Raw genomic sequence first — 114,673 nt, 5'->3', positions numbered from 1 at the left:
TGCGTATACCATTGAAGCTGCAAAAGAGAGTAAGTATCTAACACGTTCCATTGTTTCGACAGACGATGAAGAAATCGCAGCAGTTTCTCGTGAGTACGGAGCCGATATTCCGTTCATGCGTCCAAGTGAATTAGCGCAAGACAAATCGACCGCTATGGAAGTAACCCAACACGCCCTAGAAAAACTCCGCAGTGATTTTGGGGAAGTATATGACTATGTGATGATCCTTCAACCCACATCCCCCTTGCGGACGAGTGAGGATATAGATAACGCAATCGTACTTGCTGTAGATACGAATGCCGACTCTGTCATGAGCATGAAGGAGCTTGATGATTTTGCACCGAAGAAGGTTAAAAAAGTTGAGGATGGTGTTATCGCTCCGTATTTTGAGGATGAAGGCAAAGAGTCTTCACGGAGGCAAGATTTAGCAAAGATGTATAAACGGAATTGCGCTGTATATCTCACAAAAACAGAATACATACAGCAGGGCGATTTATTCGGAAAAATCTCGCGGGCATATTGTATGCCTGAGGAACGCTCTGTAGACATAAACAGGCCAATTGATTTTGAGATGGCAGAGTTTTGGCTACGACGAAAAGACGAGGGTCTATAATCTTTTTTACGAATCAAGCTGGGGTTACAACAACTATGCAAAAATGGAAATGGTTTGCTATTGGAGAAGGTCTGTCAAAGACTTTTTCTAGCGTGCTCCAGAAGATGGTGGGCATGGTGGCAAAGGTGCCTGGGTCGTTTGAATTGCCCTTTCTCGGCTCGCTTGTCGTAGGGACAGTACAAATGCTTGGCGGGGCACTGCTGGCAACGCTTTTGCGTAAGCCTCTCCTTACCGACCGAAAGCTTATCCTCGGCTCGCTTTGGTTTGGTTTTTTTGGATTTCTTGCGGGTGTTGCTGGCGTACTCACGTTCTCATACGAAGATGCGGCATTGGGAATTGTCGGCTTCATTTTTACTATGGGAATTGTGCTTAAGGCGTTGGCAGACTGGATATTTTTTAAGAACGTCCTCAATCTCCGGCAGTGGATGGGTGTGGGTGTGTATCTCGTTGCCGGTTATGCGTTGTTTAATTTTCCAGGTTTTGGATCGTTTACAGAACCTCCGGTCTGGGTGTTCATTGCCACAATCATCCCGGTCACCATTACGGCGAACGAAATCATTACAAGGAAAATGAGCATGTCGCAGATTGCTCATCCGTTTGTACATAACTTTTGGGCAGGAGCATCCACAATGTTTTTTGCTTTGATTGGGCTCTCATTTGTCGGGGTAAGTACCATACTTTCCTTATCATCCATCCTTCCGGTAATTGTTCTCATCTTCCTCATCTCGGGCACGAATGTAATCATGATGATCTCCTTCAAGTTGCTCTCTTATGATGGGGGCAAGACGACCCTTTCGCTCAAAACGCTCATTATGACATCGTGGCAATTGGTGACTATGGTCATCGTCGGCGTCACTTTTTTTGGTGAGCCACTAACATTTGGTAAACTGCTAAGTATCCCAGGATTTATGGCGGCGTATGTACTGATTGATGTGCCGACGTGGGAGGTATTTGTAGGGAAGGCCAAGGGGTTGCTACGCGCTTAGGATTGGCGTTTTCCTGGGTCACCAAAGGGCGACTGAAGGGGTTATCATAAGGTACATACGTATGCATATTCTAAATACCATTGGTGAGGTATACACGGAGGACGCAAAAAAAATCCTCTCCAAATTTGGTGAGGTGGACTATGTGACTCCGACACAAAGCGAACTCCTTCGCCTTGTTAGCGAATATGACGTAGTCATTATTGGTCTCGGGCTTACTTTTGACAGCGAGGTGCTTGCTGGTGCAAAAAAGCTCCGGGTCATTGCGACAGCAACGACTGGGCTCGACCACATCGACCTGGAGATGGCACGAGAGCGGGGGATCGAAGTTCTCTCCCTTCGTGGCGAGGATGAATTTTTGAATACAATCACTGGCACCGCGGAACTTGCATGGGGGCTTCTCATTAGTCTCCTTCGCATGACACCGCATGCATTTGAAGAGGTGAAAAACTATCAATGGGATCGCGAAAACTTTAGAGGACGTAACCTGTATGGAAAAACACTCGGCATTGTGGGGATGGGGCGACTTGGTACGTGGATGGGGCGCTATGGCAAAGCTTTTGGTATGCGCGTCTTGTACGCGGACCCGAATGTGACGGTGTGCTCAGTGGATGGTTGTGAGAGGGTCTCTTTTGATGAGCTCCTCAAAGAGAGTGATGTGATATCAGTTCATGCGCACCTCTCGCCTGAGACAGAAAACATGTTTAATGCGGACGTCTTTGCAAAAATGAAGCAGGGTGCGTATCTGGTCAATACTTCGCGCGGGGCGATTGTGGATGAGGCGGCTCTTGTGCAGGCTCTTGAACGTGGAAGCATGGCGGGGTACGCCACAGATGTGCTCACAGATGAAAAATCTTTTGAGACAGAAGGTTTCAATGAGCACCCGCTTGTCGAGTTTGCTAAGAACAATAAGAATTGCATCATTGTTCCACACATCGGTGGAATGACCGTTGAATCTCGAGAGAGGACAGACGTGTTTATCGCAGAGAAACTCAAAAACTTCGTAGAAACGCTCTAGTTCTTATAGAGGGCAACAGTTGCTCTCACCATGTTGTCTTTTGAGAATTGTTCTCTCACGGCCACGCGGAGCGCTTCACCGAAGTGCTTTCTTTTTTCCGCATCTTCAGCAAGAGTACTTACGGCATTTGCCAAATGAACAGGGGAGCGTGTCGGTACGAGAATGCCATTTCTACCGTCTTCGATTATTTCGGGAATGCCACCCACGTTGGAAGCGATTGTTGCCGCCCCGGCATTACCCGCCTCAAGGATGGCATAGCCGAGCGCCTCTGAAAGTGATGGTAGTACGAAGATATCAAACGCCGAAAGACAGAGAGCGGCTTCCGGAATAAAGCCAGTCAAAAAGACGCGGTCTTCTAGGCCATGCTTTTTTGCGAGCGCGCTTAGTGTACCCAGTTCCTCCCCATCCCCAATAATCACGTATTTGATTGGTATCGGCTTTTGAGAGAGAAGGCGCATCGCCTCAATCATATAGGCAAGTCCCTTGGTCTTATGGAGTTCTGCGATGGTTCCAACCCAGATAGTATCTGAAGTGGTCTCCGTAAGGGCTTCTGCACGTCGCGCAAGTGCTCGGCGCGCACCCTCACGGTCGAGTGGCGAAGATGCTCCTATGCCGTTTGGTATAACGGTAATCTTCTCTTTCATGAAAGGAAGGTGGTCCACCTGTCTTTTTGCTTCCTCTGATACGGCAATGGTCGCGTGGGCGAGTAGCATCGTCAGCCAGTGAAGGAAAAGAATCGTCTTTTTCTGAAACCAAGGACGTTCTTCGTTAAAAGCCCAGCCGTGTGCAGTAAAGATGACTTTTGTCTTTGACCCACTTACCGCGAGCATGTTGTAAAAGCGAACAGCAAATGCTCCCAAGCCGCCTGCCTTAGAGCTGTTCACATGGACAATATCGGGACGCTCTGTGTAAAGGATTTTTAAAAACGCAAAGAATGTTTTTACTTCTTTCACGATATTAATATCGCGCTGTAGTGAGGGCAAAGAGATCGTCCGTATATTTTCATGCTCTAACTTTTGCTTGAGTAAGCCATCCCCACCAAGGAGTACCGCCACGTCAAAATCCCCCGTCTTAAGGGAGGTGGCAAGGTCATAAACATAGCGTTGAGCACCGCCAAAGTTTGATTTCGTGATGACGTAGAGTATCTTTACCTTAGGCATATATGGGGGTTTCCTTTATATAACTAATCCAAAACCCTATATGTTATATAGGACAATGACCGTCAAATCAAATCTACGACCTATCCTGCTTCTCCTTGGAGACGTGGTTTTGTTGTATGTAGCCCTTGTTTTGACGCTTGTAATCCGCTATTTTTCCTCCTTCAAGAGCTCCAACATAGAAGAGCACATCGTCCCGTTCTCTATTCTCTTTGTGTTGTGGATAGCCATTTTCACGGGGGCCGGGCTTTACGATAAGGAAGCGGCTTTTTCTCGCAAACGACTCTTTGCGATTTTGGCGCGCGCCCAAGTGGTGAATGTTGCTCTTGCGGCAGCTTTTTTCTACCTCGTACCCTTTGTCAGTATTACACCGAAAGCGAATCTCTTTTTGTACCTCATAGTATCGTCCACCCTTCTCCTCATATGGCGATTATACGGGAGTGTCTTTTTGCGGAGTGGCAAAATGACAGAGGCGGTCATCATTGGAAAGGGCAAAGAAGCGGATGAGCTGACGTATGCGGTGAACAACAACGATCGTTATGGTTTGAAGATTGCAAAAGACGTTGACCCCGACACGTTAAGCGGCGAAGACTTTGGTCACAAAATACGAAAGATTCTTGAGCGGACGAATGCGACTCTCGTTATCATAGACATGAATCATCCGATTTTCAAAGAAGCGGTTCCCGAACTCTATGCTCTGTTTTTCAACGGCGTCTCCGTCATTGATCTAGGAAAAGTGTATGAAGAAATTTTCGACCGGGTGCCCCTTCCCCTCGTACGACACAACTGGTTTCTTGAGAATTTTTCACATTCACCGCGAGTGGTGTATGATATATTGAAACGCGTATTCGACTTTGTCATTGCCGCAGTCCTTCTTCTCGTACCGGTCCTTGTTTTTCCTGTGGTGGCACTTGCCGCAGCACTCGAGGGGCGGAGCATTTTTTATGTACATGAGCGGGTTGGCAAAGGGGGGCGTGTCATTCGTGTTTACAAGTTTCAGAGTTTGCGCGTGAATCACGCGACCGCTTGGCCTGGAGAGGCGGGGAATGTTCCTACATACGCCGGAAGGATATTGCGAAAGACTCGACTCGATGAGTTCCCGCAATTATGGAATGTGCTCAAGGGAGAGTTTTCGCTCATTGGGCCCAGACCCGATGCAGTGGGAATTGCCGAGCGGGTGCGCAAGCAAGTTCCCTACTACGATGCTCGCTACCTCATAAAGCCTGGGCTTTCCGGGTGGGCGCAGGTGAAGCAAGAACTGCAACCGCAATCCATCCCTGAAATGCGTGTGCGGCTCTCGTATGACTTGTTCTATGTGAAGAACCGATCATTTATTCTTGATATCGTCATCGCGCTTCGAACGGTGAAAACTCTTTTGTCGCGTACCGGAAGATAGCCTCACTAGATAATTTATGAAAACACTTTTCATCACAGGTGCTGCGGGATATGTTGGCGCAATGCTTTGCGACCAGTTTTCGAAACGCCCCGATGTTAAGGAGATAGTGGCTTTAGACGTTGAAGAACAGCCTGAACTCCTGAAGGGCAATCCGAAGGTCTACTGGATCAAGGCGAACACAGCGGAACTTTCATGGCAGGAGACTGCGCGCGCGAAGAATCCAAGCATTGTCATACACACCGCATGGCAGATTCGGGAACTATACGGACAACGAGCTCGTCAGTGGCATTGGAATGTTCGTGGCTCGGCAAATGTTTTTGATTTTGCCCTCAAAACTCCTTCGGTCAAAAAGCTCGTTTATTTTTCAAGTGCGGCAATATACGGAGCTGAAAAAACAAATACGTTTGATCAGCTTTTTGTGGAAACAGACCCAATACGGGAGGAGGAATATTCATATGGGAAAGAAAAGGGGGTTGTCGAGAAAGTGCTTCGCGGAATGTGGGAGAAAAGTGCTAGCCGTGCACACGGCACGACCCAGGTTTTTGTTGTACGCCCCGCAGCTATCACAGGGCCACGTGGGCGGTTCATGCGCGTCCGCTTTGGGTTGCAATCGGCCCTTTCAGGGCAATTAAGGGGTGACTTTGTGTATAAGATTATCTCTGCAATGGTCTCATTTGTACCCGCAACACCGTGGTGGGTGCGCCAGTTTATCCACGAAGACGATGTGTGCGACATCGTTGCTCGCCTTACTTTTAACAACACACCGGGGACGTATGAGGTGTTTAATATCACCCCTCCTGGGGAGCCGGTCTATGCGGCTCAAATGGCGCGTACCGTCGGCAAACGAATCCTTCCGGTCTTTCCATGGATGGTACGACTCGCTTATTTTGTTTTCTGGCACATTACGAGAGGTAAAGTTCCAACCTCAAAAGGCATCTGGCGTTTCTACTCATACCCGATTGTTATGGACGGATCGAAACTTGTCCGTGAATTCAGCTATCGCTACCGCCATTCCTCACGCGACGCTTTTGCTCACACAGAGGGGAGATATGAATCCTATGTTCCTCTAATGCTACGCAAGACAAAGTCAAAATCCTAAACCAACCCCTATGCGTATTTTAGTAACCGGCGGAGCTGGGTTTATCGGGAGCCATTTGGTTCGTCGGCTTTTAGATAGCGGCCACGATGTTATTTCTATTGATAATCTAAACTCCTATTACGACCCGAAGTTGAAACAGGCACGCCTTCGCGATATTGCCTCTGGGGTGAAGAATTACCGGATCGATATTGCACAAGAAGACGCATTAGAAAAAGTCTTTCAGAAACATTCGTTTGATTGCATTTACCATCTCGCGGCACAGGCGGGTGTCAGGTACTCACTGGAGAATCCTTTTGTATATGCGGATGCCAATTACAAAGGGACGCTTAATATCTTTGAGCTTGCGCGGAGGCATGGTATTAAGCGTGTTGTGTTCGCGTCAAGCTCTTCGGTGTATGGGAAAGATGCAGTGCCTTTTCGTGAGGACATGAAGGTTGATACTCCCGTCTCCATATATGCCGCATCAAAAAGGGCAGGGGAGCTTCTCGGACACTCCTACGCGCATCTATTTGGTATGAATATCACATGCCTCCGCTTTTTCACTGTGTATGGTCCGTATGGAAGGCCCGACATGTCCCCACACACATTTACAAAAGCTATTCTCGAGGGAAAGCCGATTACCTTTTTCAACAAAGGTCGCATGAAGCGTGACTTTACTTATGTCGATGACATCGTCGAAGGTCTTATGGCGGCACTTCGCAAACCAAAAGGGTTTGAAATCATAAACCTTGGTTGTGGCAACCCAACATCGCTCCGGGACTTTGTGAACGCGTTTGAAAGCGCGCTCAGAAAAAAAGCTAAAATAAAATATGCCCCGCTTCAGGCAGGGGACATGGTAGAGACGTACGCAGATATTGCTAAGGCAAAAAAACTTCTTGGGTATACACCAAAGACTGCGGTAGAGGAAGGGGTAGAGCGATTTGTCCGTTGGTATACAGACTACTACTCTGCATAAGAAGCAAGTAAAAAACCGCCTAAATGGCGGTTGTTGTTACTTTAAGAATCCAAGAACAGTTTCTCGCATCAGGCGCACTGCGACCCCGCGTTCGGTGGGGGTGGGGAACAGGCGCTTTTGGAAACGGATCTGCTCTCGGCGCATGCTCGATTCTTTGTTGAGCAGCAGTTCGATTGCCGTCCTTAGTTTCCCGGTATCACCGTAGATGGGAAAAGACGCTCCCTCGGTTGCTAGTTCCCAGCCCCATCCGCCATCCAAAACACTGTGGACACCGAGCGCCGTCTGCGACATAAAGTCGATGACGGGTTTCCTTTGGCATGCGGCTTCGCAATCAATGGTCGACATTGAAGCGACAACCACATCGCACCCGACCAAAAGCTCTGAACAAGGAATGGCATCTTTCGTAACCAAACGAATAGATGTCCCCGAGACTAATCCGGCGTACTTAGCGAGGAATTCATAGTGCTTCAGATGCTCTGGCGGGTCACCTGGGTGGATTGCAAGGAATACGATTGCCTTTGCGTTCAATTTCCCTGCCGCTTCTATCGCTCCGCTGAAGTGGATCAGGTTCACCGCCAAGTCTTTTCCTGACGGGCAGAGAATCGCGATCTGCTCCGGCAGAACGCCCATTTGGAGACGGACGTCGATGTATGTTCTCTTGGGGAAGAACCAATCTTCCTGCATCGGATTTCCCGACGCGACTATTTTTGCGTTGGGAAAATATTCTCGTGCGCGCCGCGCCTCTTTTTCGTTCACGACAAACAAGAATGACGCGCCATGCTTAATCTTTTCCGTAAAGTGCGGCCTTCCTGCGACAATGCCCCACGTGTCGGCATAAAAGCCGTAGGGGATGCCTCGCCGCAATGCTTCTTCGCACGCGCGAATCTCCGTTTCAGCAAAGTGCGGATGCGACGACAACGCACTCACAAGGCATGCCTTGTAGCGCAACCCATTCAAGGTTGTGTGCACGACGCCGGTGTCGATCGAGGTGCCGTTACCCAATATCCGATGTTGAACAATTCCGAGCGGCCACCCCGCCTCTCCAAGTTTCAAAAGTGCTTTTGAAGGTGCTACGTCTCTCGCAACGAGAACAAGCTCTCTTTGTTCCATTACTATTCCTCAACGTCTATGAAGATGGTTCATTAAAAATCAGGTCATGTCAATAGCGTGCGTCGAAACCTCCTCTTTGCTATAGTGTGGAAATGCAAATAAATAAGTGGCTTCGGTACGTCGTACTTGCTGGCATCTTTCTCTTGCCGCTCATCCCGCTCATCATCGCGAAGGATATGTTCTTTCCGTTTATCACGGGGAAGAACTTTGCGTTTCGAATTATCGTCGAGATCATTTTCGCCGCGTGGATTGTTCTTGCATGGAGAGACTCCGCGTACCGACCCCAATGGTCATGGGTTCTCGGAGCGACGGGTGCCTTTGTCGGTGTGATGGGACTCGCAACAATATTTAGCGAAGATCCACTTCGCAGCTTTTGGTCTAACTTTGAACGCATGGAAGGGTTTGTGACCACACTCCACCTCTTTGCCTACTTCCTCGTCGCCGGTTCCGTGCTCGCCACAAGGAAACTGTGGTGGTGGTTTGCGAACACCTCTCTCGGTGTTTCCGCGATTTTGAGCGTCTATACCATGTTCCAGCTTGCTGGGTATATTGTCATTAACCAAGGAGGTGTCCGTATTGACGCGACATTCGGCAACGCCACATATTTGGCGGCGTATGCCTTGTTCCACATTTTTATCGCGCTCATCTTGCTCACAGAACAACGGGGGCGAGTGTGGCTCGGGGTCATGTACGGCGCTGTCATTGCGCTGAACTTCTTCATGCTCTTCAACACCGCAACACGAGGGGCCCTTCTCGGCTTTATGGGTGGGGTACTTGTAGTCGCTCTTTTGTTGGCGCTCTTGGACCGCGAACATCCGAAATTCCGCAAAATCACTACAGGGGTGCTCTTGGGAATTGTCCTCTTTATCGGCGGGTTCTTCCTTTTGCGCAATACGGAGTTCATAGCGACACACCCGGTGCTGTCTCGGTTCAGCAATATTACTCTTGAGGCAGGATCAGCACGCTTCAAGATTTGGGGTGTTGCGTGGGAGGGGGTCAAAGAACACCCCGTCTTGGGGTGGGGGCAGGACAACTTTATTCTTCCTTTCAGCAAGTATTACGATGCGAGGTTGTATGGAGAAGAGGCGTGGTTCGACCGGGCGCACAACGTCTTTATGGACTGGCTTGTCGCCGGTGGTTTCTTGGGTCTCTTCGCGTACCTTTCCATGTTTGCGGCGGCGCTCTACTGTCTCTGGTTCTACAGGAGAGAGAAGTTGACCCTTGCTCAAAAAAGCATTTTCACCGGGCTTTTTGCGGCGTATTTTTTCCAGAATCTTTTCGTGTTTGATAACATCACCAGCTACCTCCTGTTTTTTGGCGTGCTCGCATTTATTCATCGAGCAGCAGTCGAAGGCACCCCCAGCGATTCAGTGGGGGCGCGACCAGTGGGGAGGGGGGTACTAGAGCATCTCGTTCCCGTTGGGGTCATCGTAGGTCTCCTGCTCTCCCTCTATGGAGTACACACAGGCATCAGAACAGCCCGCGCAATTATCGACGGCATTGATACACGCCCGCTTGCGGCGGCAAAGACACCTGAAGCACAAATGGTGGCACTGCAAGAAATGATTACACAACTCGAAAACGCGGTTCGCGGCGGCTACTTGGGGCGCGCCGAGGCACGCGAACAACTCGTACAGTTTGCAAGCCAAATAGGTTTTCAGATCAACGCTCCCCAAATACGCGAAAGTATTGTAACCCTTGCGGAAGAGGAAATGAAAAAGCAAATAGAAGAAGCACCTGGGAACACGCGGTATCAAATGTTCTTGGGGTCGCTCTATGCTCGATTTGGTAGATATGCGGAGGCGGCGACTGTTTTGGAAGAGGCGCGTGCGATTTCCCCGAAGAAACAACACTTGCTCTACGTCCTCCTCGGAATATATGCGAACACCGGCGATTATGAGAAAGCGGTAGCTGTTGCGAAAGTAGCGTGGGAAGTCGCCCCAGAAAACATGACAGCACTCGAGACGTATGCCGCGGCACTCATCTACGCTCGCCGCGTCGCCGAAGCAGAGGCATTGCTCGAGAAGTACCACACAGAGCATCGTCCTATTGTTAATGCTCCACTCCTCGTAAACGCATATGTCACGATAGGCCGGTTTGACCGTGTTGTGGCGCTGTGGGAGGCGCAAGCGGCGAAAGAGCCGTTGAACGCACAGCACCTTATATCCCTCGCCGCTGCCTATATGGAGCTCGGTAGGGCCACAGATGCAATTCATGCTCTTGAGAGGGCCATTGCGGTTGACCCGGCGGTCAAGTCACAGGCAGACTATTGGATAAGCGAGCTTAAGGCGGGGAGAAAGCCCCGATAAAAGGCCTTTATCCACAGCCGAGTTGACTTTTAAAAGGGCCTTTGCTATACTGCCTTGGTGAGTGTCAGTGAGCTTCGACTAGACGAATGTCTGAGAAAATACCCGCTTCGCGGGTATTTTCTTTAGGAAAATAGGGACTAGGGTGCTAAAATCTTTTTATGTTCAAACAGTTTTTCTTAAAAAAGCTTATCCAATCAAAGTTAAAGAACCTCCCAGCGGATCAGCAAGAAAAGATCCTTGCGGTGGTGGGGAATAACCCCGAGCTTTTTGCAAAGATCGGTAAAGAGATCCAAGAGAAGGTGAAGGGAGGACAGGACCAGCAATCAGCAACGCTCCAGGTCATGTTTAAATACCAAAACGAACTCAAAAAAGCAGCTCAATAAATTAAAAAGAGGCGCCCCAGAGGCGCCTCTTTTGTTGACTCAAACTCCGTTCTGTCGTTGATTGCTTATCAACATCTGTCCCGGTGTTCTTTCAACAGATACAATGAAAGTAATTTTTACTGTCTTTAACTAGCATATTTTTTCTATGAGCATACGCTCAAAACTATTAGGGATTTTCGGGATTTTCTCCTTCACGCTCGTGCTTGGGGTTGTCGTACACATGCAAGCACTTGCCGAAACCGCGGTCATGGTCAATGGTGCCTACTACAACACTCTGGAGGAAGCTCTCGGATTCACGCTTCCCCAAGATCGTGGCACAGTGAAGGGGGAGCAGATTGCAAAAATTAAAACAATTCCAAGAACAGAACGGGGGGATTATGCGATTGAGGTTGTAGATATGAAAGCGCGGAAAGGTGGTGTCGAGGTCTTTGCAAAAGCATGGGACAAAAATGGCAATCAAATCGGCTTTGGTAAAGACGGCACAGTAGAGATTGAGCGGTTTGTCATGATTAACCCCCCAGTCCTTGTTGATGACCCCAACGGGCCTATTGTGAGAGAGTGGCAAGAAGAGGATCTAGTTACCAAAGAAATTACGACTAAGACCCGCAAACTTCGCGAGGACCCAAAGGAAGCGCTCCTCCAAGATTTGGCCCACACCCTTTCAGTAAAGAAAGAAAAATATGCATCAGGGTACATTATCAAAGGGAAAATTGGGAATACCACCACGACCATACGACCAGATCCTCATCCCGAATCGACCACAGTTGACGGATATGTAGGGAATTCTGGGTCAACGTTTTCGACCGTACGCGATGCAAGTACCGGAGATGAAGTGACCGACAGCACGACAAGTAACAACATAGAAGTGACCTCGCTTTCAGGGGCCACATATTATATAAAGCGTGGCGCCTTTCTTTTTGACGATGGAGATGCCATAGGATCCGACGATGTTACCTCCGCAACACTTACATTCTATGGGAATGGAGACGGTATAAATAACGCGGATACAGTGAATATGGTTGTTGTTGCATCTACACCAGCGAGCGACACAGCACTTGGCACGGCAGATTTTGATCAGTTTGGTACAACCCAGTATGGTTCAATGGCGCACTCGAGCTGGGTAACCACGGGCGGTACAGCAAATGATATAACGATAAATGGTACCGGGATTTCCGCGATTGAGAGTGCGGCAACCGGTAGCGGAATTATAAAGTTTGGGGTAAGGACTTCCATTGATGTTAATAACTCTGCACCAACAGGATTTAATAATATTACTTCCTACCACGCAGACCAAACGGGAACGACAAATGATCCGAAACTAGTCGTAGAACATTCAGCGGCCGCTCCGGTGCTTTCCGGTCTTCAATCGTCGAACATTACCGCAAGTACGGCACAAATTACCTGGACGACTGATCTCTCCTCTACTAGCGGAGTGCATTATGACACCACGGCTGGTGTTACGGTTGCTGATTCGAGTGTCTACGATGGCACCGCAACGACGAGCCATACAATTAACTTGTCCAGCCTCTCTCCGGGCACCACGTATTACTTTTTTGCTTCTTCAACGCAAAGTAGCGGCGCAACAGGCACTTCTACGGAATCCTCATTCACAACCACTGCCTTTGATTTTATGAATATCCATGCCGCAAACACTGGTTCTGGCTGGACAGACATCAAATGGACGACCTCTGTAAACTCAAACAGCAAGGTGTGGTACAGCCTCATTTCCCCGATTTCAGCAACCAATTTTACCGAAGTGGCAAGTACAAGCGCGAATACCACGAGTCACTCACTCTACCTATCAGGACTTCTCCACAACGCAGTATATTACTACACCGTCACATCGGTGAATGGCACTGGTGGCATAGCGACAAGCACTGAGAAGCAATTCAATACAACCTCCACGGCGCTGTGTACTGACTAGGACATGACATCCCCATACTCAAAAACAATCCTTAGTGGTATTGCCCTGTTTTTTCTCTTAGTGAGCACACCACTCTCCGTCTTTGCCGATGCGGATTTTAACGCAAAGTTTTTCGTTACGGCCGATAACGTCCTTCGCCCAAGCGTTAGCGCAAGTGAGTCATCGGGCGCCTTGATTCACACGATTCCGCTCTCTATTCCACCAGGAAGAAATGGTCTGCAACCTGAAGTTGCCCTAGAGTACAACAACCAGAGAAATAACAACACGAACATTGTGGGTTATGGCTGGGACATCCCCATTCCTTCCATTGAGCGGGTAAATAAGACGGGAACAGAGAATCTCTACACAGCTCGCCATTTCACGTCGTCCTTTGACGGTGAACTGGCTTTTGTCGCCTCAACAACGGTAACGGAAGATTATGGACCACGTTTTTCCAATGAACGCAGTTATGACTACACATTTTTTGACACCGATGACGCATGGCAAGCGGTAGATGCATTTGGCACCATATATACCTTTGGCTCGACGACCGCCGCTCGCCAAAGCAACCCAGCTGACAGCACGAAAATTTTCAAATGGATGCTGCAGGAGGTCCGCGACAAAAACAACAACTACATTACCTATACCTATACGAAAGACAACGGACAGATTTACCCCGCAACCATTACCTATACCGGAAATGGTACAACGGCAGGCGATTTTGAAATCTCATTTGGCACAGAGTCGCGCCTAGATTACCTTGCTTCGTACAACGCCGCCTTTTCTGTAGAGTCTCGGTATCGTATCAATCAAATACTCGTCAAAATTGACGGTGTGTGGGTGCGGAAATACGACCTTGCGTATACGACGGGAGTAAATGGTAGCCGCTCCCTTTTAAGCTCCATTACCGAAACAGGAAAAGACAAAGACGGAAATACTGTGGTACTTCCCGCCATATCGTTTACCTATGAGTCAACGAGCCCAACATGGACAATTGACGCGGCGTGGGATGCGCCGACTGATTTCATACGTACAGTTAACGGAGGCGATGTAGGTGTTCGTTTTGCGGAGATGAATGGTGATGGGCTTATCGATATCGTTAAATCTCACGGTCCTACAACGGGAGCGTGTGACCAACAAGCGACGTATTTTAATATCGGAGCAGGGTGGGCGAACTCGGGCCACAACATTCCCGAATGTTTCGCGATACCAAATGCAGGCCTTGATGACACAGGAGCCCGCATGGGGGATTTTAACGGTGATGGCATCACTGATCTCGCAAAAGTGAGATATAACTCCGGCGAGGCATCCACGACGGAAAACTTTTATCTCAATTTATACAACAAAGGTCTCGGCTTTGAAGATCACAACATTTGGAATGCGCCGGGGTACTTCTATAGTACTGGAAGCGGGTACTCCGATGCGTTTTTGTTGGATGCAAATACCGATGGACAAGAAGATTTTATCTTGAGTGGTGGCGTATATCTTTTTAGTGCCACCACCACGGGCTGGGATGCTGACGCTAACCTCTACGGTGGAATCGGCACTCAATCCCAAGACCCCGGAGGCCAAACGCTCGTAGACTTGAATAGCGATGGGCTCATTGACCGCATTGTCGCTGCGTACGATGACAGTCCTTCTGAAAATGTAAAAAAAGCGTATGTTAATAATGGAACTGGTTTTACAGAAGTTTCTTCCTCGACAATACCTGTGTATTTTTATGAAAATGGCAGCACAGACCTTGGTGTTCGTGTTACCGACGTAAATAACGACGGGTTGCCGGATATTATTAAAGGGCACAAAACACTCGGAGGAAGCAGTGTGTATGAAGTATACAAAAATGTGAGCACCTCCTCACCTAACTGGATCTATGATTCTGCGCTCTCTTCCGCGTTGCCCGATATTTACTTCACTCACTACTACAATAGTATCAACCGAGACGGCGGTTGGCGAGCTACGGATGCAAACGGCGACGGGCTTACCGATTTTGTCGGTACATACTATTATGCCGATCCGAGCGGAGAAATTCGTGTCGAGACCTACATCAATGACGGCAATCGCAATGACATTCTCACGCAAGTTACGACTGCGCAAGGGGGCACCATTTCCTTTACATACAAATCGTCGGTTGAGTACAAAGACGGTGGGGGACATGTCTTGAATACGGAAATGCCCGCGCCCATCCAGACGGTGCAAACAATTACAAGGAACGATGGCTTTGGCACACCGACAACTGAAACGCGTGAATACGCCGGCGCCTTTTACTATTTCAGCGGCGCGGACGACAGGCAGTTCGCGGGATTCCATATTGCGACTTCCACAGACGGAGCGGGTACAAAAACAATCACCTACTTCCACCAAGGCACGACCACAAACTCCGTGCTCGGTGAGTACGACGATCATATCGCAAAAGCGGGCAAACCGTATCGCATTGAAGTGAAAAACAGCGCGGGCGCCTTGATGAAGAAGACCATCAACAAATGGGACCGGTATGAAGAGGGGCAAGGCAGGAATTTCGTCAAACTGATCCAGTCAATCACGTTTGACTACGACGGTGACTCCGACCACAAAGACATGGCGGAAACGTACGTCTACAACAATACCTCTCGCAACCTCTCGCAAAAATCGCTCTGGGGGGAGGTTGTGGGCGCGGACGCGGGCACGTTTACGGATTCGGGCACTGACAAGAGTGTCTTCTCATACGCGTATGCCACGTCAACCGATATTACCGGGCTCCCGTATGAAGAAATGCTCACTAACTATGCCTCGACAACGCTAAGTCAAAAACTTTTTTACTACGATTCACTAGGGTTGGGGAGCGTTCAAAAAGGTAACCAGACCAAGCGCGAAGAATGGGAAACGGGCTCGACCTACATTGATTTTGAAAAGACCTTCAACACCTATGGTCTCGTCACAGAAGAGAAGGATCCTCGTGATAAGGCGACAACATTTGTGTATGAAGCGAAAAACATTCATGTTGCCACCACCACGAACCCCGATGGCCACATTACCGAGCGCTACCTCGACTATTCGTCCGGGAAAGTGCAGAAGTTTGTTGACCCGAACGGACGATCATTTGAAACGACTTTTGACGGCCTTGACCGTGTGACAGTAGAAAAGATCCCAGATGTCGCATCTCCTTCGAGTTTGGTTAACAAAAAGACCATTGCCTATACCGACACCGTAGGTTCAAGGAAGACACTCGAAACCAACTATCTAAACTCCGCCACCTCGACAGAACTGTATACCTATCTCGATGGCTTCGACCGCAAGCTGCAGACGCGTAAAGAAGCGGAAGATGGAAACACCTACGCTGTCCGCGATTTTGAATACAACCTCGTAGGCCTCTTGAAGCGCGAATCGCTTCCCTACTTTGGCATTGGTTCCTCACGTGCCGCCTCCACCAGCGACTCGACGTTCTACACGACCTACACCTACGATGCGCTTAAGCGTAGTACTAACGAATTAAACGCCGTCGGTTCGACGACCAGGGCGTATGATGACTGGACGACGACCGTCATAGACGCGCTTAACAATACGAAGCAATTCACGAATGACGCATTCGGGAACCTCAAAACCGTGATAGAGCATGACGACGGGAGCCAGTACACCACCACCTATGAATACAATGCGCGGAACGACCTCACCAAGATTACCGATTCGCTTGGAAACTTGCGCAACTTCACCTACGACAACCTCTCCCGCCTCACCAAGTCAGAGGACTTGCATGATGCGGCGGACACCGGCTTTGCATCAACAACACTTCTCTACGATGCGGCAGGGAACGTCACGACAAAGATAGACGGCAAAAACCAGACGGTGAACTTCACCTACGACGACATTAACCGAGTATTGACCGAGAACTACACACTCGAGGCGGGGACCGAAGTCGCTTTCGCGTACGACACCTGTCCCGAGGGCATCGGGCGCCTCTGCTCTGCCACTACGACCGCGGCCGCGGCAAACTTTGTCTATGATGCGCTGGGGAACATAGCAAGCGAGGAGAAGACAATCAATAGCACGCGCTATCTGACCTCCTTTGCCTACGATCGGCAGGGGAATATGACGAGTATCGTCTACCCCGACGCCGCAACCGCCTCGTATCGCTTTAACGCCGCGGGGCTCCTTGAGTCAGTGGACCTTCTCCCGACCTCGACCTCAACCCTTTCGCGTTTCGTTCTCCACAACGCAAACTACAACCCCGGAGAGAGCGTCACCGCGCGTCACTTTGGTAACGGCGACACGTCGCTGTATGACTACGACGAGCACGCGCTGTACCGGCTCTCCACCATCACGACTCTTGTTGGCACCACGACACCCTTTAGCGGGAAAAACCCTGTTCTTACCATGGGTTCGACAAACGTCCAACAAGACGGCGCTGACCTTGTGGGGAACCTCATTAACCTCATGGGGACGGCCACAACCTCGACCGTCACCGTCGGTTTCCGCTACGGGCTTCTCCTTGATAATGATGACCCTTGGACCGCGACGACAACGACCATGGCCGCGACCTCAACGGGGCCGTTCTCCATCTCCCTCTTAGGCCTCCAGGACTTCAAGGACTATAGTTTTCAGGCATTCATGTCGACTTCGTCCACCGCTGTCTACTACGGCGACCGCTACCGCTTCTACACGGGCGACCTCACCATGTCTATGCCGACGTATAAGGGAGACCAGAGGGCGTGGCCACTTCGGACGTATGACGCGGATGGCACACATGCCTCCACAACTGTCGGCGGCCCTTCGCTTGCCACTACAACACCGGCAAAGTATCTCAAACTCTACAACTTCGGCTCGACCTCTACTCCGCAATACCAAGCCGGCTACTGGATCTCTGACCCCTGGGACCTTTCTCCCATCACGAACGTTGAAGACAGCTTCATTGAGTATTGTGTCTGCGCCAGAAACGGCGCCGACGTAAAGGTAAAGACCCTCATCACCTCGTCCACCACAACCCCGGCGGCGAGCGACTTCACCACCGCCATTGCGACGTCAACCACGTCAATCCCGGGTGTTACGGCAGGTTCCAATCTCTACGGCAAGTTCCTGTGGCTCAAGGTCGAGCTGACACCGTCCTACTCCGCAACCGGCACACCGTGTCTCTGTAGGATTAACGTGGCAATAAACAACGTAGGAACGACGACGGCGGCGCACAACGCACTGCAAGCGCTGACGTATACCTACGACACTGCCGGCAACATTACCCAAGTCAAAGACCTCTCCGGCTTCGGTGGGGGAAAGGTGGTGAACTACACCTACGACGATCTCTACCGGCTCCTCACGGCCTCAACGACCGTCCCTGTTGATGGCGGTTACCGACAAACATTCACCTACGACCGTATTGGGAACATAGCGACAACTTCCAGGTTGGGGGACTACACCTACGCCGAGACGAACTATGCGAATCCGCATGCGGCGACTTCGATTGGCGGAGTAAGTGTAACCTACGACAACAACGGGAATGTGATCTTCTTCGGTTCAGATATTTATGGTTGGAATTACAGAGACAGGATGGCGTCGTCGACGGTGGGAGGTATAACGACGTTCTATGGGTATGATTTCCAGAATGACAGGGTCACCAAAGGAAATGGGACAGCGACGACGACGTACGTGGGTAGCTATTACACGGTGGCTTCTGCAACAACCACCAAACATATCTTTGATACCAGCGGGACATTGCTCGCCACTGTCGAAGGAAATGGCACTGCAACCTCAACCAATTTCTCACACGCTGATCACTTAAACTCAACGACGATTACAACCGATGAAGATGGTGATGTCACACAAGCATTAGATTACTATCCTTACGGATCTGAAAGAGTTTCTACTGGCTCCAATGCAACCGACCGGCATTACATAGGAGAGCGCTTTGACACTGAAACTTCGTTGAATTATTTGAACGCACGATATTATCAAAACTCAAGAGGTCAGTTTATGAGCCAGGATCCAGTAGCGCGAGATGTTGCGATGATGAAACCGATGTTGGAATATATTCTGACGGTTAATAAAAAACCGGGAGAAATTAACAGAGAGGCAGTACTTTCAAATCCGCAACTCTTAAATTCATATAGTTATTCTGGGAATAATCCGATAACTATGAGTGACCCCAGCGGTGAAGTTGTTGCTCAGATTGCCCAGAGGGTCCTTCAATTCTTACTGTCACCTGCTACTAGAGAAGCAGCTCGGAAAATAATAAGCGGTACCTCAAATCTGTTAACAGTAAAAGATGTTGTTGAGGGTTACAAGTCAGATTTTGATGATAATTCTAAGGGTGTATTAGGGCTTGATGCGGCAGTTGAATTTGCGAAAACTCAAGTTAATAAATACCAAAGAACACTTTTTGATGTTGGACAAATATTGATCAGTGTCTTTGAGGGGCAGGTACAGATACCACAGCAAGCACCAATGACAGATCCAACAAAACAAACCTACACAACACCAAGTGGCGCTGTTGTAGATTGGCATGGTAATATTATTACAGCACCATCGTCAGATAATAACGAAGATAATGAAGAAGAATAATCATTCAAAATATTTGTACAAATACAAACCAAAGATAATATGACAAGTATAATCTTCGAAATCTTCCTAATCCTCATTGGAAGCTACCTAATATACCAGGGTGTTGTTCGAATGGTGTCAAAAAAACACTTTTTGAGGGGGGAGCAAATGCCCGGTACAAATATCGATAAAGAATACGAGAGTATCTCTAAACAAGAAATTAACACCGAAAGATATGTAAGAACTATAGGATGGATAGTGGTTGGTGTTGCGTTCATAGCAGCAGCAATATATTCACTCATTAGTTAGAGATAATCGTGACTGTTCCCAATTCCATAAGTAAAAATAATATGCCCAAAAATATTGTGATATTTTCTGACGGTACGGGGCAGAAAGGTGGCAAGGGACCGAGTACAAATATTTATAAGCTATTCAATATAATTGAAAATTCTACCTCACGACAGGTTTCATTCTATGATCCAGGATTAGGTACTAACTGGGGGCAAAGGGTTGCTGGCAACGTTGTCGGTGCGGGTATGTCAAAAAACATTTTGGATTGCTACACATTTATTTCCAAAAACTTTAAAGAAGGTGACCAGATCTATTTGTTTGGTTTTAGTCGTGGTGCCGCGACAGTTCGCAGCCTATCAAGTTTTATTCACTACTTTGGCATAATACCCGAATCTCGCCCTAATCTGGTAGAGAAAGCTTATGAAATCTATGAATATGAAGACGAATCTAAGCGTAAAATCGAAGTAAAAAAGTTTCTATCCACACAACACACAATACGGACAAGAATTAAATTTCTCGGTTGCTATGATACCGTTGATGCGCTGGGTCTACCAGATGAATTGACTGACCTAAAAACTACACTAGTTAATGTATTTATTGAGATGATTATTAAGGCGAAAGCCAGATTTCAGAAAAAATCTCTTGGTAGTATCTACGGACTTCAGTATAAATTCCATGATTTTAAATTGAGTGAATCTGTTGAAAATGCCTATCAGGCATTAGCAATTGATGATGAACGAAAAACTTTTCATCCTATTTTGTGGGACCCAGATGTTTTGCCACACCAAACCATTAAGCAAGTATGGTTCTGTGGAATGCATACCGATGTTGGTGGTGGTTATGATGAACAGGAATTATCAGACATTCCGCTTGTCTGGATGAAGAAGAAGGCTGTTAATCACGGTCTTCATATAAATCCTGAAAATTCTCTTTCTATTAACGGCGACGTGAATGGTTATATGCACAATTCACGTAATGGTTTGGTTAACTCATCTTATCACAAGAAACAACGTTCTTGGGATTCAAATAGAAAAGATAAACCCGTTGTTCATAAAAGTGTCTTGCAGCGCAATAAAAATGTGAACAATAATGATAATCCTCCTTATAAACCCTGGATACTGGATCTTGAATATGAGATTGAACAATGACGCACGACAAATCATTTAGCTCGGCCGACGCAAAAAAGCACACGTGTTTCAAATTTCATCTCCTGCATGCCCTAAGTGGGGGAAACGAGGAAGGCCGAACTCACGAAATAATAAAAAAACCATTTCAAGTTCCCTCCGATAAAAAGTATTTTTAGTATCTTATTATAGACTTAGCCGGCTCTACGCTTTCGTCTGGTTTCCATTACCTTACTTGAAGTCTCAGAGAATACCGCTCTCCATGTTGCGCGTTTCTTCGGCCAATTTAAAGCATTTTTACGTCCTGTTTTTGATCGTATTGCTTTTCTATCAATCTCATCCTCTATCCGAAAGGACAATGGGGTATTTTCTGGCGCATTTTTAGCAGGGACAGAACCAATGATGGTCACTCTATCACGGTTAAAAATTATCTTCTCAATATGGTCGCGTAGAAATTTTCGCTTCGTGTCGAAATCATTACAGGTTACAAATTCCATTCGTGCATTTGCGCAGAATTGTTGGATACTTTTTTCAGCGAAGCCGCTTTGGGTATATACCGCGTTAGTAAGCTCTCTTTTTTTGTCTGTGAGCCGATTAAGCTCAGTATCAAGCGCTTGGTTTCTCTTTATATACTTTTCAGTTCCTATGCGTCCGTGTGCATAGTTATCAATTATTTGTCGTCTTTGATTGTCGAGTAGCTTTGCTCGCCGTGCAATACGTGCGATTTCTCGTGCGGCATTTACATCTGGTTCATGCCCGCCTCGTTCCATACAGAGAGAAAGTTTTTTAGGATCCAGCATAATATTTTGGATCATCACCATGATCTTGTCATCAAGGATGTGAGTTGAAATTCGAGGGTTGCGACAACGTTTAAGTTTGGAGATATCATGCTGTGCAAGACTAGACCCTGAATTGCATCGGTATGCGGCCCAGTGGACCACTCGCAGTTCTCCTGTTTGAAGCTTTCTTTTCTCATACCAGCGACATGAACAGTACCTACGGCCGCATTCCCCACATACTACTAACCCACGCAAGAGAAATATAACATCAGGTTGGCAGTATCGTTCGCGAGATTTTTTAATCCTCTCCTGTGCTTTATCGAAAAGATCTTGCGATACAATCGTAGGTACTTTTACAGCGATCCATTCCGATTGGTCACGATAAACGATCTTCCAATTCTTTTTGCGTGTTCCGTCTGCGGTTTTTTCTCGAGTACGTGTGTTGAAATAACGCGTACCAATATATGTCTTGTTTTGAAGCATCCGAATTAATATTTCTCTATTCCACAAATTCTTTCCCCTACAAGTACGAATATTTTTTTGCTCGAGCGAACGTGAGATTGCACAAACACCCTTCAAATTGTTTGCATACTGTTCAAATATATAACGCACTGTTTTAGCTTGTTCTTCGTTTATGACAAGCGCTGGAGGACTGGTTGGAGTCTTGCGCATGTAATCATACCCGTACGTTCCCCGGCCTTGAGAGACAAGCTGGCCTTGGCGTAGACGATGTAACCACCCTCGTCGCGTTCGTTCCATGATTTTTGCTCGCTCGAATTGAGAGACAGCTCCAAGCACCGTAAGAGAGAACTCATTTTCAGGATTTTTCTCATAATCTATTCCGTTGATAACGATTTGTTTTTTGTTGTTGATAAGTTCACTAATGATAATATTTTGGTGCATTACATCTCGCGCTATACGATCGGTTGAATGAAAGTAGACAGCATCAAAGCTATCTGTCTTGAGTGCCGCACGTAGCTCATCAAGAGCGGGTCGATCAAGATATGCTCCACTGTGTCCATTATCAACATATTCTTTAACGAGAACATTTCCAGCCACTTGTATCTGTTTTTTTAGTTCAGCGATTTGGCTCTCAATTGTTTTTTCTTTTTCTTGAAGCGCCGTGCTCACACGGGCGTATAATGCCGCTTTTCTCATATATCAACATCAATGACGCCCTGGCTGGGGAAGTCCAGATCTAGCTGTTGGTAACTCATAGGCCCTTCATTTTTCTCAAAAAAGTGCTAACATACTGGATATTTCCATGAAGCTACTCAAGTTCAAAATCACGGACTTTAGGTCTATTGCCGACTCCGGTGATGTCGAGCTTGCCTCAGATGTCACCGTATTGGCTGGCAAAAACGAGGCCGGGAAGACCGTTTTGCTCAAGGCGCTAGAGACGTTTAATCGTGGGGAAGAAACCAACCTCGACGAGGATGATCTTCCAATGGGGGCGGAAGGAATTGAACCTGATATCACTCTTACTTTCAAACTCGAAAAAGATGACCTTGCCGAGTTGCTAAATGGACTCCGGTTACCGACCGGAATCAGTAAAGAAGCACTTTTGGCTACGCCATTTTCGATAACAAAACATTTCGATAATTCTTATACGTTCGATAGTATCAATGGTTCTGTAATCGATCTCCTGCTCACGAACAAAACAAAAAAAAGACGTCAGTGCATTGAAAAACTTAGCGATGGTTTTATCGTACTCAAGGCAGCGTTCGACGAGAAACCTATTGCAAACTATCCGCTTAAGGATTTACAAAAGATTACTATTCAAGATGCCGAGAAACTGCGAACAATTTTCTTACCACAAATTGAAGCAGCTTTAGCACAACTGTCTGTTGAACAGCAGACGAAGGGTAAAGATTTTAAAGCAAAAGTAGAAGCAGCCTTAGCTGAGTACGATCTGTTGGGAAAGGAACGTGAGGAAAATAAGGAAAAGATTTGGGAACTGGTACCCAACCTCGTCTACTTTGAAGCCTTTGATAAGGAAGATGCTCTGCCGTTTGAAATTAATCTTACCACCGCAAAAACACATACTAGCGTTAAGCGTTACTGCACTATTTCAGGTTTGGATCTCGAGAAACTTAGTGATACCAGCATCACAACACAAAACAAACTAGCTCATACCAAGAAGGCATCGGCAGTTCTAGAAGGGGATTTTAAAGGTAGCTGGCAGCAAGATAAAATCGACCTTCGTGTTGAGCTAAATGGCGACAAGCTCGTTTTTGCTTTCTACGAAAAGGGTAAAAAAGAACCCTTCAGAATGGAACAAAGGAGCAAGGGGTTGCAGTGGTTTCTAGCCTTCTATCTCTTGCTTAAGGCAGAAGCCAAAGATTATAAAAGCATCGTATTAATTGATGAGCCAGGCCTCTTTGTTCACGCACAGGCGCAGAACGATATCCTCGAGGTTCTTACAGATCTTTCGAAGGAAAATCAGATTGTTTTAACGACCCACTCTCCCTATCTGATTGATCCCGCCCGGCTTGATCGTATTCGTCTTGTCATTAAAGATTTCGACAAAAGAAAAAACCGTGGTACTAAGGTTTTTACTTTGACCTCTGATGCCGCCGCAGACCGCACTACGCTTATGCCCATAATTACTGCAATCGGCTTGGATGTTACCAAGCAATTGACGATTGCAGCTGATCACAATCTCATCCTGGAGGGTATTTCAGATTACTACTATCTTCAAGCCGCCTTGAAATTTGTTTCAGCATCTACAAGTAAAAAATTAGAAAAAGTCCATTTTATTCCGCTCAAAGGTGCTGATAATACCCCACCTATCGTGTCGTTGCTCATCGGATGGAAACTCGGTTTTCATGCTTTATTGGATAATGACGATAAGGGTAAGGAGATTAAAACTATTTTGCAGGAGAAGTTACTTTTAACAGACGAAAATATTTCGTTCGTTTCCGAAACAGATGGACATCAAGTTGAAGATTTAATTGCCAAATCAGACTTTAACAAATTTGTCCTTGAGAAAGATGAATCTTATCGATCGTCAGAGTTGAATTCCAGTGTAATACCGGACTCGAGTAAAGCACCCCTCTCGAGACAGTTTTATGAGAAAGTGTCTTCCGGGCAGATAGCTGTGTCGCAAGAGACAAAAGATAACTTTTCAAAACTTTTCTCTGTGATTGCTCAAAAAGCATTTTAGATGACCTGTTGGTAACTCAGGCTTCGCAAAGACCGATATCTAAGCTAAGGTTCCATGGACGCAACGGTCGATTTGCGTTAAAATGTTTTTACAACTGAATAACGATTCGGTGACCTAAACCCTCGGAGAAATCCGGTGGCATGGTCAAAAATCCCGCTAGAGAACAAAGGACTCCTGGTCAGAGTCACTCTAGCGGGTCATATGGGGAAACCTGTATGGGCGGGGCCGAAAGGTTCCGTTGCGATGGCCAGGAGCCTTTTGTTTAGGCTCACTCCGTCGCACTAAAACCCGCTAGAGTGCAATGAATTGGATAAAACAAAATCAAATAATCGTTGCCGCATTGATTGTCGCCGCGGCAATCGTCTCGTACGGATTACTCTGGAATAAGAGCGAAGTAGGCGACAGAGAACTGTTTAGCCTCAACGAAGAATGTGCCGCAAAAGCAAGAGAGCTTGCGGAACAGCAGTCCGGCAAAGATAATCTTGGCACGGCAGTTCTTCAGGTTCTGCACAGCACGTATGATGCGAAGCGAAAATCCTGCTTTGCAGAGATGGATGTTGCAGTAAAGATTGACGATATTCAGAGTCCCTACAAAGATTTTAGAGTGCGGAGAATTTACGATGTTCTTAAAGAGGATATCGTGAGCAGTTGGGCTTATGAAGGCGGCGAGCAGTGGGAGCCCGTTAATACGCTGGAGGATTACGGCAAACTCAAAAAAGAAATCTTCGGCCTTGAGATTTACGAATGATCCGGCGGTGTAGGCGCGTTCGAATTTTGATGACCGGATTTGTTTGATGGATCGTTGCCGTCATTTTCAATAGATGTATCCTCACCCAGCATCTCGAATCTCTCAAACATCCAGTCCTCGATCTTGTGGGCATCCTTTTCCATTCGTTCGTCAACCTCGTCTGCCCCGATATTTTTCAGGATACCGCCATAAACGACTTCGTACCCTCGTCGATCGCGCCTAGAGTCCCTGTGTCTTTCTTCTGTACTTTTCACTTCGCAGATATGACAGTGTTCGTGAATTTGCTTTTTCGAGTATTTCGGATGGTTATGGGAAAGCCAATATCTCTGGGATGCCCCATCGCCATTTTTTGCTTTTCGAATAAGTTGCGACTCGATAACATCATTGACGAAAAACCGTCCGGCCTCAAGCGCGTGGTCGGCAGCGCGGGAAAAAACGACGTCATTGGTTCTCCATCGGTAATACGTTGCGCGGGATACCCCCGTGCGTTCGCATGCTATCTGAGGAATCGGGGTAATCTGCAATTGCCGGACGATCTGGCGCATCTTTAATTCCCGCTTCGGCGGCTGCCGCAACGGCATTTTGTTTGGAGATGTGCGTTCCGGTTTTGCCATGATGCGTTGCTAAGTTATTTTCCTCGCTTTCTTCCCGGTATGCTTTTCCCAGCGAGCGATAATGACCTCGGCGTACGTGGGAACTTTTTCCATGACGTAACAGCGCCGTCCGAGTGATACAGAGGCGATGAGCGTCGATCCGGAACCGCCAAACGGTTCTAGCACAAGATCTCCGCGCTTCGTAAGCACCTTGATGTAGGGAATCAGTATCTCGACTGGTTTCGTTCCGAAGATGATTCCTTGTCCTGAATTCTTCTCATCCGAAGCAATGTGTTCGACGAAATCCGTAGGGCAATACTCTTTGCCCTTTCCATAGCTTTCCCAGTGAGGTTTTCCCCCGGTCGCGAAAATGGCAGTTTCGTATTCGTTCTGGAACAACTCATCTTCGGGTTCTTGGTTCAAGGCGACATCTCCCGATGTCCCAACCAACGCGACATCATGCTTGTTGAACAGTCTGTGCTTAGCGGCGAATCCCTGTACTCGGTTCGGAATGTGCCAAACAATTGTATTGCGGTATTTCCAGTACTTTTCCAATGCCTCCCAAATGGTTTTGAGATTCTTCGGATTCTCGAACGTAACGATGGAGAAGTTTTCTTTTTGGACTTCGGCAATGTTCGCCATCCAAAGGTCGGTAAAGTTTTCCGGCAACACATCTGTTTCAAGATATTTTCGATCGCGCTTGTAACCAAATCCTTCCGTCGCTTTCCCGTGCCGTTTTTTGCCCTTTGTGTAGTCGAGAATATATGGGGGGTCAGTAAAGCACAGGTCAGACCTCTCGCCGTTCATGAGCGTTAAGATATCTTCTTTGATTGTTGAGTCGCCGCACATGAGGCGCGACCCATCGAGATCGAAGATGTCACCCTTCTGCATGGTCACTTCTTCGATGCCTATTTTCTCGAGCTCGTGCTTGAGATCGAACGTTTCCGGCTCTGGGTCGAGGTCTGCGAATACGTCGTCGAGTTCTTCGGATGAGAATCCGATATCTTTGAGGAGTGCTTCGTCGAATGCGGCGAGAAGATCCAAATCCCACTCGCCAGTATTCTTGTTCAGTCGGATCGTTAGCTCGCGTTCCTTTTCGAGATCTTCTATTTTTACGAATACGACGGGTACTTCCGTAAAACCGAGTTCCTTTGCTACGCTTAATCGAAAGTTTCCACCGATAACGACATTTTCCCGTCCTGTGGCGCTGTTGCAGATGATCGGGTCTACCAATCCGAAACGACGGATGCTTTCGCGAAGCGTTGATGTTTTGTCTTCCGCCCAACGGCGAGGATTGTGCTCGCTGGGCTTGAGGAGATCAATTGAGACATGCTCAATTTTTAAGTCTAAGTGTTTTGTTTTCATGGTTGCTTTGTGGCTAATTTTTAATTAGCATCCATGAAAGCTTTTTTTGAGTGTATCGACCACCAATCAAAAAAGCAGTCATTGCCTATGACTACCCGTGATCACATGACATTGAAAAAGCGGGTAAGCCAAAGAAGGCTTTAACCGCTTTCGGCGGAGGAATGATGCCATTCCTTCCACTCAGAGAGTCTCTTACGGATTCATGTGAGGTTACTCACATATATCCAAGTGTATTTATATATTAACACATATTTGTAGTCGTCAAAGAAGAATAATCCACAGGTAAGACGCGATACTACATCAAAATGCCACTGTGGTGTCGCATTTGTCTCATTTTGGTACAATTGAAAGCATACTATGCTACGAACTCTCTTACTACTCCTCGCTTTTTTCCTGATAAGCATCCCACTTTCTGTGGGAGCTCAAGAAGAAGCCCTTGAGACACAGGTGGAATTTCCCACCTACCTTTACCTCACCGAAACCAGCCAAATTCTTGCATTAACCCCATTAACGACAGAATTGGCGATAGGGTGTATTGGAGACCCTATCGATACAAAGGAGACGGAAGGTACCCAAGAGACCTCCCAAGGTCTTGAATGTTTTGTCATAACTCCCGAAGGTATCTCTCCCGTGCTTTTTGAAAACGAAGGTGGCGGTGATGCAGTGTCTGGCTACGTGGGTAGCTATTACACGGTGGCTTCTGCAACGACTACCAAACATGTGTTTGATAACCGAGGTGTATTACTAGCTACCGTCGACGGAAACGGAAGTGCGACAACAACGAGCTTTGCGCACAACGATCACCTTGGAAGCGTGACCGTGACTACAGACGAAGACGGCGACGTTCTTTCCGCGAGAGATTATCATCCTTTTGGTAGCGAAAGAGTTTCAACTGGCGACCCACTTGAGCGTGCTTTTATCGGAGAACGACTTGATACAGAGACAGAGCTCAATTATTTGAACTCACGCTACTATCGAAGTCTGCAAGGACAGTTCTTAAGTCAAGATCCAATATTCTGGGGTAATCCGGCAAATCAAAACCTTGAAAATCCACAGAGTTTAAATTCATACTCGTATGGGGAAAATAACCCTATAAATAAAAGTGATCCTACTGGCAAATGCCCGCAATGTATAATAGGTGCGGGAGCAGGGATGCTAGGCCAATATGGCTATGATGTATATAACAACATTAGTGCAAATGGCTTCAGTGCCAGTGCGTTTTATAGTGGTCTATCCAGTCCAGAAACTTATGCGGTGCGTGCAATACAAGGTGCAATTGTTGGAGGCACGGGCGGTTTAGCGGCGGCGTACGGAATTACTGCTCAAATTGGGGCTGTTGGCCTTGCCTCAGGTCTAACTGGCGCAGGAGGCAACTATGCGCTTGGCGAAGTAGTTTCATGGCAATCATTTGCCGCAGACACCGTAATCGGAGGTCTTACGTTTGGAGCGGGAAAACTTGTGCCAGGGGTTCCAGGACGTTTACCAGACTTTGGAACGAATGCATGGCTTTACGGAAAACATACACAACAAAGTGCTCTGCAACTTGGTATTGGAGGAATTTCAGATTACACAAGTCAGCTAATAGGTAGCCACAATTTTACGTCTACTTCTCAAGATGCCGCTAAGGCTATAGGCGTGGGGAATACCGGAAGTGGAAATTTTGTTGGTACTTATAACTTTGGACCCGGAGCTGGAACATATGATTTTGGTAAAGATGAGTGGGTATCTGGCGGGCAGTCAACGCCGGCAACTAGTAAATAGAAATTATATGAGCACAAACATCAAAGTTTATAAAGCAAATAAATACTATACTATCGCGCTACTGTTCGTTCCAATTTTCTTAGGAGTAGTTTTTCTACTGGGAGATAATCCAATGACAACAGAAAAATGGATTGGATTTTCGATTCTTTCAGGAATGGCGATTTTGATCGCCCTGATTCCTTTTGCAGGGAAACTAGAAGTTGGAAGCAACTATGCGAGAACTTATTTTTTGAATTTTCCTGTCACTACCATACAGATTTCTGACGTACAAGCAATCCAGTATGGAAAACTTTTTCGTGGCGGTTTGGGTTATGGGAATGGTCTTAATATACGGTTTGTAGTTAACGGGAAAAGTAAATTTACTAGTATTGGGGAAAATCTGTACGGAATAGAAGCCATAGCTCACGTAAGCAGAGTACTCGGAGTAGGAAAAATCTCTTCGACAAATGAGATAGCCATAACGAAAGCTTTGCAAAAAGAATCAGACATAAAAAGCTCTCGTGGTTACTTAGTTGCAAATAAGCATAAGCTCATAGGGAGCGGAGCAATATTATTAAGCACAGTGCTCTTTTTCGTCGGATTATTTGCAGCCGAAGGGAATTCTTCTTCATCAATCAAATTCTTAATTCCTGTCAGTATAGTTTTGTTGATATTTTCTATGGGATATACAATCGTCAAGACAAAATAATAAGAAGATAGGTCATGCGAAATGAGTGCTTGAACGAGGAATGAGATAAAAAGTATCCAAGAATAATGGGGACAGTCACGATTCTTTTCTGCAAATCATGATATAATTATTGAATGCCACGATTAGCTCGCGTCGACGTTGGTAATGAGGTCTATCACGTCATCAATCGCGCAAACGGTCGTATGCAGATCTTCGACGCCCCCGAAGACTATCGACGGTTTGAGAAACTTATGCTCGATGCCAAGGAGCTTATCGACATGCGCATTCTTGCGTACACAGTTATGCCGTAAAAGAAATGGGGACAGTCACGATTTAATCTAAAGTTTCGTGATGTATTTTTTTCTCCTCGTCCCTCGCGTAACAAACTTAAAAAGAGACGCGTAAGACGTCTCTTTTTAAGTTTTGAAAGTGTGGTATAGTATGCTCTTATGTCTCTCTCAATAGGAATTGTAGGTTTGCCGAATGTGGGGAAGTCCACACTCTTTAATGCATTGACGGGGCGAAGTGTGCCTGCGGAGAATTATCCGTTTTGCACTATTGACCCGTCTGTGGGTATTGTGCCTGTCCCCGATCCACGGCTCAACCAATTGTCTGCGCTTTCCAACTCTGCAAAAACTATCCCCGCGGTTGTTGAATTCACTGACATCGCTGGTCTCGTCGCTGGTGCCTCGAAAGGCGAAGGGCTCGGTAATAAGTTTCTCCAAAACATTCGTGAAGTAGACGCCATTGCAGAGGTGGTTCGGATTTTCGAAGACCCAGATATTGTGCACACCTCCGGAGAGGTGAACCCACTTCGTGATATTGAAGTCATTAACCTCGAGCTCATCCTCGCTGATTACGAAGTTGTTTCGAAACGTCGAGCAGGTTTAGAGAAAGAAAAACGAGCAGGGAAAAAAGAAGCAGTCGCTTTAGACGAAGTACTACAGAAGTTGGAAGCAGCATTTGATGGCGGGAAACTTGCGCAAAATGTTGCTCTTTCGGAAGACGAACTCATATTGGTGCAATCCTTGAACCTCCTCACCATGAAGCCGATACTCTACTGCTTTAACCGTAAGTCAGATCAAGCAGAGCTTCCTGACGAAGTCGTGGATTTTGTAAACAAGACAGGAGCCAAGTGGGTTTCGTTTGATGTGGCGCTCGAGCGGGGCATTGCGGAATTCAGTGAGACAGAAAAGACAATTGCTCGGCAGGAATTCGGCGTCTCCGAAGAGGGGCTCGACCTCTTGATCCGCAAAAGCTACGAGCTTTTGAACCTCATCACCTTTTTTACCACTGGAGCCGATGAGACGAGGGGGTGGACGATAAAGCGTGACTCAACTGCACCCCAAGCTGGGCGCGCCATCCACACCGACTTCCACGACAAGTTTATACGCGCGGAGGTGGTGAGCTCGGCAGATCTCCTTTCTTCTGGTTCGTACCCGGTCGCAAGAGAAAAGGGCTTGGTAAGGACCGAGGGGAAAGACTATGTAGTGCAGGATGGGGACGTGATTGAGTTTAGAATATAACGTCTTAAAAACGGCATTGGCCTGTGGTATCATAGAGACAAATAGATAACACACAAACCTTATGTTACACCTCAAACCCCACGCCTTCCTCAAATGGGGGCTCGTCGCCGCCACTGTCATCGTACTCGACCTTTTCTTTGTCTTTGGCGTACAGCTCGTCTATGAAACGCCAGAGTACACCAACTTTTGTAAGCAAGAGCAGGTGCGCATTGTGCCGCAGAAAAAAGATGAATGTGTCGCCGTGGGCGGACAGTGGGTGGACGATCAGTTCCTGCAAAAAGGATTCCCGCGAGGCTATACAGAGCCAGCTCCTATTGAGGTTTTGAAGGAGGGGTACTGTGACCCCGAGTTTACGTGTCGGAAAGAATTCGAGGATGCACACCAGCTCTATAACAGGAACTCTTTCATAGTTTTGGTCATTCTTGGTACGGTAGCCCTCTTGGGGAGCTTCTTCCTCCGAATGTATGAAATTGTCTCCATCGGTTTCGGGCTCGGCGGTATCTTGACCTATATTGTCGCTTCTATGCGCTACTGGGCTGACATGCCCGACTATCTCCGTGTCGGGATCCTGGGGCTTGCACTCGCGGCGCTCGTCTACGCAGGTATTAGGTGGTTTGGTAAAAAGGAAGAGTAATGGCGGGTATGCGTCAGTACGACCATAAAAAAATAGAAAAGAAGTGGCAGGAAGCTTGGCGCAAAGAGAATCTCTACAAAACCGAGGAGGACCCCAAGAAGCCCAAGGCCTATGTGCTCGACATGTTTCCCTACCCCTCGGGGGAGGGGCTTCATGTGGGGCACCCGAAGGGCTATATTGCCTCCGACATCTATTCTCGCTTCAAGAAGATGAGCGGATACAACATATTGCATCCCATGGGGTGGGATGCTTTTGGTTTGCCCGCAGAAAACTATGCCATCAAGAACAAAATACACCCCAAAGTCGCAGTAGAAAAAAACATTGCGCACTTCAAAGAGCAGTTAGAGAAACTCGGACTTAACTATGACTGGGAGCGCGAGATAAATACAACCGACCCAAAGTACTACAAGTGGACACAGTGGATATTCCTCCAGCTTTGGAAGAAGGGGCTTGCCTACGAGTCCCACGAGCCGATTAACTGGTGCCCTTCATGCAAGACGGGGCTTGCTTTCGAGGATCTGGAGGCGGGTAAGTGTGAGCGCTGCGGGAGTGATGTAGAGCAGAGACCGATACGACAATGGGTGTTGAAGATTCGTGAGTACGCTGATCGACTGTTGGAAGATTTGAGCGACCTTGAGTGGCCAGAGCACATCAAGGAGTCACAACGAAACTGGATTGGCAGAAGCGAAGGAGCAGAAATAGAATTTAAGATTCAGAATTCAGAATTTGGAATAAAAGTTTTTACGACGAGGCCAGATACGCTTTTTGGTGCGACATATATGGTACTCTCGCCGGAGCATCCGTTGGTTACGAAGTTGGCATCGAGCATTTTGAATACAGAAGAGGTGAATGAATACGTAGCGCAAGCGAAGAGGAAAACAGACCTGGAGAGGACGGCGGGAGAAAAAGAAAAGACGGGAGTCGAGCTCAAGGGGGTCAAGGCTATAAACCCAGCGAACAAGGAGGCGTTGCCTGTGTGGATCGCTGATTATGTTCTCGCGCATTACGGCACGGGAGCCATTATGGCGGTACCCGCGCATGATGAGCGCGACTTTGCATTTGCGCAGAAATTTGGATTGCCTATACGCGAAGTCATAGAGCCTGTCTTTACCCAATCTACAGAGCCAGGGAAGGTGAAAGAGGGCTTGCCCTTTGACCACCGCGATGCGATCATCGCAATCGTGAAGCATTGGTCAGAAGAGAAGTATATGGCGCTCAAGTGGAAGCAGGTCGCTTGGGGTACCTTTATTACCGGAGGTATTGAGAAGGGGCAGACAGCGGAGAGCGCTGCGCGTGCGGAGATTGAAGAAGAAACAGGCTATCAGAGTCTCCGGTTGGTACACGATTTCGGTATAGTGCACGGGAAGTTCTATCATGTGCCCAAAAAGGTCAATCGTTTTGCTCACTCTCGAGTACTCCTCTTTCAGTTAGAAGGCGATGCTCGGGTAGATGTGACCGAGGAGGAACAAGCAAAGCACGAAGTCTTGTGGCTTACCCTCAATGAGCTTAAAACTTTTCTGACACCCGACTCGCACCAACATGCCCTCGAGATGCTCTGTAGCAACGGAGTCTGTGCATATACGGGCGGAGGCATACTCAAGAACTCGGGTACATTCGACAGTCTTTCAAGTGAAGAAGCGAAGTGGAGTATCACCGAATTTGTTGGCGGCGAAAGAAAAGTGGACTATAAACTGCGCGATTGGGTGTTCTCTCGCCAAAGGTATTGGGGTGAGCCGATTCCAATGATCCACTGTAGCAAGTGTGGTGTTGTGCCTGTCGCGGAGAAAGATCTGCCCGTGGTGCTTCCTGACGTAGTATCGTACGAACCAACAGGGACGGGGGAGTCTCCGCTTGCGGCAATCGAGGAATGGGTCAATGTTGCATGCCCTAATTGTGGAGGCAAGGGAAAGCGCGAGACAAATACTATGCCCCAGTGGGCCGGCTCTTCTTGGTATTACCTTCGCTTTATCGACCCTCACAATAACTCAGCACTTGTCGATAAAAAGAAAGAGGGATACTGGTCGCCGATCGATCTCTATGAAGGAGGAGTCGAGCATGCAACGCGTCACCTCATTTATGCACGCTTCTGGCACAAGTTTCTCTATGACATTGGTGTTGTGAACTATCGGGAGCCCTTCGGACGCCTGAAGGGTGTCGGACTTATTTATGGCGAAGACGGGCGCAAGATGTCGAAGCGGTGGGGGAATGTCGTGAATCCCGACGATGTGGTCTCGAACTATGGAGCAGATACACTACGCCTCTACGAAATGTTTATGGGGCCCTTTGAAGAGAGTAGTATGTGGAGTGCGGAAAGCATTATCGGGCCACGGAGGTTCCTGGAGAAGGTGTGGCGTCTGCAAGAAAAGGTGAACAAAGACGCTCTGCACACAGAAGAGATAGACATTCTGACACACAAGACAATAAAGAAAGTGACGACAGACATCGAGGCGTTTCGGTTTAACACCGCAGTATCAGCGATGATGGTTTTTGTAAACAGTCTTGAGACAATGGGGGAGGTGCCGCTCGCGACGTACACAACCCTTCTTCTTTTGCTTTACCCTTTTGCGCCGCACATCACCGAAGAGCTTTGGCACATGCTTGGAAATAAAAAATCTCTGTATACAGAGAGTTGGCCGAACCATGATGAAACAAAAATAAAAGAGGGAAAAATCACCGTCGTCATACAAGTGAACGGCAAAGTGCGCGGAGAACTTGACATTTCTCCGGAAGAAGAAGAATATGCGGTAAAAGAGAAGGCACTCGCGGAAGAGTCGGTCAAGAAATGGACGCTTGGCAAGGAGGTGAAACGAGTGATTTACGTACAAGGCAAGCTGGTCAATATTGTTGCCGTCTAGGGTAGAAATCCAAGGAAATAAAAGGCGGAAGGGGCAGAACCAGTGCTTTGGGGAGGGGGGCTTGACAGGTATAGATGTAATGGGGTATTCTCAAATATTATACATAGCGTGGTGTAATCTAATCGTTCATGGAGATATCTAGCTTCAAACCAAAACAGCTCAATAAAAACTTGCTCAGCGTCCTCCCGGACCGAGCACGCGATGTTGTCGTCTCCCGATTTGGCTTGGGCACTTCGCCGGAACGCCGCACACTCGAATCAATTGGACAGCAATACGGTATTACTCGCGAACGAGTGCGTCAGATTGAAAACTTCGCACTCCAGACTATTAAGAAGTCCGAAGCCTACAAAACAGAAGAAGAGATGCTCGAGGGATTGCGCTCACACATCTACTCCCACGGCGCAGTCCTCCCTGAGGAGCACCTATTGGAACTCTTGGCGAAAGATCAAAGCACACAAAACCACTTCCACTTCATTCTCGTACTAGGAGAAACATTTGAGCGAAGAAAAGAAGATCAACACTTCACACACCGCTGGAGTGTCGACGAGGGGGTTTCAAAGATCGTGCACCAAGCACTCCACGGACTCTTCCAAACACTCGGCGAAGACGATTTGATTCCGGAAGAAGAGTTGCTCAACTCGTTCCAACGCCGACTTGCTGGTGTCCCCGCTGAATTCAAGGACAACCCCGAAGTAGCAAAACGCTGGCTCGCACTCTCTAAAGTTATTGGTTCAAACCCGCTTGGAGAATGGGGTCTTGCGTCTTCACCTAATATTCGCGCACGCGGTATCCGCGACTACGCATACTTGGTAATTCGCCGACACGGTTCACCACTCCACTTCACTGAAGTGGCGAAAGCAATCGAGAAACTCTTTGGCAGGTCAGCTCACGTTGCCACATGCCACAACGAACTCATTAAGGACAAGAAACGTTTCGTATTGGTAGGACGTGGACTCTATGGTCTCTCGGAATGGGGGTACTCAAACGGGATTGTGCGCGACATCATTTGTCGCATCCTGGGAGAAGAAGAGTGTCTCTCGCGCGAGGAGCTCGTCGAGCGAGTGCTTAAAGAGCGCTACGTCAAAGAGAACACTGTTGTCGTTAACCTCCAGAACAAGAAATATTTCAAGAAGGACGGAGATGGCAAATACAGACTTGTCTAGCATCTAGAATAGCAACGAAAAACCGGCCCGATGCTCATCAGGTCGGTTTTTCGTTGTCTCGATTTTTCTATTGGGGTATAATAAAACCAATATGGAAATGGGTCTCGTCTCGCTCCAGACACTTTTGACATTCATATTCTTTGCGCGCGACGCATTTGCGGTAGTGTTTTCAAATGCGCTTGTCATGGCGCCGGTTTCACTCCCGCCAGCGCTCCTCCTCGTGTTTTGGAGTGTCTGGGTGCCATATGTCCGTGCCCGGTTTCTCTCGGAGCAGAAATACGCAATCATCGAGATCAAGGTTCCTCGTGAACAGCCGAAATCCCCGCTTGCCATGGAGGTCGTTTTGAATGCGCTCTATGTGACGATCGGTGAGACGACGTGGTACGACAAGTTTATCTTGGGCAAGACGAGAACCTACTTTACTCTCGAGGCGGTTTCGATAGAAGGGGCAATCCACTTCTACATCTGGACACGGGCCGGTTTCGTGAAGTACATCGAGACACAGATCTACTCCCAATTCCCGGCCGCCGAGGTGAAGGTGGTCGAGGATTACACACCCGGCGTCACCTTCGCAAAAAAAGATAGCGACTGGAACCTTGTGGGGGTTGAGTTCAAACTTCGTAGTCCTGATCCGTTCCCGCTTTCAACCTACATCGATTACAACCTGAACAAGGACCCGAAGGAGGAGTTTAAGATTGACCCCATGACGCCACTCATCGAATTTTTGGGAGGAATCGGAAGGGGTGAACAGATTTGGATACAAATCTTTGTTCGAGCGACCAAGGGCAAGAAAGACCCGACGCCACTCTTTGGTGAGGCGTCAGACTGGCAGGACGAGGGAAAGAAGGCAATTGAAGGTATTATGGAAAAGGCAAAGGAGCGCTCGGGGCCGTTACCCGAAGACGCGGAAGGGGATTTTCGTTTTTCCTCTTTGACCGAGGGGGAGCGCGAGGTCATCAAGGCAATCGGCAGGAAGGTGGGCAAACTCGGCTTTGACTGCGGCGTTCGTGCGCTCTACCTCGGGAAAAAGGAGGTGTTTAATCCCGCAAACTCCGGAGGGCTCTTTGGTTTTCCTAGGCCGTTTAACGGGATAAACGCCCTTGTCCCGCGGGACCACACAGAACTCGATTATCCATGGCAGAAGTACGTCAACATTCCCGTGCAGCCAGGCGGCAACTTGGGTGTGCCACCTTTTTCTCCGCGGGGATTTCGACAAGCATACAAAAAATGGACGTTTTTTGACGCATATCGAAAACGCTCTTGGGTCCACCCTCCATACGAACGTAAGATGTTTGTCTTGAACGTGGAAGAGCTCGCTTCAATATTCCACTTCCCAGGAAGTGTTGCAGAGACTCCGTCATACCCGCGTATTGAGTCGAGGAGAGCAGAACCGCCGACTAATTTACCGACATAAGTTCCAACTCCTACGACATGTTTTCTAATCTCAAAAATCTCTCACAAACACTCCGCCCGTATATAGACCGAGCGAAAGGGTATCTCCATTTGCCCCAGAGCAAACGGATGCGAATAACCGTCTACGGTGGGGCAACCCTCGTCCTCGTCTTTTTTTTCTTTTTTATAAGCGCCCCTATTGGATTCCCAAGCGGGTCCTTGATCTCGATCGAAAAAGGGATGACCCTTACTGAAGCCGCGCGGGTGTTGGATGAGCGAAAGATTGTTCAATCCCCGTTTATGTTGAAGGCGCTTGTTTTTGTATTGAGGGGGGAAGGAGGCATCCAATCAGCCGAATACTTCCTACCCAAGCCGCAAAACGTCCTTACCATTGCATGGCGTCTCACACACGGACAGCATGGGCTTAACCCGATCAGAGTCACTTTCCCTGAAGGCGTCTCGAACAAGGAAATTGCGCTTGTCATGAAACAAAAGTTCCCCAATTTTGATGACGAAGAGTTTTTGCGCATTGCGGATAATGACGAGGGGTATCTTTTCCCGGATACCTATTACTTTTTACCCAAAGTCGAACCGCGAACTGTCCTCTTGGCCCTTACCAATAACTTCAAGTTGAAGCTCAAAGATTTCGAAGAGGAAGTGCTCATGAGCGGACACACTATTCATGAGATTTTGACCATGGCGTCACTCCTAGAGAAGGAAGCGTACACATACGAGGACATGCGGGTGATAGCCGGGTTGCTTTGGAAGAGAATCGAGATTGGGATGCCGCTTCAAGTCGATGCAACATTTCTCTACATCAACGGCAAGACGACCTTCGATCTCACCCTCGAAGACCTCCGCAAGAACGAATCTCCGTACAATACGTATAAACATAAAGGTCTTCCGCCTGGCCCTATCGTGAACCCAGGGTTGCTTGCTATACGCGCGACGCTCAATCCTCGGGAGACACCCTACCTGTTCTACCTTTCGGACCTCGCTTCAAACATCCATTTCAGTCGAACCTTCGACGAGCACAAGGTAAAAAAGGCGAGGTACTTGCCGTAAGTGTTCTTGCCGCATCGGCAGCGCATGTCCACAGATTGTCTCCAATCAAAAACCTGCCTTTCTAGGCAGGTTTCTCCCAATTATCCTTTTTGTCACTGTCGAATCGTTGTATTGTCATCCCGGCGGCGCGGGAGAGGTTGAGTAATTGTTGCCGCACTAACCCCGACATACCAATAACAAGGAGCAGTGCCATAATGCCTCGGAGTGCCCAGGGCAGCAACGGGTATCCGAGCAACAATGTCAGGTATCCGTTGGCTAGGCAGAAAGCGAGGTACATGCCAGAGCCAAATCCGCACACGGCAAATATAAAGGTTCGTAAATGATAGCCTTGCACCGCCTTTTGCCACTCAGCACGCTCGGCGTGGTTAAGGGTAAGAGAGCGCCTTTGAATATACCTGGCGATTTCCTTTGCATCCGGAATTTTTTCGTCGAACACTTCCCAAAAGAAGAGATTCAGGAATCGTCTGAACATGCACACCGCCAGTATCTTCTAAAGGAAGAGTGGCAACATTTGCAAAGGTTGTCAAGTTCTGTAGAATTGACCCATGGAGAAGAAGAAGGTTTTTGTTGGCATGAGTGGTGGCGTCGACAGTTCGGTATCAGCGGCGCTCCTCAAAGAAGCGGGTTACGATGTAACTGGCGTTTTTATCCGTGTCTGGAAACCGGACTTCCTCGAGTGTACGCGGACAGATGACGAAGAAGTAGCGCGTCGTGCTGCGGCGCACATTGGCGTTCCCTTTCTTGTTTTTGATTTTGCAGACGATTACAAGCGCGAGGTAGTGGACTACATGGTGCGCGAATACAAAACGGGCAGAACCCCCAACCCGGATGTCATGTGCAATCGACAGATTAAATTCGGCTCTTTTTTTAAAAAAGCTCGCGCTATGGGTGCCGACTTTATCGCTACGGGACACCATGCTCGAGTCATGACGAATGGCGAGGTTGTGTCTATGCTCTCTGGTCGCGATGGAGCTAAAGATCAATCGTATTTTCTCTGGACTCTCACACAAGACCAACTACAGCATGTCTTATTCCCCATCGGTGACTACGAGAAGAGTAAGGTCCGTGAGATGGCACGCGAGCGCGGACTTCCGAATGCTCTACGTAGAGACAGCCAAGGACTCTGTTTTGTCGGCGAGTTTCCCATGCGGGAATTTCTCGGGCACTTTATGCCGCCCAAGCGCGGAGATGTTTTGAATGAGGCGGGGGAGGTAGTGGGGCATCACGAGGGGGCATTCTACCTTACGATAGGACAACGGCACGGCTTCACGCTGACCAAAAAAACTCCGAATGATCCACCGCATTATGTAGTCGCGAAAGATATCGCTCAAAATACCGTCACCGTGTCGCCGAGGAAACCAGAAATGCCTGGGAAGGTGAAGGAGATTATTCTTGAGGATGCGAACATGATTCAGGGGCGCCCCTTCGACGGGTACGCAGAGTATATGGTGAGGTATCGCTATCGGCAGCCTTTGGTTAGAGCGAGCGTAAAGGGAACCTCGGTTACTTTCACAGAACCACAGAGTGGTGTTGCGCCTGGGCAGTCGCTCGTTATCTATGACGCAAAAGGCGAAGAGTGTTTTGGCGGAGGTGTTATTGGTGAGGTAAGATAAGGGTTCACCAACGATCATGAGTACTATCTTTGTGCGAAATCTCATAGTCTCCGGCATTCATGGAGTAAATGCCAAAGAACAAGAACGCGAACAGCCATTTCGTATTGCTATTGAGCTTGAGGCAGACACTGCTAAAGCAGAAAAGTCGGATGATCTTGCCGACACGATTAATTACAAAGAGGTCAAGGATATAGCAGAAAGCGTTGTGCGTGGACCGTCCTTCTTTCTCCTCGAAGCATTAGCAAATCGCATTGCAGAAAAGATTCTCGAGAATCCACGCATTCTTTCGGTGCAGGTCTCTATTGAGAAAATGAAGATCTGGGACAATGGAGTCCCGGGTGTCGTCATTAAAAAACAGCGTTCTTAGACGCTGCTTGGTGGGGCTACGCGTTCGCGCAACCCGACAATATACCGATCTTCGGTTATGTTGGTAATAGAATGAACAGGTTGGAAGTCCTCCCCAAGAAAACCTGGGGCTCGCATCATGATCATGTGTCCCGGGGGTGCCTCAATCGTTCGTGTATTTTTACCGTCCTTGTCGTCGTGAAGCGCGAAATCGCCTTCACCAGCAAGCACAAGGACGCAGACGAGGTTGCGTCTCGACGGGCCATCAATGTGAGGAGTGATACCGAGTGGTCCCTTTTTATAACGCTGAAGAACAACACTGTTCAAAAAGAGTGGGGTCTTGAATGGATACTCCGAAAGAGTTTCAAACTTGGACTGAAGGAGTGCTAAGACAAGATCTCGAAGGCGAGGGAAAAGACTCTGTGTGGGGAACGCCTCGAAAGTTCCAAGTTTTTGACGTACGCCATGTTTATTGACTCGCTCATCTTGATCGTTATATTCATAGCTCAACGCTTCTCCCACGAGTCTCCGGAGTAGCATCTCGTCGCAGAGCCTGAATGAAAAAGCGCTCTCTTCTTTGAGGCGTCGTACCGCCTCACTTGCACGCCAGGGGATGGTTAGTCCTGAAGACAGAGCACGCATGTCATGTCCCCATAGTTTCTTCACCAAGCATAATCTTTTTGCTAGGATAAGCAAATATGGAACCTACCAATATACCTGCCGGCGCGCCGCGCGCAGGCGGGTCAACGAGTGCAAAAGACGCAAATACTGCAAATGCAGCGCCCGCCAACAAGACGGTGACTATAGACGATTTCAAAAAATTGAATATCAGAATTGGCAAAGTCGTTTCAGCAGAAAAAGTGCCTGATGCGGACAAGCTTATCAAAATCATTTTTGACTTTGGGGGTGAGCAGAGGCAAATCATGGCAGGGATTGCGGAGTTCATCGAAGACCCGGCGTCACTCATTGGCAAAGAAGTGCCCGTGATCGTGAACCTTGCGCCGAGGATGCTCCGTGGCTACGAGAGTCAGGGGATGATGCTCGCCGCAGATAATGCGGGTCGCCCTACACTGCTTCACCCAGCGGAGGAAGTTCCTCCGGGGAGTATTGTGAAATAGATATGACAGATATAGAAACACGGGTCAAACAAATAGAAGAGAGAAATGAAAAGGTGGAGGCCGACAAGGCGTGGGAGACGTCTTTGATGCGACGCCTCTTACTTTTGCTTTTCACCTATCTCGCGGTGGGTGTTTATCTGTGGGTGATTGATATTCCGAGGCCATGGCTCCACGCCATCGTGCCCGCTGTGGCATTTATGATCTCCACACTCACTATGCCGTTGTTTAAAAGACTATGGCTCAAATATCGAAAATAACATTTCGCAAAAAAGTACTTGCTGTTGTTTCAAAAATCCCGAGAGGGGAGGCGATGACGTATGGCGAAGTCGCAAAGCGCGCGGGGGCTCCGCGTGCGGCGAGATCTGTGGGTGCTATTTTAAAAACAAACTATGACCCCGCGATACCGTGCCACCGCGTCATTCGTTCCGACGGCAGTATGGGCGGGTATAATCGGGGTCGAGAAAGGAAGGTAGAGCTTCTCAAGAAAGAAGGTTATCCGGGCGTAATTTGATATACTACAACTATGCAACTAACAAGTAGCGCATTTGAACACGACGCCTCCATGCCCTCCAAATATGCGTGCGACGGACAGGGAGTGAATCCGCCGCTTTCGTGGAGTGGCGTGCCCAAGGAGACGCAGACCTTGGTACTCACTGTAGATGACCCAGATGCTCCGGATGGGGTCTTTGTGCATTGGATTGTGTGGAACATCTCCCCGAAGCTTAAGGGGATTACAGAGGGCAAGGTGCCTCCGGGGGCAGTAGAGGGGAGGAATGATTTTGGAAAGCGCGAATACGGCGGGGTGTGCCCTCCTCGTGATGAGCATCATTACTTCTTTAAACTATACGCGCTCGATATCGAATTGCGCATTCCGGAGATTAGTAACAAAGAAACTCTAGAAGAGGAGATGGTGGGACACGTGCTTGAGAGGGCAGAGTTGGTAGGAAGATACGCTCGCTAGTAGCGTGACTGTCGCTCTAAAAAGTATGAGAGCCGGACCCACGTGGAGTCCGGCTCTCTTTGAGAAGCCCTTGCGGGCTACTCGGTCTTCTGCTTGCGCGACTTGGAGGAAGACGCGGCGATCTTGCCGGTTCCCTTCACAGGCGCGCCACGAGCGATGTCGACCGTCGGCGGCTTCGCCTTCGCACGCGCGGTACGCTTGCGCGCACGACGGTTCGGGCCACCATCGACGGGGTTACGCCCACGCATCGGCGGACAGTGGCCCTTGGCGTGGCGGTTGCCGCCGCTACCGACGGAGTGTCCGCACAGTTCGCATGTACCCTGCATTCTTGGTCTCCTGGGATCAATTGCGTTACCATTGCAGTATACACAATTTTAGTGATTTGTCAAGTTATTGCGCGGGATGGTACGATACAGCAATGTCGCAATACTACAACGCTAAACGGAAGAGCGGGTTCTACACCCCAGGGAGCAATGAGCCGTTCAAATTAAGCCGGAGTAAAATTGATCTCTTCATCGAGTGTCCGCGGTGTTTCTATGTAGACAGGCGTCTTGGCGTAGGACGTCCGCCGGGTTTCCCCTTTAACTTAAACAGCGCAGTCGACGCGCTTTTGAAAAAAGAGTTTGATACACACAGAAAGAGGAGTGAACCGCACCCACTCATGAGCACATACAACATCGACGCTGTGCCGATGGCGCACGACAACATCGAGATTTGGCGGGACGTCTTTAAGGGAATAGCCTACTACCACAAGCCAACGAACTTCCATGTGTATGGCGCGATTGACGATGTGTGGGTTAATCCCAAAGGCGAGCTCCATATTGTCGACTATAAAGCGACAAGCAAAGATGCGGAGGTGACTCTAGACGCAGAATGGCAGATGGGATACAAACGCCAGATGGAGATATATCAGTGGCTCTTCCGTCAAAATGATTTTAAAGTCTCCAAGACCGGTTATTTCGTATACGCCAATGCCGGACGGGATAAGGCGGCCTTCGATGGTGTCCTTGAGTTTAAGGTGACGATCATTCCTTACATTGGCTCGAGTGATTGGGTAGACAGGACGCTCAAGGATGCCAAAGAAACACTTGATGCAGACGCCATCCCCGACGCCTCACCCGAGTGCGACTATTGCGCGTACAGGAACGCGGCTGTCGAAGTGATTCGTGGCGCAAACGCAAAGAAAGAAATAGCAAAGCCGACTGCCACTGCCGTCTCGACGCGCAAGAAGAAAGAAAAAAACACACTCTTCTGATACGCCCTGTCCCGATAGTGTTAGGGTTTCCCTAGAGACCCGCCGGGTGCCTTTTTCTCCCGAACACTATCGGGATGGGGAAAACTTTACTTTTTTGAAATTTCTTTTGGAGTTATACTATAGAGAATGATAGAGATACTTGATCCAGGAATGCAGGACACCTTTTTTCGGTTGAGTACTGCCGCATTCTTGGGGCTTATTCTTGGCACAGAACGCGTGTTGGCGCACAAGCAGGCTGGCATGCGCACCTACGCACTCATTTCCCTCGGCGCTGCGTTGTTTGTCATTGTGTCCGAGGCAATCCTGCACCAATATGCGTCGGGAGCCAGTGCAGACCCTATTCGAATGGCCGCGGCGGTTGTGACGGGCATTGGGTTTATAGGGGCCGGGCTCATTATCTTCAAAGACAAGACCATACGAGGACTTACGACCGCCGCTGGTTTGTGGGTCACCGCTGGCATCGGTATTGCGAGCGGGTTTGGGCTCTATGCGATTGCGGTGTTTTCAACCATCCTGGCCTTTCTCATCTTTACGCTCGTCTGGTTCCTCGAGTACGGGGTCAAGAAGTGGTCGGGCAAATGGGATGAAGAGATGTAAACGCGCAAGCGTTTATCCAGGAGCAACGTCGAGGGATTCAACTTTTTATTCACCAAAGGTCGACGCATATAAAATAATTTTTTAACTTCAATGAAACAAAACGACTATTTCGTACTCGTTGGTGTGGTATTCGTTATCGTCTTCACGCTTCACGCCTTTCGCATTGGCTATGGCTGGGAAGCGATGATTGCTGGTTGGGAAATCCCAATGTGGTGCTCGTGGCTTGCCGTCATCATCACGGGCGTGCTCGCATTCCAGAGCTTCTCGCACTCGGGCATGTTCCAAGGTCACAAAAAGAAGGGGAAGTAAACTCGTCTCAAGATTCGTTTGAGTAAAAGAAAAAAAAGTGATATTGTACAAACGGCTATCTCATGTATTTGAGATAGCCGTTTCCCAAAAAGGCCCTATCGTCTAGCGGCTAGGACGGAGGCTTCTCAAGCCTCAAACCCGGGTTCGATTCCCGGTAGGGTCATAGGTAAATTCCAACCTCTTTTTGATGTTGGAATTTGGCTATTATTTTGCACCGGGAATCGAACCGGAAAGGGGTCGGGAAAACACTTGTTTTCCCGTGGAGGAAGGCAGCCCCGAGCTTGTCGAGGGGCGTTGGAAAACCGTGGGTTTCCAAAGAGTGAGATAGCAAAGCGTCCCCCGGTAGGGTCACAAATTGGGGAACGCGGTAAACAGAAAAAATAGGCGTTGTACGCCTATTTTTTCTTTGCCATCTCCGCAACCTCTCTTTGCAAAGTTGCCAATTCTTGTTCGTGTCGTTGCATCTCTGTCTTCATCCTACCTATTTCGCCCTCGATACTCTTTGCCTCACTCTCAAGTCTCTCAGCCTCCTGGTTTTTTCTTGCAAGTTCTTGTCCTTTCACGCTTGCCGCGGCTTCAATATTTTTCGCCTCGCCTTGCAGTCGTGCGATATCTTGGTTCTTCTTTACGAGCTCTTGATCCTTCGCTTTTTTCGCGCTTTCAATAGTCGTCGCTTCGCGTTTTAGCCTCGCAATGTCCTGCCCCTTTCTTTCGAGCTCCCGTTCTTTTCCCTCGAGCTTCTGTTGCTCACTTGCGAGCTCCCTCTTCAAACTCTCAAGTTGTGCTGATATGTCCATGTTTTTTTAAAAACTTAGATTGTAGCTAGCGTGTGTTAATTATATGCCAGATCTGTCCGTAGTGCCAAAAGCTTGTTGCACTCTTTTGCGCGTTTCTACTCAAGCAAAGGATCAGATATTCACGCTTCTCCTGTCTTGTCAATACTGCAAGACATTGCGCGGTGATATACGATACGGGGAGAAAAACAGAGGTCTTTGTCATGGGTAATATGCTCGAAGAGACCACTCGTAACAGGCTGATCCAGAGCATCGTCAATAAGCGCTTCCCCAGCAATAGTCCAGAAGACCGGCTCGGCGCAAAAGATCTTCGCAAGAGGCTTGAGCGCATGCGCACTGGCGCACTTCGGAATCTCGATGAAGCGGAAGGAGAGAGCGGATAATGGGGCTCGGCATTTTTTTCATTCTGACACTCTTTTGTGTAGTAAGCCCGATCTTTCTCCCATTGCTGCCAAAGGGAAAGGTTGACCTCTCAAGTCTTAGTATAGGCGGAGGCGTCTTTCTGGGCGCTGCGTTCATTGCCTCCCTCTTTCGGTTAGAGGGTATTCCAGCAAACGTCCTGATGCAGTTTCTCTTCTTCCAGTTCCTGCTCTTCTTCTCGTTCATCGCGGTCTCCCGGATGCGTCAAAGGAAATCGCAGTTCCTGCACGCCCTGACGAGTATTCCTTCAAACGGACAATGGTTCATTACGATGTGGATCCTCTCGGAGGTTTATCTAGTGAACCAATATGCGAAGGGTGTATGGGGAGGACTGGCCTTCACCGAAGAGTTCTTGGTATTACTCGTCATTGCTGTGGCAGGCGCGCTTTCCGGACGTCTGGTGGGTGCGCAGTGGATGCAGTGGGTTGAAGCACGCTGGGAGGTGAACACAGAAAGCGTTGGTTCGGCCGGTTTGCGGAAGCTCGATAAATACACTTCGTGGTATTTGTGGGGGGCGGTCCTGAAATGTTTGGCCGTCTACCTCATCTTCTTCCCGCAATTCTTTGTGGACGTACTCATTGTTATGAGCTTGGGCCTTGTCCAAAACGGTGTCTACGCCATAAACACACGTCTCGCAAACAGAGACCATCCTGGGTGGCCTGTCGTGACGGGGCTCATCGGGAGCGTGGTCTTCGTCATTCATTGGGCATTCCTTATTTCCTACACAACGGTAGGTGGGGTCATGCCGCTTATCCTCCTCGTTCCGTACACAATCGCAACTGTTGCCGGGAGTAATTTCGGCGCCCTTCTTTCGATGGGAATCGAGCGAGCTCTGAAGTTGAAGGCCGATGCCCATGTGAAGGGCAAGGATGTATACAAGACTGTTACGTGGCACAAGAAGCTGCTTTGGGTCACAGCAATCCTAACTGTCGGGTATGTCATTTGGAACACGCAGATCTTGTCTGCTCTCGGTATTGTCGCGAATGACATCGTGCTACCCGTTCCGCTAATCCAATGGCTTAGCGAGGACCTTGTACGTCCGGCCGCGCTCGCAATTGGTGGACTACTCTTTTTCCTCGTGAATATGACCCACACACTCTCAAGTAGGGCGGGGAACAGGAACCATGCTGGCTACCACGCAGTGACGTGCATACCGCACGGCATTGTTCACTTCTCTATGGGCACGTTTGTAATCTTGAATGCTCACTTTGTGGATTTGATTCCGCTTGCAATGCTTGGGGCGGCCCTGGGTCAACTGTGGGCGCAGGAGCTCTCAAAGCGCGTTGAAAAGTACCTAACGTCTGTCATGGATGTCCCCCCGGAGCCGAAGAAAGCTTAATGGTTACCCACCGCACGTTGCGGTGGTTTTATTATATCTACACATACAACACCGCAATAATCTCAAGATTGTCGGAGTATTTTTGGATATGAAAAATCCCGACGAGATGTCGGGATTGCTTCAAAAAAGAACAATCTATAGTTATGCCGGATTGGGGAGGAACTTCTCCCAATCAAACGATTCCTTGCTCTCAATGATGCGCTTGATGTCATCAAAGAGGAGCGGGCGGACGAGGATTGGGCCGCCATCGGGGCCATCAACGGGGAGTCCCAAGAACACCACACCTGTGTTGTTGGGCGGGAAACCGTGTTCGCCGTAGACGTCCGTGTGCGTACCCGGAGGACCCATCAGGAAGATGGCCCCGGGAGTGATGATGAACGACAAGAAGTGCTTATCGCCATAGGTACGGACAATCATCCGACCCTCAAGGACACGCGAGGGGTTGCCTCGGCGCATTTCCTTGAGCACCGTTGGGCGAAGTGGGTCATTCCAGTCAACGCCGCCAGTGGGGGTATCGCGCATATCGAGACCCCATTCATAGCCGCCGTTGACCTTAACCGTTCCGTAACTAATGAATCGGCTTCCGTCGAGCGGAGCTTTGACGAGATCTCGAAGCGCGTCGCCCTCATCCTTAAATTCAGGATATGTCCGGAGCAGTGCGCGAATCTTGTCCGCATAGAGCGGACCTTCTGCCATGCGGCGATCAATCGTCTTCACAAAGTGGTTGCCGGTGCCGATATTGATGACACCTGGGTCGCGTGAGTCGTAGGGGACCCCAGCAAACTTGGAGACGCCACGGATCTTTAGCTTCGCATGTTCTGCGCGCTGCAAGATACCGCGGTACATATCGAGATTCTGCTCAACCAACTTTTCGAATACCTCGAGCACCTGTTGCTGCGTCCAGTCGAGACCCCGGATTTCCAACTGATAGAGCATAAGCTCGCGCATGTTGGCAAAGATCTCGAGCGCCGCGCCCTTGCTCGGGGCACGCTTCGCTTTGTCCATTTCCTTACGCCACGTGTCTTCAATCTGTGTACGGGAAAGTTCATGCACGTGCGGCTGAAGATGCGTCTCGAAGTGGTTGCCCTGTGTTACGTCGTCGTTTGAACTGAACATATGCACAGGCGGCATCTTACCATTGCCCAACAATCCTTCACGGCGCATCATATAGCAGACTGCCTCGAACATTCCGAGGTACGTGCCTGTCTCTTTGCACCACACGATTGCACGGTTGCGCGAACCGATGTGGATGTCTGTCGAAATGAAATACCAGAGGTAGCGCGTGGCGGGGAACAGAATTGGCGAGGTGGTGTTTCGAACACCCCACGTGCCTTCTTCACCGAAATCCTTCGTGCGCATACGGAACTTGTCCAATGCGCCGATTGAGATAGGCTCCGGAGGCATGAGTACGCCGTTCACAGTCTCAACCAGGAGTACTCCCGGCTGGAACTGTTCGTTAAAGACTGCCTTGTTAATCGGGTGCACTTTACGAATGATATGTCTCAATGCTTCTCTCAAGAACTTGCTGTCCACGCACATGGGCGCTACTGCGAAGTACGAATGTCCGCGCTTGCCGTCTGCATCGCGCTCGCGCGCTGTGAAGCGCGCGTTCAGAGGATAAGGGTGGCACACAATGATTGCATCAGCCAGATCTTTGCGAAGCACTTGCGGACCATGGGCCCCCACTCGGTTCGAGAGGAGCATGTCGGTCACTTTCACATGGTCCGGGACGGAGAGTTCGATTGTCTTTCCGCCGAACGAAATGTGCGTAGTATTAACACCGATTACCTTACAGTTCGGAATGCTTTGTTCGAAGCGTCCGATAACATAGGCAAGCATAGCGAGGTACTTACGGACAAAATCTTGGTCGCGAACAGCAGTTGTCGCAAATCGCGCCTTCAACTTTGCCAATCTCTCAATTTCCTTAGTGAGGCGCTTCACCTGCGACTCATTGCCCTCTTTCTGGGCTTTGCCGAGAGCGTTCCTCGCAGTCTTGAGAGCCATTTCGTTTGCTTGCTGTCTCTTGATAGTCGCATAACGAATGTCCCAATAGGCCGCGGCGACGATGAAGTCTTCTTCCTTACGGCCGAGGACGATATAGGTCTTTCCCGAGAATTCAGGTCGTCCTTCGTAAGGTTTGCGCTTCGGAAGATGGGTAATCTTTTCCCAACCAGTGAGAAGGTCTTCGAACACCTCATTGGCGGTTTCATAGATAACCTCATCATCAGGAAGAGTGTTCAGGATTCTCATTGCCTCCTCACGATATGAAGGGTCAAGGATCGCCACATTGACGTTGCGTCCCGAAGAAAGTGCGCGGAGCGCCTTCAGGGGGCCGCCTGCTTTTGTCAGATCGAGGTCAAGCAGGTTGGTCAAAAATACAGTGTCACACCCGAGACGTTCTGCCGTCGAGAGCGCTTGCCGCACGGGGTTGTCTTCCATGACGCGCGCATGCTTCAAGCCGATATTGGCACCGTTGATGATCATGAATCGCCAATGCTTAGTATCCTTTGGTTGGATGACGAAAGGACGGGAAGTGGTTGCCGACGGGATCTCGAAATCTTCGACCCGCTTGATACCACCTTCACCGCCGATGCGGTTGATGCCGTGTAACAAGAGAGGCGCGTGCGCCTCAACCTGCGTCATACCCGAAAGATCTCGTACCCGCTGTTCTACCATGGGAAGGGGAATGTACGGATGTGCACTCTGGAATTTTTCGAGACGTCCAGGTGATCCACCGCGCCGCACAACACCCTTGAGGGCAGTGAGCGTGCCGGTTTTGCCCTCTGTCCAGATGAGGGTAGGCAGTGCGTCCTTAACCGCTTCAGCGTTCAAAACAAGGCCCTGTTTCTTCAGGGCATCTTTGAATTCATCGGAGAGTGTTTTCGCGAGCGCAACTTCAGGGTCCTTTTCCTTCACCAGAAGGCCGCCCTGAATCAACTCCTTAGCACGTTCCCGCAATCGGGGAAGGTCCCACACAGTCTGCTTCTTTTCCTTAGCCATTGCTCTGATTTGTCAATGTACGACAAATCCTCCTTCTTTCTTCCCACATAGTAGCGTGAAAATTTTTTTAGACACCCTTGCCAGGATTATGAAAGTATTGTTCAATATTGGTATGCGAAAAAGATTGCCTCTTACCTTTTTTAATCGTTCGACGACGAGGGTTGCCGAAGAACTGCTCGGCAAGTTTTTGGTGCGCAAGATTCGTGGACGCGAAGTTGCCTACATGATTACCGAGACAGAAGCGTATGATGGTCCGCACGATAAGGCGTCTCACGCCTCACGTGGGCGCACAAAACGAAACGAAGTTATGTTTACTGAGGCTGGTGCCATATATATCTATTTTACCTACGGCATGCACTGGATGTTCAACATCGTGACGGGGGAGAAAGAATACCCGGCAGCTGTGCTTATTCGTGCCGTAGATACCATACAAGGCCCCGCACGTCTGACTAAGGGGTTGAAGATTGATAAAAAGCTCAACGCAAAAAAGCTCGGTACAAAAACGGGGCTCTGGGTCGAAGACAGGGGAGTCAAAATAAAAAGGTCCGCTGTAAGGCGGACCGCGCGTGTCGGGGTGGCGTATGCGGGGAAGGTGTGGGCGCACAAACCCTATCGCTTTATTCTCGAGCTTGAGTAAGGATGTTTAAAACAAAACGCCGTCCCCACTTGTGGGACGGCCCATGTATAATGACTATTGAAATTATTTACCCTTAGTGTGTTTCGCTGCGGTAACTTGCCCACCTCGTGCCCCAAGTTTCCGACTCATGGCACCCCAATACGATTTGCGTCTCGAACCTTGAACACCAGATTCATTCAAAGTGAAACGTATCGCATCTTTCAGGGCAGTTTTATGGCCCAAGCGAGGACGCAGTCGGCCATATTTTGCTGAGGCTTCGGTCACCATTCGACCAAGGAGTTCTTGATCCATTTTCGTCTCCCCGTTGTACCAATTAAAACTTTAACATATTCAGTCATATTTGTCAAAGGAAAGAGAATAGATAAAAAGCCGCCTGGAGAAGGGGCGGCTCAAAAACTTATATCGTTAAGGAGTGACGCCTTGCTTTTCTCGCCAGGCGTTAAATACTTCGGAAATATTCTTCCAGGTAATGCCGGCAGGATCAGCGCCGATGACCGTTGAAGCCCAGAGGCCGCGGAAGATCTCCGACCAAGGGGCGTCGGGCGGCAGGTCGAGCCCCAGGGCTGTCTCTCGCCGTGTCTCTTCCACGTGGAGTTCGCCAAATTTGATCGGTGTCATTGTTGCAACTGTTTCGATCGAGATATCGAAAGCTTGAGAAATGTTGCGATGGTTGAGCTCGGTCCACGGGGTGCCTATTGGTACGCCAAGCACCTGTGCAAGGCCGCGACGCTCCAACTCCATTGCCTCTTCAAGCATGGGGGAAATCTCTGCGTGCCTGCCGTCGACAAGGGCTTCGAAGACGCGTGTACGCATTTGGTCCATGACGCGCGATGCGGCTTCGATTCGAAGATCCCACGCGATGAAAAGAGAGTACCCGATGTCTTCGAGCGTCGCAGTAGGTTCGAGGCCAATCTCTCGGGCAGAAAAGATGAGACCGATCTGGTCCCAGGTCGTCTCGCGTACACCGCCGAATTGCTTTGCGGTGACCGTGCGCATGAACTCCCTCGCGCGCGTCTCCGAGGAGGCACTGGCGGCAGAGGCTTCGTGCACGAACAGGGAGAACGCAAGTAACGGGGCGAGAATAGCTGCTGACAAGACACGCATTGGATTTCCTTTTCACGACAAGCGGCGGAGCCGCTCACTTCTAATCAGAGTGTCTCACAAGGGTGGGGATGTGTCTACTACTACACATTAAAACGACGCGCAGGTCTAGGCCTGGCGTCGTATACTGTCCATATTTATTAGATAAATCCTCGATTACACAAATGTTTCTCTGCGAGTTTGGTGACTGCTATTGTCCGAAGATCATTCACTCCGCCCTCGTCAATCATGTCGAGCCAGCTCATGATGTGCACTAGCCGTAATCCGAAAAACTCAGTTGCGCTTGGCTTCGGGTTTCCCACGCGTACACAACCAAGGGCGAGCATCGGCTGGCAGGGGAATGAAAGCGTGCCCGGGTCGACCCAAAGCGGCTTCTCTGTAAGACGGATGATCTCACCGGGTTTGTATCCGGTCTGTCGCTCCACCTCAGCACGCACGGTATCTTCCAGCGATTGTCCGTCTTCGGGGTTCCCACCCGGTACCTCGCGCGTTGTTGCGTCCTTTAGGTCAAGGGTATTCAAAGAATGACGGGCCGCGTCAGTTGTGCCAAACGCTGCCTGGTGGCGGAATCGTTCTATGACAAGGACGTCATGCCTCGGCGTGATTGCAAGGGTAAGCACCGGACAGGCCTTCATGTGCGACACGGAGGCATGATCGATGCCGTCTGTACGCGGGTTCTTGAAACCCTGCGAGACAAGTGAACGGTCAGATGTTTCGGCTAAAACGCTCGGTGTGCCAATAAGTGTGGGGGTGCGCATCGGCTACCCTTCTTCAAGGCTCTGCTTCCGAAAGAACTATAACAGTCTTTTTAACTAAAGTCAACAAACTCAACCAATCATGCGGACTGTTCGTTGTTTCGGTGTGTGGGCTCATTAGGAGCTAGCTATTCGAGATGAGGCTAGGTCAAAAGCGAATCAATAACTTCTTTCACAACCATACCGTCTGCTTTTCCTCGCAATTCGGCCATAACCGCACCCATGAGCTTGCCCATGTCGCTTTTTTGAGATACTCTTAGTGCCGTCTTTTTCTTCTCTGCGACAGCGAGCACTTCCTCGCGGCTCATCATCTGTGGGAGATAGGCGTTTAAGTACGCAAGCTCCGCTTGCTCTTTTTCGACAAGATCGTTTCGTCCACCCGCCTGGAATTGCTCGATGGAATCGCGTCGTTGTTTTGCTAATCGTCGTATGACCGCAAGGGCGTCTTCATCAGAGAGTATGCCATCTGGCTTTTGCCGCTTTGCCACAAGCTCATTAGTAAATGCGGCGAGGAGGTTGCGCGCAAAAGAAAGTTTTAACTGGTTACGTGCTTTAAGTGCTTCTTTAACATCACTTTTTATCTTCTCATGCATAGAAACAAGTATACCATCGTCTGTGATACAATTAAATGACGTCCTTCCCTGATCTCTATGAATTTTCTTCCTCTTATAATTGGTCTCATCGTCGGCGGTGCCGTTGTCGGAGCTTTTCTCTGGCTTTTTTTACGGACTCGGACTCAAAAACCTGGTGCTGACAATTTCCTCCTTCTCCAACAGCAGATGCAGGAGCTCTCCAGGGTCATGGATGAAAAGCTCACGCGTTCGCATGAGACCATGACGGAGTCCATGCGGAACCAGTATCGCGAATCATCGAACATTATTCGCGATGTCACGGAGCGCTTGACCAAGCTCGATGAAACAAACCGGCAGGTGGTGTCGTTTGCCGATCAATTAAAGAATCTCCAGGACATTTTAAAGAACCCCAAACAGCGTGGGGTGTTAGGAGAGTATTACCTCGAGACACTCTTGAAGAATGTGCTTCCACCGGGCGCTTTCCAGATGCAGTATGCCTTCGCCAATGGTGAGATAGTTGACGCCGCTGTATTTGTAAAAGACAAAGTAATCCCCATCGACTCGAAGTTTTCGCTCGAGAATTATAACCGACTTGTTGAAGCGCGAGACCCTTCGGAAAAGGACCGTCTCGAGAAACTCTTTGTGAATGACCTCAAAAACCGAATCGTCGAGACATCGAAGTATATTCGCCCTTCTGAAAACACAATGGACTTTGCTTTTATGTTTATTCCACACGAAGCGATTTACTACGACCTTTTAGTCAACAAAGTGGGGGCCGTGACAGAAGACACAGAGAACCTAATCCAGCGTGCGGCAGGGAAGTATAAAGTGATTATTGTCTCACCAACGTCGTTCCTTGCGTATCTGCAGACAGTGCTGCAAGGATTGAAGGCGCTCCAGATTGAGGAGCAGGCGCAGGAGATTACGAAGCGAGTGGGGGAGCTGGGGAAACACGTGGGGAGGTACGAAGAGTATATGCAGAAGTTGGGTAGCGCCCTGGGCACCACAGTCTCGCACTACAACAATGCTTACAAAGAGTTCGGCAAAGTGGACAAAGACGTGCTCCGCATTACCGGCAAGGCGGCAGGTGTGGAGCCACTTGCACTCGAGAAGCCAGCGCGGGAGGAAGAGTAACCTCAATTGACGAGGCTTATGTTTTCCAATACTGTTATTTCAGAACACCTGATCGGTGAATGAATGGGCACACTTGCTAGGCTGCGCATGAAGCACCCCGCAGATCGTTTCGATGTGCTGTGGGGATGGGTCGGGCTTGCTCTCATCATCTTTATCTTTAACCTCGGCGGCGGCTTTTTTGAAGTTGCTGAGCGCGCCTTTGCGGGATTTCAGAGCTTACCAGCTCTTCTTGTGTTTTGCTGGCTACTCGTTTCGCTCTTGTATAAGGTCGCGTTGATGCTTAAGGTGAACGACAGCTTTTTGGGAAATACTTCCCTTTGTCTCGTCTTGCTGGGCGTCGGGCTTTCTATTGCCGCGTCAGGTATTCCTCCGCTCAATCAGATGGCTGACGAGATGTTTAACAAATCGTTTGCAGCGTTGCTCCCCGGTCTTATTGCCCTAATTGTCCTTATGGGTGATATGGCTGCTGTTACACGCGGGAGTAGCCGGAAAACTGGCATCCGAAGGTAAATGGACAACGATATACAAGCCTGTTCTCTCGCTTACAGAACAGGCTTTTGCTTTTTTTAGGGGTTTCTGGTATAGTCATTTGAACAAAAAACATATTTATGAAGCTCGCAATTATCGAAACCGGCGGCAAGCAGTACAAGGTAGCCCCGGGAGAACAACTTATTATTGAAAAGCTTGCCACAGATGAGCAGGCCGGCAGCACCATCACCTTCGACAAGGTGCTCCTTTTGGACGACGGTAAAGAGGTTAAAGTCGGGACTCCTTATGTAGCAGGGGCTACCGTGAAGGCAGAAGTCCTGGAGACCGGCAGGGGTGAGAAGGTAGTTGTCATCCGCTACAAATCAAAAGTACGTCAATTCAAAAAGAGGGGACACAGGCAACCATATACGAAAGTCAAAATTGCGGGCTAACCCCGCTTTTTTGTTTGTCGGAGTAGTATCTATCTAGAGTTTGACAGGTCATGCAAAAGATGGTATGTTCTGCGCAGTCGAAGCTGTCATCCCGACGGCGTGGGGAGACAAAGAGAAGCAAATGGGAAAGACACGAGAAGCAGACGATCCGTTTTTTGCGGAAAGACTCATTGGTGGCTTCACTCGTCTTGTGAGTGGTGGGACGAGAAACCAAATCAGGTTGTCTCGGCCGTGGCAGACACCCTTGCCAATCGCAAAGGAGACGTGCCCATATTGCACCAAGCCGCAAGAGGAAGTAGACATTCCCGCGATTCCGTATGGTTGGCGAGCGGTTTCCAATCCGTTCACACCCCACCGTCGTCATCGGCTCGTCATCCCGCACGCATGTTGGGACGAAGAGATGGTGCAAACATTGGGTGGTGGCGTCGGGATTATCGGGGCACTCCAGGCTGTGCGCATGGTCATTGAGAAAGACATGGCGGAGGGTGCCAAAACCGAAATGGCTGCGTTCGTTCACGTCGGGGCGAGCGCCGGTCAAAACGTGGGACATCTGCACTGGCACGTGGTTGAGGTACGGCCGGAGCGTCCACTCAAGACACGGGCAGTCAATTATGATGTGCCTTCTCCGCTCTTCGTTCACGAGGAGCACGATCTCCAGGTTCGCGCTCTGGGTGTACGCGCGGGCGAGTGCATGATCGTTTCGAAAAAAGTTTACCCTCCAAAGTTTGATGTTCATACCGCTTTTGATGTTGCCAGCATCATCGATTGGATCGTCAAGCGTGGCAACGAAAAGTGGATGAGCACACAAGGCATGCCGCCGGAGTTCACTGTCTTGGTCCGCATTTCCTCCGAAGGCGCGTTCCTCTACGCGGATTATTGCCCAATCCTTAGCATGTGGGGTGCAATGGAATATCCGCTTGCCCACTTTGAGGGCGGGCCGATCACACTCCCGTGGCCGCACGAAGTTACCGCCGCACATCTCCGCGGTTAAATAAAGTTACTCGCCATGCCTCCGGGCCTCTGGCGGGTTTTTTCTAGACAAACTCGAAATCGATGAGTCGCTTCTCGACATCCACTTTTTTTACCTTTATCTTCACCTTATCGCCAAGTGAAAACTTACGCTTCTTTTTTTGTCCAACAATACTAAATGTTGTTTCATCTAAGAGGTAGAAGTCGTCTCTAATATCGCGGAGCCGCACCATTCCTTCAGAGAGTGTCTCATTCACAGAGACAAAGATACCCTTTTCCATAAGACCAGTAATCGTCCCCTCATAGATTGTGCCGATGCGGGTTGCAAGATATTCCGCATGCTTAAATCGCTCCGATGCCCACTCGGCTTCATTGGCGGCGATTTCCTGTTCGGTGGCATAACGAGACATTGCTTCATATTCGGCGAGCTCTTCATCGGGGATTTCCCTTTTCTCTAAGCAGTCTCCTAGCATGCGATGTACCATGGTGTCGGGGTAGCGTCTGATGGGCGAGGTAAAGTGTGTGTAGTGCGAGAGAGACAGACCGAAGTGTCCAATGTTTTTTGTTGCATAAACAGCCTTCGCCATTGCCTGGATGGTCGCCATCTGGATGATTTGTTCGTGTTCTTGGCCCTTAACGCTCTCAAGGAGTTTGCCGACATCTTTTGCGGTCCAGTCGGTTTTGCCACGTGGTACCTGGTAGCCAAGCGCGTGCATGAGGTTTATGATTTCCCGCATTTTGTCCTCTTTGGGCACAGTGTGGACTCGATAGACGAAGGACTCTTCGATGCGCTTGCTAACAGAGGCCATGAAGTGTGCGACTTCAGTATTGGCGAGCACCATGAAGTGCTCAATCAACTTATTTGTCTCAAGGCGGGGCTTTTTGTAGATACGGACAGGTTTTCCATCGCGATCAATCTCGAAGCGCACTTCGTCTCTTTCGAACGACAGTGCACCTGCTTCTTTGCGCTTTTCCCCAAGCTTTTTTGAGAGCATGTCGAGCAAGGCAAGCTCTGCCGCAAAGACACCCTTCTTTTCGTCAAGCGTCTTCTGCGCATCTTCGTACGTAAAACGTTTTTTGGAATTGATGATTGTTCTACCGAACCAGCGCTTCTTCACGTTTGCATGCTTGTCCATCTCGAAGACAGCCGAGAAGGCGAGCTTGTCTTCGTTGGGGTTCAAACTACACAGGTCATTGGAGAGCACTTCAGGGAGCATCGGTATGGTGCGGTCGACGAGATAGACGGATGTGGCACGCCTCGAAGCTTCTTTGTCGATTGCTGTGCCGCGCTTCACATAGAAAGACGGGTCAGCGATATGGACGCCAATCTCGAAGTCGCCATTAGGAAGTGTCACGATCGATAGTGCGTCGTCAAAGTCCTTGGCATCTGCCGGGTCAATGGTGCATGTCGGGAGATCACGAAGGTCGCGTCGTACCGACAGTTCGTCCGCAAAGATTTCCGCCGCCCTTTTTTTGATATCATCGGCTTCGGCAAGTACTTCTTTGGAGAACGAGAGGCGAAATCCTCGCTCGAGCGCCGCGGCGCGCATCTCGGTTTCGTGTTTCCCAGCCTGACCAATGACTTCCAACACCTCTCCGAGCGGAGGTCTCTTGGAGTCAGTCCATTTTGTGATTTTGACAATAGCTTTATCACCAGCTTGCGCCTTACCCAGCTTGTCTTGGGGAATAGCGATATCGGTATACATCCTGCGAGACTCCGGATCAAGGAAGAAAAGTCCTCCCTCGTTCTTTATGGTGCCGACAAACTCTTGTCGTGCGCGCATGAGCACCTCGAGCACTTCGCCTCGCGTTGTCTCTGCCAACTTTGTCGTGCCTGGTCCTGGGTGGACAAGCGCTCTGACAAGGTCTCCATGGAGAGCAGTATTCAAATATGCGGGATCAATCTCGATGTCTTTGTCTGGAGATTCTTCCGCACTGAGAAAGCCTATTCCTCGTGAGCTAATTCTGATATTTCCTTGCACTTCAAGCTTTTTCCTTCCGTTCTCTTCTTTTTTCATAAGGGTATTGTTACATTTTTTATTCTTCTTGACAACAGAAACGCTTTTTGCTATACTACGCCAAGCAGTTCTACAGTTCCGTCGGAGCTGTGCGCTAGCGGTGGACCCCCTCCCATCTGCCGCAGGCGCACGCTCCGGCGGGCCTTCTCCGGACGCTCGCTCCTTGGTTGGACATTCCGAGGTACGCTTGAGTGTTCGCAGCCGAGCCGTTCACGACCTCCCGCGGTTCGGGACTGGGCGCCGCGATTCCTGGAAGTTCCTGGGATTGTGGCGCCCTTCTTTTTTATCTAGAACATACGAATTACTTATTGTATGCAAATTTCCATTCAACACAAGAAATTAGTAGCGGATAAACGCGAAACAGAAAAGCGTGTTTTTGTAACGCTCGATTATAGCACGAAGGAGTGGGAAAACATTCGCGAGGATGGACGACGCATCATGCGTGTCGGCACTGGTGAGCGCAAAGACATGACCCCTCGCAAATTAATATCCCTCATTCGTCGTATCATACGGACCGCAAAAGCTAATCGTTCGACCGAGGTAGTACTCACTCTCTCGGAATTTGTATTTCCCAAGCTCAAGCTTTCGGCAGAAGAGCTCGGCGTGCTCATTGCTCGCGAAGCCGAGTTGGCGAATTTTGATTTCAATCTTTTTAAAACAAAACCAAAAGAAGGATGGCGAGATGTGGAGAAGCTCACCATTGTCGATCTCAAACGCTCCAAAAATTTTGCCCGTGGCATTGAGCGCGGAGCAATCATTGGCATGGGAGTTAACGAAGCTCGTGTATTATCCAACACTCCAGGTGGAGATATGACTCCCGAGAAGCTTGCAGAAGCGGCAGAGACGCTATCGCACGGCACATCGATCAAGGTCACTGTATTTGGGAAGAGCGAGCTCGAGCGCGAGAAGATGGGTGCAATCTTGGGTGTTGGGCGTGGAGCCAAAGCGGAACCTCGCTTTATCATCATGGACTATCGCGGAGGGCGAAAGAGTGAGAAGCCAATCGTCCTCGTTGGGAAGGGGATCACCTTTGACACGGGTGGGCTCAATGTGAAGCCGGGACGTGCCATGACCGACATGCACATGGATATGTCGGGAGGTGCCGCAGTCATGCTCGCGGTTGTGCTTGCAGAGAAGCTCGGGATTAAGAGGAATGTTATTGCGCTTATTCCCGCCGCGGAGAACGCAGTCTCGGGAGACAGCATCCGTCCGGGCGACATTGTGCGCTCGCATTCTGGGAAGACCATAGAAGTGCTGAACACTGACGCAGAAGGACGGCTTATCCTGGCTGACGCGCTTTCGTATGCAAAGAAATACAAACCGCGACTTGTTGTCGATGTTGCGACGCTCACGGGGAGCTCCATTGCAGCCTTGGGGCAGAAGGCCTCAGCTATTCTCACCAAAGATGAGAATCTTCAGAAACTTTTTGTGCGACTCGGTGAAGAGAGTGGGGACTATGTATGGCCCATGCCACTCTGGGAGGAATATGAGGAAGATGTGAAGGGTGTTTTTGCAGACGTCGCAAACATTCCCACAAATGGGGCACAAGGAGGTGATGTCATCGATGGCGCCGTGTTCTTGCTCCAATTTGCGGAAGGATATCCGTGGGTGCACATCGATATTGCCCCACGTATGACCTCAATTCCGAGCGATTATCTAGGGAAGGGGGCGACAGGGGTTCCGGTGCGCCTCCTCGTCAAATTACTCCAGACATATAAATAGGGTTGACCCCGTACGAAGTAGAACGCGAACGGATTATGCATTACCCGCAACAGAGTACCTGTTTATGGAAAACGTAGCATTCCACTAGACGCAAGGTTCGTGGCGTTCGCGACTTCGTACGGGGTTGACCACTCTTTAAGTCTTTGCTACCATCACTTTCATGTTAATGATTCGTCTTCAGCGCTTCGGAAAGAAAAACCAGCCCTTCTTTAGGGTTGTTGTGACTGACAAACGCCACAGCACCAAGAGCGGAAAGTTCTTGGAGGTTTTGGGTTGGCACAACCCAATGACTGGGAAGACAGAGATACAGAAAGACCGCGTAGAAACACATTTGAAAACAGGGGCACACCCATCAGATGCTGTGCACAACCTCCTCGTCCGCACAGGCGTCATTAAGGGCAAGAAGCGCGATGTCGCGTCAAAGAAGAATATTGCCGGAGCAGTGGTAGAAGAAGCCGCAGCTCCAGCCGCTGCACCCGAAGCACCTGCAGCAGAAGCGCCGAAGGCGTAAAAAGGGGTTGACTTTTCTCCTCATTTGTGTATACTTGTCATAACCACGCGGGCTTTTCTATCCCTAGTGGGCCGATTAATAGTTAAGCAATTGTTGTTATTCATATGGCAGAACGAGACCAGGAGTTTCTTGAGTATGTTGTTAAGGCATTAGTCGACAGTCCTGACGTAGTGAAAGTGAAGCGCGAAGTCGACGAAATGGGCGTTCTCTTGACGCTTGATGTAGCTCAAACGGATATGGGTACTATTATTGGTCGCGGAGGTGCAACTGCAAAGGCGATCCGCACACTTCTTCGCATCGTTGGTTTGAAGAACCACGCGCGCGTTAACCTTAAGATTAACGAGCCAGAGGGTTCTACACGACCACCGCGTACTGCTCCGGGAAGCGCTTCACGAAGCGTTGACCAGGCGATGGAAGACCTCAAACTTTAAACTTTCAAAAACAAAACTCCCTCAATTTAGATCGGGGGAGTTTTGTTTTGCGGCGTCTAACCTTTAGTATAGGGTATAGAGTATGACCGAATTCCACATCATCACCCTCTTCCCAGAAGCTTTTTCATATCTAGAGCAATCTATTTTGAAGCGTGCTCAAGATAAGAAAAAAATTATCGTGAAGGTGCACAACCTTCGCGACTTTACTCATGGCAAGCACATGGTCGCTGATGATAAGCCTTATGGCGGTGGGGCGGGGATGGTCATGAAGGCGGAGCCGATCTTGCGAGCAGTGGAGTCGATCACAAAAAAGAAAAGTAAACAAAAAACTAGAATCATACTTCTCTCCGCAAAAGGTAAGCAGTTCACACAAAAGCGCGCGCATGCATTGGCACAGGACTTTGACCGCATCATCTTGATCGCTGGCCGCTACGAGGGAATCGATGAGCGCGTGAAGACTATACTCAAAGCAGAGGAAATCTCCGTTGGACCATACGTACTCACCGACGGCGATGTGGGAGCGATGATTATTGTCTCTGCTGTTGCGCGTCTCATACCTGGCGTCATTACACTTGAGTCTCTCAAAGAAGAATCTTTTTGGAGTGAAACGTTGAAAGGGGAGTTACAAGGGGGAGTGCTCGAGTATCCTCACTACACGCGCCCAGAAGTGCTCGAACACAAGGGCAAAAAGTATCGCGTACCCAAAATTCTTCTCTCCGGAGATCATAAGAAGATAGCAGAGTGGCGGAAAGGCAAGAGAAAATAAGAGCACCTTGTCTCATATTTCGTCTTCGTTCGGACAAAATGAGAACAAGCTCTCATTTCGCATCCTCACTCGACGAAATAAAAAAACCAGCAGTGCTGGTTTATGGAACGCGATCAATCGGCACCGCGGGCAGTGGTCGCGCTTTCCACATTTCTTGGGATTCACGGTCGCCCTCGGAAGGATAATGCGGGCAGCCGACGTGATGAAGAACTTTATCCTTGGCATAAAAACCAATACCACCGCAACCAGTACAGGTGTAAAAATCTAAAGGCCGTCCCAGTAACCCTATTGGGTGGATAATGGGCGGTTTCCATTTTCTTTTAAATATGTCGATAATCTTGTCGAACACCCACTTCTCCTACAGTTTTGATTGCTGGTGCAATGATACAAGAACATTATGGAATCATCAAACATCCCATGTCTACCTACGGACACTCAATGCAGTTATCCACAGCCAAAGGTTGACTTTCTTGACAAATTCCTTGTCTTGACTATAATGGGAAGATAATTTCAGCTTGATTGAGTTGCGGGTGTAAAACTCCATAGTTTCTAAGGTTTTTGCGGGTTCGCCCCTTATAGGGGGCAATTAAGTGTTATGTTTATTCGTAAGCGCTCGTAAAGGCGTCAGCCCCCGTTTTTGAGTAACGGGCTTTTTACTTATGCTTCTGCCAAAGAAAACCTTCTCTCGCTATAAGAAGCCGATGATCGATATGCCCAACCTGGTCGAAAGCCAGAGGGCTTCGTATGATTGGCTTCTCTCTGACGGTCTGGAGGAACTTCGTAAAGAGTTCTCTCCTATATCTGACTACTCGGGCAAAAAGTTCGACATTGAGTTTTTGAAGTTTGAATTTGGCGAACCAAAATGCGACGAGTTCTACGCAAAGGAGCACAAACTCACACTTGAAGTACCGCTCCGCGCCACGATGCGTCTTAAGAACAAGATGTTGAAGACCGACAAGGAGCAGGAGATCTTTCTCGCAGATGTGCCACAGATGACGGACCACGGCACCTTCATCGTGAACGGCAACGAACGCGTTATTGTCTCCCAACTCACACGTTCGTTCGGCGTCACCTTTACGGCAGACTTTGCCAAAGGGAAGAAATACTTTGGTGCGAAGATTATCCCTGCTCGCGGCGCGTGGATAGAGCTCGAGATCGAGCCAGATGGCGCGGTCTACGTACGCATCGACAAGAAGCGCAAGTTCCCGCTCTCATCGCTCCTCCGCATTTTTGCCGACCTCACAGCAAAGAAGGCAAACGCCAAAACTGACAAAGATCTCATCGAACTTTTCAAGGACAACAAGTACGCACACCCGTATATGGTTGCGTCATTTGCCAAAGACACAGCAAAGAGTGCAGATGACTCCTTTGTCGAGGTATACAGGCGCCTTCGCGACGGCACACTCGCGACTCCGGAACACGCTCGAGACTTTATTGCCTCCATCTTTGGTGACGAAAAGTACGACCTCTCGCTCGTTGGTCGTTACCGCTTCAACAAGCAGTTTGATAAGAATGATGTAGAACGCGGCAAACAGCAAAAGACACTTTCACTCGATGACGTTGCGACGATTGTCTCGCATGTTTTGACGCTTCAAAATACACCAGGCGCCTCGGAAGATGACATCGACCACCTCGGAGTCCGAAGAGTTCGTCTCGTAGGCGAGACGCTTCAACAGCGGCTTCGCGTTGGTATGACGAGGATCAAGCGCAACATCCAAGACCGCATGTCGACGATTGACCCGGACACAACGCTACCGGTTCAGCTCTTGAACCCGCGCCCGCTCCAGGCATCAATCAAAGAATTTTTCAATACGAACTCTCTCTCCCAGCACATGAACCAGAAGAACCTTCTGGACGAGCTCGAGCAACTCCGCACGCTCTCGGCGCTTGGACCGGGTGGCTTAACGCGTGAACGCGCGGGCTTCGAGGTGCGTGACGTACATCCGTCGCACTATGGCAGAGTGTGCCCCATTCAGACGCCAGAAGGTCAGAACATCGGTCTCATTCTCCGCCTTTCTTTGTATGCCCGCCTGAACGAGTTTGGCATCATCGAAACACCCTATGCGAAGGTAGAGAACGGTAAGGTGACCGAAAAAATAGAGTACTTGAACGCGCTCGAAGAAGAGCGTTACAACATCGCACACGCCGCGACTCGCTACAACGACGCGGGCACGATAACGACTGATCTTGTCGAGGTGCGCGCCAAGGGAAGCGAAGGCGAGGTGCGTTTCGTAACACCTTCCGATGTGCACTATATTGACGTCGCCGCGGCACAGCCGTTCTCGGTCGCGACATCGCTCATCCCATTTCTCGAGCGAGACGACGCAAACCGCGCACTCATGGGTTCGAACATGCAGAAACAAGCTGTTCCATGTATTGTTCCGCACGCGCCACTCGTGGCAACAGGCATGGAGCGAAGAGCGGCGATTGACTCTGGACGTCTCGTGATTGCTCGCGAAAGCGGCACTATCACCTATGCCGATGCAGAGAAGATTTCTATAGAAGACAAGAACGGCAAAAACCGTGACTACCGTCTCGTAAACTTTTCACGTACCAATGACTTTACCGTCTTCCACCAGCGCCCTATCGTGGCTATTGGAGACAAGGTCAAGAAGGGTGATGTCCTTGCTGACGCTGCCTCTACCGTGGGTGGTGAGCTTGCGTTGGGACAAAACATTCTCGCGGCCTTCGTCTCGTGGGGAGGCTCAAACTATGAAGACGCCATCATTATCTCGGAGCGCTTGGTGCGCAATGCCGTATTCACCTCAATTCACATTGAGGAGTTTATCGTTGATGTTCGCGACACAAAACTTGGACCCGAGGTGACGACTCCCGACATTCCAAACGTCGGAGAAGTGAAGCTCAAGAACTTGGACGAAGACGGCATCATCATGGTTGGTTCCGAGGTGGGACCAAACGACATTCTCGTCGGCAAGATTACGCCGAAGGGTGAGGCGGAACTGACCCCAGAAGAGCGACTCCTCCGCTCGATCTTTGGCGAGAAAGCGCGGGATGTGAAAGATACCTCAAAGAGAATGGAACACGGCAAGCGCGGACGCATTATCGGCGTGCGTGTCTTCTCACGTGAACGTGGCGACAACCTGGAGCCGGGCATCATCAAGCGTATTCACGTCGATGTCGCACAACTCCGCAACATCTCTGTGGGTGACAAGCTTGCCGGTCGCCATGGAAACAAGGGTGTCATCTCGAAAGTTCTGCCAATCGAAGAAATGCCGTTTCTCGAAAATGGTACTCCCGTCGATATCATTTTGACCCCGCTTGGTGTCCCTTCTCGTATGAACTTGGGACAGATTTTGGAACTCCACTTGGGACTTGCCGCAAACACGCTTGGCTATCAGGCGATTACTCCGCCTTTCTTAGGACCGACCGAAGAAGAGATCAAAGGCGAAATCGTAAAGGCAGGATTCCCCGAAACGGGGAAGGTCAAGCTCTATGATGGCCGAACAGGGGACAAGTTTGCCCAGGACGTTGCAGTAGGATACATGCACATTTTGAAACTGCACCACATGGTTGAGGACAAGATACACATGCGCTCCATTGGACCCTACTCACTCATTCACCAACAGCCACTTGGAGGTAAGGCGCAGAGTGGTGGACAGCGTTTTGGAGAAATGGAAGTCTGGGCACTCGAAGGCTACGGAGCCGCACACACACTGCGAGAAATCATCACCATCAAATCCGATGACATTTTTGGTCGAGCACAAGCATTTGACGCAATCATTAAGGGAGAAGACGTGCGGCAGATGAATATTCCTGAGTCGTTTAAGGTCTTACTCAACAACCTTCGCGCTCTCGCGCTCAATGTGGAGCTCGGAGATAAGAAGAAGGAGGGAGACAAGTAACAGCCACCCAACACATCCATGAAAACAACTCAAGAAATTCGAAACTTTGATGTTCTGACCTTGAAACTCGCTTCGCCCGAGGACATTCGCTCGTGGTCTTTTGGTGAGGTGGCAAAAGCCGAAACGATTAACTATCGCACCGGCCGCGCAGAGCGCGGAGGCCTCTTCGATGAGCGCGTTTTTGGACCGACCAAGGACTATGAATGTTACTGTGGTAAATACCGTCGCGTGCGTTACAAGAACATCGTCTGTGAGAAATGTGGCGTGGAGGTTACACGCTCGATTGTTCGCCGCGAACGTATGGGTCACATTGAACTCGCAAGCCCCGTTGCGCACATTTGGTTTGTACGCAACATCCCTTCTCGCGTGGGTCTTGTCCTCGGACTTACATTAGCCGAGGTGGAACGGGTCATTTACTTCTCCGGATACATCATCACCAACGTTTTTGAAGACGAGCGAAATCGAGTCTCAAAGGAACTCGAAGCAGAGTTTAAGGCAAAGACAAAGGCGGCTACTAGCGCCGATGAGAAGAAGCGCCTGGAAGACCTCTATCACACGACAAAAGACGAACTCGCCGAACTCCAGGTGGGGAAGGTGCTTGATGGTGTCGAGTACCAGAAGTATTCGCTCCGCTACAGCACGGTCTTTGCCGCAGGTATCGGCGCCGAAGCGCTCTACGAAATGCTCACACGGATTGACTTGGAAAAGCTCGAAGCGGGCCTCACCAACGCACTCGAAGATGCATCTGCCGCGACGCGTGGGAAACTCCACCGCAGGCTCGGTATTGTGCGGTCACTTCGCCGAGCGAACCTTCGCCCGGAATGGATGTTCTTGACCGTCATTCCTGTCTTACCACCACAACTTCGTCCCATGGTCGCCTTGGACGGAGGTCGTCACGCCACATCCGATGTGAACGACTTGTACCGCCGCGTCATCAACCGCAACAACCGTTTGAAGAAACTGATTGAGGTCAAAGCTCCTGAAGTTATTTTACGAAACGAAAAACGCATCCTCCAAGAAGCGGTGGACGCGCTTATTGATAATGCAATGCGCCGTGGTTCGCAGACCGCTCAAGCAACAGCTGCGGCCTCACGAAGGGAGCTCAAGTCGCTCGCAGAAAACCTAAAAGGCAAGCAGGGACTCTTCCGCCAGAACCTCCTAGGTAAGCGTGTCGACTACTCCGGCCGTTCGGTCATTGTCGTCGGTCCTAACTTGCGTTTGAACCAATGCGGTCTCCCCAAGCACATGGCGCTTGAACTTTTCCGCCCGTTCATTATTTCAAAGATGCTTGCGCGCGAGATGGCGTTCAACATTCGCGGCGCAAACCGTCTCATCGAAGAGGCGGGCCCGGAGGTGTGGGCAATCCTTGAAGAAGTCATTAGCGACAAGTACGTGCTTTTGAACCGTGCGCCAACACTCCACCGTCTTGGTATCCAGGCGTTTAAGCCGATACTGATCGAGACCAACGCTATCGAACTCCACCCACTCGTGTGTCCGGCATTCAACGCGGACTTCGACGGTGACCAAATGGCGGTTCATGTGCCCCTTTCTGCCAAGGCGCAAGAAGAAGCGCGCACACTCATGGCCGCCGACAAAAACATTTTGAAACCAGGCAATGCAGAACCAACTATTTCCGCAAAGCTTCTCGACATCGTGCTCGGCTGTTTCTGGGTAACCAAGATGATTCCCGGCGCAAAGGGCGAGGGAATGATATTCCACTCACCGAATGCGGCAATTACTGCCTACGACTACTTTGCTGTTGATCTCCGTGCGTCTATTAAAGTACTCGGCACAGACAGCCCCAAGTACAGAGCATTTGACGGCAAGCCGTTCGAGACGACAATCGGCCGCCTTCTTTTCAACAGCATCTTGCCCAAGGACTACCCGTACATCAACGCAGAAATCGGGAGAAAGATTGTGGCTGAGATCATGGCCGATCTTATCGATGTGTACGAGTTTGAGCGCGTAGCAAGCATTCTCGACCGGATCAAAGACTTCGGCTTTAAGTTTGCGACACACTCGGGTATTACATGGAGCTACTCCGACATGAAGATCCCGAAAGAAAAAGAGGCGATCATTGCAGCTGCACTTTCCGAGACAGAGATTTTAGCCGTGCAGTACAACGAAGGTCTCTTGTCTGACGAGGAACGCTATCGCAAGGCAATCGAAATCTGGCAACGCGCCAAGATGGCGGTTGAAGAGAGAATGCCGCACACACTCGACCAGAATGGTCCTGTCTACGACATGTGGAAGTCTGGTGCCCGAGGACAAATCGGACAGATTACACAGATGTCCGGTATGAAGGGTCTCATCACCAACACAGTCGGGCGCATTCTCGAGCACCCCGTTATTTCCTCATACAAAGAGGGTTTGACCCCAATTGAATACTTCATCACCACACACGGTGCCCGATACGGGCTCACAACAACGGCACTCCAAACTGCACGCGCTGGGTATCTGACCCGACGTCTTGTCGACGTGGCGCAGGACCTCATCATCATGGACGATGACTGTGGCGACCGCACAGGGAGAAAGGTAGAACGCCAAAAGAGCGGTACAGAAATCGGTACGGAATTGAGCAAAGCCATTATGGGTAGGGTGCTTGCCAAAGATGTCGTCAAGGAAGATGGCTCAGTACTCTACTCGAAGGGAACAGTTTTGCGAGGCAAAGACGTCGCGCGAGTCGAGAAAGAAAGCGCGGGAGAGATATTTGTACGAACTCCTCTTACCTGCAAGGCTACACACGGACTCTGCCGCAGCTGTTACGGTCTTGATCTTGGACGCTACAAACTCGTCGAAAAAGGCGAAGCGGTCGGCATTATCGCCGCGCAAGCCATCGGTGAACCGGGAACACAACTTACCATGCGCACCTTCCACCTTGGAGGTGTTGCGGGCGAAGACATTACCATGGGTCTTCCGCGTGTCGAAGAAATCTTCGAGCGACGCCCTCCGAAGAACCCAGCTATCATAACCAAAACAGGAGGCACTGTGCTTGAGATAAAGAAAGAGAAGACCGGGGAACGCACCATCATTGTTGCGCCAGACGTAGAGGGTAAGAGCAAAAAGAGCGACACCATCGCCTACGCTATACCATATGGTCGTACTCCTGCTGTGAAAGAAGGCGCCGAAGTGGCCAAGGGCGACTTCTTGACCGACGGTTCCGCCGATCTTACTGAGCTCTTCAAGTACGGCGGCAAAGAACGCGCCGAGGAGTATATCGTGAGCGAAATTGCGCGTGTCTACGACCTCCAGGGTGCGTCTGTCTCTCGAAAGCACATCGAGGTTATTGTTCGCCAAATGCTCTCTCGCCGTCGCATCAAAGAAACAGGAAGCACCAAGTTCTCTGTTGGCGACATTATCGAAGAAGTGCACATGAACGAAGAGAATGAGCGTGTTGTCGAGGAGGGGGGCGAAGAGGCAAAGGGAGAACGGCTTATTCTCGGCATCTCTGATGTGGCCCTTTCAACCAAGAGTTTCCTTTCGTCGGCATCATTCCAGAACACAACCAAGGTACTCATTCGCGCGGCACTCCGTGGCGCGACAGACGCACTCCGCGGTATCAAGGAAAACGTCATTATTGGTCGCCTTATTCCTGCAGGCACCGGCTTTCGACATGTGGCCAAAGAAGAGGTAGTCGAAGAAGAAGCCGAGGAAGAGACTGAAGAAGTAAAGGCGTAGCACGGCCGCCGTGCCATCTTTATACTTTCTGCCTGATACCTTATACTTGAGGCATGTCTTCTCCTGTAGACCAAATCAAAGAACGGCTCTCCATCGTCGATATTGTCTCTTCGTATTTAAAGCTCGAGAAAGCTGGGAGGAATTTTAAGGCGCGTTGCCCCTTCCATACAGAAAAGTCTCCTTCTTTTTTCGTCTCTCCAGAACGGGAAACGTTCCATTGTTTTGGGTGTGACAAAGGGGGAGATATTTTCACATTTGTGGAGGAGATAGAGGGCGTGGACTTCTCTGGCGCCTTAAAGATTCTTGCTGACCGGGCGGGAGTAATCCTTACTGCACACAGCAAAGAAGAAAGTGATGAGCGCAAGCGTCTTTTCGAGCTTCTCGAAGACATTACCTTGCATTGGACGGAGAAGCTCCTGGAAGCAAAGGATGTTCTCGAATACCTCACCAAGCGTGGTCTTACTGAAGAAACAATACGTTCATTTCGTCTGGGGTATGCTCCGGATGGTTGGAGTGACGCCGCTGCCTTTCTAAAGAGTAGGGGGTGGAAGGACGAGGAGCTCTTTACCGGAGGGATTGCCATCCGCGCAACCAGCGGCAAGATCTACGATCGTTTTCGAGGACGGATTATGTTCCCCATCGCCGATGCTTCGGGACGGGTTATTGGTTTCTCCGGAAGAATCTTTAGCGCTGCCGACCCGAAGGCGGCAAAGTATGTGAACAGCCCCGAGACGCCGCTTTTTCATAAATCACGAGTACTCTACGGCTATGACAAGGCGAAACTTGCGATCCGACAGATGAAGAGTTGTGTCTTGGTCGAGGGGCAGATGGATCTATTGCTCTCCCACCAAGCGGGCGCCACCAACACGATTGCGACTTCGGGAACAGCGCTTACTACTGACCAACTTACCTTCTTGAAGAGGCTGACAGACACTGTCGTCTTCGCATACGATGCCGATGTCGCCGGGCTGAATGCTTCTCGCCGAGGTATCGACCTTGCGCTTGAACACGGCTTCACAGTCTCTGTCGCGCGTCTCCCCAAAGGTAAAGACCCGGCAGATGTGGTGCTTGAAGACAAAGACAAATGGCACGAGATCTTGAAGGCCCGCGAACACGCGATAGAGTTTTATATTAATGTTTTGAAAGAGCACACACCAAACGAGCACATCTTTCGCCGCAAGGTCGAAGAGGTGGTAGTGCCCTATATAGCCAAGATCGGCCGCCCAATAGAACAAGCGCACTTTGTGGTCCGAGTAGCAGAGGCACTCAAGCTTGATGCGGAGCCGGTCTGGCGAGCGGTGAAGGAAGCCTCGAAGGCCTCAACAGAAAAGGTGAGGACAAGCGCCTCGACACCGAGCGTTGTTTCTAATGTCGTTCATGAAAAGGCGCTGCATCCCGCACTGCGGAGACTACTCGGCATTGTCCTGTGGCAAAAGTCATGTGAAAAGCCAGTGGTCACTATTACTGAAGTGGGAGATAAAGTAAAAAATCTTTGTGATATTTCTATCTCCGGGATACTAGAGGCCATTGATGAGAAGGGGCGTGAGAGAATGATTTTCGAGGCCGAGATGTACTACAAAGATTCGGAGGGGCTTCTGCGCGAAGTCGACGAGCTACTCTTGTCGCTCCGTGAAGCGGAACTCAAAAAGCATCTCGAAAGTGCCCACCTGAAGCTCCATCGGGCCGAACTTAAAGGAGAAATAGGTGAAATCAATGAGGCGCTACGTGCGTATGCCTCGCTCACGCGCGAATATAATGAAATCGCGGAAGTGAAAAAGGCAAGAGCTAAAGAGTTGTAACTAGCGAGGTAATCCTTTATCATTCTCTAATATATGGCAAAGCTCCTAAAGCGTATCCGTCGTGCCCGCAAAACGGGTAAAAAGGCTTCCAAATCATCCCGTTTGCGGATGAAGGGCAAGCGTGCTTCTAAGGCAAAGAAGGCTCCTGTAGCCAAGAAAGGCAAGAAAAAGGCCCCCAAGACTCGTGTGGCGCGTGGTAAGGGCAAGGCCGTCTCCAAAGCTCCTGTCAGCAAGAAAGAGAAGGAGGCGCGTGACGCAAAGCTCGAAAAGCTCATTATCCGAGGACGTGAGCGTCGTTTTGTGACCCACGACGAACTCCTCAAGGAATTTCCTACCATTGAAGATGATATTGTGTTTCTGGAGCGCGTCTACGAACGTTTGAGCGCCGAAGGAGTCGAGCTTGTGGAAGCGGGGTCGCTCCTTGCTGCAGATGAGACGCCTATGTTTGACGGCAAGATTACTGCTCATGAAGAGACCTCTATCGACTCTGTGCAGATGTATCTTAAAGAGATCGGCCGCTACTCGCTCATTTCTGCCGCCGAAGAAAAGTCGCTCGCGCGGCGCATTAAAGAAGGGGACGAAGACGCGCGTCACCTCCTCGCCAAGGCGAACCTCCGTCTCGTTGTTTCTATTGCGAAGCGCTACGTCGGCCGAAGCCGCGATCTGACCCTCCTCGACCTCATCCAAGAGGGGAACATTGGGCTATACAAAGCGATTGAGAAATTCGAACCAACCAAAGGCTTCAAGTTTTCAACATATGCTACATGGTGGATTCGGCAGGCAATTACGCGCGCGCTCGCTGACCAGTCGCGAACCATTCGTATTCCTGTCCACATGGTGGAGACCATCGCGAAGTACAAGCAGGTGGTGCGTCGGCTTGCCCAAGACTTGGGTCGCGACCCCTTGGCAGAAGAGATTGCCGCAGAGATGGGGCTCGACGTGAAAAAGATTTACATAATTCAAAACATTGACCAAGACACCATTTCGCTCGAGAGTCCGGTGGGCGAGGATGATGAGAAATCAACCTTCGGCGACTTTATCGAAGACGAAAAGATAGATTCTCCATCGCAAGAGGCATCACTACGTATTCTTCGAGATCAAATCAAAGAGATATTGGATGATCTTTCTCCCAAGGAGCGCAAGATTCTCGAAATGCGTCACGGCCTTATTGACGGCACTGTCCACACCTTGGAAGAGGTGGGGCGTGAGTTTGGTGTGACCCGTGAACGTATTCGCCAAATCGAAGCCAAGGCACACGAGAAGATTCGTCACCACGACCGCGCACGAAGACTCGAGAGTTATTAAGTGTTTGCATGAGTGAGGCCCCAAAACAGAAAATTGTTTCAGTAGAACCAGCGCATCCATATTTAGCAGATGGACCAGTTGTGAAAATGAGAGGGGATACCCCAATGCGTCCTGGCGAGAAATTAGAACTCGCACGCGAACTTACAGCATTTGAAACAAAATGCAAAGAAGTGGGGGAGAAGATCGAGGCCATTGCACATGAATTGATGCTTTCTACAAGAAGGCATATTTTGGTTGATGATGTTGAAGAGGTATGGCGACAGCAGTGGTCACTCGATTCCTGGCGTTTGCAACTGTTTCGTGACAGAGCGAAAGCTGGTGCCGAGTCTGCATATGATCCAGATCGAGTAGAAAGCGAAGGAGATTTAGTGGAGAGTGCCTACCGGCTTCTTTCTTCGCATCCTATGGGTCAAAAAAGGAGTATGCGTCTCTCAACAGAGACTGGGGAACAACGCGTTAAGCTACGTGGCTTCGCTGCGGTTAAAGACGCAGAGCATCCAAGTTGTGACCTTCTCGATGTAGTGTGGCATGAGAGAAAGGCGGATGAAGCGGAGATATTGATAACGGTGCTTCACAAGAAGTACAAAAACCAGCAGGCGCGGGTACACGCTCTCGCTCGCGAACTCTCGATGCCTAACCTTAAGGAGAGTAGCAGCGCCACCCTTTTCCTTGATGACGAGGGAAACCCTGAATCACTTTCGGTTTGGAAAGCACGCGATGAGGTTGCGGAGCGGTTTTTTAAGGCTATTGAAGCGAAGTATCAGCTCACCTAATCAAGCACTTGACAACAATACCCCACTATGCTATAATTGGGGTATGGAAAAAGCAATTATTATAACTCTTGCCGGTATCTTCGCCAGCACTATAATTCATTAGTCTGGCACCTCCGGCCACCTATTTATAAGTAAGAAACCAGCCCCGACCGTCGGGGCTGGTTTCGTATTATGGAGAGCATCTCAATTAAAAACCCCGGTTCATGCCGGGGCTACGTTCCCTTCTCGCTCTAGAAACCGCTTCAGACGTTTGGTGCGCTGAGAGGGGTGTGGGTGTGTCATAAACGGGAGTGCGAAATAAAAAACAATAGTTTTCATCCTTCCCTCGAGATGTGCTAAATCACGTTTGAAAAACCCAATGAGCCTCTCTGCATTTCTCTTATTCCACAATGCGGCGTAGGCGTCTGCGCGGTACTCTTCGCGGCGGTCTAGTACGTTACCAGCCATCTCAAAGAGAGAAAGAAGAGTCAATGGGAGAAGCGCCCCCAACAGCGCAATATTCGCAGAGGTCTGTGTGCCCTCGAATGCCATTATGGCAAAAAAGAGGGCACCCACAAGTGTTAAGAAGAGCCAGAGACGTTGCAGGGAAAGCTCCGCAACAAGTAAGCCAAGCCGCACAAATATACTCAGTCTCTTTGGCTTGTAACCATGCGCGATTTCGTGGGCAAGTATAGCCTCGACAACTTCGTCACCACCAAGACTTTCAATGGCGTCCTCCGAAAGGGCCAAGACGGGAGATGTGCGGGCATTCCCGAAAGTCATCTGTGTCATGTTGATCAGAGCGGCGATTGGAATTCCCGTTGTCACTCTCAGGATTACTGCCGTGGGGAGTTGGGCAAGCCTTGTGTATTTTTGTGCCAACATCTCAATGTTAATGTTTTGGATGGCCAATGATTGAGCATCTCCAGTAGCAGCATTGCCCAATGGTTCAGGGTCTATCTTCCGGAACTTACTATTGTCTATCCGCAGGAATCCATGAGAAAGGACTTTACAGAGCGTTGTGTAGAGCAGGACGAGGACACTCAAAAACAGTAAAACGTTGAGGGTCACCACACCGGCCTCCTCTGTCTATGTACACTAGATACCGTTATTGAATCTTTGTCAACCACTCTGAACGTGGAGCCCCAGCGTGTTATACTGCCTACATGAAATCTTCTGGGAAGGAGTTTCCCATTGCACACTGGAGTTACTCGTCGCTCATAACTTTTCTCCGGAATCCCTTGGCATGGTACAAGCGCTATGTCGAAGAAGTATATGACACACCGGGAACCCCGGCCTCAATTATCGGGCGCGCCGGGCATGTTGCGCTCCAACACTTCTATGGTGGTATAGAGAAAGAAGGGGCTATACAGCTCGGTCTCGATTACCTCTGCAATGTCCCTGATTTCGAAATTAACTTTGGGAAAGCCACCTCGCGTCTTGCAAAAAAGAAAAAACGTCTCCAGATGGAGCGCGACTATCTTCGTGCCATCGCTTTTTATCTTGCTCGGCCACCCCGGCACAAAGTGCTTGGCGTCGAGGTGAGGGGAATGGCTAATGTGAAGGGTCTGCCGCTCCCCATTAAGGCAGTCTCTGACTTGGTCGTCGAGTCGCGTGTCGACCCGAAGGCGCTCGACATTATTGACCACAAGTTTGTCGATTCGTGGAGTGCCGGGGGCTCGCAAAAGACACTCTTCGTCATCCAGGCGATCTTCAACTACTACACAGTGCAAAGTGAATTTAAGCGGCCGGTCCGGCGCTTCATCTTGCAAGAGTGCAAGAAGACTAAGAATGCGGACGGGTCATCGCAGATGCGGCGCTATACTATTGATTTCGACAAATGCGATGAAGAGTTCGCAATCTTTCACCGCCTGGTAAACGACGCGACAGCAGAACTTATGCGGACGAAGGTCTTTCTGCCCAACCCCTCGGATATGTTTGAGGGAGAAAACTCGTTTGATATCTATCGCTTGGGTTTATAACAAAAAACGCGGCAGTCAGGATGACTTGCCGCGTTTGCCCGTGAAAGGGCGAAGGAGCAGACGGAACGCCCAGATGAGAAGGGCGAAGGCGATGCCGTAGACGAGCACCATATTCAAAAGTGGGCCCAACTCGTCTACTGTTCCGACCGCGATCTGCGTCAGTGTCCCCGGGGCGAAGTAGTGGATTGCCCCGAGGACGATGAGGGCAAGCGTTGTAGTGCCTGCCCGAACACGTGAACCAAAAAAGAACCGGAACCAGCGTTGCATCGTGTCCTCCCTAGTACATGCGAAGCGCGAGCTTCGCCGAGAAGAAGATCGTCTTCACGATCGATGTGGCAAGCGCGCCGATGAGCCAGAAGACGCTCTTTGCGAGCCTCCATGGGTCAAACAGGTTGGCGAGGGCAGCCACAGACGCTTTGCCCGAGGGCCGCCATACGCGTGCCAGATCGGCGAAGTACTTGTGGCGCGAACGCCACAGGTCTGCGAAATATTTGTTCATTCCACACCTCCAATCCAACTTTAATTATATCACACTTATCACAAAAAAGCAATACCCCTAAGGGAAACAAAAAACCCGCTATTTCGCGGGTTTTTTTGTGCCTATTCTTGAGCGGTCTTGGCAAGCGCTTCGTCGATCATGAACTTCAATGATTCGTATGATTGCGCGCCAGAGATCGGCTGTGCCCTGCCGTCTCTCTCTATAAAGATGCTAAAAGGAGTTCCGAAGTTAAGACCGAGAGCTTGCGCTGTGTTTACTCCATCGTTCAGCTGGCCAAGAATCTTTTCTTCGAATGTGTTGTTCTTGAGACATGCTTCAAAGTTTTTGCGCGAAAGGCCCACATCTTCTGCAATATCAGGAAGTAATGCGAGGTCGAGTCCGTCGTTCGACGGTGTCAGCGTAAAGACTCGGTCTATGTATTCCCAGAACTTCACCGTCCCACCAAGCTCTGCCGCACATTCCGCAGCCTCTGCTTCTGTGACCGCCTTAGAGTGGAGTTGGGTGAGTGGCGCGTGGCGGAAAATCCATGCAACTTGTCTCTGCTCACCGTATTCCTTCATTACCATCTTCATTGTCTCATGGAAATCTTTGCAGAACGGACACTCAAGGTCAGAATACTCAACAATGACGACTGGAGCGTTGGGTGCTCCCAAGATGTGGTCGACAGGAGAGATCGGCTCCATGACCTCCGTTGCGTCGACGACCGTTTCACTTACTGCCGCGGTAGTGCCTTCCTTTGAAGAGGAGAGGAAGACTGCTCCGGCGATAATAACTCCGGCGAGAACGATCGCGCCCGGGACATAAAGATTCTGGAGTTGGACGTTGTTGTTGGTATCCATTGTATTTAATTAGTTTTTAGTTGCGCTCATCGTACCATACGGCACTTCTCCATGTCTAGAGCTAGTCCGCCATTCTCTTTTTGAAATCTGCAACGAAAGGAAGGTCTTCCTCGGGGTCGAGCGTATACCCAACTGCCGTGTGGTACGCGGCCCAGCTTGCGAGGACGACAAGGGAGAATATCTTTGTGTATTTGTCGCCTTCTGTGTTGAGGTGTACCACCAAGACACGAAGTCCACGGTTCCTGTATTCTTCTGTGAGAATATCCATTCGCTTCAGTACGCGGGGATGGTCATCCCCGTCACGAAGAAAGATAAAATAGAATTTTTCCGAAAGGTGTCGAGTCGCGTCCCTTACGTCAAAACCCGACATCTCGTTGTGGTTGAGTTCGGGGAGGAGATTGTAGAGGGCGGGGATTTTGCCTGTTTCGTTAAAAGTAATCTTCCAGTGATACGCGAGTGCTTCGTTTTTTTCGGAGGAGTAGATGACGGGAATAGAGTCGCGAAGCATTTGTGCGAGTGCTCGGCCGGCATCCTCATACGAACCTGCATTGAATGTGTTTGCGAACTTCGCGCTTAGGTCGAGCATGTCTTTCTCGCTCAATACGGCAAGCAGTGCCCGGAAGGCGAAGCCGATCGCGGCGCGCGGCTGGATGCCCGTTTTGGGGAGCTGGATGTAGGGGAGTGAGTGCTCTTCCGCCATGCCGCCAAGTATCCCCCCCGTAGAGATGACGACAGAAGGGAGGCGTCGCTCCAATGCTTCTTCAAGGGCGGAGACGGTTTCCTCGGTATTGCCCGAGTATGAACTTGCGACAAAAAGCCGCTCTCCGAGGTCGCTCATGTGGCGAGGGAGGCCATAACTGCGGTGAATCACAATGTCGCGTTCCGGGAGCATCGTCTTCAAGAGTCCCGCGGCAAGGTGCGAACCGCCCATTCCGGCAATCAGGAGTTTGGGACGGGGTGTAAAGTTTCCTCCGTTTCTGATTTCTGGCTCAAAGGAGAATTGTTGTGCGAAGTTTTGTATCGCATCACGCATACTATTAAAACTATAGTGTACATGAGAAAAGTTGTGATATTTGCATCTTCAGCACGAGGCAAAAGAGTCGTCAATGATACGTTTGTCGAGCGTACTTATTTCGTATACACTTATCAGAATGACAGAAAACAAACATCTCCACGAAGTTGCGATTACCGCAATCATCGCTGACAAGGACGGCAAGTTTCTTATAATCCGCCGTTCATCAAACAAGAAGCGGTTCCCGAGCATGTGGACCGTACCGGGAGGCAAGCTCGAAACGGACGACTATCTCAAACTCAAGAAGGATACGAAGTTCTACTGGTACAACGTGCTCGAACGGACACTTCGACGTGAGGTTAAGGAAGAAGTGGGCCTCGACATAGAGAATATTGAATACCTCACAAGTTTGGCGACGGTGCATGAAGACGGGAGTCCCTCACTCGTCATTTCTTGTATCGCCGAATACGCCGGTGGTGAGATCACGCTTCAGGAAGGGGAGGCAGACTCCTATGCATGGGTCACGCTTAATGACGCAAAGGGGCACAATCTTATTGACGGTATTTATGATGAGCTTGTCCTGGCAGAAAACCAGAGGGCAAATCGCAAGAGAGCTGAATGGGCACGTAGCCAAGACACGGCCAACCAATAACGATGCCACGTAAAGAGTAATCCCCACCCCCAAACCAGGTGGGGATTGACTTTTTATATACACATGCTATAGTTGCAAACGAGGCAACAACAAGGAGGTCACGCGCATGGTACGAGTACGACAGTCGACCGTAGCAACGGTTGCTGTTTTCGTTCTAGTCGTTGGCTTTTTCGCCCTCATGAGTTTTATTTTTCCTCCGGCAAGCACCAGCCCGGTCGCTGCTCTCCCAGAAGATGATGGTGGCGTATGGTGCACTGACGCCGCAAACAAGAGTCTGGGAATGGATCTCCGGTTCGTCGAATGGCATTGGCGCGGGAAGACGGCGGGCGCTTTCTTCCCGGCTGGTCCCGAAGTCGTCGTGGAGGTCGTGGAGGATTCTATGAACTTCCGTCGTGGAAGCCGAGCCCTCGGAGCAGTCTTCGACATGTCGCATCAAACGGTCGTCGATCCTTCGAAGAAGACCGGTAACATGCTCGGGTGGTTCCAGGAAAGTCGTGACTACCTCTACGTGACATGGCTTCCGGATATCCGCGACCTCCCGTCACTGTCGGCGGAGTGTGTTGCGGACATGTTCCCCGACGATCCAGCGATGGCCCGCGTACGGGCGCTCGCAAAAAATTAACGGTCAGCCTCGGCGCTGACACAGGTCTTCTACTGCCCACGCGAAAGCGCAGGCACGGAAGGCCTTTTTTCTTGTTAAAAAACCACCCGGAAAGGTGGTTTGCTTTTTTATGTATTGCTGTGAGCGAAGTCGCCAATACCGTCAGGGTAGTTGCCAGTAAAGGGACCGTCATAGAAAGAATCTTTCGTGAGGGGGGAGTTCGGTCCACGCACAGCGAGGATCGCCTCGATAACAAGATCATTCGGGAGATAACCCAAAGTGTCGAGCCCACATTCACGAGCGATCGCTTCGACATCCCCGTCGTGTTTTCTCGCAATGAGCTCTTCTCCGTAGCGGTACGTGTCCATGCCATAGTAGTCGGGGAAACGGTAGAGGTCAGAAGCGATGCGTCCGTCCACCCTTTTTGCGCCCGACTCTCGTGCCATGATCACCGCTCTTTTCATGGTATTGCCGCGGACTTCCGAATCGTCCAGAACTGTTGCATTTTTCCTGCTAAGCACAGCAGGCCTGGGTCGTAGCTTCGACTTTACGAGTTCTGCGCGGAGCTCGGCTATGGGATCGATGAATGTGCGCCCGACAGTGTGCGGGCGGAAGAATGCCCACGGAGTGAAGCGCACCTGCGCTTGCGTCAGTTTGAGTTCCTCGTAGTACCCTTGTGCCGCCTGGTTTCCAGAATCAGGCACGGGGACGACGATGTCGGTTGGGACTGGGTGGAGCCGTGCGAGACGTTTTCCCATTTCTTCGCGTGCACTACCTACCTCCACACCCTCGACGACACTGTGCGGAGACATGAAATAGATAAACTCGAAGATATCGAAACGGAGGGTCGCTGCGACCCCCGAGGGGAGCCACGACTCACTCGTAATGCGTCCGTCTTTGACGGTGACCAATTCCCCAGGGCCAATGTCGCGCAGTAATGTAGCACCGATCTGCGGTTGCGTGAACGCGCAACTCTCGGAAGCGATGAATATGTCGTTACCACGCATGCCGATCTGGAGCGGGTGAAAGCCGAATCGATCACGAAGCGCGTAGAGTGTGTTATTAAAAAGGACAATGAGGCTGAACGAACCCTGAAGCTCGCGAACGGTGTCTACAAGTGCAGAAACAAAATCAGTTCGCTTTGACTGTGCGATGATTGCCGCAATAGTGCGCGTGTCAGAAGCGTTTTCGTCATGAAGGATGCCATACTTTCTGCGGAGCGAACCCATATTTACACTGTTGCCGTTGTGGCTCGCGTCGAACTCCTGCCCACGGAAGGAATCGCGCACAGGTTGCAGATTCCATGGCGAATTAGTACCGGCATTTGGGTAGCGGGTGTGTCCCACTCCAATTTTTCCCGGCATGTGCTTGAGCGCCTCTTTGCCGAGCGCCTCTTTCACCTCTCCCATGTCGCGCAGGTCGTAGTGGTCACCGCGAAGGGCGGTTACCATACCAGCTCCGCCCTTGCCGCGCGGTTGCATTTCAAGAAGACCCGTATAAATGTCGGGTGCAGCAGTCTCTTTCTCGTTCGCCACTCCGATAATGCCGCACATAGGAAGCCCTCCTCACCATACTGCATTCGTCTTAGGCCACTATACGCCGTAGCAAAACTTTCTTCAAGACACCCAGGCATGGTACAATTTCGGGATGGAAATTATTAAGGCAACAGGCGAGAAAGAACTCTTCGAGCACGAGAAGCTTTGCGGTTCTTTGCGCGCCTCGGGCGCCCCGAGTGAGGTGGCAGACAAGATTTGCAACGCAGTCGCAAAAGACCTTTCTCCAGGGGCAACAACAACAGAGATCTTTCGGGAGGCACTCCGGCACTTGGTCAAGGAAAACATTGGTCTCGCCGCCCGCTACAGCCTGAAACGTGGTATGGCGGAGCTTGGCCCAGCGGGTTTCTACTTTGAGCAATTCGTCGAGGCAATCCTACGTGCAGAGGGGTACACGACGGCACGGAACCAGTTTCTACGAGGCGAGTGTGTCACACACGAAGTCGACATTGTTGCTTACAAAGGAGACGAGCACTATTTCATCGAGGCAAAATACAAAAACAAACCACATTTGAAAACGCACGTCGATGTGGTTGCCTATGCGTGGGCGCGATTGGACGACATTAGGCGCGTGGAGGAGAAGAAGGAGGGTGGCAAAGCAAAGCACTATGCATGGGTCATCACCAACACGAAGCTGACCTTGAGCGCGATCCAATACGCAAACTGCAAAAACATTAAGACAACAAGTTGGAGCCATCCGAACGGAGAAGCGCTCGAAAACCTAATCGCCAAACACGCGCTCTATCCGGTAACAGTCCTCCCATCGGTTAATAGCCACACCCTTGAAATATTTGCAAAGCACGGCATGATGCTTGCGCAAGACCTCATTCCCTACACCGCGGAAGACCTAGAGACCAAGTTCGGTATCAAAAAAGCCGTTGCCTCAAAGATCAACAAAGAGGCACAGGCGTTGTTGGCTACTGCTCACCAGGGTTAGAATGGGAGTGATTGTGTCACGGCTCCCGCTTTCTTCTCCTCCCATTTTGAGGTGTTGAGTCGTATTTGCAGTACCCCACCGTCCCAGTCTTTGTATTTGAGATGGCCGTTTGCGAGCGCGTACTCGTAGATTTCTTTGGTGATGCGCACGTCGTCGATGCAGTATTGTCGCACTTTATCGATTTCACCATTCCTCCACCATGCGATGGCTTGAAGGCCATTGCCAGACTTCTTAACGCCGAGTGTCGCCTCTGCGATGGTGTCGAGCTTAATCCTGCGACCAAGTACGTTCTTGACCTCTGCAAGGAGATCGAGACTTTTCTTTTGTGTCAGGTCGCCCAGGTAGTACTTGTTTAAGAGCGGTATGTCGAAATGGTCGGAGTTAAAACCGATCAAAACATCCGACTGCTCGAGAATTGGCCACAGATTTGGCAACTCCGCCTCGAGATACGAGGAGTACGAATCGGTGAGGGAGTCGTAGATGCAGACGAGCGACATATCCAAAAGGGTCGGGTCGTTCCCGCCGACATCCGAGAACATATTTTTTGTTTCGACATCGAGGACAATCTTTCTCATATCAATAAAAGTAGGTTCTATTGTACCAGATTGGAGGGGAGTGTAACATATAATCATGAAGAGAGAAGAAGTATATTTAGACAATAATGCCACGACCCCGCTTGCTCCGGAGGTGCTTGTCGCAATGGAGCCGTATTGGTCCGAGAAATTTGGCAACCCTGGAAGCATGCACATGAAGGGCCGAGAAGCACGCGAAGCCGTGGAGAAAAGTCGCGATATTCTCGCGCGGTATTTGGGCAACGAAGGGGGCATCATCTTCACGTCGGGTGCTACCGAGAGCGTTAACTTCGCGCTTAAGGGCGCTTTGCGTAGGGCGAAGGCAGTCGGGCGTACCCACGTGGTTACGAGTCTTGTTGAACACGATGCAGTACTCGAGACACTAAGCGCTCTGGGTGATGAAGGATTTGAAACCACATATCTCACTCCAGACGAGTACGGGCGCATTACTCCTGCGGCTGTCCGTGACGCGCTCCGAGACAACACTGCGCTCGTCGCCATCATGCATGTTAATAATGAACTGGGTACGATTTACCCGGTTAATGAGATTGCATCCGAAGTGAAAAAGCGCGATCCGGAAATCGTGATGTTTTGCGATGGCGTCCAAGCGTTTGGGAAACTGCCTGTCGATTTGACCGGCATTGACCTCTACGCGTTCTCTGCGCACAAGCTCCACGGACCGAAAGGTGTGGGTGCTCTGTTCATTCGCAAGGGTATCAAATTGCAAACGCTCATTAATGGTGGCGGGCAGGAGTTCAGTCTACGCTCGGGGACGGAAAATGTGCCCGGTATCGTTGGCTTGGGCAAGGCGGTGGAGCTTGCCTACGCAACCCACGAAGAGACGGTTCGGCATGTGCGTCCGCTCCGCGAACAATTTCTAGCAGGGCTTCGCGCGATGAATAACGTCCGCATCAACTCTCCCGAAGATGCGCTCTATACTACCCTGAACGCCGCATTTCTCGGGATCCCAGCAAAGACGCTTTTGGAAGCACTCGAGAAAGAGGTGATATATGCTTCGATTGGTCCCGCATGCGCTGCGGGAAAGGTAATTCAGAGCCACGTGCTCGAGGCACTTCCCGTTTCCGAGGAGATCAAGCGCTCCTCAATGCGTTTCGGCTTTTCCAAATACAATACTCTGGAAGAGGTCGACTATGTTCTCGGTGTTCTCAACAAAGTCGTACCCGAACTGCGGAAGGCGGCATAATGTCTATGGAGTCGTCATTTTCTAACGAGAATAAGCCAGGGGATTCCAATGTCCGCATAGAGGCATCGTGGAAGCGTGTTTTGAAAGATGAATTTGAGAAACCATATTTTAAGGAGCTCACAGAGTTTGTGCGTGGCGAGTACCAGGAGGCGACCATCTATCCACCGGCGAAGCATATTTTTCGTGCGCTTGATTTGACACCTTTCGACAAGGTGAAGGTGGTCATCTTGGGGCAGGATCCTTACCATGGTAAGGGGCAGGCGAATGGATTGTGTTTTGCTGTGGGTAAGGGTGTCACTCCTCCGCCTTCGCTCAAAAACATTTTTAAAGAGATTGAAAGCGACTTGGGGAGACCAGCGAAAGACCAAAGCGGGGACTTAACCTATTGGGCCGAGCAGGGCGTGCTCCTCTTAAACGCAACGCTCACCGTGCGCGCCTCTTCGCCGGGGTCGCACCAGCGTAAGGGGTGGGAGCAATTCACCGATGCGGTCATCAAAGCACTTTCAGAAAAGCGCGAACACTTGGTCTTCATGCTTTGGGGGCGGTATGCAGAGGAAAAGGGGAGCATCATCGATTTTGAAAAACATCTTGTCTTAGTTGCGGCGCATCCTTCACCCTACTCCGCATCTAACGGCTTTTTCGGATCAAAACACTTTAGTCAGGCAAATGAGTATTTAGAGAAGCAGGGACAAGCACCGATAGAGTGGTAAGCGCCCCCGACTCCTTTGTTTTTTTGTTTTTTGCTTTTGTGGACAAATAAGGAAAAGGTTGAACCTTTTCCTTATTTGTCCACAGGGGCTCTTAGTGGTCAGTGTCTCTCTTGCGCTCTGTCTATGGATGTGGTATGGTCTTTTTTAGAAACGACAGCATAGGATGGTTCGTAAATGCGAGTGACCTGCGAGTTCCCGTTGGATCGGCACGAGCTTGCGCGCGAAGCAAAGATCATGCTCCGCACGCTTCCGTGGTGGAAGAAGGTGTGGTACCACTTGGGTCGCTGCATCTCCGTGGGCGAGCGCAAGTACGAGGGTTGGACTGGGTTTCTCCCGTTCTATTTCTTCAAGTGTCCGACGTGCAAGAAGCCGAGCATCAATTACCCCAACGGGTACGAAGGCCATCTTCATTGCAACCATTGTCCGCTTTTCCCGAGTGCTGCACGTTCGCAAGCACAGGGTGTCGCAGCTTAGCTCATTTTTCTAAAGTCCCGCGTCAGTGTTCACCATTCGGTGGACTGCAGACGCGGGTTTTTTAATTGCATTAAAAAACCCGCGAGTTGGCGGGGTGTGTCGGCTTTATGCCATGAAGATGATCGTGTCTCCTTCTTCGATGATGCCATCGGTCAACACTTCGGCGCGGATCCCGCCGCGATGGCGCATGGTCTCTTTGAAGCCGATAATGTCACGGCCGTACTGTTCGTGGGCGAGCTTTGCCGGGCGTTCGCACGGTTCGGCAAGTTCGATCCCCCTGAAGAAAACTCCTCGCGAAGTCATGAATTCCCTATCGATCATGTGGTTCAGGGCGACGCCGCAGGTCACGATGTTTCGGCGCGTGTATTCGGGGAGGAGGTTGGGGAGTGGGCGCTTGCGGTCAGTCCGGGCACCCTCGATTGCCTCCATCTCGATAAAGGTCACGTGTTTGATTACCGTGCGTTTCGCGTCGGTAAAGAATCCCGCACCACTACTATACCGGTCATCGACGATGCCTCTGCCTTTCATAACCCGTATCGACGGTCGACGTTCCATCGGAGCACCCGCTTCGGGAGCGACATAGAACTGGGCGGCGAAACCACACTGGAGGATCATCTACTTCTAGCCCTACCTATCTCCCGCCATTTAAACAGATGGCCCCGTCGAGGTCAATCCCGACCCCAACAAAAAACACTCCAACAATCTCAAGATTGTCGGAGTGTTTTTTGTGGACACTTTGTTTAGGTCAGTTTGGTCCTCAGCACGCCCACAACGCCAACGATAGCTACTAGGAGTCCGAGAACCTGCCCGCCGGGGCTGTCGTCAATTCCGCCGTATACAACCATAAATGCTCCGAACAATATTGCCAGAAAGAAAGAAGTTACCTTGATGATCTTGTTCATATTAACTAAGCTCCACGGAGTAAGACGTCGTCGTCCGCCGATTGGCGGACTCCTCCTTGAGAACCCACGGTTCTCAACGCTCCTCTGCCCAGCAGAGGAGCTGCGTTCCTCCACGGAGAACTCCCGTTCTCCGACCCTCTCCCAATCCTACCCGGGTCGTTCTTCGTTTCACTCAAACTCCCCGGGTAGGATTCGAACCTACGACCAACGCGTTAACAGCGCGCTGCGCTACCGCTGCGCTACCGGGGAATAAACATACACCATTGTACACTGCGCTCTGCCTGCGGACAGGTACCGGGGAATGTATCTAGAGAATACCAGAAAAAGGCACAAAAGCAACGAAAAAGAGGGCTTGCCCCCACACCTTTCCCCGCAAGGCGCAAAGCGCGTTGTCGGGGACAATATTGCGAGGAAAGGTGTGGGGGCTTGCAAAGTTTGCGGAAGTATGCTAGGGTAGGAGGATCAAATCGTGTCTGTAAGAGAAACGAAGGTCGGGTTTTGTCGTTACAGAGCGGTTTGAATTAGTAGAAAAGTTTCTCTTACAGAGAACTCAAATAAATCAACGATATGCAAGAAGGAACAGTCGCGAAAAAAATGGACCGCGGTTACGGATTTATCTCCGTCCCAGGCCAGGAAAAGGAACTCTTTTTCCACGCTAATGAACTTCAGGGCACCACATTTGACGAGCTCAACGAAGGTGACAAAGTCACTTTCGAGATCACCACAGGACCTAAGGGTCCAAACGCGGTGAACGTAAAGCGCGTCTAACCTGAAACAAAACACCCGCCTCACGGCGGGTGTTTTGTGTTTATTCCCTCATGTGCTAGACTGGGCAATCACTTATCCCCTTAGAGACTCGAGCATTGCGTTGAGTCTGAACAGGGGAAATGGAGCTACTTATGCCCAAAGTATCAACTAAAACTAAAAAGACTAAAGAAACGTCATCACCCGCCTCCGCTAAAGCTACGGCGGGCAAGCAGGCGGTAGCCACTGTTTCTAACGGGATGCCAAAGCGGCTCTCGAACTCCACCCGGAGACACATGCGCACCTTCAAGGCGCAGACTCGCCGTGTCCATGGCGACGGCGACGAATCAAGAAAGCTCATTACCGCAGAGCACGAACGCATGGCCGGAAAAGCGAAGACCAACCAACCCGCTAAATAGCCTCCTTCTAAAACCATTTCAATCAGTTGTTGGACGACGCGCTTTACTCTGGGGAGTTTCCAAAAAAAACAATTGTGACTGTCCCTATTCCCTCCATTCCCACAAGGTCCCCATTTCCACCATTTCCATTCTTTACTATAGGTTACATTCTGTTATCATGATCAGCAACGATATGAACGAAGTAGCCGCTTCAGCGCCGAAGGAAGATAAGTTCGCAAAGCAGTTGAAAGCATTTGTGGCTGAGCGAAAAAAGCCAGCTCTTCTCTTGCGTATGGGCACGGTCACACCAGCGTCGGTCATATTGACCCAAAACAAGCTGCGCGGCAAAAATTTTGATGAGCTCGATGTTATTTTGGAAACTCCGGGCGGCCATATTGAGTCCGCCTATAAGATAGTGAAGTTGCTGCGGAAACACACTAAGCGCGTAAACATTGTGGTTCCTACCTATGCAAAGAGTGCGGGCACCCTCATCTCTCTTGCGGGGGAGACGCTCGTTATGGCGACGACTTCAGAACTCGGGCCCCTTGACGTACAGATACCAGAGCAACAGGAAGGAGATGTGGACACATTCAAATCGGCGTTGAATGGTTATAAATCCCTCGAGCAAATACAGAATCACGCGGTAGAAAATTTGGACATAGCAACCAAACTCATCCTTCATCGCACAAGAAACAGGATGCGACTGCAAGATGTCATAAAACTTGCCATTGAGTTTTCTGGAAACACGAGCGGTTGTCTTTACAATCAAATACATCCAAAGAGCATCACGGAATATGCCCGCGCCCTTGATATTGGTGAACAATACGGCGTTCGCATTTTGCTACGCTATATGGGTTGGAGTGCAGAAAAGGCAAAGCCAGTTATACACCGTATGGTGTATGATTACCCGTCCCACGAGTTCATAATAGATACGGAAGAGCTTGCGGAACTTGGGTTTGCTGTGGAAAACGCGAAAGGTGATCTCGAAGTTATCATGGAAGCACTCGGTCTTTCGCTCCAAATACGAAACCATACAGACGAACAAGAAATAAAGCTCCTTGAGTTCACGCCAACCCCGTCAGCTCAAGGTAAAGTAAAAGCAAAGAAAAACAATGAAAATCAAGCCAAAAAAACAAAAAAATAAGCCCTTTCAGGACTTTGATGAGATGGCTCAGAACTCTGCGACCTCGGGTTTTATACGTGAGGCAATCAGTGAGACGCGCTCTTTCGTGAAGGAGGTTTCCCGAACAAAACACGTCCCTTCTTCGGTCAGTCCCTCAACAGTCACAAAGGCACACCTGTACGGTATCTAAGTGCTGGTACCACGGTCCTTGGCCATTTTCCATTTTTACACCCCCGTCTCCATCATTATTCTGGTTATCCACAGAATTGGATTTGTTGACTTTATCCAGTAGGCGTATACTTAGGAGGTAACCTTCTGTCTTTCGAGGTTATGGGGTTTAAAAGAAAGGCGGCCGATGGTTTAGCAAAACAAATACTCGAACAAAAGTCAAAAGCTCTAGTGGCGGGTGTTTGCGGGGTGAAAACCCTGCTAACGCAGGGGAACATCGGGGAACTGATGTAACCCACAAACCTCGGCCAATAGAGCTTTTTGTTTGCCAAGTTTCTCCTCTGAGAAATGGTCGTTCCCTCGACAGGGGACGCTTAGCACATAACCAGCTTAGACCCCTGTAGAGCTGGCAGTTTATGGACTGACAAAACCATGCCAAGATGTCTGAAAGACAATCAAGGCTCGCCGGACGGAACAAGGAAGGTCAGTTTGAGGAACTCGAGAAAGCTCGAGAAAAGAAATCCTCAACTGTTGAACACTTGCCTCTTCCCGGGTACGGCGATGCAAAAAGGGACAAGTAATCTTGTCGCAGGGAAAACGAAAACCGCCCCTGCAAAGCAAGAACGGTTTTCCGTAAACGTAAGGAAATCTTACGAGCAAACATCCCGAAAGGGGTGTTTTGCTTTCCTTATATTGTAAAACGTATAGAACCGATATCCTAGCAAACCTGGGGACAATAAGTCAATTCAAAACGGAAACGGGGACAGGCACCGTTCTTTACCAAACAAAACGTTTCGCAAGAATTTGTTGGTTTGACAGAAGCTGTTTTATATGATACTATTTACTTTCCACCTGACACAGGAGGTGCATCGTGGACATCGGTTCGAGGTCGGCATACCCCGCTTCGGAAGTGACCAACTTCGCACCTCGTTCGTTTGTGTTTGACGGGGTGAAGTGTTCTTCGATGGAGGGGTTGTTGCAGGCGTTCAAGTACGACGACCCCCGCATCCAAGTCGAAGTGTGCAAGCTCATTGGCTTCAGCGCCAAGCGCCGCGGCCAGGAACAGAGCGGAGCGTGGAAGCGAGTTCAAAAGCTCTGGTGGAATGGCGTGGCGTACGACCGTCACGGCAAGCAATACCAGGAGCTACTCGACAGGGCGTTTGACGCTCTCGCCGAGAATCAATCTTTCCGTGAGGCGCTGCTCGCGACAGGCGATGCGGTACTGACCCACTCAATCGGGACTCAAAATCCGAGCGACACGGTCCTTACCGAACGCGAGTTCTGCGAGCGGCTCACGCGGATCCGGTCACGACTTCAGGGGGGCACCTAGCGATAGGTGCTCACCCTTTTTAATTTCTCGAGCAAGGTTTGACACACTATAGAGAATAGAATATAAACAACTTAGTTTTTGGTGTTTGCACCGACAAAGGAAAGGCGCTGCAATGGACTTCTTCGCCAATTCCGACCTGCTGCTTTTGATAAGCGCTATCGCTTTTTTCATCCTTGGTGTTATCTGGTCAAAATACGGTTGGGTGAATGTCTTCATAAAGATTGCCTTGTTCGCTCTTGCTGGCATGGACGGCTTCGCCACGCTCTACCAATTGGGTTGGCTCATCCAAATTGCACGTTAATCACTACCGCCCGGCTTCCGCTGGACGGTTTTTCTTTTTAGAAAGTTAACTTTATCTAACAGCGCAATTGATGCAAAATGAATCTATGACTCAAAAAGAAGTTTTGCATACAGTGCCAACGGATTTACGGAAGGCTATTGCTTCTGACAAGGCGGCACGAGCAGTATGGGAGGACATTACACCACTCGCACGCAATGAGTGGATCTGCTGGGTTACCTCTGGCAAAAAAGCGGAGACGAGGAGTATCCGTATTGCGAAGGCGCTCTCGAAGCTTAGAGGCGGGATGCGTCGGCCCTGTTGTTGGGCTGGATGTCCGCATCGCTCCAAATAAGAAGGCAGACAATTTTCGTATTTTATGATATAAAAAATCCGGACGCCTCTTTCCCTCAAGCGTGCCCAACCGGGCGTCCAGGGCGGCAACTTGAGCGACAGGAGTCACAATGCTGAACAAATCGGAACCCGCTCTTGAGGGTGGACTCAACGACCTCGTCCCTTATGCAAAAGATGAGTTGTGGAACATGGAGTCTGTGTGCAGAGCTTTCCGCGGCACGAGAGATACAGAATTCCGCGTTCCCGCGGCAGACACCGGCAAGGAACTCTTCTTTCGGGAGCGTGAACTGCTTGCTCGTTGGACGTCTATGACGCATCCCCTCCAGAAGGCACTGCTCAAGGCTATTCGCGAGGCAATGGCGGCGCACAAGGTTGATCGCCTGAATCTTAGAGTGCCGTGGGGTTCCGAGATGCGGGTAATCTACATAAGGGAAATTAATTCCGACGGGTGTCTGAACATTTATCTGAATTCGCATTAACCGCCTTCGGAAGCCGCCCTTCCACAAGGCGGCTTTTTATTTCGTCGAGCGAGTGGGCAAAATGAAAATGTTTCAATTTTCATTTTCTCCGAGCGAAGACGAAATATAGGTTGAATACCCTGCGGCAAGCCGCAGGGGGCTATATTTACGTCCTCCGCGCGGCCGACATCTTGACAGAGTGAACTTTTCCTATTACATTTGCCGATAGCAATCTGGAGAGATGACCTCTTCAGAAAACAAGACACGGAAGGAGACACGGATGTCTTTGGCGACCACACAAGGAAAGGCGGCGGCTCTTGCGGCTTGGCAGAGCAGGCGCGCAGAAAACAAGACGAGGAAGCGGATTGACAACTCCGCTCTCCGCGCAGGTTCACCAATGCACTTTGATTGCGTCGCTTGCGGTGGCGACATCGTCGTTTCCGAGGGTTATGTCAGCAAGTCGAACCTCTGCAGCGAGTGTCAGATCCTGAAAGATCTAGGTTGGTTGGCGCAGTCGAACTCTAGGGAACTATCTTTCCGAGAAGTACGCCTTGGGGAAAAATTTATTTCCCGCAGAACCAAGCGCTATTTTGGCGCAGTAAAAGTCGCCCCAACTGAAACATGGTCTGGGGGCACGCAGGCAGGGGAAGTGCCGATGCACGTTATTGGCAATGCTGTTCTTTTGACTGATCACTCTGGAGGGCTTGCTCCCGATGCGGGTCTCATTCTCGCGATTAAGGACGATGAACTCGTCGAGGTGGAGCGCAGTGTATGGGACGTCGACATCAGACCCGACCAGCTCCGTTCGGCAATTTCTCTTCCCCATGAAAGCGCCCTCTTTGCATTGAAGGCGTCAGCATTGAAGGCGTTAGCAGGCACAACGCTTGATGTGGGTGACGTTACACTGGTCGGGACTGGCGCCGAAGAGGTGGGTGGTGTCTCGATGACGTATTTCGACTTTGCCTTGAGTGGTGGAGATGAGACCCGCGTCTATGTTGAATAGTTTTTTAAACGCCCGCCGATGCTACATCGGCGGTTTTTTTATATTCAAACCCCGCCAAAGGGATATTGACAAAAACTATATTTTATGATAGTATTTTAATTGGAGATACCTCTTGGGAAGAGCCTGATGTCTCACCCCTAGGAGGACTCTCCATGTACGCATACACCACGCTGACTGAGTTGCTCGGCCTCACCTTCGAGAAAGTCGAAATACCAGGGTCGAAGGACGAGATTATCTTCCATGCTAAAGGGGGGCGAAAGTTCCTCATGTACCACGAGCAGGACTGCTGCGAGGCGGTCTCGATCGAGGACATTGCTGGGGACTTGGACGACCTTGTCCATGCACCCATCATTCGCGCGGAAGAGCGGACGCAGGATGACCCCAATGCCGACGAAAGTGGGACTTGGACGTTCTATGAGTTCGCGACTCAGAAAGGATCAGTGACGATTCGCTGGTATGGATCGTCGAACGGCTACTACGGCGAAAGTGTCTCGCTGTCCGAGGTGGGGAGGTAAGTCCCTCCCCACACCCCCGCGTCTCTTCGGAGCGCGGGGTTCTTCTTTTTAAAAAATCTTACTCGTGGAGCTTGACGTGGCTCTATTTTTATGCTAAGCTTACTTTGTTAACTATTGAGCAGATAGATAATCAAGAATTGGTCTTGACCATCTTCTGCTCGCAAAGCAGGAGGTGTCACATGACCAAAGAATCAGGCCGCGAGGTCACGGTGTTGTGGGCGGGCGGATGGGATACGTATCTCATCGACCCAACCCAGCTTCGGGAAATGACTCCGGCTGAACTGGAGAAGGTCGCCCGCGACAAGTACAGTCCGGTGCTCGGCAGCCACGCGTGGTTGCGCTGTCTCTTCCTAACGGGGCAGTACACACTTGGGAGCGATACCCAGGTCGTGAAGATCATCCGACGCCTTGGTGGCGGCGACTAAGACTAGGGGCCCTCGCGTCTGCCGGTTGGCGGAGGCGAGGGTCTTTTTTATACAAAGGAGGAGCGGCAGCCAAATTGACACCCGCAATATTTACAGATAGTTTTATGAAAGAAGAAAAGGGGAGTTGACACCGTGAGCGTAACCCACATCGTCGCTTCAGAGCTCAGGGGAGCTGATACTGACCACCCATGCAAGGTTGGCACAACGTATGTGTTGGCAATTACCGTTACGCCAGCACCTGACAGAGTAACGTCTGAAACATTTGATGGGGCAGTCGTTGTGCACGGGTCTGGCGTAACTATTGAGCCTCACTACCAAGAGATGAAGGTTGGCGAAAAGGTAGCTTCTCTCGAATGTCGAGTGACCCCCGACAGAGAGGGCAAGTTCGTTCTCGTGGTTGATTTTCTGTGCAACGGAAGTTGGGTATTGCGTCGGACACACTCGGGAGAGAGTGTCGCCTAAGAGTTTTCGTAGTTAAGCGAGCCCGTCGATTCTACATCGACGGCTTTTTTGTTTTGAGAAAAGGAGAACTTGACATTTCTCTATTTTCATTGCTAACATATTCTCCAGTTGTTCGCTGACACTTGCCGGAGAGGGAGCATGAAGGGACTTCAGCTGCGCTCTCTTTCGGGGGAGCTACACAAAGTCGAGCCTGCGTACGCGAGTAAGCCGGCTCATGCGATTACTGGTGCGAAGGAGAAGTTGGGCTCATGGGCCCAGTCTCTGGAGAGGGATTTCGAGAGAGCATTTGCATTCCCCGATGATTGCTCCAGGTTGCCGCTCGAGGCTTTTGCTGGACTGTCCTTTGATGAGCTCTGCAAGATCTATTACTCGAGCATCTTCATGATGGACACCTCGGTCGATAAGTTTTTCGAAACGAGTGCCCAACACGAAGTCGTGCGCAAGATTAAAAGCTCAATGTGGCGATGGGGTTGTGGCACTGGCACATGGAACGGTGTTGTGGATGTATATAATGGCATCCGCGCATTCTCGCTCGGCCTCCCCGATTTCGAGATTAGACTCGACTACACGACGTACTTTAACGAGTTTGGTCGGGGCAAGTACAGTCGCGTCTACCTCGATGGAGTCTTTGCCTTTCTCGTCTACTACAAGCGTAGGCACGTGATGACGATCAGCTTCTCGATTATGGAGAAGCGGCAACTGCTGATTCAGCAAGTGCAGTTGATCAACCGCACGGGCAACCGTTGGCTCTATCGGTTTCCTCGAAATCGGCTAGAGTTTGTCATTGGGCTCTTCAAAAAGTATTTTTCTGGATTTGGTCTCTGGGTCATCGACGGCAAGTCGCTGGTCAAGAAGACTCTGGCGGATTATCGTCGCGGACTGCGGAGCGCTGAACGTGTGCGAGAGCCGGAGGAGTGCCGCGGTATCAAGGAGAAGATTGCGCACCTCGAAGGAGACAAGCGGCGCCTCGCGTCTTTCTACCGCAATGTTGGAGGCTACGCCTTCGCCTTCGGCGCGTCGAGGAAAATAAATGGGATCATGCATCGAAAGATCCGTTCTGGTTCATCTGTGCAATGTGCAGTATAGACCGCCGCCGCCCTTCGCAAGACCGGCGGCTTTTTTATTTTTTAAGATGAGGATACGTACGATTGAAGTAGTGTTTGACATAATACCATTTGTATGTTAGTTTGCATTGAGTTGCCGCATGCAAGAGGACGGACCAAAGTGACGCAACTGTCGAAGGCTCCATCGAACAGGTCGCGGGTGCGCGTAAAGGCGGCCCCACACACCGACGTATTTCCCACTTCCGCCCAATACATCGGGAAGGAAGGATTCTACATTAACCCCTACGAGGAATCGGGTGTTGTGGCATCACATGTTGTCCAGTTCGATGACGGAGTTGTGATTTCAGTAGCAGCGTTCGAGCTCGAAGTCTTGAGCGAAGAAGAAGTGGTCTTGAGCGCCCTGAAGAAGGGGTGCTCTATCCGCTATGTTTTCCTCGACGGCCTGGTGGCGGTCTATGAGAAGGACGGTTCACCGTCAAAGACGACTCGTTGCTCGATTCATACATTCCTCGCCCTCCGCGAACAAAAGAAGATTTACCAAACCGCGGGGCGGGCTACAGTCTATGGGGGGAACTACGTCTACGACGAATACAAGATCACACCAAGTCTGAAGGATTTGATGGGAACGTATATCGGGTTGGCCCCTACGGACGAATCAGCTCTCGTGTTGGGAGAAATAGAGATTACGATAGACGAGAAGACGGTCAAGATAAGGATGGCAACTGGTCTGACTGTTCAAGAGGAAGAGGTCGCCGCTGACCAACTTGAAGCGATGACTCATGAAGAAGCGATCTCTTTATACGAGGATGGGGCTCCAGAGAATCACGTGGCTAGGACAGTTGGTTTCAAGCCTAAAGGTGGGGTAAACGGTGTAGGGTTTTTCTTCACTCTTGATCCAGCAGAGGGGGAATTCGGGCTCATTGTTCGGGGTGGTTTGGCAGACTTACTTGGACCGACTGTGCTTTTTGCTCCAAGTCATGTCGCAGCTGGGCTCCATGAAAAGGCGTTTGCGGAGATGGAAAAAGCTGCCGGAATGATTGGTGCACTGCCGCGCCTTAGCAACGCAGGCAAGGCCCCTAAGGAATCGTAAAATAATTGTGATGTCTTTGCCGCATGGTTTACCCAGCGGCTTTTTTGTTAGAGGCACTTACGCTATTTTTAAATGTTATTCACAGCATACAGTGTGCTTAATAAAGAAGAGCGTATAATGGGATTATTAACAGCCTTACTATCTTTATGACAAATACAAACAAAGTAGGAATTGTGTTTGGTGCTCTGCTTGGTGGTTGGCACCTCATGTGGTCGCTTTTGGTTTTATCGGGATTTGCGCAGGTGATTTGGGATTTTATCCTTTGGGCGCACATGATTCACATGGAGATTATAGTTGGTCCGTTTGATGCGACAGCAGCGGTGACGTTGGTGGTGGCGACCTCAATCATGGGCTATGTCATCGGCTATATAGGAGCTTTGGTGTGGAACCGCATACACGGTTAGTTCTGCCGAGTATGGCTCAACCGCATTGTCTCTGCCACGTCTGTCTCACTAGCAACAAACATGGCGCGCGGTAATCATGATATGATAAACATCATGCGTCCCTGGATTAAGGCAGTGTTCATTATAGTAGTGGTTGGTGCCACTGGGCTCACGGCAATGGCACTTGGGTTTTCATATTTGCCAACATCCACCGAAATTGCCCAGAAGTTTATTACTGCTAATCCTGTAGACCTTTCCCAAATTGCCGCCTTTTCGCAATATCGCAGTTGTGCTGGCCACGATTTCCGACACCCAACTGTTGGAACCGGCGAGCGTGAAAAAACGCCGCGCTCCATGAAGCATTATGTGAAGGCAAGGCCAGAGTATCGCGGCACACTGGAGAAGGTTTCCGTATTTGCGCCGTTTGATGGTGAGATTTCTCTTGTCGATAATGACTTGGGTGGTCCCGGGGACCAGCAGATTTGGCTGGCTCCCGATACGCATAGCCCCGTGAGTCCGCGGCGGTGGCAGTTCGTATTCTTTCATATCAATCTCGACCCCTCGTTGCATCGGGGATCGCGCGTAACTGCCGGACAAAAAATCGGCACGGCTAATTTGGCTCGTGGCCCCGAACGTGCAACCGACAACTTCGACATCGGCATGAAGTTCACCCGGCCACTGCACCAACCAATGGTAGACGAGGTGTTTACCCACATGACGCCACACATTCTTGCGGAGTATGCGCGCTATGGCATTACCCCCGCAACATTGGCTATTGCCGAGGACTATCGCGATAGGCATGACTGCCCGGTCTTGCCTAAAGAGCAAAATGGTCCGGGTCAAGACCCCGACACAATCTACTTCCCGTCGTCATCAGGCGCTACGGAGTATATTTTTCTTAAAGCAGATTAGAAGAGTTGATTTTTGATCCACATAGATAATTGTTTTGCCCCTCCATATATATGGAACAAATGAATGAAAAGAGGTTCTCTTTGGTGAAGCGCGCGAAGAGCTTCACTCACGCGGGGAGGGGATTGTGGTTGTTTTTGAAAACCACGCACAATGCATGGGTTCATGCGTTTGTCTCTCTCTTTGTGGTTTCCCTGGGATTTTATTTTCACATCACAACCACAGAGTGGGCGCTCCTGGTTCTTGCGTGCGGGCTGGTCTTTGTCGCCGAGGCGTTTAACACGGCAATCGAAATAGATATGGACCTGACCTCTCCGGAATTCCACCCATACGCAAGGGACACGAAAGATGTTGCCGCAGGCGCCGTACTCGTCTCTGCTCTCGTGGCCGTCGTCATTGGGGTTTTGGTTTTTGGGCACTACATAGTCACTGCGTTCGCGTGAAGTCATTGATTGACAAAACTACATTTTTGTGATTTACTCTCAAAGGTTCTGCCTTGCGAAAGGGGCGCCATGTCAGCGAACACCAGACCTCGTGTTGTTCTCGTCAATCGATGCTTCTTGGGACGCGATGACGGCACGTGGCTCATTATCAAGCGGTCGCTAAAAGATAAGAATAATCCTGGGAAATGGGAAGTTGCCGGTGGCAAGGTGGATGTAGGGCAAGATCTTTCCCACGCGCAAGAACGCGAAGTGATGGAAGAAACCGGGTACCTCGTCGAACCGACAGAGCGACAGGTGTTCGTAGACAGCTTCGTGATTGGTGCGGGGCAGTACAAGGGTTTGCCCTACGTCGTCATATTCAGTATCACTCGGCTTGTCGGTGGCACCCTCGCCTTGAGCGAAGAGCACACCGACCACGCATGGGTTACGTACGCTGAGATGCTTACCTATGACCTCACGTCTGAAGTCAGAAAGGCGGCCATTGTGCTCGAGTCGCGTCTCAACACGTCTCCCAAGGAGACGACATCAGAGGTGTGGACGACAGATGGCTGGGGGCGCGTTCTCGTGAAGAGTGTTCCTGTAATCAGGGTTCGGGTGGTCAGGCAACACAGACTAAAAGTCCCCGGGTTCTTTGAGCGCGTTAAGGGACACTCCTTTAGAGTGATCCACAAGCGCGAGGGTGGATATGATGTCGATCTCTCCCCACTTGGCGTCCAGGAGATGGGGTTCGTGTATGCTGATGAGGTGGAGGAGATTCCGCCTAAGAGCTGATATGCGAAATTGATAGAGATAATCGAGTCCGTGCCGCATGGTTTTGCCCAGCGGTTTTTTTGTTAACAAGAAGCGCGGGTAGAGGAGCGATACGAAAAATAGTATAATGAATATATGGAAATGAATTCTAGAGATCGGTATCCGGAAGAAGATGTGAACAAAGAGTCGATAGACCACCTTATCGAACACCGTACACCATGGCTCATCTTCGGACTCCTTGGAGGCGTTCTCGCTACCCTGATCGTTGCGAAGTACGAAGCGATCCTTTCTGCAGACGTGCGACTCGCATTTTTCATCCCCATCATTGTGTATTTGAGTGATGCGCTAGGAACGCAGACCGAGACCATCTATGTGCGTGCACTCGCCGAAAAAAAGAAGTTTAGTCTCACGAAATACGTGCTCAAAGAGTGCGCCGTCGGGTTCGGGCTCGGCATTATTTCCGCCGTTTCACTCGGAGTCTTCTCTGTTGTTTGGCTCGAATCGTACGCCATTGGCTTAACGGTGGGGCTCACCATGCTTATCAACCTTTCTATCGCCCCGCTTCTCGCACTCTTTATTCCGAACATACTCTATAGGCGGCACATCGACCCAGCATTGGGGTCCGGGCCCACTGCCACCATCATCCAAGATCTCATTAGTCTTCTCGTTTACTTCCTCGTCGCCAGCTTCATTATTTTTTAGTCAGTTTTTTACGCAGAGAGCATCTCGTCAGTGACTGCGTCGTTATGATATTGTAGATGTATGCTTGAACAATTTCGTTCTGAAACAATGGAGGGTCTCCCTCTTCCCCACGACCGCACATTTATTGAAAGGGCGAAAGTGGCATTGGCGAGCTATGGCATAGAAGATGAATCCGGCCGAGGTGGAAGCGAAGGCTCGTATCGTCTCAAGCCCGACTCTCCGGCATATGCGGCCTTTCTCGATTTCCTCGCGCAAGAGTTCGATGCAATCGATAGACGTTTCGATGAACCTTTGGGTGAGACAAAATCAATGCGCCCCGACTCAAGGGAGGTCATACGAACACTCCGCGACTATCTCAAAGGAAGAGCAGCAGGGGACGTTGCGCCCTTGCCGCCAGAGGTCGCTCGGGTTTTCGAAGGGAATAACCTCGAAGCGTTTAAAGACGAGATATATGCGCGTCACAACACTCGGGGGATTGCATACAATGTAGACTTATCTCGGGGGAGAGATGAGCGTCCGTGGGAGATTGCTCTTGAACGACGATACGTCGAAGGGCGTGAAGACGCGCTCAAAGTGCTTGATAGCGGCTTCATAAAATTCAACGTTAACAACGGCACCATTACACTCGAGCTCATCGAGTGGCCTACAGAAAATATTCACACTGGTTTAAAATAATACAACATGCCTACTATACCCAAACGAAATCTCATTCAGTATTTTACGAAGAACCTCATTGTCGTCGTCGCGCTCGTTTTAATCTGGCGGGGCATTTGGTATGGTCTCGATTGGCTAGACGGTGCCCTTTTTGATGGTGTGCATATCTATACCGTCATAGGTGGCATTGCACTTGGTCTCGCCCTCCTCTACATACCCGACAAGGACTTGAAGGAAATAGAAAAGCTTTAAGATAGTGATGAGCGAAACAACACCACTACGCCGACTTGCCATCGGCGTTTTTTCGTGGTAGTACGAGGACAGAAGCGTCGTTGACATACGAACGATCGCAAAGGAAAGGTGGTACCGCATGCCGTGCGATATCGGATATAGAAGTGTTACTAAGGTCACAATTCCAGCGCCGCAGCCGCAAGTATTTACTGAAAAGGCAAAGGCCCTTGATATCGATGCAGACCTCTTGGAAAAGCTCGGTATAGAAGATTCGACATTCTTGGAATGGATTACTGGTAATGAGATAGACGTCGAGTCGCTTCTCACTGAGGCGCTTAAGCGCGCCCTTGCGAAAGTGGACGGTGGAGGTCTCGATTTCACCGTAAATGCGCAAGGGATGCTTGAGGCGAAGGGGAGCTTTACCTCTGCTCGCGAAAAAGCGCGGCTGAGTGAACGAAGCTCGGCTGTTTCCAATCGTTGGCAATTCGAGATTCTCGGCATTGTGGCAGAACTTCTCGATTACACGGTGACGATTACGCAAAAAGGCGAAGAGCTTGTGCTCGAAGCCGAAGAGGCAGGGAAATCACACCCCTCTGACTACATCAAGATCACGCGACGGGGCGATGTCTCCGAGATTGTCTTCGAACACTTCAAGTCACGCAAGGCGCTCGATCTCGCAACAGCAAAGTTTCTGGCGCTTGCGGCTCGGCTCGGAGTGAAGCTTGTCCTTGGGAAGCGCGCAATCAAGCAGGGCGATCCCTTCCCGGGCGAAACTCGTGACAAGCACGGCCACACGGAGAGCCACCAACACGGCCATGGCCATCGTCATGACCACTAAGGAGAAGCCGATGAAAGACAAGACCGCCGCCCCAGTGCTTCCCAAGGTGCCCCCGTGGTTTACGGCGGGAGTGCTCGACAAGTTCAATCGTGGTGTATCGTCTATCTCCTCGGTCTTCTTGTTGCACGGTGACATCAATTGCCTCGTGCCAAACCCAGAAGTAGAAGATGAGCCGCGGTATCCGTATATTCCACTTCACGAGTTCTTCAAGCGCTTGTTGAGCGCGCAAGAGATGGTGATTTTCTACGACATCGCGACAGGTCTTCGTTTTCTCACCCCTGACATGGAAAGGGAGTTTCGCAAGGTCGCGGGGCTCCAAAGTGAGGAAGACGCGGCAAAAGCCGCGAAAGACGCCGTTGCCGCCGCGAAGGCTGGGCTTGCCGCAAAGCGGCAACTCCCTCGCGAACCGGAGCTGTGCTTGCCCCTCATTGAGAAAGTGCTCAAAGATATGGAGCGCGTTGCCGTGGTTATCGAATCAGCACATCTTATTGTGCCCGAGTCGACAGGTGGAGCGCTTCTCGCTGCGGAGCGGACGCATATTGCACGACTTCGTGCGTGGGCGCAGGATTCTCGCGTAAAGAAGCGGAGCAATATCGTATTGCTTCTTACTGATCTCGCGACCAAGGTCTCCGGTGAGTTGCGTCAGTCATCAGCCAGAATTAGTAGCGTCTTTATTCCGAAGCCGACGGCCGAGGAGCGCAGATGCTATATCGAACGCCAGGCGTATGGTCTGCCAGAAGAGCAGGAGATTGAAGCCCAGTTGAGCGCGTTGAAGAAGAAGCTTCCGCGTGCCAAGGGTAGCGCGAAGAGTGAGACAACAGAGGAGATTGAAGGGCTAGAGGAACGCCTGCAAGAGTTTCCTCCGCACTTTGAAGTCCCCGAAGATTTTGATCTCAACGCATTCGTTAACGCGACACAAGGCCTGAGCTTGCGGCAGATCCTCGAGGTCTTCCGTACTGCCGCGCAGGCGAAACGTCCAATTGACCTTTCTTTCGTAAAGGCGAGGAAGAACGAAATCTTGAATGCCGAATATGGGTCAGTGATGGAAATCGTCGAACCGCAGTGGAGCCTCAATGAGATCGGCGGCTTGGAGAAAGTAAAGAGATACTTTGCGAACGTGATCGATGCTATCACCAGGAACGAGATACGTCTCATTCCACAGGGCGTTACCCTTATGGGTCCCCCAGGCACGGGCAAGACTGCTTTGGGTCAGGCTCTCGCCAAGGGCGCTCGTTTCAACTTCGTTAGAATGAAAAACGCGCGGTCAATGTGGGTGGGGCAGTCCGAAGAACGGACCGAGCTTCAGATCCAAGGGCTGTGGGCGCTTGCGCCAGTCATCGTCATGAACGATGAGGTAGACTTGGGAGAGGCAAACCGCGATTCGCCAAAGGGCGACTCCGGTGTCTCGGAACGCATTATGCGCGCGTGGATGGAGTTCCTTTCTGATCCGAAGATTCGCGGGCGTATCCTCATGATCAACTGTACCAACAGGCCCGATCGCATGGATGCCGCGCTGAAGCGGAGCGGTCGGAGCGATGATCGTATTGCGCTTTTGATGCCAACAGAGGTGGAGATCGCCTCGATCTTTACGGTCATGTTTCGCCGATACGATATTCCGAATTCGGTAACCAATTTTGCCCCCTTCGCCGCAATGGTCAAGGGGCGCTCCGGAGCTGATGTTGAAGCGATTACGCTCAAGGCATTCAAGTTTGCGGGTGAGATGCGCAAGGACAAGGTTGATGATGAGGCACTTCGGGCATCGATCGAGGACTTCATTCCTTCGGCGAGTCAAACAGAGATTGACCTCATGACACTTCTTGCGATTTCAGAGTCTTCTTCTCGCAGACTCTTGCCCGAAAATGCGAGAGAGATTATCGAGGATATTAAGGAGCGCGACTTGGTTCCGGGTGGAGCCGAGATCATTGCGCAAATCGAGGCGCGGAATATCGTCAACGGTGGCGAAGCCGTTGCTGTCGCCTAACGTTCTTTATCGTCATACGCCTCGGCATATTCATGCCGAGGCTTTTTCTTTTGGCATTATTGACAATGGAGCATCCTTCCGTTATGGTGAGGGCAGTTTCTACACAAGATCCTTGAAAGGAGGATCTCCCATGGGTGGTAGCGGCGACTTCTATGGTCGTGACGTAACTAGCAAAGCGCTTCGTACAGCAAGTGGATTTACGAGCGTTGCAGAGAGAGACCTTTCCCAGGCGAGAGTTGACCCATCGTTCTTGCCAAAAAATCGCAGACTCGTGTGCAGTGCGCGAAGCCCTCTGGTCTATGCCTTTGATGTGACTGGGTCCATGGGTAGACTGCCCAAGATCATCTACGACAAGTGGCCAGGCATTGTTGGTCAGATTGTAGCGCGTGACTATCTTCGGGAACCCGAGATGAGTCTGTCCGCGGTTGGTGACATCACCTGGGATAATGCCCCGCTCCAAATGGCAGACTTTTCCGCCTTACGGAACCTCGATAAGTACTTCAAGAAAATTTACTTTGAGGGCGGTGGTGGCGGTCAACACAGGGAGTCGTATGAAGTGGTCGCGTATTACTATGCATACCTCTTTGACATGCCGAACGCCGAAGTGCCCATTTTCCTCTTCACGGGAGATGAGGGATTCTATCCGCAACTTTATGGTGCGGATCTTAGCGAACATTTTGGTGGAGAGCACCAGGATACGACCGCGAACAAGGTGTTTGCTGATCTTGTGAAGAAATTTAAGGGTAATGCGTTGCTCATTCATCGGCATTATCCAAACGAATTGGATGCTCGCATTGTGAGCGAATGGCGCGAAGCTCTTGGTAGGGATAGGGTGATCCTACTCCCGAAGGGCGACGATGGCGACCTTGCCATTGGCGACGTCACGCTCGGGGTCTACGCTATCGTCTCGGGCGCGCGAACTCTTGCCGAGTACCTGGAAGATATGCGGACACGGCCACTCAACTTGGGACAAGATGTTGTCTACGAACCACAGTCGCCTGAACGCATTCGCCAGGTCGCGGCAGCACTTGAGCCGCTAAAGAACTTCAAGCCAATCAAGGCTGCGCGTTCGACCTCAGATGAAGACCCGCCCAAAGATACCGGGACGAAGAAAAAGAAAAAGCCAGGCGCTAAGGGCAAGGATGAGGGTAACAAAGACCAGAGCTGGAAGCTCTAACACACACATAGAAGCTAGAGAGATAGCACACTGCAGGCGACGCATCGCTTGCGGTTTTTTATTGCAATACTTAAACACATAGACATTGACATGAGTGCAATATATGTGGTATTCCTTGTGCAGATAGTCCGTGGTAGGGGAGACATTGCCCATGCTCATCTCTAGCTTACCGCCCGTACACCAGAGTGAACTTTTGCGATCGATTGTTGCGAATCCGATTGTTGAAGCAGTTCGATACAACACAGGAGTAGAGTCTGTATGCGGCCCATATGGGGCACTGGAGCGCATTCAAGCGCTTGCAAAGCCGCTCAATAAGCCTTTCTATGTTGATTTGAAGGGTAGACAACTCCGCATTATCGAATGGGCTGTGGTGCCCGATAGCCCGATTATCCTCAACCACGGTATTTCGGTAGAATTGCCAGCAACAGTATATTTGCGTGGCGATCAGCCGTGTGAACTCCGTGAGGTGCGGCGTGGTAATGAGCTCTTTGTAGACTCCAAACCGAAATTCGTCGGCAAGGGGCAGTCAGTGAACATACTCGCCAAGAGACTTACGATTGAGGGCGGTCTTCTTCCTCTCGACCACGAATATATCAAAGCGGCACTGGAACAGGGGATTAGGCGGTTCATGCTTTCTTTTATCGAAAGCAGGGATGATGTTCGTGAACTCGAAGAAGCCATCGAGCGGCATTCTCGAGGAGCGGTGTCTCTTGAAGAATGCGAAATTGTATTGAAGATCGAATCACAAGCGGGAGTTGAGTTCGTGCGCGGGCTTGAGCAAAAGCATTTCTCAAACGGCAGTCCGTATCGACTGATGGCTGCGCGCGATGATTTGATGATTCAGATTGGTGTGGGGAAAATGGTCGGTGCACTCCGCGAGATTGCAGAGAAAGATCCGCGCGCGATCTGTGCCTCACGCCTTCTCCTGGGACTTGATGGGGGAGGAGTCTCTATGGCGGATATTTCCGACATTGAGTTGATGCGTATACTGGGCTTCAAGCACTTCATGCTGTGCGATGAGATTTCTCGCGAGCATTCAAAAGAAGCGCTTGCCTTTTGGCAGGAATATACGACCGCCAATCCGATCTGATACATAGAAGTAACAACCTGGGACGACCCCCCAGGTTTTTTGTTGACTCACACCAGCCTTTGGGTTGTAACATAGTGTATACTTGACACTTACTCTCTTCCTGATACGATACCAAGTAGACACCACGTGTAGAGAGCGAGCGACCCCTAGAGACCAGTTTTGACACGGGTCGACAAGCGATGTACACTGCTGGTGGCGCCGAAACACAAGACAGTGATTTCCGGCGAAAAAGCTCTTTCACAAGGAGACCGCCCGTGAGAACTAAAGGCACATTCTCTATGGCCGACTATACTTCGAGAGCCGCTGTGGCGAAAAAGCTTGGCTCGGTAACATTTGAGGGCGAACAGCGCGCCAAACAAGGCAAAGGCCTCGATTCTCTTGTGGACCCCAAAGAGCGGGGTGTCATCCGCGAAGCGAACAACCTTCTCGTGCCCGTACCCGGGAGCGATGAATTTGAGCTCAAGTTCGGTGTCGCGATACCCGTCGAGACGGATGTCGATACGACTGGCTCAATGGGTGGCAACGTGGAGATTGCTTTCAAGGTGCAGCCCAAGGTGCAGAATCTGCTCATACAGGGTGGGAATGCAGTATTGCGCCGTTATCACGCACAGTTGTGCACCGGCGTCGTGCAGGACCGTGTTGATCAATTTCCCTACCAGCGTTCCATGTTCGAGCCAGACAATGAAGTCGAACGGCAGATGGGGCTCTTGGTTCCCGAGAGAAGTGGTGGGGATTCCACCGAAGATTATCAGCTCGGACTTTTTGCAGCAGCACATCTCACCAGGGCAGCAATTACCGAGTACGGGCTTCGTGGCTACTACTTCTCGGTAGGCGATGAGATTGGGCGCGATTCATTCGATGGGCGAGTGCTTGAGCAGGTCTTCGGACCATCAGTCCTCGAAAAGGCATTTGGTAAGGGTTCACCCCAGTCATTGCCTTCGACGGTTGAAGTCGCGAAGAAGTTGCTCCGAAACTGGCATGGCTTTTTCCTGCAGGTTGGAAACAATCGCTACACCGCAGAGTGGTGGTCGAAGGTCCTCGGCGAGGAACGTGTTATTCGGTTGCCAAAGACAGAAGACCTTGCCGAAGTACAGGCCGTCATCATCGGACTCACCGAAGGTGTACTCGATCTTCAGAGCGCAGTCGACTTCCTCAAGGAAGCTAAAGTCACAGCTTCCGAAGCGAAGCGTATCGTCGAGGCATGTTCTGGAATTCCCATTGGTCTTCAGACTACGCTTCCGAATTTCGACAAGATTCCTATGGCGGGTGCCACGTTTGCGAGCCGCGAGGACATCTGGCCGATCGGGACAAAGGGTTCTCCTCCGCGTTCAAAGTCAAAGGACAAGAAGCCGGCCCCCAAAGGTAAAGAGAAGCCGGATTGGAAACTATAATGTCTCCAAGCCAGGGCGGCCCACAGGACCGCCCTGTTTTCTAAACACGAAACGAAAGGAGGAGCCGCGATGACGAGAAAAGCGTTTATAGTGACAGGACTCGGGTATGGAGATGAAGGCAAGGGTACTACGACGCACTGGTTGTCGCGCAAGCACAAAGCGCACACAGTGATTCGCACAGGCGGGCCGCAAGCCCTGCATCACGTGGTGTGTAGAGATGGCAGAGAGCACGTCTTCTCGCAGTTTGGCTCCGGCACATTTGAGGGTGCAGGTACGCATCTCTCGAAGCATATGCTCGTCGATCCGGCTGCGATACTTAAAGAAGAAGAATGGTTGCGAGAGAAGAGTGGTGTTCGCGGTGCATTGGACATCATGACCATTCACGAAGACGCTCTTGTCATCACTCCATTTCAAGCCATTGCCGGCCGTGTCCGCGAACTCATGCGTGGCCAGGGGCGACGCGGCTCTGTCGGTATTGGTGTCGGCGAGACGGTGCTTGACTCCGAAGTCTTGAACGATGGAGCTATTAGGATCAAGGATTTGCATAACACTGATCTGCTACGAGAGAAATTGGAAGCCATTCAGCGCTGCAAATGGACGGAGTTCGAGGAATTTGCGGATCGCGCAAGCACTGTTCCACCCGATGTGCGCCATCGTGTCCTTGCCGAACTTGCAGACATGGAAGATTCCGATACCGTCGAGTGGGCAGTCGAACGCTTCGGTGACCTTGTGGGGCAGGTGCGCATTGTCGACGATACATACGTGGCAGAAAAGATACTTGGTAGAGAGGGGACAGTAGTCTTTGAGGGTTCTCAAGGAGTACTCCTCGATCGGTATCAGGGCTTTCATCCGCATACGACGAAAGTGCGCACGATTCCCCAAATGGCGCAGAGCATCTTGCGCGAATGCGACTATGATGGAGCTGTGCAAAGTTTGGGCATTCTCCGCGCCTATCACACGCGGCACGGCGGAGGTCCATTTGTCACTGAAGCGTCCGAGCTTGCATTAGAGTTGCCAGATGCCGTCAACAAAGAACACCCATGGCAGGGCAACTTCCGTGTCGGACATTTCGACATGTTGGCCGCCCGCTACGCGTTGGAAGCATGCGGTCCCGGAGCAATCGATGACCTCGTCATTACATGTCTCGATCGGATATGGAGCAGGGGATCATGGCAGGTGTGCGACGCGTATGATATTGTCGACAACGTGCCAGATGCAGAGCATCTTCTGAAGATCGATCGAGGAATCGTCACGGGGATTAAGGCTCGGAAAGACGCTGAAGGGGCAGAGCACCTTCAGCGCCAAGAAAAGCTTGGCCAGGCACTTCTCAAGTGCAGACCGAAACTTACGACGCATGTCATTCCCTCTGGGAATGCGAAGGAGTCGTTCATTGATCTTTGCGTTTCTACAATACAAAAAAATCTTGGTGTTCCCGTCGCTGCCGTGTCTATCGGTCCGACGGAACAAGATAAAATAGATATTACAAAAGGGCAGTGAGATACTCACTGCCCTTATTTATTTACTATATAACTGTTTTCAATTGGGGTAGAAATACCCGGGAGATAAAGAGCTTTGTTGCAAGTCGTCTGTATCCCGAATCCCAAAACGTGCTTTCCGGGTTGGGTCCGATACTACCCTGGTTCACCTTCCCAAGTCTCCGCGGGAAGAACCGCCCATATCCTTTGTGGAGCAAGCGGTATTGCAGGACTTCTCGCTCCATTTCATCGAGCCAGAATGTTCGAATACTACGTCCATCAGACATCTTGTCTATGGAGCGCAGGAACCCAGGAAGCAGTCTGGTATAGAGTTCTCGGACTGCCGATTCTTCTCCGAGCCACACGCTCCCCAAAAGCAGGTGTACCCAAGTACTGTCACCAAGAAGGACATCGGGGTCCGGTAAGTCACGTATGTGAAGACTTCCTTTTCGAGCCTCAAGCCAGAATTGGACGACCTTACCGTCTATGTTTCGCCCGGTAAAGAGTTCCCCAAGCACACGTCGCACTTTTCCGAGCTCGCTCTCCAAGACGCCGGGTCGCACGAAGACTGCGGCATCGAGATCAGCATTCTTCTTGGCGTAGCCTTTGAGGCGCGAACCAAAGAAGATTGCCACTGGATAGAAAAGCCGCGAGAGCTCTGGGTCAGATGCGATCCGTGAAGTGACATTGTCGAATGTTCTAAGGTCAGAGGCAAGAGCACCCGCCCCCGAGAATGGAGCGTCCAATCTCGGCAAGGCGAACCCGAACTTCTGCAGGTCTCCTTCGGTGACGAATCCAAGGTGTGCCCAATGTGCGAGTAGACTCTCTAGTTCATCAGAGAAATCCGAGACGTTCGGCATGTCTACCCTGATATGCGCACCGAATTTTACACAAAGGCCTAGCGCCCGCTCTCTCTCGGTGTCCGCCAGCGCTTCTACTGCCAGGCGTACTCCGCGCATTGCGGTGAGACATATCACTTTGTTGGTGTGGGACAAAAGTTTTGCCAGATCCTCCCATACGATGCTGTTTCTCGAGAACGCCTCCGCAATGCGTGTAGCGTAGTTCGAGATAAGTGCATCCTCTCGGTCAGATCGTTCCCATGTGACTCGTGCCCCAGGCATGCCTCGCGAACGGTCGAGCGCTTCGCGCATGTCGAGTTTCTTCAGATCGAAGGCAATTGCGTCGGGTAAGCCCTTTAAGGAAGTAAGATGGTCTGGTTCTTTCTTGGCCGTAGCCTTAAGCACGGGTTCCAATGCGGAAAGCGCCTCCACAATACTCTCTTTCAGGATGTCGCTTGAAGTACTGTCCTTAAGTGCCGTCACTTCATCGGGGGAGATAAGTCCCTTGCGCATGAGTTGCGGGATGAGGTGTGCCGCCTTCGAGACTCTGGGTTGTCCGTTCGGGGCGAGTGCTGGCTCGAGGATGTTGCCGTCATCAAAGTTGGCTCGTACGTGTGTCTCCTCAAGTAACTCTCGCCAAGAGCGCATGTAGGAATCTACAAACAATTTCGCAGATGTGCGGAGTAGATTGGAAGCTGGGTTCCAACCTGCGTGGGGGAGGAGCTCAAACGGGAGATACAACACGAGCCGACGATGATTCGGATCAATGTCTAGGAACTCCGTGAGAAGCCGATAGAGCTCTGCTACCGCGTCTGCCCCGACGATTCTCATTTCAATAGCCGCGGCAATATCCATACGTGAATCGGGTAGCTGTTTGTACAGCGTGTCGAGTGCCGTACATAGCTTCTGTCGAAGTTCAGAGTGCAGGACCAAATCGGGATCGTTCAGTATGTCTTGGGGCCAGGGGGATTCCACGCTCCTTGCGAAGAGCGTTTCCACGGCTGGCCCGATCAGGACGGTCTTGGGGGAGGGCTCTGCCATTGGGAACCTCATTTGTTAAGGCTTGGTGTTTTTATAGGACTGACGTCTAACACATTAAATAATACTTTAGTTGCTTTGTAAACCCCCTTTAGGAGCACCCAAAACCACAATAAATCTTTGACAAATCAGTTTTAATAGGTTACAATTTTAGAAGAGTTGCGGAATGGACTCCGCAATCAAAAACAGGAGGAACCATGACACCTTTGGGCGTCATTATCACGATGATCGGCGTGGCTGCAGTCGCACTTATTTTGTGGGCCTTGTGGCTCTCCATCAAGCATCCTGGTCGAGGTCGATCGGGCTCATCGGATGGATTCATTTACACGAGCGCAGTTGGCGACAGCTCAAGTTGCACCACCGATGGTGGCGGCGGATGCAGTGGCGACTAATGCCTAAGGTGAGGAGCTAAGCCATGGGACTTCCACAAGGATGGGATGGGATCTTTTACGGACTCGAGACGAACGGAGACATGTTGTTTGATCTCGAGCCGGAAGCACTCATTGCGGAGTTGCTTAAGTATCCCAAACAAGCGGCATTTCTTGTCGCCGGTGCGATTACGGATCTTTTCATCCACGATCCAAATTCCGAAAAAGCGATTGAGCTCGTGCGGCTTGCTTGTACACATCCGAGCTTGGGAAAGTTTCCATGGCTCGTGTTGGCATATAATGCAACCGTGGTACGTTTCACTGATGCCAGAAAGTCAGTTGAACCTGAGGCTGCCACAGTAATGAGAAGTGGCATCTACGATATCGTTCAGCGGACTTTCAACGACGTATCTCTCAAGGAGGCATTGCAGGAGCAAGCTGCAGTCCAAGGAGGTGGAGCATGAGTCCAGGGGATCAAGTGGTATTCTCCCTCATCATGGCTATGGCAGTCGTCGTTGGTATGGTCTCTATCTGGGGGTATTGGATCTGGATTGGTAAGGATGGCTATATGCTTATCGAACGCCCTGGTTTCTTCCGATTCTGGTTTGTCATCACACCGCGGTATTTCCTCGGCATGAAGACGGGGATGGAGAATACAACGAGATAAGTTTTGTACACACCCACGCTATGCGTGGGTTTTTGCTACAATAAAATCAAAATATTGACACAGAGTGAAAAATGTTATAAAAAGCAAAAGGACGTAACGCGTAACTAGTGAGGTGGTAATGGGACTCTTTAACGTTCTAGCACTACTCCTTGTCGTCACAGCCGTCTTGAGCTATGTGAACTATGCGTACATAAAGCTCCCCAAGACTCTGGGGCTCATGTTGATCTCCCTCGTCTTCTCAATGTCATTGGCGGCGCTGGATCTCTTGGGGCTCGAGTTCATTCCGGAGATGGCAAGGAATGCTGTGGGTGCTATCGATTTCAGTGAAGCAATCTTAAAGATCGTACTTTGTTTCCTCTTGTTTGCCGGAGCATTGCACATCAACCTAAACGCATTCTTTGAGCAGCGCTGGGCGATTGGTGTGCTCTCAACCGTGAGCGTCTGCATTTCAGCCGCGATCATCGGCGTTGGGGCGTACTTTCTTTTCCCACTTTTCGGATTCGAGATTCCGTTCGTGGCGTGCTTCCTTTTTGGAGCGCTCATCTCGCCCACTGATCCGATCGCAGTCTTGGCGCTTCTCAAGCATTCGAAAATGCCCGATGATAGCATTCGGATGAAGATTGCCGGCGAGTCGCTCTTGAACGACGGAGCCGGCATTGTGCTCTTCTTGGTCTTTTTCGGGGTTTTCATGGGGACTGCGACTTTCTCGGTTGATTATGTGCTTACGACGCTACTCCGCGAGTCGTTCGGCGGCATCATTTACGGTCTTGCCATCGGCTGGATTGCCTTCCAATTCATTAAGCGCGTCGACAATTACCACATTGAGATTTTGATGTCGCTTGCACTTGTCGCGGGAGGCTACGCACTTGCGAATCTGCTTCATGTGTCTGGACCGCTTGCGATTGTGACTGCCGGACTTTTCATTGGCAACCATGGTCGCAACTTCGGCATGTCAGATGAGACACGTGCACATCTCGACCTCTTTTGGGAGGTGATCGATGACATGTTGAATGCCGCACTCTTTGTACTCGTCGGCCTCCAGGCGCTTCTCTTGAACGTTAAGCTCGGGTATATCCTCGCCGGTTTGTCGGCGATACCACTCGTGCTTTCGGCACGATTCCTCTCTGTCTGGGCCGCTTCTGTGCTCACAGGAGTAGTGAAGAAGTTTAGCGAACATGCAGTGCTCATTCTCACATGGGGAGGGCTGCGCGGCGGCGTCTCATTTGCGCTTGCCTTGGCGCTCCCACACGGAGAGGTGAGGGATGCCCTCATCATCATTACCTACGTCGTGGTGATCTTCTCAATTGTTCAGGGGTTGAGCATGGGGACGCTTCTCAAGTTCTTAAGGGTTTGATTATCTCCCGCAGCCATTCGTGGCTCGCGGGTTTTTTATTACGACGAGCGAGGAGCGCGATGAAAACACGTTTTCATCGCGTCCGAGCGAAGTCGTATCAAAGGTTACTACCGCATGGCTTGCCGCACGCGGGGTACGAGTCCCGCCTGCCGCAGGCAGGCGAGTGAGTTCCGACAATACCTCAGGACTTACCCCGAGGAACCTTTATTTTCCACCAACAAAAATGCCACCCTTGGGGGGTGGCAGCCTCTTTAATCGAAACATTGGCTATGGCCAGAATGTTTTTTGGTCGTAACCGAGAGTCCCCGTCGGGAGACCGAGATAGATTTCTGCGTTCCAGAAAGCCGACGCGGTCATTGATTCTCCCAAGTCGGATCCCTTGCCGTCGGGGGTCGGTAGTGTGGTTTTACCTACCCCATCGATGCCGGGTATTTGCTTCCAAACCGCAAAAAGTTTCTCGCGGGCATTCGCCGGGTTCAATCCAAGTGCGTAATACAGGATGACCACAGCATCTGTCCAGCTGTGGCTCGAGTCAGGACCGCATTGCGCAGCGGTAGCGACGAGCTCATGCGGCGTCAGTACCCCTTTCTGAAACTCGGTGAGGATTGTGTCGCGAAAGACCTGCCACATCGGAAGGCGATGCTTCCGTGCGTGTGCTTGTATGCGTTGGCCGATTAGTCTCGACTCCAAATTTCTTTTGGGGGCAGGGCCACGATATTGGTCCAGATCAATTCCCAAAGCAGGGGCATTATTTGGCTTCTTCGATCCGCCGAAGAGGTTCATGTCTATGCGCTCCGCTGGTTGGTTCCGAAGTTACACTACCATATTATATTGATTTTGTCTAGTCCTACATAGTAATTAAAAAACCGCCCAGCTATGAAGCGGGACGGCACACTACTTACTTCTCTTTGCGACCCGACAAGGCACCAGATGCGGGTGCGCGAGGAGTTATTTCCTTCTCAGGCAATTTGGCGAGGTCGAGTGGGAACTTGGAGTCATCGTAACGGGAATCAAGAAGCGTACTTTCAATCTTAAAACGCTGTACGTGGAATCCCGCCGCCTTCAGTTTGGCGACAAGGGCTAGCATTCTCGTCTCAATGTCAGAATATGAAATGCTTCGCCCGGTACAGAATGAGTCATTTTTCGAGCGTCTCGGCGTATCCCTTTTGCGCTTTTGCATGAGCAGTGTAGCCACACGAAACTCATATGGCTTGCACACCTCGATGAAGTGCTCGAGCTTCCTACCGAAGACGGGATTTATTGTGATGTGCGCTTCGTAATAATGGCGTCCACGGCGGCGGTTCTCGACCTTGGTCGTCGTGTCTGCAAGTAATTGGTCAAGATCCCAACCTTCGTTTCGCGCTATGGAGACGAGAACGAACTGAATGTCGCCCGTCTGCGCTTGAATGTTCAGACGAGTAGGTTCTTTTCGGAGTGACTCGACTTGGGAGAGGAGTACTGCGACAAGCTGGTCCAAGGGTCGGTTGCCGAAGTAGGTTTCGTCAACAGCCTGCGCCCTCGCTATTGTCTCTGGCTTCATTGGGATTCCGCGAGTTGATCTCCCACTGTTGTACACTCACGGTTGTAAGAAGTCAAAGTGTATGCGGCTATGGACATTGTGTTGGAATGCCCTATACAATCAGACGAGCTCGAGCACGGGGGGTGGCATGGAGGGGGAGTTCAAGGTTGGGGACATCCTCATTTGTGATCCCGAACTCCCGCGCATCTTACTCGGGGGTTGCAACTTAAGGCACAATACAGACTATCGCGTTGTGAGCATTGTCCCTGATTTACACGCAGAGGATGGTGAACTAATTGAGATTGAAGAGGTGGAGGGTGACGGTCCTCTCGAGATCCCATACCTCCCAAGCTTGTTCATAAAGAAGGTGGTGCATTAAGTAAAGGGCCTATCATAAGGTCCTTTTTATATAAAGACGTTATTGACAGATATAAGTATTTTATGCTATAATTAAACGAGCTAGGAGGAGGTTTTGCGGCGCCTTTCTCCATTTTGAAACAAGCCGCAAAGAGGAGACAGCACAAATGAAAGCAGTGATTGCTACAGTTGCGGCGGGCATCGCACTCTTCCTCCTATGTATGGCGCTTTGGTTGACTGGCATCTTGCCATCTGCGCACCCGACCGCCGGCGAGGAGACCGTCCTCATCCGGAAGCCGATCATCTTCGGCGATGGCGGGATCGATCCGGTTCCGGTCAAGGCGGGGCGCAAGCTCCTTGCATGGACGACGCAACGTGTCAACGTCGACATGCGACCCCAGCAGTTCGTCGCACACTTCGACGACTTCATGTCGAACGACGGCGTGCCGCTCGACTTCGACGCGGTCATCCGGCTTCAGGTCCTGGACTCGGTGCGCATCATCGAGAAGTTCGGCCCAGACTGGTACAAGAACAACGTCGCGGCCGAATTCAACAATCGCATCCGTCAGGCCGTTCGCAAACACGGCATGAACGAGGTCGCGATCGAGACGACTGCCATCGACGCAATCGATACGGAAGTCAGCCTCGCCATGGAGACGTACATCAAGGACGCGGGCATTCCGATTCGCTTGGTCCAGGTCACCATCGGCAAGGCGAATCCGCCGGACGCTGTGAAGACGCAGCGCATCGAGACGGCGACGCAGCAGCAGGCGATTCTGACCCAGCAGCAGCGCAAGCTCGCCGAGGATCAGCGCAAGGCGGCGGAACAGAGCCGCGCAGAAGCCGACAAGGCCTACCAGAAGGAGATGGGTCTCACGACTGAGCAGTTCGTGATGCTTGAGTGGCTGAAGGCGTTCCGCGGTGTTTGTGAGGGCGGGAAGTGCACCGTCGTCACCCAGGGCGCCGCCACGCCGGTCGTCAACGTCGGCCGGTAACTGGCAACTCTGCCTGTTCTCAAGTGATGTTTAGTGCCGGGCGCCCCCACAGGGTGCCCGGCTTTTTGTTTACTATTTGGACATTAGAGTTTTTGACAAAAATATTGGTTGATAGTATTGTCATTTCGGAACCGAGGGCGAGGTACGGGGATGAATGCGAGAGATGTAGCCATTCAGTCGTGGGTGGAGGAAAAGCTCCCAGGTCTTTCAGCACAAATCTCGGGGATGCTCGGGAATAAAGCTGTGAACTCGATCTTCGCACTTGCTTTCGAAGCGGGGCGACAGTTCCAGGATGATACAGGTGCCCCACTCGATGATCCTAATGTGTACCTCAAACCATGGACTACGTTTTGGTTCGAGGGAAATCAGGCCTTTGGCATCGTCGATTCGGCGTCAAAGTGGCATCGGGTAGTGCGCGCATATTCGGAACAGGGCGGTGTAGATTTCCTTCGCGGAGCCAAGAGTAATCCGCATACGGTGAGAGACATGCCGAGTTTCGGATTCGCCGCCGAGTACACTGGCCCCGAGACGCTGGGGGATTGGGCCGACAAAAAGGGGGTAGCGCTTTCGAGACATACGAGAGTTTGTATTTGCTCCTAAATAGAATGATTGGTTTTTGACCGCACGGTTCGCCCTGCGGTTTTTCTTTATTATGAGCATGGGCCTTGAGTACTTTATTACGCGGTGTTCTATGGTAAGCTTGAGGGAAACAATCACGAAGCACACAAACACTCTACAACTCAACATATGAAAACAGTCGACTTTGTATGGTCCAAGATCATTAATGCACGAGTGCCCCAAGACGCTCCTGACGCTGTTGCCAGTCAATCAAGGGCGCACCTTTTTGATGAGATTTACAAAAAACATAAGTGGCTCTTTGGTTCCGGTTCGGGGTCGGTCGCTGTACTCAATAGACCCTATATC

General features: G+C 50.3%; 117 protein-coding genes and 2 tRNA genes (2 of these 119 running past the window's edge). 91 read left to right on the top strand and 28 right to left on the bottom strand.

Features of this window, described 5'->3' with window-relative positions; translation table 11 throughout:
* The 3 genes from HY455_03630 to HY455_03620 all read left to right on the top strand — a co-directional run.
* Positions 1 to 613: the 3' portion of an acylneuraminate cytidylyltransferase family protein gene (locus HY455_03630; protein ID MBI4118598.1), read on the top strand. It extends 104 nt beyond the left edge of the window; only the last 613 of its 717 coding nucleotides appear in the window; the start codon falls outside the window, past its left edge; the stop codon is at positions 611 to 613.
* Positions 614 to 648: 35 nt separating this feature from the next.
* The gene (locus HY455_03625; protein MBI4118597.1) at positions 649 to 1,599 is read left to right on the top strand and encodes a hypothetical protein; all 951 of its coding nucleotides are present in this window, start codon (positions 649 to 651) and stop codon (positions 1,597 to 1,599) included.
* A 61-nt stretch (positions 1,600 to 1,660) separates the two neighbouring features.
* The gene (locus HY455_03620) at positions 1,661 to 2,614 is read left to right on the top strand and encodes a hydroxyacid dehydrogenase (protein MBI4118596.1); all 954 of its coding nucleotides are present in this window, start codon (positions 1,661 to 1,663) and stop codon (positions 2,612 to 2,614) included.
* On the opposite strand, the gene HY455_03615 is transcribed toward HY455_03620, so the two are convergent.
* The gene (locus HY455_03615) at positions 2,611 to 3,774 is read right to left on the bottom strand and encodes a glycosyltransferase family 4 protein (protein ID MBI4118595.1); all 1,164 of its coding nucleotides are present in this window, start codon (positions 3,772 to 3,774) and stop codon (positions 2,611 to 2,613) included. The two genes, HY455_03620 and HY455_03615, sit on opposite strands and share 4 nt — an antisense overlap.
* Positions 3,775 to 3,829: 55 nt before the next feature.
* Here HY455_03615 and HY455_03610 point away from each other — a divergent pair, with 55 nt between their 5' ends.
* From HY455_03610 to HY455_03600, 3 genes are read left to right on the top strand one after another with little or no spacing between them, the layout of a single operon-like run.
* Positions 3,830 to 5,167 (top strand): sugar transferase, encoded by a 1,338-nt coding sequence (locus HY455_03610; protein ID MBI4118594.1) that lies wholly within the window; start codon positions 3,830 to 3,832, stop codon positions 5,165 to 5,167.
* 16 nt (positions 5,168 to 5,183) lie between these two features.
* A complete protein-coding gene (locus HY455_03605; GenBank protein MBI4118593.1) occupies positions 5,184 to 6,266 on the top strand; it encodes an NAD-dependent epimerase/dehydratase family protein in 1,083 nt (360 codons plus the stop codon).
* A gap of 10 nt (positions 6,267 to 6,276) precedes the next feature.
* Complete coding sequence (locus tag HY455_03600; protein ID MBI4118592.1) at positions 6,277 to 7,221, top strand: NAD-dependent epimerase/dehydratase family protein; 945 nt, start codon at positions 6,277 to 6,279, stop codon at positions 7,219 to 7,221.
* 36 nt (positions 7,222 to 7,257) lie between these two features.
* Here HY455_03600 and HY455_03595 read toward each other — a convergent pair whose 3' ends face one another.
* Positions 7,258 to 8,331: a hypothetical protein gene (locus HY455_03595; GenBank protein ID MBI4118591.1), complete on the bottom strand. Its 1,074-nt coding sequence runs from the start codon at positions 8,329 to 8,331 to the stop codon at positions 7,258 to 7,260.
* A gap of 92 nt (positions 8,332 to 8,423) precedes the next feature.
* On the opposite strand from HY455_03595, the gene HY455_03590 reads away from it, so the two are divergent.
* The 6 genes from HY455_03590 (at position 8,424) to HY455_03565 (ending at position 20,866) form a co-directional block, all read left to right on the top strand.
* On the top strand, positions 8,424 to 10,640 hold the full coding sequence (locus HY455_03590) for an O-antigen ligase family protein (protein MBI4118590.1): 2,217 nt from the start codon (positions 8,424 to 8,426) through the stop codon (positions 10,638 to 10,640).
* A 158-nt stretch (positions 10,641 to 10,798) separates the two neighbouring features.
* A complete protein-coding gene (locus HY455_03585; GenBank protein ID MBI4118589.1) occupies positions 10,799 to 11,023 on the top strand; it encodes a hypothetical protein in 225 nt (74 codons plus the stop codon).
* A 145-nt stretch (positions 11,024 to 11,168) separates the two neighbouring features.
* A complete protein-coding gene (locus HY455_03580; protein ID MBI4118588.1) occupies positions 11,169 to 12,947 on the top strand; it encodes a fibronectin type III domain-containing protein in 1,779 nt (592 codons plus the stop codon).
* A gap of 3 nt (positions 12,948 to 12,950) precedes the next feature.
* The gene (locus HY455_03575; GenBank protein ID MBI4118587.1) at positions 12,951 to 19,448 is read left to right on the top strand and encodes a VCBS repeat-containing protein; all 6,498 of its coding nucleotides are present in this window, start codon (positions 12,951 to 12,953) and stop codon (positions 19,446 to 19,448) included.
* A gap of 39 nt (positions 19,449 to 19,487) precedes the next feature.
* The gene (locus tag HY455_03570; GenBank protein ID MBI4118586.1) at positions 19,488 to 19,736 is read left to right on the top strand and encodes a hypothetical protein; all 249 of its coding nucleotides are present in this window, start codon (positions 19,488 to 19,490) and stop codon (positions 19,734 to 19,736) included.
* A gap of 41 nt (positions 19,737 to 19,777) precedes the next feature.
* Positions 19,778 to 20,866, top strand: coding sequence for a DUF2235 domain-containing protein (locus HY455_03565; GenBank protein MBI4118585.1), 1,089 nt, complete (start codon positions 19,778 to 19,780; stop codon positions 20,864 to 20,866).
* 170 nt (positions 20,867 to 21,036) lie between these two features.
* Here HY455_03565 and HY455_03560 read toward each other — a convergent pair whose 3' ends face one another.
* Positions 21,037 to 22,779: a recombinase family protein gene (locus HY455_03560; GenBank protein MBI4118584.1), complete on the bottom strand. Its 1,743-nt coding sequence runs from the start codon at positions 22,777 to 22,779 to the stop codon at positions 21,037 to 21,039.
* Positions 22,780 to 22,885: 106 nt separating this feature from the next.
* Here HY455_03560 and HY455_03555 point away from each other — a divergent pair, with 106 nt between their 5' ends.
* Together HY455_03555 and HY455_03550 are read left to right on the top strand one after the other, a co-directional pair.
* Positions 22,886 to 24,787, top strand: a complete 1,902-nt coding sequence (locus HY455_03555; protein MBI4118583.1) for an AAA family ATPase — start codon at positions 22,886 to 22,888, stop codon at positions 24,785 to 24,787.
* Positions 24,788 to 25,088: 301 nt separating this feature from the next.
* The gene (locus HY455_03550; protein ID MBI4118582.1) at positions 25,089 to 25,535 is read left to right on the top strand and encodes a hypothetical protein; all 447 of its coding nucleotides are present in this window, start codon (positions 25,089 to 25,091) and stop codon (positions 25,533 to 25,535) included.
* On the opposite strand, the gene HY455_03545 is transcribed toward HY455_03550, so the two are convergent.
* Both HY455_03545 and HY455_03540 read right to left on the bottom strand, forming a co-directional pair.
* On the bottom strand, positions 25,526 to 26,149 hold the full coding sequence (locus HY455_03545; protein ID MBI4118581.1) for a hypothetical protein: 624 nt from the start codon (positions 26,147 to 26,149) through the stop codon (positions 25,526 to 25,528). The genes HY455_03550 and HY455_03545 overlap by 10 nt on opposite strands.
* A 9-nt stretch (positions 26,150 to 26,158) precedes the next feature.
* Positions 26,159 to 27,493: a DNA modification methylase gene (locus HY455_03540; protein MBI4118580.1), complete on the bottom strand. Its 1,335-nt coding sequence runs from the start codon at positions 27,491 to 27,493 to the stop codon at positions 26,159 to 26,161.
* A 357-nt stretch (positions 27,494 to 27,850) separates the two neighbouring features.
* Here HY455_03540 and HY455_03535 point away from each other — a divergent pair, with 357 nt between their 5' ends.
* From HY455_03535 to mltG, 9 genes are all read left to right on the top strand, one after another.
* Positions 27,851 to 29,254, top strand: a complete 1,404-nt coding sequence (locus HY455_03535; protein ID MBI4118579.1) for an RHS repeat-associated core domain-containing protein — start codon at positions 27,851 to 27,853, stop codon at positions 29,252 to 29,254.
* 7 nt (positions 29,255 to 29,261) lie between these two features.
* Complete coding sequence (locus HY455_03530) at positions 29,262 to 29,942, top strand: hypothetical protein (GenBank protein MBI4118578.1); 681 nt, start codon at positions 29,262 to 29,264, stop codon at positions 29,940 to 29,942.
* Between the two features lie 113 nt (positions 29,943 to 30,055).
* Positions 30,056 to 30,232 (top strand): hypothetical protein, encoded by a 177-nt coding sequence (locus HY455_03525; GenBank protein ID MBI4118577.1) that lies wholly within the window; start codon positions 30,056 to 30,058, stop codon positions 30,230 to 30,232.
* A 138-nt stretch (positions 30,233 to 30,370) separates the two neighbouring features.
* On the top strand, positions 30,371 to 31,447 hold the full coding sequence (gene ychF / locus HY455_03520; protein MBI4118576.1) for a redox-regulated ATPase YchF: 1,077 nt from the start codon (positions 30,371 to 30,373) through the stop codon (positions 31,445 to 31,447).
* A gap of 61 nt (positions 31,448 to 31,508) precedes the next feature.
* Positions 31,509 to 32,081 (top strand): hypothetical protein, encoded by a 573-nt coding sequence (locus tag HY455_03515; GenBank protein MBI4118575.1) that lies wholly within the window; start codon positions 31,509 to 31,511, stop codon positions 32,079 to 32,081.
* Positions 32,081 to 34,936: a leucine--tRNA ligase gene (locus tag HY455_03510; protein MBI4118574.1), complete on the top strand. Its 2,856-nt coding sequence runs from the start codon at positions 32,081 to 32,083 to the stop codon at positions 34,934 to 34,936. Before HY455_03515 ends, HY455_03510 begins: the two co-directional genes overlap by 1 nt.
* A gap of 128 nt (positions 34,937 to 35,064) precedes the next feature.
* Positions 35,065 to 36,099, top strand: coding sequence for a hypothetical protein (locus tag HY455_03505; GenBank protein ID MBI4118573.1), 1,035 nt, complete (start codon positions 35,065 to 35,067; stop codon positions 36,097 to 36,099).
* 91 nt (positions 36,100 to 36,190) lie between these two features.
* Entirely contained in the window at positions 36,191 to 37,513 is a 1,323-nt protein-coding gene (locus tag HY455_03500; GenBank protein MBI4118572.1) for a hypothetical protein, read from the top strand.
* Positions 37,514 to 37,530: 17 nt separating this feature from the next.
* On the top strand, positions 37,531 to 38,556 hold the full coding sequence (mltG, locus tag HY455_03495; protein ID MBI4118571.1) for an endolytic transglycosylase MltG: 1,026 nt from the start codon (positions 37,531 to 37,533) through the stop codon (positions 38,554 to 38,556).
* 61 nt (positions 38,557 to 38,617) lie between these two features.
* Here mltG and HY455_03490 read toward each other — a convergent pair whose 3' ends face one another.
* Complete coding sequence (locus tag HY455_03490) at positions 38,618 to 39,028, bottom strand: hypothetical protein (protein MBI4118570.1); 411 nt, start codon at positions 39,026 to 39,028, stop codon at positions 38,618 to 38,620.
* Between the two features lie 73 nt (positions 39,029 to 39,101).
* Between HY455_03490 and mnmA the strand changes: the two genes are divergently transcribed.
* Complete coding sequence (mnmA, locus tag HY455_03485) at positions 39,102 to 40,169, top strand: tRNA 2-thiouridine(34) synthase MnmA (GenBank protein MBI4118569.1); 1,068 nt, start codon at positions 39,102 to 39,104, stop codon at positions 40,167 to 40,169.
* 16 nt (positions 40,170 to 40,185) lie between these two features.
* Positions 40,186 to 40,536 (top strand): dihydroneopterin aldolase, encoded by a 351-nt coding sequence (gene folB, locus HY455_03480; protein ID MBI4118568.1) that lies wholly within the window; start codon positions 40,186 to 40,188, stop codon positions 40,534 to 40,536.
* Here the strand turns inward: folB and HY455_03475 are convergent.
* The gene (locus HY455_03475; protein ID MBI4118567.1) at positions 40,533 to 41,156 is read right to left on the bottom strand and encodes a hypothetical protein; all 624 of its coding nucleotides are present in this window, start codon (positions 41,154 to 41,156) and stop codon (positions 40,533 to 40,535) included. The genes folB and HY455_03475 overlap by 4 nt on opposite strands.
* 56 nt (positions 41,157 to 41,212) lie before the next feature.
* Here HY455_03475 and metG point away from each other — a divergent pair, with 56 nt between their 5' ends.
* The 8 genes from metG (at position 41,213) to HY455_03435 (ending at position 44,917) form a co-directional block, all read left to right on the top strand.
* Positions 41,213 to 41,632 (top strand): methionine--tRNA ligase subunit beta, encoded by a 420-nt coding sequence (gene metG / locus HY455_03470; protein MBI4118566.1) that lies wholly within the window; start codon positions 41,213 to 41,215, stop codon positions 41,630 to 41,632.
* Between the two features lie 2 nt (positions 41,633 to 41,634).
* Positions 41,635 to 41,889, top strand: coding sequence for a hypothetical protein (locus HY455_03465; GenBank protein MBI4118565.1), 255 nt, complete (start codon positions 41,635 to 41,637; stop codon positions 41,887 to 41,889).
* On the top strand, positions 41,877 to 42,143 hold the full coding sequence (locus HY455_03460) for an MGMT family protein (GenBank protein ID MBI4118564.1): 267 nt from the start codon (positions 41,877 to 41,879) through the stop codon (positions 42,141 to 42,143). The genes HY455_03465 and HY455_03460 overlap by 13 nt, the downstream gene beginning before the upstream one ends.
* A gap of 12 nt (positions 42,144 to 42,155) precedes the next feature.
* Positions 42,156 to 42,593 carry a YbhB/YbcL family Raf kinase inhibitor-like protein gene (locus HY455_03455; protein MBI4118563.1) on the top strand — a complete coding sequence of 146 codons (438 nt, stop codon included), beginning with the start codon at positions 42,156 to 42,158 and terminating at the stop codon, positions 42,591 to 42,593.
* A 418-nt stretch (positions 42,594 to 43,011) separates the two neighbouring features.
* Positions 43,012 to 43,848, top strand: a complete 837-nt coding sequence (locus HY455_03450; protein ID MBI4118562.1) for a PD-(D/E)XK nuclease family protein — start codon at positions 43,012 to 43,014, stop codon at positions 43,846 to 43,848.
* A gap of 126 nt (positions 43,849 to 43,974) precedes the next feature.
* On the top strand, positions 43,975 to 44,445 hold the full coding sequence (locus tag HY455_03445; protein MBI4118561.1) for an MgtC/SapB family protein: 471 nt from the start codon (positions 43,975 to 43,977) through the stop codon (positions 44,443 to 44,445).
* 90 nt (positions 44,446 to 44,535) lie between these two features.
* Positions 44,536 to 44,754: a hypothetical protein gene (locus tag HY455_03440; GenBank protein MBI4118560.1), complete on the top strand. Its 219-nt coding sequence runs from the start codon at positions 44,536 to 44,538 to the stop codon at positions 44,752 to 44,754.
* Between the two features lie 91 nt (positions 44,755 to 44,845).
* Positions 44,846 to 44,917, top strand: a tRNA-Glu gene (locus HY455_03435).
* 232 nt (positions 44,918 to 45,149) lie between these two features.
* On the opposite strand, the gene HY455_03430 is transcribed toward HY455_03435, so the two are convergent.
* Entirely contained in the window at positions 45,150 to 45,551 is a 402-nt protein-coding gene (locus HY455_03430) for a hypothetical protein (protein ID MBI4118559.1), read from the bottom strand.
* A gap of 200 nt (positions 45,552 to 45,751) precedes the next feature.
* Between HY455_03430 and HY455_03425 the strand changes: the two genes are divergently transcribed.
* Both HY455_03425 and HY455_03420 read left to right on the top strand, forming a co-directional pair.
* Positions 45,752 to 45,931 carry a hypothetical protein gene (locus HY455_03425; protein ID MBI4118558.1) on the top strand — a complete coding sequence of 60 codons (180 nt, stop codon included), beginning with the start codon at positions 45,752 to 45,754 and terminating at the stop codon, positions 45,929 to 45,931.
* Positions 45,931 to 47,307 (top strand): hypothetical protein, encoded by a 1,377-nt coding sequence (locus HY455_03420; protein ID MBI4118557.1) that lies wholly within the window; start codon positions 45,931 to 45,933, stop codon positions 47,305 to 47,307. Before HY455_03425 ends, HY455_03420 begins: the two co-directional genes overlap by 1 nt.
* A gap of 141 nt (positions 47,308 to 47,448) precedes the next feature.
* Here the strand turns inward: HY455_03420 and HY455_03415 are convergent, their stop codons facing one another.
* Positions 47,449 to 50,307, bottom strand: coding sequence for a hypothetical protein (locus HY455_03415; protein MBI4118556.1), 2,859 nt, complete (start codon positions 50,305 to 50,307; stop codon positions 47,449 to 47,451).
* Positions 50,308 to 50,419: 112 nt separating this feature from the next.
* Here HY455_03415 and HY455_03410 point away from each other — a divergent pair, with 112 nt between their 5' ends.
* A complete protein-coding gene (locus HY455_03410; GenBank protein ID MBI4118555.1) occupies positions 50,420 to 50,944 on the top strand; it encodes a DNA-3-methyladenine glycosylase in 525 nt (174 codons plus the stop codon).
* Between the two features lie 63 nt (positions 50,945 to 51,007).
* On the opposite strand, the gene HY455_03405 is transcribed toward HY455_03410, so the two are convergent.
* From HY455_03405 to HY455_03390, 4 genes are all read right to left on the bottom strand, one after another.
* A complete protein-coding gene (locus HY455_03405) occupies positions 51,008 to 51,235 on the bottom strand; it encodes a hypothetical protein (GenBank protein ID MBI4118554.1) in 228 nt (75 codons plus the stop codon).
* Between the two features lie 114 nt (positions 51,236 to 51,349).
* Positions 51,350 to 52,048, bottom strand: a complete 699-nt coding sequence (locus HY455_03400; GenBank protein ID MBI4118553.1) for a hypothetical protein — start codon at positions 52,046 to 52,048, stop codon at positions 51,350 to 51,352.
* Positions 52,049 to 52,185: 137 nt separating this feature from the next.
* Positions 52,186 to 52,803, bottom strand: coding sequence for a hypothetical protein (locus HY455_03395; GenBank protein MBI4118552.1), 618 nt, complete (start codon positions 52,801 to 52,803; stop codon positions 52,186 to 52,188).
* A gap of 140 nt (positions 52,804 to 52,943) precedes the next feature.
* On the bottom strand, positions 52,944 to 53,393 hold the full coding sequence (locus HY455_03390; GenBank protein ID MBI4118551.1) for a GatB/YqeY domain-containing protein: 450 nt from the start codon (positions 53,391 to 53,393) through the stop codon (positions 52,944 to 52,946).
* Positions 53,394 to 53,450: 57 nt separating this feature from the next.
* On the opposite strand from HY455_03390, the gene HY455_03385 reads away from it, so the two are divergent.
* The 4 genes from HY455_03385 to HY455_03370 all read left to right on the top strand — a co-directional run bounded on the left by HY455_03385 (position 53,451) and on the right by HY455_03370 (position 56,417).
* A complete protein-coding gene (locus HY455_03385; GenBank protein ID MBI4118550.1) occupies positions 53,451 to 54,506 on the top strand; it encodes a DNA recombination protein RmuC in 1,056 nt (351 codons plus the stop codon).
* Positions 54,507 to 54,569: 63 nt separating this feature from the next.
* Positions 54,570 to 55,016, top strand: a complete 447-nt coding sequence (locus tag HY455_03380) for a hypothetical protein (GenBank protein ID MBI4118549.1) — start codon at positions 54,570 to 54,572, stop codon at positions 55,014 to 55,016.
* A gap of 98 nt (positions 55,017 to 55,114) precedes the next feature.
* A complete protein-coding gene (gene rplU, locus HY455_03375; GenBank protein MBI4118548.1) occupies positions 55,115 to 55,426 on the top strand; it encodes a 50S ribosomal protein L21 in 312 nt (103 codons plus the stop codon).
* A 64-nt stretch (positions 55,427 to 55,490) separates the two neighbouring features.
* Positions 55,491 to 56,417: an HIT domain-containing protein gene (locus tag HY455_03370; GenBank protein ID MBI4118547.1), complete on the top strand. Its 927-nt coding sequence runs from the start codon at positions 55,491 to 55,493 to the stop codon at positions 56,415 to 56,417.
* Positions 56,418 to 56,460: 43 nt separating this feature from the next.
* Here HY455_03370 and rnr read toward each other — a convergent pair whose 3' ends face one another.
* The gene (gene rnr, locus HY455_03365; GenBank protein MBI4118546.1) at positions 56,461 to 58,614 is read right to left on the bottom strand and encodes a ribonuclease R; all 2,154 of its coding nucleotides are present in this window, start codon (positions 58,612 to 58,614) and stop codon (positions 56,461 to 56,463) included.
* Between the two features lie 111 nt (positions 58,615 to 58,725).
* Here rnr and HY455_03360 point away from each other — a divergent pair, with 111 nt between their 5' ends.
* The 4 genes from HY455_03360 (at position 58,726) to trmD (ending at position 61,843) form a co-directional block, all read left to right on the top strand.
* The gene (locus HY455_03360; GenBank protein ID MBI4118545.1) at positions 58,726 to 60,135 is read left to right on the top strand and encodes a leucyl aminopeptidase family protein; all 1,410 of its coding nucleotides are present in this window, start codon (positions 58,726 to 58,728) and stop codon (positions 60,133 to 60,135) included.
* Positions 60,136 to 60,295: 160 nt separating this feature from the next.
* Positions 60,296 to 60,646: a 30S ribosomal protein S16 gene (rpsP, locus tag HY455_03355; protein ID MBI4118544.1), complete on the top strand. Its 351-nt coding sequence runs from the start codon at positions 60,296 to 60,298 to the stop codon at positions 60,644 to 60,646.
* Positions 60,647 to 60,750: 104 nt separating this feature from the next.
* Positions 60,751 to 61,077 (top strand): KH domain-containing protein, encoded by a 327-nt coding sequence (locus tag HY455_03350; protein MBI4118543.1) that lies wholly within the window; start codon positions 60,751 to 60,753, stop codon positions 61,075 to 61,077.
* Positions 61,078 to 61,159: 82 nt separating this feature from the next.
* Positions 61,160 to 61,843, top strand: coding sequence for a tRNA (guanosine(37)-N1)-methyltransferase TrmD (gene trmD / locus HY455_03345; protein MBI4118542.1), 684 nt, complete (start codon positions 61,160 to 61,162; stop codon positions 61,841 to 61,843).
* 100 nt (positions 61,844 to 61,943) lie between these two features.
* Here the strand turns inward: trmD and HY455_03340 are convergent, their stop codons facing one another.
* Complete coding sequence (locus tag HY455_03340) at positions 61,944 to 62,192, bottom strand: hypothetical protein (protein MBI4118541.1); 249 nt, start codon at positions 62,190 to 62,192, stop codon at positions 61,944 to 61,946.
* A 310-nt stretch (positions 62,193 to 62,502) separates the two neighbouring features.
* On the opposite strand from HY455_03340, the gene HY455_03335 reads away from it, so the two are divergent.
* From HY455_03335 to HY455_03315, 5 genes are all read left to right on the top strand, one after another.
* Positions 62,503 to 65,706 (top strand): DNA-directed RNA polymerase subunit beta, encoded by a 3,204-nt coding sequence (locus tag HY455_03335; GenBank protein ID MBI4118540.1) that lies wholly within the window; start codon positions 62,503 to 62,505, stop codon positions 65,704 to 65,706.
* An 18-nt stretch (positions 65,707 to 65,724) separates the two neighbouring features.
* Positions 65,725 to 69,384, top strand: coding sequence for a DNA-directed RNA polymerase subunit beta' (gene rpoC, locus HY455_03330; protein ID MBI4118539.1), 3,660 nt, complete (start codon positions 65,725 to 65,727; stop codon positions 69,382 to 69,384).
* 53 nt (positions 69,385 to 69,437) lie between these two features.
* A complete protein-coding gene (locus HY455_03325; protein MBI4118538.1) occupies positions 69,438 to 71,183 on the top strand; it encodes a DNA primase in 1,746 nt (581 codons plus the stop codon).
* A gap of 108 nt (positions 71,184 to 71,291) precedes the next feature.
* Positions 71,292 to 72,488 carry a sigma-70 family RNA polymerase sigma factor gene (locus HY455_03320; protein MBI4118537.1) on the top strand — a complete coding sequence of 399 codons (1,197 nt, stop codon included), beginning with the start codon at positions 71,292 to 71,294 and terminating at the stop codon, positions 72,486 to 72,488.
* An 8-nt stretch (positions 72,489 to 72,496) separates the two neighbouring features.
* A complete protein-coding gene (locus HY455_03315) occupies positions 72,497 to 73,261 on the top strand; it encodes a hypothetical protein (GenBank protein ID MBI4118536.1) in 765 nt (254 codons plus the stop codon).
* 201 nt (positions 73,262 to 73,462) lie between these two features.
* Here the strand turns inward: HY455_03315 and HY455_03310 are convergent, their stop codons facing one another.
* On the bottom strand, positions 73,463 to 74,311 hold the full coding sequence (locus HY455_03310) for a M48 family metalloprotease (GenBank protein MBI4118535.1): 849 nt from the start codon (positions 74,309 to 74,311) through the stop codon (positions 73,463 to 73,465).
* A 95-nt stretch (positions 74,312 to 74,406) separates the two neighbouring features.
* On the opposite strand from HY455_03310, the gene HY455_03305 reads away from it, so the two are divergent.
* Entirely contained in the window at positions 74,407 to 75,222 is an 816-nt protein-coding gene (locus HY455_03305) for a PD-(D/E)XK nuclease family protein (protein ID MBI4118534.1), read from the top strand.
* Positions 75,223 to 75,237: 15 nt separating this feature from the next.
* Here the strand turns inward: HY455_03305 and HY455_03300 are convergent, their stop codons facing one another.
* The 4 genes from HY455_03300 to HY455_03285 form a co-directional block, all read right to left on the bottom strand.
* Positions 75,238 to 75,489, bottom strand: a complete 252-nt coding sequence (locus HY455_03300; protein MBI4118533.1) for a hypothetical protein — start codon at positions 75,487 to 75,489, stop codon at positions 75,238 to 75,240.
* A gap of 10 nt (positions 75,490 to 75,499) precedes the next feature.
* A complete protein-coding gene (locus tag HY455_03295; protein MBI4118532.1) occupies positions 75,500 to 75,721 on the bottom strand; it encodes a hypothetical protein in 222 nt (73 codons plus the stop codon).
* A gap of 101 nt (positions 75,722 to 75,822) precedes the next feature.
* The gene (locus tag HY455_03290; GenBank protein MBI4118531.1) at positions 75,823 to 76,560 is read right to left on the bottom strand and encodes a thioredoxin domain-containing protein; all 738 of its coding nucleotides are present in this window, start codon (positions 76,558 to 76,560) and stop codon (positions 75,823 to 75,825) included.
* 61 nt (positions 76,561 to 76,621) lie between these two features.
* On the bottom strand, positions 76,622 to 77,593 hold the full coding sequence (locus tag HY455_03285) for a hypothetical protein (GenBank protein MBI4118530.1): 972 nt from the start codon (positions 77,591 to 77,593) through the stop codon (positions 76,622 to 76,624).
* A 118-nt stretch (positions 77,594 to 77,711) separates the two neighbouring features.
* On the opposite strand from HY455_03285, the gene HY455_03280 reads away from it, so the two are divergent.
* On the top strand, positions 77,712 to 78,224 hold the full coding sequence (locus HY455_03280; protein MBI4118529.1) for an NUDIX domain-containing protein: 513 nt from the start codon (positions 77,712 to 77,714) through the stop codon (positions 78,222 to 78,224).
* Positions 78,225 to 78,330: 106 nt separating this feature from the next.
* Complete coding sequence (locus HY455_03275; GenBank protein MBI4118528.1) at positions 78,331 to 78,846, top strand: hypothetical protein; 516 nt, start codon at positions 78,331 to 78,333, stop codon at positions 78,844 to 78,846.
* Positions 78,847 to 78,953: 107 nt separating this feature from the next.
* On the opposite strand, the gene HY455_03270 is transcribed toward HY455_03275, so the two are convergent.
* A complete protein-coding gene (locus tag HY455_03270) occupies positions 78,954 to 80,378 on the bottom strand; it encodes an amidophosphoribosyltransferase (GenBank protein ID MBI4118527.1) in 1,425 nt (474 codons plus the stop codon).
* Positions 80,379 to 80,472: 94 nt separating this feature from the next.
* Here HY455_03270 and HY455_03265 point away from each other — a divergent pair, with 94 nt between their 5' ends.
* The gene (locus HY455_03265; protein ID MBI4118526.1) at positions 80,473 to 81,315 is read left to right on the top strand and encodes a restriction endonuclease; all 843 of its coding nucleotides are present in this window, start codon (positions 80,473 to 80,475) and stop codon (positions 81,313 to 81,315) included.
* Here the strand turns inward: HY455_03265 and HY455_03260 are convergent.
* Positions 81,312 to 81,890: a ribonuclease H-like domain-containing protein gene (locus HY455_03260; GenBank protein ID MBI4118525.1), complete on the bottom strand. Its 579-nt coding sequence runs from the start codon at positions 81,888 to 81,890 to the stop codon at positions 81,312 to 81,314. The two genes, HY455_03265 and HY455_03260, sit on opposite strands and share 4 nt — an antisense overlap.
* A 55-nt stretch (positions 81,891 to 81,945) precedes the next feature.
* Here HY455_03260 and HY455_03255 point away from each other — a divergent pair, with 55 nt between their 5' ends.
* The 3 genes from HY455_03255 to HY455_03245 all read left to right on the top strand — a co-directional run bounded on the left by HY455_03255 (position 81,946) and on the right by HY455_03245 (position 84,275).
* Positions 81,946 to 83,091 carry a cysteine desulfurase gene (locus HY455_03255; protein MBI4118524.1) on the top strand — a complete coding sequence of 382 codons (1,146 nt, stop codon included), beginning with the start codon at positions 81,946 to 81,948 and terminating at the stop codon, positions 83,089 to 83,091.
* A gap of 5 nt (positions 83,092 to 83,096) precedes the next feature.
* Complete coding sequence (gene ung / locus HY455_03250; protein ID MBI4118523.1) at positions 83,097 to 83,801, top strand: uracil-DNA glycosylase; 705 nt, start codon at positions 83,097 to 83,099, stop codon at positions 83,799 to 83,801.
* Positions 83,802 to 83,975: 174 nt separating this feature from the next.
* Positions 83,976 to 84,275, top strand: coding sequence for a hypothetical protein (locus HY455_03245; protein ID MBI4118522.1), 300 nt, complete (start codon positions 83,976 to 83,978; stop codon positions 84,273 to 84,275).
* A gap of 105 nt (positions 84,276 to 84,380) precedes the next feature.
* Here HY455_03245 and HY455_03240 read toward each other — a convergent pair whose 3' ends face one another.
* The 3 genes from HY455_03240 to HY455_03230 form a co-directional block, all read right to left on the bottom strand.
* Positions 84,381 to 84,890, bottom strand: coding sequence for a hypothetical protein (locus HY455_03240; GenBank protein ID MBI4118521.1), 510 nt, complete (start codon positions 84,888 to 84,890; stop codon positions 84,381 to 84,383).
* Positions 84,891 to 85,015: 125 nt separating this feature from the next.
* The gene (locus HY455_03235; GenBank protein MBI4118520.1) at positions 85,016 to 85,177 is read right to left on the bottom strand and encodes a hypothetical protein; all 162 of its coding nucleotides are present in this window, start codon (positions 85,175 to 85,177) and stop codon (positions 85,016 to 85,018) included.
* A gap of 177 nt (positions 85,178 to 85,354) precedes the next feature.
* A tRNA-Asn gene (locus HY455_03230) sits at positions 85,355 to 85,426 on the bottom strand.
* Positions 85,427 to 85,744: 318 nt separating this feature from the next.
* Here HY455_03230 and HY455_03225 point away from each other — a divergent pair.
* The 28 genes from HY455_03225 to HY455_03090 all read left to right on the top strand — a co-directional run bounded on the left by HY455_03225 (position 85,745) and on the right by HY455_03090 (position 106,634).
* Entirely contained in the window at positions 85,745 to 85,945 is a 201-nt protein-coding gene (locus tag HY455_03225; protein MBI4118519.1) for a cold shock domain-containing protein, read from the top strand.
* A gap of 131 nt (positions 85,946 to 86,076) precedes the next feature.
* Positions 86,077 to 86,340: a hypothetical protein gene (locus tag HY455_03220; protein MBI4118518.1), complete on the top strand. Its 264-nt coding sequence runs from the start codon at positions 86,077 to 86,079 to the stop codon at positions 86,338 to 86,340.
* Positions 86,341 to 86,497: 157 nt separating this feature from the next.
* Positions 86,498 to 87,463, top strand: coding sequence for an ATP-dependent Clp protease proteolytic subunit (locus HY455_03215; GenBank protein ID MBI4118517.1), 966 nt, complete (start codon positions 86,498 to 86,500; stop codon positions 87,461 to 87,463).
* Positions 87,432 to 87,632 carry a hypothetical protein gene (locus tag HY455_03210; GenBank protein MBI4118516.1) on the top strand — a complete coding sequence of 67 codons (201 nt, stop codon included), beginning with the start codon at positions 87,432 to 87,434 and terminating at the stop codon, positions 87,630 to 87,632. Before HY455_03215 ends, HY455_03210 begins: the two co-directional genes overlap by 32 nt.
* Positions 87,633 to 88,050: 418 nt before the next feature.
* Positions 88,051 to 88,191, top strand: coding sequence for a hypothetical protein (locus HY455_03205; GenBank protein ID MBI4118515.1), 141 nt, complete (start codon positions 88,051 to 88,053; stop codon positions 88,189 to 88,191).
* 290 nt (positions 88,192 to 88,481) lie between these two features.
* Positions 88,482 to 88,940 (top strand): hypothetical protein, encoded by a 459-nt coding sequence (locus HY455_03200; protein MBI4118514.1) that lies wholly within the window; start codon positions 88,482 to 88,484, stop codon positions 88,938 to 88,940.
* Between the two features lie 112 nt (positions 88,941 to 89,052).
* Positions 89,053 to 89,241, top strand: coding sequence for a hypothetical protein (locus HY455_03195; GenBank protein ID MBI4118513.1), 189 nt, complete (start codon positions 89,053 to 89,055; stop codon positions 89,239 to 89,241).
* Positions 89,242 to 89,326: 85 nt separating this feature from the next.
* Complete coding sequence (locus HY455_03190) at positions 89,327 to 89,572, top strand: YdeI/OmpD-associated family protein (GenBank protein ID MBI4118512.1); 246 nt, start codon at positions 89,327 to 89,329, stop codon at positions 89,570 to 89,572.
* A 109-nt stretch (positions 89,573 to 89,681) separates the two neighbouring features.
* The gene (locus HY455_03185) at positions 89,682 to 90,050 is read left to right on the top strand and encodes a hypothetical protein (GenBank protein MBI4118511.1); all 369 of its coding nucleotides are present in this window, start codon (positions 89,682 to 89,684) and stop codon (positions 90,048 to 90,050) included.
* A gap of 220 nt (positions 90,051 to 90,270) precedes the next feature.
* Positions 90,271 to 91,032, top strand: coding sequence for a hypothetical protein (locus HY455_03180; GenBank protein MBI4118510.1), 762 nt, complete (start codon positions 90,271 to 90,273; stop codon positions 91,030 to 91,032).
* Between the two features lie 152 nt (positions 91,033 to 91,184).
* On the top strand, positions 91,185 to 91,547 hold the full coding sequence (locus tag HY455_03175; GenBank protein MBI4118509.1) for a hypothetical protein: 363 nt from the start codon (positions 91,185 to 91,187) through the stop codon (positions 91,545 to 91,547).
* Between the two features lie 143 nt (positions 91,548 to 91,690).
* Positions 91,691 to 91,972 (top strand): hypothetical protein, encoded by a 282-nt coding sequence (locus HY455_03170; protein MBI4118508.1) that lies wholly within the window; start codon positions 91,691 to 91,693, stop codon positions 91,970 to 91,972.
* 132 nt (positions 91,973 to 92,104) lie between these two features.
* A complete protein-coding gene (locus HY455_03165) occupies positions 92,105 to 92,434 on the top strand; it encodes a hypothetical protein (GenBank protein ID MBI4118507.1) in 330 nt (109 codons plus the stop codon).
* Positions 92,435 to 92,572: 138 nt separating this feature from the next.
* Positions 92,573 to 93,520, top strand: a complete 948-nt coding sequence (locus tag HY455_03160; protein MBI4118506.1) for a hypothetical protein — start codon at positions 92,573 to 92,575, stop codon at positions 93,518 to 93,520.
* Between the two features lie 93 nt (positions 93,521 to 93,613).
* Positions 93,614 to 94,588: a hypothetical protein gene (locus HY455_03155; protein MBI4118505.1), complete on the top strand. Its 975-nt coding sequence runs from the start codon at positions 93,614 to 93,616 to the stop codon at positions 94,586 to 94,588.
* Between the two features lie 146 nt (positions 94,589 to 94,734).
* Positions 94,735 to 94,992 (top strand): hypothetical protein, encoded by a 258-nt coding sequence (locus tag HY455_03150; GenBank protein MBI4118504.1) that lies wholly within the window; start codon positions 94,735 to 94,737, stop codon positions 94,990 to 94,992.
* Between the two features lie 60 nt (positions 94,993 to 95,052).
* A complete protein-coding gene (locus HY455_03145; GenBank protein MBI4118503.1) occupies positions 95,053 to 95,883 on the top strand; it encodes a hypothetical protein in 831 nt (276 codons plus the stop codon).
* 59 nt (positions 95,884 to 95,942) lie between these two features.
* A complete protein-coding gene (locus tag HY455_03140; GenBank protein MBI4118502.1) occupies positions 95,943 to 96,323 on the top strand; it encodes a diacylglycerol kinase family protein in 381 nt (126 codons plus the stop codon).
* 69 nt (positions 96,324 to 96,392) lie between these two features.
* Positions 96,393 to 97,094: an NUDIX domain-containing protein gene (locus tag HY455_03135; GenBank protein MBI4118501.1), complete on the top strand. Its 702-nt coding sequence runs from the start codon at positions 96,393 to 96,395 to the stop codon at positions 97,092 to 97,094.
* A gap of 114 nt (positions 97,095 to 97,208) precedes the next feature.
* Positions 97,209 to 97,775 carry a magnesium transporter gene (locus HY455_03130; protein MBI4118500.1) on the top strand — a complete coding sequence of 189 codons (567 nt, stop codon included), beginning with the start codon at positions 97,209 to 97,211 and terminating at the stop codon, positions 97,773 to 97,775.
* A 60-nt stretch (positions 97,776 to 97,835) separates the two neighbouring features.
* On the top strand, positions 97,836 to 98,450 hold the full coding sequence (locus HY455_03125) for a hypothetical protein (protein ID MBI4118499.1): 615 nt from the start codon (positions 97,836 to 97,838) through the stop codon (positions 98,448 to 98,450).
* 6 nt (positions 98,451 to 98,456) lie between these two features.
* Positions 98,457 to 98,681 carry a hypothetical protein gene (locus HY455_03120; GenBank protein MBI4118498.1) on the top strand — a complete coding sequence of 75 codons (225 nt, stop codon included), beginning with the start codon at positions 98,457 to 98,459 and terminating at the stop codon, positions 98,679 to 98,681.
* 118 nt (positions 98,682 to 98,799) lie between these two features.
* Complete coding sequence (locus tag HY455_03115; protein ID MBI4118497.1) at positions 98,800 to 99,498, top strand: hypothetical protein; 699 nt, start codon at positions 98,800 to 98,802, stop codon at positions 99,496 to 99,498.
* Positions 99,476 to 101,479 (top strand): ATP-binding protein, encoded by a 2,004-nt coding sequence (locus tag HY455_03110; GenBank protein MBI4118496.1) that lies wholly within the window; start codon positions 99,476 to 99,478, stop codon positions 101,477 to 101,479. Before HY455_03115 ends, HY455_03110 begins: the two co-directional genes overlap by 23 nt.
* The gene (locus HY455_03105) at positions 101,454 to 102,656 is read left to right on the top strand and encodes a hypothetical protein (protein MBI4118495.1); all 1,203 of its coding nucleotides are present in this window, start codon (positions 101,454 to 101,456) and stop codon (positions 102,654 to 102,656) included. Before HY455_03110 ends, HY455_03105 begins: the two co-directional genes overlap by 26 nt.
* Positions 102,657 to 102,807: 151 nt before the next feature.
* A complete protein-coding gene (locus HY455_03100) occupies positions 102,808 to 103,746 on the top strand; it encodes a hypothetical protein (protein MBI4118494.1) in 939 nt (312 codons plus the stop codon).
* 278 nt (positions 103,747 to 104,024) lie between these two features.
* Positions 104,025 to 105,137 (top strand): hypothetical protein, encoded by a 1,113-nt coding sequence (locus HY455_03095; protein ID MBI4118493.1) that lies wholly within the window; start codon positions 104,025 to 104,027, stop codon positions 105,135 to 105,137.
* 69 nt (positions 105,138 to 105,206) lie between these two features.
* Positions 105,207 to 106,634: an adenylosuccinate synthetase gene (locus tag HY455_03090; protein ID MBI4118492.1), complete on the top strand. Its 1,428-nt coding sequence runs from the start codon at positions 105,207 to 105,209 to the stop codon at positions 106,632 to 106,634.
* Positions 106,635 to 106,659: 25 nt separating this feature from the next.
* Here HY455_03090 and HY455_03085 read toward each other — a convergent pair whose 3' ends face one another.
* Positions 106,660 to 108,492, bottom strand: coding sequence for a hypothetical protein (locus tag HY455_03085; GenBank protein MBI4118491.1), 1,833 nt, complete (start codon positions 108,490 to 108,492; stop codon positions 106,660 to 106,662).
* Between the two features lie 412 nt (positions 108,493 to 108,904).
* On the opposite strand from HY455_03085, the gene HY455_03080 reads away from it, so the two are divergent.
* The 3 genes from HY455_03080 (at position 108,905) to HY455_03070 (ending at position 110,878) form a co-directional block, all read left to right on the top strand.
* Positions 108,905 to 109,321 (top strand): hypothetical protein, encoded by a 417-nt coding sequence (locus HY455_03080; protein MBI4118490.1) that lies wholly within the window; start codon positions 108,905 to 108,907, stop codon positions 109,319 to 109,321.
* A complete protein-coding gene (locus HY455_03075; protein ID MBI4118489.1) occupies positions 109,318 to 109,524 on the top strand; it encodes a hypothetical protein in 207 nt (68 codons plus the stop codon). The genes HY455_03080 and HY455_03075 overlap by 4 nt, the downstream gene beginning before the upstream one ends.
* Positions 109,525 to 109,642: 118 nt before the next feature.
* The gene (locus tag HY455_03070) at positions 109,643 to 110,878 is read left to right on the top strand and encodes a sodium:proton antiporter (GenBank protein MBI4118488.1); all 1,236 of its coding nucleotides are present in this window, start codon (positions 109,643 to 109,645) and stop codon (positions 110,876 to 110,878) included.
* Between the two features lie 267 nt (positions 110,879 to 111,145).
* Here the strand turns inward: HY455_03070 and HY455_03065 are convergent, their stop codons facing one another.
* Positions 111,146 to 111,661, bottom strand: a complete 516-nt coding sequence (locus HY455_03065; GenBank protein ID MBI4118487.1) for a hypothetical protein — start codon at positions 111,659 to 111,661, stop codon at positions 111,146 to 111,148.
* Between the two features lie 115 nt (positions 111,662 to 111,776).
* Positions 111,777 to 112,418: a hypothetical protein gene (locus HY455_03060; GenBank protein ID MBI4118486.1), complete on the bottom strand. Its 642-nt coding sequence runs from the start codon at positions 112,416 to 112,418 to the stop codon at positions 111,777 to 111,779.
* Positions 112,419 to 112,479: 61 nt separating this feature from the next.
* Here HY455_03060 and HY455_03055 point away from each other — a divergent pair, with 61 nt between their 5' ends.
* From HY455_03055 to HY455_03040, 4 genes are all read left to right on the top strand, one after another.
* Positions 112,480 to 112,776, top strand: coding sequence for a hypothetical protein (locus HY455_03055; protein ID MBI4118485.1), 297 nt, complete (start codon positions 112,480 to 112,482; stop codon positions 112,774 to 112,776).
* 145 nt (positions 112,777 to 112,921) lie between these two features.
* On the top strand, positions 112,922 to 113,749 hold the full coding sequence (locus HY455_03050) for an SPFH domain-containing protein (protein MBI4118484.1): 828 nt from the start codon (positions 112,922 to 112,924) through the stop codon (positions 113,747 to 113,749).
* A 150-nt stretch (positions 113,750 to 113,899) separates the two neighbouring features.
* Positions 113,900 to 114,349: a hypothetical protein gene (locus HY455_03045; GenBank protein ID MBI4118483.1), complete on the top strand. Its 450-nt coding sequence runs from the start codon at positions 113,900 to 113,902 to the stop codon at positions 114,347 to 114,349.
* A gap of 147 nt (positions 114,350 to 114,496) precedes the next feature.
* Positions 114,497 to 114,673 carry the beginning of a class I SAM-dependent methyltransferase gene (locus HY455_03040; GenBank protein ID MBI4118482.1) on the top strand. The gene runs 552 nt beyond the window's last position, so the window shows 177 of its 729 coding nt (coding positions 1-177); the start codon lies at positions 114,497 to 114,499; its stop codon lies off the right edge, out of view.

Source organism: Parcubacteria group bacterium, from assembly GCA_016204045.1.
GTDB lineage: Bacteria > Patescibacteriota > Minisyncoccia > Phycocordibacterales > UBA2135 > JACQLQ01.
Note: the sequence above shows the minus strand (reverse complement) of the source record. Positions and strands in the feature narration are given on the sequence as shown.

Bases quoted from the DNA above. Each gene is read 5' to 3' on its own strand.
- HY455_03360 (MBI4118545.1), top strand. From the start codon at position 58,726: ATGCAAATTTCCATTCAACACAAGAAATTAGTAGCGGATAAACGCGAA.
- rplU (MBI4118548.1), top strand. From the start codon at position 55,115: ATGAAGCTCGCAATTATCGAAACCGGCGGCAAGCAGTACAAGGTAGCC.
- HY455_03350 (MBI4118543.1), top strand. From the start codon at position 60,751: ATGGCAGAACGAGACCAGGAGTTTCTTGAGTATGTTGTTAAGGCATTA.
- HY455_03225 (MBI4118519.1), top strand. From the start codon at position 85,745: ATGCAAGAAGGAACAGTCGCGAAAAAAATGGACCGCGGTTACGGATTT.
- HY455_03410 (MBI4118555.1), top strand. From the start codon at position 50,420: ATGCGAAAAAGATTGCCTCTTACCTTTTTTAATCGTTCGACGACGAGG.
- HY455_03305 (MBI4118534.1), top strand. From the start codon at position 74,407: ATGAAATCTTCTGGGAAGGAGTTTCCCATTGCACACTGGAGTTACTCG.
- HY455_03245 (MBI4118522.1), top strand. From the start codon at position 83,976: ATGCGAGTGACCTGCGAGTTCCCGTTGGATCGGCACGAGCTTGCGCGC.
- HY455_03090 (MBI4118492.1), top strand. From the start codon at position 105,207: ATGACGAGAAAAGCGTTTATAGTGACAGGACTCGGGTATGGAGATGAA.
- HY455_03185 (MBI4118511.1), top strand. From the start codon at position 89,682: ATGCTGAACAAATCGGAACCCGCTCTTGAGGGTGGACTCAACGACCTC.
- HY455_03100 (MBI4118494.1), top strand. From the start codon at position 102,808: ATGCTCATCTCTAGCTTACCGCCCGTACACCAGAGTGAACTTTTGCGA.
- HY455_03280 (MBI4118529.1), top strand. From the start codon at position 77,712: ATGACAGAAAACAAACATCTCCACGAAGTTGCGATTACCGCAATCATC.
- HY455_03445 (MBI4118561.1), top strand. From the start codon at position 43,975: ATGATAGAGATACTTGATCCAGGAATGCAGGACACCTTTTTTCGGTTG.
- HY455_03450 (MBI4118562.1), top strand. From the start codon at position 43,012: ATGTCGCAATACTACAACGCTAAACGGAAGAGCGGGTTCTACACCCCA.
- HY455_03210 (MBI4118516.1), top strand. From the start codon at position 87,432: ATGAAAATCAAGCCAAAAAAACAAAAAAATAAGCCCTTTCAGGACTTT.
- HY455_03535 (MBI4118579.1), top strand. From the start codon at position 27,851: ATGCTACGAACTCTCTTACTACTCCTCGCTTTTTTCCTGATAAGCATC.
- HY455_03130 (MBI4118500.1), top strand. From the start codon at position 97,209: ATGGAAATGAATTCTAGAGATCGGTATCCGGAAGAAGATGTGAACAAA.
- HY455_03290 (MBI4118531.1), bottom strand. From the start codon at position 76,560: ATGGATACCAACAACAACGTCCAACTCCAGAATCTTTATGTCCCGGGC.
- HY455_03610 (MBI4118594.1), top strand. From the start codon at position 3,830: ATGACCGTCAAATCAAATCTACGACCTATCCTGCTTCTCCTTGGAGAC.
- HY455_03370 (MBI4118547.1), top strand. From the start codon at position 55,491: ATGTTCTGCGCAGTCGAAGCTGTCATCCCGACGGCGTGGGGAGACAAA.
- HY455_03400 (MBI4118553.1), bottom strand. From the start codon at position 52,048: ATGCGTGTCTTGTCAGCAGCTATTCTCGCCCCGTTACTTGCGTTCTCC.
- HY455_03500 (MBI4118572.1), top strand. From the start codon at position 36,191: ATGGAAATGGGTCTCGTCTCGCTCCAGACACTTTTGACATTCATATTC.
- HY455_03095 (MBI4118493.1), top strand. From the start codon at position 104,025: ATGGCCGACTATACTTCGAGAGCCGCTGTGGCGAAAAAGCTTGGCTCG.
- HY455_03575 (MBI4118587.1), top strand. From the start codon at position 12,951: ATGACATCCCCATACTCAAAAACAATCCTTAGTGGTATTGCCCTGTTT.
- HY455_03430 (MBI4118559.1), bottom strand. From the start codon at position 45,551: ATGGACATATCAGCACAACTTGAGAGTTTGAAGAGGGAGCTCGCAAGT.
- HY455_03465 (MBI4118565.1), top strand. From the start codon at position 41,635: ATGACAGATATAGAAACACGGGTCAAACAAATAGAAGAGAGAAATGAA.
- HY455_03390 (MBI4118551.1), bottom strand. From the start codon at position 53,393: ATGCATGAGAAGATAAAAAGTGATGTTAAAGAAGCACTTAAAGCACGT.
- HY455_03530 (MBI4118578.1), top strand. From the start codon at position 29,262: ATGAGCACAAACATCAAAGTTTATAAAGCAAATAAATACTATACTATC.
- HY455_03525 (MBI4118577.1), top strand. From the start codon at position 30,056: ATGCCACGATTAGCTCGCGTCGACGTTGGTAATGAGGTCTATCACGTC.
- HY455_03325 (MBI4118538.1), top strand. From the start codon at position 69,438: ATGTCTTCTCCTGTAGACCAAATCAAAGAACGGCTCTCCATCGTCGAT.
- HY455_03380 (MBI4118549.1), top strand. From the start codon at position 54,570: ATGGGCACACTTGCTAGGCTGCGCATGAAGCACCCCGCAGATCGTTTC.
- HY455_03135 (MBI4118501.1), top strand. From the start codon at position 96,393: ATGTCAGCGAACACCAGACCTCGTGTTGTTCTCGTCAATCGATGCTTC.
- HY455_03585 (MBI4118589.1), top strand. From the start codon at position 10,799: ATGTTCAAACAGTTTTTCTTAAAAAAGCTTATCCAATCAAAGTTAAAG.
- HY455_03420 (MBI4118557.1), top strand. From the start codon at position 45,931: ATGGGGCTCGGCATTTTTTTCATTCTGACACTCTTTTGTGTAGTAAGC.
- HY455_03395 (MBI4118552.1), bottom strand. From the start codon at position 52,803: ATGCGCACCCCCACACTTATTGGCACACCGAGCGTTTTAGCCGAAACA.
- ung (MBI4118523.1), top strand. From the start codon at position 83,097: ATGGAGTCGTCATTTTCTAACGAGAATAAGCCAGGGGATTCCAATGTC.
- HY455_03085 (MBI4118491.1), bottom strand. From the start codon at position 108,492: ATGGCAGAGCCCTCCCCCAAGACCGTCCTGATCGGGCCAGCCGTGGAA.
- HY455_03045 (MBI4118483.1), top strand. From the start codon at position 113,900: ATGAATGCGAGAGATGTAGCCATTCAGTCGTGGGTGGAGGAAAAGCTC.
- HY455_03620 (MBI4118596.1), top strand. From the start codon at position 1,661: ATGCATATTCTAAATACCATTGGTGAGGTATACACGGAGGACGCAAAA.
- HY455_03160 (MBI4118506.1), top strand. From the start codon at position 92,573: ATGAAGGGACTTCAGCTGCGCTCTCTTTCGGGGGAGCTACACAAAGTC.
- HY455_03255 (MBI4118524.1), top strand. From the start codon at position 81,946: ATGAAGAGAGAAGAAGTATATTTAGACAATAATGCCACGACCCCGCTT.
- HY455_03115 (MBI4118497.1), top strand. From the start codon at position 98,800: ATGCCGTGCGATATCGGATATAGAAGTGTTACTAAGGTCACAATTCCA.
- HY455_03555 (MBI4118583.1), top strand. From the start codon at position 22,886: ATGAAGCTACTCAAGTTCAAAATCACGGACTTTAGGTCTATTGCCGAC.
- HY455_03080 (MBI4118490.1), top strand. From the start codon at position 108,905: ATGGGACTTCCACAAGGATGGGATGGGATCTTTTACGGACTCGAGACG.
- HY455_03300 (MBI4118533.1), bottom strand. From the start codon at position 75,489: ATGCAACGCTGGTTCCGGTTCTTTTTTGGTTCACGTGTTCGGGCAGGC.
- HY455_03240 (MBI4118521.1), bottom strand. From the start codon at position 84,890: ATGATCCTCCAGTGTGGTTTCGCCGCCCAGTTCTATGTCGCTCCCGAA.
- HY455_03270 (MBI4118527.1), bottom strand. From the start codon at position 80,378: ATGTGCGGCATTATCGGAGTGGCGAACGAGAAAGAGACTGCTGCACCC.
- HY455_03615 (MBI4118595.1), bottom strand. From the start codon at position 3,774: ATGCCTAAGGTAAAGATACTCTACGTCATCACGAAATCAAACTTTGGC.
- HY455_03070 (MBI4118488.1), top strand. From the start codon at position 109,643: ATGGGACTCTTTAACGTTCTAGCACTACTCCTTGTCGTCACAGCCGTC.
- HY455_03195 (MBI4118513.1), top strand. From the start codon at position 89,053: ATGGACTTCTTCGCCAATTCCGACCTGCTGCTTTTGATAAGCGCTATC.
- HY455_03550 (MBI4118582.1), top strand. From the start codon at position 25,089: ATGAATTGGATAAAACAAAATCAAATAATCGTTGCCGCATTGATTGTC.
- HY455_03425 (MBI4118558.1), top strand. From the start codon at position 45,752: ATGGGTAATATGCTCGAAGAGACCACTCGTAACAGGCTGATCCAGAGC.
- rpoC (MBI4118539.1), top strand. From the start codon at position 65,725: ATGAAAACAACTCAAGAAATTCGAAACTTTGATGTTCTGACCTTGAAA.
- HY455_03050 (MBI4118484.1), top strand. From the start codon at position 112,922: ATGAAAGCAGTGATTGCTACAGTTGCGGCGGGCATCGCACTCTTCCTC.
- mnmA (MBI4118569.1), top strand. From the start codon at position 39,102: ATGGAGAAGAAGAAGGTTTTTGTTGGCATGAGTGGTGGCGTCGACAGT.
- HY455_03415 (MBI4118556.1), bottom strand. From the start codon at position 50,307: ATGGCTAAGGAAAAGAAGCAGACTGTGTGGGACCTTCCCCGATTGCGG.
- HY455_03605 (MBI4118593.1), top strand. From the start codon at position 5,184: ATGAAAACACTTTTCATCACAGGTGCTGCGGGATATGTTGGCGCAATG.
- HY455_03150 (MBI4118504.1), top strand. From the start codon at position 94,735: ATGACAAATACAAACAAAGTAGGAATTGTGTTTGGTGCTCTGCTTGGT.
- HY455_03175 (MBI4118509.1), top strand. From the start codon at position 91,185: ATGTACGCATACACCACGCTGACTGAGTTGCTCGGCCTCACCTTCGAG.
- HY455_03580 (MBI4118588.1), top strand. From the start codon at position 11,169: ATGAGCATACGCTCAAAACTATTAGGGATTTTCGGGATTTTCTCCTTC.
- mltG (MBI4118571.1), top strand. From the start codon at position 37,531: ATGTTTTCTAATCTCAAAAATCTCTCACAAACACTCCGCCCGTATATA.
- HY455_03180 (MBI4118510.1), top strand. From the start codon at position 90,271: ATGACCTCTTCAGAAAACAAGACACGGAAGGAGACACGGATGTCTTTG.
- HY455_03075 (MBI4118489.1), top strand. From the start codon at position 109,318: ATGAGTCCAGGGGATCAAGTGGTATTCTCCCTCATCATGGCTATGGCA.
- HY455_03510 (MBI4118574.1), top strand. From the start codon at position 32,081: ATGGCGGGTATGCGTCAGTACGACCATAAAAAAATAGAAAAGAAGTGG.
- HY455_03140 (MBI4118502.1), top strand. From the start codon at position 95,943: ATGAATGAAAAGAGGTTCTCTTTGGTGAAGCGCGCGAAGAGCTTCACT.
- HY455_03490 (MBI4118570.1), bottom strand. From the start codon at position 39,028: ATGTTCAGACGATTCCTGAATCTCTTCTTTTGGGAAGTGTTCGACGAA.
- folB (MBI4118568.1), top strand. From the start codon at position 40,186: ATGAGTACTATCTTTGTGCGAAATCTCATAGTCTCCGGCATTCATGGA.
- HY455_03565 (MBI4118585.1), top strand. From the start codon at position 19,778: ATGCCCAAAAATATTGTGATATTTTCTGACGGTACGGGGCAGAAAGGT.
- ychF (MBI4118576.1), top strand. From the start codon at position 30,371: ATGTCTCTCTCAATAGGAATTGTAGGTTTGCCGAATGTGGGGAAGTCC.
- HY455_03215 (MBI4118517.1), top strand. From the start codon at position 86,498: ATGATCAGCAACGATATGAACGAAGTAGCCGCTTCAGCGCCGAAGGAA.
- HY455_03295 (MBI4118532.1), bottom strand. From the start codon at position 75,721: ATGAACAAATATTTCGCAGACCTGTGGCGTTCGCGCCACAAGTACTTC.
- HY455_03285 (MBI4118530.1), bottom strand. From the start codon at position 77,593: ATGCGTGATGCGATACAAAACTTCGCACAACAATTCTCCTTTGAGCCA.
- HY455_03475 (MBI4118567.1), bottom strand. From the start codon at position 41,156: ATGCGTGCTCTGTCTTCAGGACTAACCATCCCCTGGCGTGCAAGTGAG.
- HY455_03385 (MBI4118550.1), top strand. From the start codon at position 53,451: ATGAATTTTCTTCCTCTTATAATTGGTCTCATCGTCGGCGGTGCCGTT.
- rpsP (MBI4118544.1), top strand. From the start codon at position 60,296: ATGTTAATGATTCGTCTTCAGCGCTTCGGAAAGAAAAACCAGCCCTTC.
- metG (MBI4118566.1), top strand. From the start codon at position 41,213: ATGGAACCTACCAATATACCTGCCGGCGCGCCGCGCGCAGGCGGGTCA.
- HY455_03590 (MBI4118590.1), top strand. From the start codon at position 8,424: ATGCAAATAAATAAGTGGCTTCGGTACGTCGTACTTGCTGGCATCTTT.
- HY455_03440 (MBI4118560.1), top strand. From the start codon at position 44,536: ATGAAACAAAACGACTATTTCGTACTCGTTGGTGTGGTATTCGTTATC.
- HY455_03335 (MBI4118540.1), top strand. From the start codon at position 62,503: ATGCTTCTGCCAAAGAAAACCTTCTCTCGCTATAAGAAGCCGATGATC.
- HY455_03275 (MBI4118528.1), top strand. From the start codon at position 78,331: ATGGTACGAGTACGACAGTCGACCGTAGCAACGGTTGCTGTTTTCGTT.
- HY455_03515 (MBI4118575.1), top strand. From the start codon at position 31,509: ATGTTACACCTCAAACCCCACGCCTTCCTCAAATGGGGGCTCGTCGCC.
- HY455_03110 (MBI4118496.1), top strand. From the start codon at position 99,476: ATGGCCATCGTCATGACCACTAAGGAGAAGCCGATGAAAGACAAGACC.
- HY455_03595 (MBI4118591.1), bottom strand. From the start codon at position 8,331: ATGGAACAAAGAGAGCTTGTTCTCGTTGCGAGAGACGTAGCACCTTCA.
- HY455_03155 (MBI4118505.1), top strand. From the start codon at position 93,614: ATGTTAGTTTGCATTGAGTTGCCGCATGCAAGAGGACGGACCAAAGTG.
- trmD (MBI4118542.1), top strand. From the start codon at position 61,160: ATGACCGAATTCCACATCATCACCCTCTTCCCAGAAGCTTTTTCATAT.
- HY455_03320 (MBI4118537.1), top strand. From the start codon at position 71,292: ATGAAGGGCAAGCGTGCTTCTAAGGCAAAGAAGGCTCCTGTAGCCAAG.
- HY455_03265 (MBI4118526.1), top strand. From the start codon at position 80,473: ATGGAAATTATTAAGGCAACAGGCGAGAAAGAACTCTTCGAGCACGAG.
- HY455_03145 (MBI4118503.1), top strand. From the start codon at position 95,053: ATGGCGCGCGGTAATCATGATATGATAAACATCATGCGTCCCTGGATT.
- HY455_03570 (MBI4118586.1), top strand. From the start codon at position 19,488: ATGACAAGTATAATCTTCGAAATCTTCCTAATCCTCATTGGAAGCTAC.
- HY455_03060 (MBI4118486.1), bottom strand. From the start codon at position 112,418: ATGAAGCCAGAGACAATAGCGAGGGCGCAGGCTGTTGACGAAACCTAC.
- HY455_03190 (MBI4118512.1), top strand. From the start codon at position 89,327: ATGACTCAAAAAGAAGTTTTGCATACAGTGCCAACGGATTTACGGAAG.
- HY455_03235 (MBI4118520.1), bottom strand. From the start codon at position 85,177: ATGAACAAGATCATCAAGGTAACTTCTTTCTTTCTGGCAATATTGTTC.
- HY455_03505 (MBI4118573.1), top strand. From the start codon at position 35,065: ATGGAGATATCTAGCTTCAAACCAAAACAGCTCAATAAAAACTTGCTC.
- HY455_03205 (MBI4118515.1), top strand. From the start codon at position 88,051: ATGTCTGAAAGACAATCAAGGCTCGCCGGACGGAACAAGGAAGGTCAG.
- HY455_03600 (MBI4118592.1), top strand. From the start codon at position 6,277: ATGCGTATTTTAGTAACCGGCGGAGCTGGGTTTATCGGGAGCCATTTG.
- HY455_03120 (MBI4118498.1), top strand. From the start codon at position 98,457: ATGCCTACTATACCCAAACGAAATCTCATTCAGTATTTTACGAAGAAC.
- HY455_03055 (MBI4118485.1), top strand. From the start codon at position 112,480: ATGCGGCTATGGACATTGTGTTGGAATGCCCTATACAATCAGACGAGC.
- HY455_03260 (MBI4118525.1), bottom strand. From the start codon at position 81,890: ATGAGAAAGATTGTCCTCGATGTCGAAACAAAAAATATGTTCTCGGAT.
- HY455_03625 (MBI4118597.1), top strand. From the start codon at position 649: ATGCAAAAATGGAAATGGTTTGCTATTGGAGAAGGTCTGTCAAAGACT.
- HY455_03065 (MBI4118487.1), bottom strand. From the start codon at position 111,661: ATGAACCTCTTCGGCGGATCGAAGAAGCCAAATAATGCCCCTGCTTTG.
- HY455_03405 (MBI4118554.1), bottom strand. From the start codon at position 51,235: ATGGATCAAGAACTCCTTGGTCGAATGGTGACCGAAGCCTCAGCAAAA.
- HY455_03220 (MBI4118518.1), top strand. From the start codon at position 86,077: ATGCCCAAAGTATCAACTAAAACTAAAAAGACTAAAGAAACGTCATCA.
- HY455_03540 (MBI4118580.1), bottom strand. From the start codon at position 27,493: ATGAAAACAAAACACTTAGACTTAAAAATTGAGCATGTCTCAATTGAT.
- HY455_03315 (MBI4118536.1), top strand. From the start codon at position 72,497: ATGAGTGAGGCCCCAAAACAGAAAATTGTTTCAGTAGAACCAGCGCAT.
- HY455_03125 (MBI4118499.1), top strand. From the start codon at position 97,836: ATGCTTGAACAATTTCGTTCTGAAACAATGGAGGGTCTCCCTCTTCCC.
- HY455_03455 (MBI4118563.1), top strand. From the start codon at position 42,156: ATGCAACTAACAAGTAGCGCATTTGAACACGACGCCTCCATGCCCTCC.
- HY455_03545 (MBI4118581.1), bottom strand. From the start codon at position 26,149: ATGGCAAAACCGGAACGCACATCTCCAAACAAAATGCCGTTGCGGCAG.
- HY455_03560 (MBI4118584.1), bottom strand. From the start codon at position 22,779: ATGAGAAAAGCGGCATTATACGCCCGTGTGAGCACGGCGCTTCAAGAA.